At 49.8% G+C, this 115,343-nt stretch carries 103 protein-coding genes and 1 pseudogene; 57 read left to right on the top strand and 47 right to left on the bottom strand.

All coding sequences use genetic code 11. The features are described from left to right. Window positions 1–424: 424 nt before the first annotated feature. The 10 genes from AC0YN3_RS21915 (at window position 425) to AC0YN3_RS21870 (ending at window position 15,865) form a co-directional block, all read left to right on the top strand. Window positions 425–1,123 (top strand): S-layer homology domain-containing protein, encoded by a 699-nt coding sequence (locus AC0YN3_RS21915; RefSeq protein WP_475777083.1) that lies wholly within the window; start codon window positions 425–427, stop codon window positions 1,121–1,123. Between the two features lie 94 nt (window positions 1,124–1,217). Continuing rightward, window positions 1,218–4,157 (top strand): glycosyltransferase, encoded by a 2,940-nt coding sequence (locus AC0YN3_RS21910; RefSeq protein WP_475777082.1) that lies wholly within the window; start codon window positions 1,218–1,220, stop codon window positions 4,155–4,157. 18 nt (window positions 4,158–4,175) lie between these two features. Continuing rightward, window positions 4,176–5,027, top strand: a complete 852-nt coding sequence (locus AC0YN3_RS21905; RefSeq protein ID WP_475777081.1) for a hypothetical protein — start codon at window positions 4,176–4,178, stop codon at window positions 5,025–5,027. Window positions 5,028–5,037: 10 nt separating this feature from the next. Further along, a complete protein-coding gene (locus AC0YN3_RS21900; RefSeq protein WP_475777080.1) occupies window positions 5,038–7,767 on the top strand; it encodes a glycosyltransferase in 2,730 nt (909 codons plus the stop codon). Window positions 7,768–7,785: 18 nt separating this feature from the next. Then, window positions 7,786–10,452, top strand: coding sequence for a sulfatase-like hydrolase/transferase (locus AC0YN3_RS21895; protein ID WP_475777079.1), 2,667 nt, complete (start codon window positions 7,786–7,788; stop codon window positions 10,450–10,452). After that, window positions 10,449–11,396 (top strand): hypothetical protein, encoded by a 948-nt coding sequence (locus AC0YN3_RS21890; RefSeq protein WP_475777078.1) that lies wholly within the window; start codon window positions 10,449–10,451, stop codon window positions 11,394–11,396. Before AC0YN3_RS21895 ends, AC0YN3_RS21890 begins: the two co-directional genes overlap by 4 nt. Continuing rightward, on the top strand, window positions 11,386–13,065 hold the full coding sequence (locus AC0YN3_RS21885; RefSeq protein ID WP_475777077.1) for an interleukin-like EMT inducer domain-containing protein: 1,680 nt from the start codon (window positions 11,386–11,388) through the stop codon (window positions 13,063–13,065). Before AC0YN3_RS21890 ends, AC0YN3_RS21885 begins: the two co-directional genes overlap by 11 nt. Window positions 13,066–13,571: 506 nt before the next feature. Then, on the top strand, window positions 13,572–13,802 hold the full coding sequence (locus AC0YN3_RS21880; RefSeq protein WP_475777212.1) for an aspartyl-phosphate phosphatase Spo0E family protein: 231 nt from the start codon (window positions 13,572–13,574) through the stop codon (window positions 13,800–13,802). Between the two features lie 253 nt (window positions 13,803–14,055). Beyond that, complete coding sequence (locus tag AC0YN3_RS21875) at window positions 14,056–14,586, top strand: VanZ family protein (protein ID WP_475777076.1); 531 nt, start codon at window positions 14,056–14,058, stop codon at window positions 14,584–14,586. 94 nt (window positions 14,587–14,680) lie between these two features. Continuing rightward, on the top strand, window positions 14,681–15,865 hold the full coding sequence (locus AC0YN3_RS21870; protein WP_475777075.1) for an acyltransferase family protein: 1,185 nt from the start codon (window positions 14,681–14,683) through the stop codon (window positions 15,863–15,865). A gap of 231 nt (window positions 15,866–16,096) precedes the next feature. On the opposite strand, the gene AC0YN3_RS21865 is transcribed toward AC0YN3_RS21870, so the two are convergent. Next, on the bottom strand, window positions 16,097–17,002 hold the full coding sequence (locus tag AC0YN3_RS21865) for a helix-turn-helix transcriptional regulator (protein WP_475777074.1): 906 nt from the start codon (window positions 17,000–17,002) through the stop codon (window positions 16,097–16,099). A 160-nt stretch (window positions 17,003–17,162) separates the two neighbouring features. Here AC0YN3_RS21865 and AC0YN3_RS21860 point away from each other — a divergent pair, with 160 nt between their 5' ends. The 5 genes from AC0YN3_RS21860 (at window position 17,163) to AC0YN3_RS21840 (ending at window position 24,517) form a co-directional block, all read left to right on the top strand. Then, on the top strand, window positions 17,163–18,545 hold the full coding sequence (locus AC0YN3_RS21860; protein ID WP_475777073.1) for an MATE family efflux transporter: 1,383 nt from the start codon (window positions 17,163–17,165) through the stop codon (window positions 18,543–18,545). A 100-nt stretch (window positions 18,546–18,645) separates the two neighbouring features. Then, a complete protein-coding gene (gene infC / locus AC0YN3_RS21855; protein WP_475777211.1) occupies window positions 18,646–19,134 on the top strand; it encodes a translation initiation factor IF-3 in 489 nt (162 codons plus the stop codon). Window positions 19,135–19,458: 324 nt separating this feature from the next. After that, window positions 19,459–21,813, top strand: coding sequence for an FdhF/YdeP family oxidoreductase (locus tag AC0YN3_RS21850; protein ID WP_475777072.1), 2,355 nt, complete (start codon window positions 19,459–19,461; stop codon window positions 21,811–21,813). Between the two features lie 117 nt (window positions 21,814–21,930). Beyond that, the gene (gene fdhD / locus AC0YN3_RS21845; RefSeq protein WP_475777071.1) at window positions 21,931–22,740 is read left to right on the top strand and encodes a formate dehydrogenase accessory sulfurtransferase FdhD; all 810 of its coding nucleotides are present in this window, start codon (window positions 21,931–21,933) and stop codon (window positions 22,738–22,740) included. Window positions 22,741–22,798: 58 nt separating this feature from the next. Next, a complete protein-coding gene (locus AC0YN3_RS21840) occupies window positions 22,799–24,517 on the top strand; it encodes an ABC transporter ATP-binding protein (protein WP_475777070.1) in 1,719 nt (572 codons plus the stop codon). A 113-nt stretch (window positions 24,518–24,630) separates the two neighbouring features. Here the strand turns inward: AC0YN3_RS21840 and AC0YN3_RS21835 are convergent, their stop codons facing one another. Beyond that, the gene (locus AC0YN3_RS21835) at window positions 24,631–25,323 is read right to left on the bottom strand and encodes a hypothetical protein (RefSeq protein ID WP_475777069.1); all 693 of its coding nucleotides are present in this window, start codon (window positions 25,321–25,323) and stop codon (window positions 24,631–24,633) included. 122 nt (window positions 25,324–25,445) lie between these two features. Here AC0YN3_RS21835 and AC0YN3_RS21830 point away from each other — a divergent pair, with 122 nt between their 5' ends. Both AC0YN3_RS21830 and AC0YN3_RS21825 read left to right on the top strand, forming a co-directional pair. After that, window positions 25,446–26,225, top strand: a complete 780-nt coding sequence (locus AC0YN3_RS21830) for a gluconate 2-dehydrogenase subunit 3 family protein (protein WP_475777068.1) — start codon at window positions 25,446–25,448, stop codon at window positions 26,223–26,225. A gap of 17 nt (window positions 26,226–26,242) precedes the next feature. Continuing rightward, complete coding sequence (locus AC0YN3_RS21825) at window positions 26,243–27,958, top strand: GMC family oxidoreductase (protein ID WP_475777067.1); 1,716 nt, start codon at window positions 26,243–26,245, stop codon at window positions 27,956–27,958. 236 nt (window positions 27,959–28,194) lie between these two features. On the opposite strand, the gene AC0YN3_RS21820 is transcribed toward AC0YN3_RS21825, so the two are convergent. Further along, entirely contained in the window at window positions 28,195–29,172 is a 978-nt protein-coding gene (locus tag AC0YN3_RS21820; protein WP_475777066.1) for an oxidoreductase, read from the bottom strand. A 146-nt stretch (window positions 29,173–29,318) separates the two neighbouring features. Between AC0YN3_RS21820 and AC0YN3_RS21815 the strand changes: the two genes are divergently transcribed. After that, window positions 29,319–29,747, top strand: a complete 429-nt coding sequence (locus AC0YN3_RS21815; RefSeq protein ID WP_475777065.1) for an Lrp/AsnC family transcriptional regulator — start codon at window positions 29,319–29,321, stop codon at window positions 29,745–29,747. Window positions 29,748–29,854: 107 nt separating this feature from the next. Here AC0YN3_RS21815 and AC0YN3_RS21810 read toward each other — a convergent pair whose 3' ends face one another. Together AC0YN3_RS21810 and tatC are read right to left on the bottom strand one after the other, a co-directional pair. After that, a complete protein-coding gene (locus tag AC0YN3_RS21810) occupies window positions 29,855–30,058 on the bottom strand; it encodes a twin-arginine translocase TatA/TatE family subunit (RefSeq protein WP_475777064.1) in 204 nt (67 codons plus the stop codon). Window positions 30,059–30,078: 20 nt separating this feature from the next. Next, a complete protein-coding gene (gene tatC, locus AC0YN3_RS21805) occupies window positions 30,079–30,810 on the bottom strand; it encodes a twin-arginine translocase subunit TatC (RefSeq protein WP_475777210.1) in 732 nt (243 codons plus the stop codon). Between the two features lie 181 nt (window positions 30,811–30,991). On the opposite strand from tatC, the gene AC0YN3_RS21800 reads away from it, so the two are divergent. From AC0YN3_RS21800 to AC0YN3_RS21780, 5 genes are all read left to right on the top strand, one after another. Beyond that, a complete protein-coding gene (locus AC0YN3_RS21800; RefSeq protein ID WP_475777063.1) occupies window positions 30,992–31,357 on the top strand; it encodes a c-type cytochrome in 366 nt (121 codons plus the stop codon). Window positions 31,358–31,683: 326 nt separating this feature from the next. Beyond that, entirely contained in the window at window positions 31,684–32,220 is a 537-nt protein-coding gene (locus AC0YN3_RS21795; protein WP_475777062.1) for a hypothetical protein, read from the top strand. Window positions 32,221–32,330: 110 nt separating this feature from the next. Beyond that, on the top strand, window positions 32,331–32,675 hold the full coding sequence (locus AC0YN3_RS21790; RefSeq protein ID WP_475777061.1) for a hypothetical protein: 345 nt from the start codon (window positions 32,331–32,333) through the stop codon (window positions 32,673–32,675). A gap of 89 nt (window positions 32,676–32,764) precedes the next feature. Then, on the top strand, window positions 32,765–33,553 hold the full coding sequence (locus tag AC0YN3_RS21785; protein WP_475777060.1) for a hypothetical protein: 789 nt from the start codon (window positions 32,765–32,767) through the stop codon (window positions 33,551–33,553). Further along, window positions 33,550–33,774 carry a DUF4275 family protein gene (locus tag AC0YN3_RS21780; RefSeq protein WP_475777059.1) on the top strand — a complete coding sequence of 75 codons (225 nt, stop codon included), beginning with the start codon at window positions 33,550–33,552 and terminating at the stop codon, window positions 33,772–33,774. The genes AC0YN3_RS21785 and AC0YN3_RS21780 overlap by 4 nt, the downstream gene beginning before the upstream one ends. Before the next feature lie 18 nt (window positions 33,775–33,792). Here the strand turns inward: AC0YN3_RS21780 and AC0YN3_RS21775 are convergent, their stop codons facing one another. Continuing rightward, the gene (locus AC0YN3_RS21775) at window positions 33,793–34,545 is read right to left on the bottom strand and encodes a DUF6843 domain-containing protein (RefSeq protein ID WP_475777058.1); all 753 of its coding nucleotides are present in this window, start codon (window positions 34,543–34,545) and stop codon (window positions 33,793–33,795) included. 118 nt (window positions 34,546–34,663) lie between these two features. On the opposite strand from AC0YN3_RS21775, the gene AC0YN3_RS21770 reads away from it, so the two are divergent. Next, window positions 34,664–34,855 carry a DUF4177 domain-containing protein gene (locus tag AC0YN3_RS21770; RefSeq protein WP_475777057.1) on the top strand — a complete coding sequence of 64 codons (192 nt, stop codon included), beginning with the start codon at window positions 34,664–34,666 and terminating at the stop codon, window positions 34,853–34,855. Window positions 34,856–34,968: 113 nt separating this feature from the next. Then, window positions 34,969–35,526 (top strand): hypothetical protein, encoded by a 558-nt coding sequence (locus AC0YN3_RS21765; protein ID WP_475777056.1) that lies wholly within the window; start codon window positions 34,969–34,971, stop codon window positions 35,524–35,526. 114 nt (window positions 35,527–35,640) lie between these two features. Here the strand turns inward: AC0YN3_RS21765 and AC0YN3_RS21760 are convergent, their stop codons facing one another. From AC0YN3_RS21760 to AC0YN3_RS21685, 16 genes and pseudogenes are all read right to left on the bottom strand, one after another. Next, complete coding sequence (locus AC0YN3_RS21760) at window positions 35,641–36,027, bottom strand: RidA family protein (RefSeq protein ID WP_475777055.1); 387 nt, start codon at window positions 36,025–36,027, stop codon at window positions 35,641–35,643. A 62-nt stretch (window positions 36,028–36,089) separates the two neighbouring features. Continuing rightward, the gene (locus tag AC0YN3_RS21755; RefSeq protein WP_475777054.1) at window positions 36,090–37,466 is read right to left on the bottom strand and encodes an amidase; all 1,377 of its coding nucleotides are present in this window, start codon (window positions 37,464–37,466) and stop codon (window positions 36,090–36,092) included. After that, entirely contained in the window at window positions 37,463–37,645 is a 183-nt protein-coding gene (locus AC0YN3_RS21750) for a hypothetical protein (protein ID WP_475777053.1), read from the bottom strand. The genes AC0YN3_RS21755 and AC0YN3_RS21750 overlap by 4 nt, the downstream gene beginning before the upstream one ends. A 19-nt stretch (window positions 37,646–37,664) precedes the next feature. Continuing rightward, window positions 37,665–38,675: an ABC transporter substrate-binding protein gene (locus AC0YN3_RS21745; protein WP_475777052.1), complete on the bottom strand. Its 1,011-nt coding sequence runs from the start codon at window positions 38,673–38,675 to the stop codon at window positions 37,665–37,667. Between the two features lie 36 nt (window positions 38,676–38,711). Then, on the bottom strand, window positions 38,712–39,590 hold the full coding sequence (locus AC0YN3_RS21740; protein ID WP_475777051.1) for an ABC transporter permease: 879 nt from the start codon (window positions 39,588–39,590) through the stop codon (window positions 38,712–38,714). Next, on the bottom strand, window positions 39,590–40,402 hold the full coding sequence (locus AC0YN3_RS21735; protein WP_475777050.1) for an ABC transporter ATP-binding protein: 813 nt from the start codon (window positions 40,400–40,402) through the stop codon (window positions 39,590–39,592). Before AC0YN3_RS21735 ends, AC0YN3_RS21740 begins: the two co-directional genes overlap by 1 nt. Window positions 40,403–40,566: 164 nt before the next feature. Beyond that, the gene (locus AC0YN3_RS21730) at window positions 40,567–42,246 is read right to left on the bottom strand and encodes a PucR family transcriptional regulator (RefSeq protein WP_475777049.1); all 1,680 of its coding nucleotides are present in this window, start codon (window positions 42,244–42,246) and stop codon (window positions 40,567–40,569) included. Window positions 42,247–42,778: 532 nt separating this feature from the next. Next, window positions 42,779–43,528 (bottom strand): ABC transporter permease, encoded by a 750-nt coding sequence (locus tag AC0YN3_RS21725; protein WP_475777048.1) that lies wholly within the window; start codon window positions 43,526–43,528, stop codon window positions 42,779–42,781. Between the two features lies 1 nt (window position 43,529). Beyond that, window positions 43,530–44,258 carry an ABC transporter permease gene (locus AC0YN3_RS21720; RefSeq protein ID WP_475777047.1) on the bottom strand — a complete coding sequence of 243 codons (729 nt, stop codon included), beginning with the start codon at window positions 44,256–44,258 and terminating at the stop codon, window positions 43,530–43,532. Further along, the gene (locus AC0YN3_RS21715; RefSeq protein ID WP_475777046.1) at window positions 44,255–45,169 is read right to left on the bottom strand and encodes an ABC transporter ATP-binding protein; all 915 of its coding nucleotides are present in this window, start codon (window positions 45,167–45,169) and stop codon (window positions 44,255–44,257) included. Before AC0YN3_RS21715 ends, AC0YN3_RS21720 begins: the two co-directional genes overlap by 4 nt. Window positions 45,170–45,339: 170 nt before the next feature. After that, on the bottom strand, window positions 45,340–46,356 hold the full coding sequence (locus AC0YN3_RS21710; RefSeq protein WP_475777045.1) for a S66 family peptidase: 1,017 nt from the start codon (window positions 46,354–46,356) through the stop codon (window positions 45,340–45,342). A gap of 56 nt (window positions 46,357–46,412) precedes the next feature. Further along, window positions 46,413–47,801 (bottom strand): sensor histidine kinase, encoded by a 1,389-nt coding sequence (locus AC0YN3_RS21705; protein WP_475777044.1) that lies wholly within the window; start codon window positions 47,799–47,801, stop codon window positions 46,413–46,415. Further along, window positions 47,798–48,473: pseudogene (locus AC0YN3_RS21700) on the bottom strand (response regulator transcription factor). Before AC0YN3_RS21700 ends, AC0YN3_RS21705 begins: the two are co-directional and overlap by 4 nt. A 185-nt stretch (window positions 48,474–48,658) precedes the next feature. Next, complete coding sequence (locus tag AC0YN3_RS21695) at window positions 48,659–49,900, bottom strand: cation:proton antiporter (RefSeq protein ID WP_183564681.1); 1,242 nt, start codon at window positions 49,898–49,900, stop codon at window positions 48,659–48,661. A 2-nt stretch (window positions 49,901–49,902) separates the two neighbouring features. After that, on the bottom strand, window positions 49,903–50,394 hold the full coding sequence (locus tag AC0YN3_RS21690) for a cation:proton antiporter regulatory subunit (RefSeq protein WP_183564684.1): 492 nt from the start codon (window positions 50,392–50,394) through the stop codon (window positions 49,903–49,905). 48 nt (window positions 50,395–50,442) lie between these two features. After that, complete coding sequence (locus tag AC0YN3_RS21685) at window positions 50,443–50,808, bottom strand: hypothetical protein (RefSeq protein WP_475777043.1); 366 nt, start codon at window positions 50,806–50,808, stop codon at window positions 50,443–50,445. A gap of 208 nt (window positions 50,809–51,016) precedes the next feature. Here AC0YN3_RS21685 and AC0YN3_RS21680 point away from each other — a divergent pair, with 208 nt between their 5' ends. After that, the gene (locus AC0YN3_RS21680; protein ID WP_475777042.1) at window positions 51,017–51,478 is read left to right on the top strand and encodes a cupin domain-containing protein; all 462 of its coding nucleotides are present in this window, start codon (window positions 51,017–51,019) and stop codon (window positions 51,476–51,478) included. A 376-nt stretch (window positions 51,479–51,854) separates the two neighbouring features. Here the strand turns inward: AC0YN3_RS21680 and AC0YN3_RS21675 are convergent, their stop codons facing one another. Next, on the bottom strand, window positions 51,855–53,393 hold the full coding sequence (locus AC0YN3_RS21675; protein WP_475777041.1) for an HD domain-containing phosphohydrolase: 1,539 nt from the start codon (window positions 53,391–53,393) through the stop codon (window positions 51,855–51,857). A gap of 139 nt (window positions 53,394–53,532) precedes the next feature. Between AC0YN3_RS21675 and AC0YN3_RS21670 the strand changes: the two genes are divergently transcribed. Next, the gene (locus AC0YN3_RS21670) at window positions 53,533–54,723 is read left to right on the top strand and encodes an MFS transporter (protein WP_475777040.1); all 1,191 of its coding nucleotides are present in this window, start codon (window positions 53,533–53,535) and stop codon (window positions 54,721–54,723) included. Between the two features lie 40 nt (window positions 54,724–54,763). Here the strand turns inward: AC0YN3_RS21670 and AC0YN3_RS21665 are convergent, their stop codons facing one another. Continuing rightward, window positions 54,764–56,425 (bottom strand): GGDEF domain-containing protein, encoded by a 1,662-nt coding sequence (locus tag AC0YN3_RS21665; protein ID WP_475777039.1) that lies wholly within the window; start codon window positions 56,423–56,425, stop codon window positions 54,764–54,766. Window positions 56,426–56,627: 202 nt separating this feature from the next. After that, on the bottom strand, window positions 56,628–57,455 hold the full coding sequence (locus tag AC0YN3_RS21660; protein WP_475777038.1) for a purine-nucleoside phosphorylase: 828 nt from the start codon (window positions 57,453–57,455) through the stop codon (window positions 56,628–56,630). A 270-nt stretch (window positions 57,456–57,725) separates the two neighbouring features. Here AC0YN3_RS21660 and deoC point away from each other — a divergent pair, with 270 nt between their 5' ends. Further along, a complete protein-coding gene (deoC, locus tag AC0YN3_RS21655) occupies window positions 57,726–58,415 on the top strand; it encodes a deoxyribose-phosphate aldolase (RefSeq protein WP_475777037.1) in 690 nt (229 codons plus the stop codon). 92 nt (window positions 58,416–58,507) lie between these two features. Here the strand turns inward: deoC and AC0YN3_RS21650 are convergent, their stop codons facing one another. Both AC0YN3_RS21650 and AC0YN3_RS21645 read right to left on the bottom strand, forming a co-directional pair. Next, the gene (locus AC0YN3_RS21650; protein WP_475777036.1) at window positions 58,508–59,380 is read right to left on the bottom strand and encodes an aldose epimerase family protein; all 873 of its coding nucleotides are present in this window, start codon (window positions 59,378–59,380) and stop codon (window positions 58,508–58,510) included. A 474-nt stretch (window positions 59,381–59,854) separates the two neighbouring features. Further along, on the bottom strand, window positions 59,855–61,057 hold the full coding sequence (locus AC0YN3_RS21645) for a foldase protein PrsA (RefSeq protein WP_475777035.1): 1,203 nt from the start codon (window positions 61,055–61,057) through the stop codon (window positions 59,855–59,857). 284 nt (window positions 61,058–61,341) lie between these two features. Between AC0YN3_RS21645 and AC0YN3_RS21640 the strand changes: the two genes are divergently transcribed. From AC0YN3_RS21640 to AC0YN3_RS21615, 6 genes are all read left to right on the top strand, one after another. Then, complete coding sequence (locus AC0YN3_RS21640) at window positions 61,342–62,787, top strand: HD-GYP domain-containing protein (protein WP_475777034.1); 1,446 nt, start codon at window positions 61,342–61,344, stop codon at window positions 62,785–62,787. Between the two features lie 108 nt (window positions 62,788–62,895). Next, window positions 62,896–63,891 (top strand): L-glyceraldehyde 3-phosphate reductase, encoded by a 996-nt coding sequence (gene mgrA / locus AC0YN3_RS21635; RefSeq protein ID WP_475777033.1) that lies wholly within the window; start codon window positions 62,896–62,898, stop codon window positions 63,889–63,891. A gap of 177 nt (window positions 63,892–64,068) precedes the next feature. Continuing rightward, entirely contained in the window at window positions 64,069–67,929 is a 3,861-nt protein-coding gene (locus AC0YN3_RS21630; RefSeq protein ID WP_475777209.1) for a response regulator, read from the top strand. 102 nt (window positions 67,930–68,031) lie between these two features. After that, on the top strand, window positions 68,032–68,763 hold the full coding sequence (locus tag AC0YN3_RS21625; RefSeq protein WP_475777032.1) for a response regulator transcription factor: 732 nt from the start codon (window positions 68,032–68,034) through the stop codon (window positions 68,761–68,763). Window positions 68,764–68,957: 194 nt separating this feature from the next. Further along, window positions 68,958–70,292 (top strand): putative bifunctional diguanylate cyclase/phosphodiesterase, encoded by a 1,335-nt coding sequence (locus tag AC0YN3_RS21620; RefSeq protein ID WP_475777031.1) that lies wholly within the window; start codon window positions 68,958–68,960, stop codon window positions 70,290–70,292. An 18-nt stretch (window positions 70,293–70,310) separates the two neighbouring features. Next, window positions 70,311–72,110: a methyl-accepting chemotaxis protein gene (locus AC0YN3_RS21615; protein ID WP_475777030.1), complete on the top strand. Its 1,800-nt coding sequence runs from the start codon at window positions 70,311–70,313 to the stop codon at window positions 72,108–72,110. 228 nt (window positions 72,111–72,338) lie between these two features. On the opposite strand, the gene AC0YN3_RS21610 is transcribed toward AC0YN3_RS21615, so the two are convergent. Further along, window positions 72,339–72,557 (bottom strand): hypothetical protein, encoded by a 219-nt coding sequence (locus tag AC0YN3_RS21610; RefSeq protein WP_076337062.1) that lies wholly within the window; start codon window positions 72,555–72,557, stop codon window positions 72,339–72,341. A 128-nt stretch (window positions 72,558–72,685) separates the two neighbouring features. After that, entirely contained in the window at window positions 72,686–72,856 is a 171-nt protein-coding gene (locus tag AC0YN3_RS21605; protein ID WP_475777029.1) for a hypothetical protein, read from the bottom strand. A 207-nt stretch (window positions 72,857–73,063) separates the two neighbouring features. Between AC0YN3_RS21605 and AC0YN3_RS21600 the strand changes: the two genes are divergently transcribed. Continuing rightward, entirely contained in the window at window positions 73,064–73,966 is a 903-nt protein-coding gene (locus AC0YN3_RS21600) for a serine/threonine protein kinase (RefSeq protein ID WP_475777028.1), read from the top strand. On the opposite strand, the gene AC0YN3_RS21595 is transcribed toward AC0YN3_RS21600, so the two are convergent. From AC0YN3_RS21595 to AC0YN3_RS21585, 3 genes are all read right to left on the bottom strand, one after another. Beyond that, a complete protein-coding gene (locus tag AC0YN3_RS21595) occupies window positions 73,961–74,623 on the bottom strand; it encodes a TraX family protein (RefSeq protein WP_475777027.1) in 663 nt (220 codons plus the stop codon). The two genes, AC0YN3_RS21600 and AC0YN3_RS21595, sit on opposite strands and share 6 nt — an antisense overlap. Before the next feature lie 160 nt (window positions 74,624–74,783). Continuing rightward, window positions 74,784–75,680, bottom strand: a complete 897-nt coding sequence (locus tag AC0YN3_RS21590; RefSeq protein ID WP_475777026.1) for a manganese catalase family protein — start codon at window positions 75,678–75,680, stop codon at window positions 74,784–74,786. A 123-nt stretch (window positions 75,681–75,803) separates the two neighbouring features. Continuing rightward, a complete protein-coding gene (locus AC0YN3_RS21585) occupies window positions 75,804–76,445 on the bottom strand; it encodes a hypothetical protein (protein ID WP_475777025.1) in 642 nt (213 codons plus the stop codon). A gap of 168 nt (window positions 76,446–76,613) precedes the next feature. Between AC0YN3_RS21585 and AC0YN3_RS21580 the strand changes: the two genes are divergently transcribed. Further along, window positions 76,614–77,036, top strand: a complete 423-nt coding sequence (locus tag AC0YN3_RS21580; protein WP_475777024.1) for a hypothetical protein — start codon at window positions 76,614–76,616, stop codon at window positions 77,034–77,036. A gap of 177 nt (window positions 77,037–77,213) precedes the next feature. Here the strand turns inward: AC0YN3_RS21580 and AC0YN3_RS21575 are convergent, their stop codons facing one another. The 3 genes from AC0YN3_RS21575 to mscL all read right to left on the bottom strand — a co-directional run bounded on the left by AC0YN3_RS21575 (window position 77,214) and on the right by mscL (window position 78,772). Further along, complete coding sequence (locus AC0YN3_RS21575) at window positions 77,214–77,603, bottom strand: hypothetical protein (protein WP_475777023.1); 390 nt, start codon at window positions 77,601–77,603, stop codon at window positions 77,214–77,216. Between the two features lie 79 nt (window positions 77,604–77,682). After that, window positions 77,683–78,318 (bottom strand): NUDIX hydrolase, encoded by a 636-nt coding sequence (locus AC0YN3_RS21570; RefSeq protein WP_475777022.1) that lies wholly within the window; start codon window positions 78,316–78,318, stop codon window positions 77,683–77,685. After that, window positions 78,311–78,772, bottom strand: coding sequence for a large-conductance mechanosensitive channel protein MscL (gene mscL, locus AC0YN3_RS21565; RefSeq protein WP_475777021.1), 462 nt, complete (start codon window positions 78,770–78,772; stop codon window positions 78,311–78,313). The genes AC0YN3_RS21570 and mscL overlap by 8 nt, the downstream gene beginning before the upstream one ends. A 276-nt stretch (window positions 78,773–79,048) precedes the next feature. Here mscL and AC0YN3_RS21560 point away from each other — a divergent pair, with 276 nt between their 5' ends. The 4 genes from AC0YN3_RS21560 (at window position 79,049) to AC0YN3_RS21545 (ending at window position 83,982) form a co-directional block, all read left to right on the top strand. Further along, window positions 79,049–80,827, top strand: a complete 1,779-nt coding sequence (locus tag AC0YN3_RS21560) for an ATP-binding protein (RefSeq protein ID WP_475777020.1) — start codon at window positions 79,049–79,051, stop codon at window positions 80,825–80,827. A 73-nt stretch (window positions 80,828–80,900) separates the two neighbouring features. After that, a complete protein-coding gene (locus tag AC0YN3_RS21555; RefSeq protein ID WP_475777019.1) occupies window positions 80,901–81,668 on the top strand; it encodes a sporulation protein in 768 nt (255 codons plus the stop codon). A gap of 131 nt (window positions 81,669–81,799) precedes the next feature. Beyond that, a complete protein-coding gene (locus tag AC0YN3_RS21550; RefSeq protein ID WP_475777018.1) occupies window positions 81,800–82,927 on the top strand; it encodes a DNA alkylation repair protein in 1,128 nt (375 codons plus the stop codon). Continuing rightward, window positions 82,924–83,982, top strand: a complete 1,059-nt coding sequence (locus AC0YN3_RS21545) for an FUSC family protein (protein WP_475777017.1) — start codon at window positions 82,924–82,926, stop codon at window positions 83,980–83,982. Before AC0YN3_RS21550 ends, AC0YN3_RS21545 begins: the two co-directional genes overlap by 4 nt. A gap of 121 nt (window positions 83,983–84,103) precedes the next feature. Here AC0YN3_RS21545 and AC0YN3_RS21540 read toward each other — a convergent pair whose 3' ends face one another. The 6 genes from AC0YN3_RS21540 to AC0YN3_RS21515 all read right to left on the bottom strand — a co-directional run bounded on the left by AC0YN3_RS21540 (window position 84,104) and on the right by AC0YN3_RS21515 (window position 88,383). Then, window positions 84,104–84,400 (bottom strand): transposase, encoded by a 297-nt coding sequence (locus tag AC0YN3_RS21540; RefSeq protein WP_475777016.1) that lies wholly within the window; start codon window positions 84,398–84,400, stop codon window positions 84,104–84,106. A gap of 25 nt (window positions 84,401–84,425) precedes the next feature. Next, entirely contained in the window at window positions 84,426–84,569 is a 144-nt protein-coding gene (locus AC0YN3_RS21535; protein ID WP_183564760.1) for a hypothetical protein, read from the bottom strand. A gap of 448 nt (window positions 84,570–85,017) precedes the next feature. Beyond that, window positions 85,018–85,377, bottom strand: coding sequence for a zinc ribbon domain-containing protein (locus AC0YN3_RS21530; RefSeq protein WP_475777015.1), 360 nt, complete (start codon window positions 85,375–85,377; stop codon window positions 85,018–85,020). An 11-nt stretch (window positions 85,378–85,388) separates the two neighbouring features. Further along, the gene (locus AC0YN3_RS21525) at window positions 85,389–85,997 is read right to left on the bottom strand and encodes a TVP38/TMEM64 family protein (RefSeq protein ID WP_183564766.1); all 609 of its coding nucleotides are present in this window, start codon (window positions 85,995–85,997) and stop codon (window positions 85,389–85,391) included. A gap of 4 nt (window positions 85,998–86,001) precedes the next feature. Beyond that, a complete protein-coding gene (locus AC0YN3_RS21520; protein ID WP_475777014.1) occupies window positions 86,002–87,201 on the bottom strand; it encodes an MFS transporter in 1,200 nt (399 codons plus the stop codon). Window positions 87,202–87,219: 18 nt separating this feature from the next. Continuing rightward, window positions 87,220–88,383 (bottom strand): MGDG synthase family glycosyltransferase, encoded by a 1,164-nt coding sequence (locus AC0YN3_RS21515; protein WP_475777013.1) that lies wholly within the window; start codon window positions 88,381–88,383, stop codon window positions 87,220–87,222. Window positions 88,384–88,517: 134 nt separating this feature from the next. Here AC0YN3_RS21515 and AC0YN3_RS21510 point away from each other — a divergent pair, with 134 nt between their 5' ends. Beyond that, window positions 88,518–89,495 carry an aldo/keto reductase gene (locus AC0YN3_RS21510; protein WP_475777012.1) on the top strand — a complete coding sequence of 326 codons (978 nt, stop codon included), beginning with the start codon at window positions 88,518–88,520 and terminating at the stop codon, window positions 89,493–89,495. Window positions 89,496–89,709: 214 nt separating this feature from the next. On the opposite strand, the gene ilvA is transcribed toward AC0YN3_RS21510, so the two are convergent. After that, window positions 89,710–90,978 (bottom strand): threonine ammonia-lyase IlvA, encoded by a 1,269-nt coding sequence (ilvA, locus tag AC0YN3_RS21505; protein WP_475777011.1) that lies wholly within the window; start codon window positions 90,976–90,978, stop codon window positions 89,710–89,712. Window positions 90,979–91,099: 121 nt separating this feature from the next. Here ilvA and AC0YN3_RS21500 point away from each other — a divergent pair, with 121 nt between their 5' ends. Then, complete coding sequence (locus AC0YN3_RS21500; protein ID WP_475777010.1) at window positions 91,100–91,684, top strand: hypothetical protein; 585 nt, start codon at window positions 91,100–91,102, stop codon at window positions 91,682–91,684. 277 nt (window positions 91,685–91,961) lie between these two features. Here the strand turns inward: AC0YN3_RS21500 and AC0YN3_RS21495 are convergent, their stop codons facing one another. After that, window positions 91,962–92,669 (bottom strand): exosporium glycoprotein BclB-related protein, encoded by a 708-nt coding sequence (locus tag AC0YN3_RS21495; protein ID WP_475777009.1) that lies wholly within the window; start codon window positions 92,667–92,669, stop codon window positions 91,962–91,964. Window positions 92,670–93,099: 430 nt separating this feature from the next. Between AC0YN3_RS21495 and AC0YN3_RS21490 the strand changes: the two genes are divergently transcribed. The 6 genes from AC0YN3_RS21490 (at window position 93,100) to AC0YN3_RS21465 (ending at window position 97,194) form a co-directional block, all read left to right on the top strand. Beyond that, window positions 93,100–93,261, top strand: a complete 162-nt coding sequence (locus AC0YN3_RS21490) for a hypothetical protein (protein WP_475777008.1) — start codon at window positions 93,100–93,102, stop codon at window positions 93,259–93,261. 27 nt (window positions 93,262–93,288) lie between these two features. Then, on the top strand, window positions 93,289–94,098 hold the full coding sequence (locus tag AC0YN3_RS21485; protein ID WP_475777007.1) for a hypothetical protein: 810 nt from the start codon (window positions 93,289–93,291) through the stop codon (window positions 94,096–94,098). 47 nt (window positions 94,099–94,145) lie between these two features. After that, complete coding sequence (locus AC0YN3_RS21480) at window positions 94,146–94,598, top strand: flavodoxin (protein WP_475777006.1); 453 nt, start codon at window positions 94,146–94,148, stop codon at window positions 94,596–94,598. Window positions 94,599–94,623: 25 nt separating this feature from the next. Then, window positions 94,624–95,337, top strand: a complete 714-nt coding sequence (locus AC0YN3_RS21475) for a hypothetical protein (RefSeq protein ID WP_475777005.1) — start codon at window positions 94,624–94,626, stop codon at window positions 95,335–95,337. Window positions 95,338–95,541: 204 nt separating this feature from the next. Beyond that, window positions 95,542–96,393, top strand: a complete 852-nt coding sequence (locus AC0YN3_RS21470) for an AraC family transcriptional regulator (protein WP_183564793.1) — start codon at window positions 95,542–95,544, stop codon at window positions 96,391–96,393. Window positions 96,394–96,522: 129 nt separating this feature from the next. After that, on the top strand, window positions 96,523–97,194 hold the full coding sequence (locus tag AC0YN3_RS21465) for an SOS response-associated peptidase (protein ID WP_475777004.1): 672 nt from the start codon (window positions 96,523–96,525) through the stop codon (window positions 97,192–97,194). 389 nt (window positions 97,195–97,583) lie between these two features. Here the strand turns inward: AC0YN3_RS21465 and AC0YN3_RS21460 are convergent, their stop codons facing one another. From AC0YN3_RS21460 to AC0YN3_RS21450, 3 genes are all read right to left on the bottom strand, one after another. Further along, window positions 97,584–98,576 carry an electron transfer flavoprotein subunit alpha/FixB family protein gene (locus AC0YN3_RS21460; protein ID WP_475777003.1) on the bottom strand — a complete coding sequence of 331 codons (993 nt, stop codon included), beginning with the start codon at window positions 98,574–98,576 and terminating at the stop codon, window positions 97,584–97,586. Window positions 98,577–98,886: 310 nt separating this feature from the next. Then, entirely contained in the window at window positions 98,887–99,153 is a 267-nt protein-coding gene (locus AC0YN3_RS21455) for a hypothetical protein (RefSeq protein ID WP_475777002.1), read from the bottom strand. 861 nt (window positions 99,154–100,014) lie between these two features. Further along, the gene (locus AC0YN3_RS21450; protein WP_475777208.1) at window positions 100,015–100,863 is read right to left on the bottom strand and encodes an electron transfer flavoprotein subunit beta/FixA family protein; all 849 of its coding nucleotides are present in this window, start codon (window positions 100,861–100,863) and stop codon (window positions 100,015–100,017) included. Window positions 100,864–101,100: 237 nt separating this feature from the next. Between AC0YN3_RS21450 and AC0YN3_RS21445 the strand changes: the two genes are divergently transcribed. From AC0YN3_RS21445 to map, 9 genes are all read left to right on the top strand, one after another. Further along, complete coding sequence (locus AC0YN3_RS21445) at window positions 101,101–103,344, top strand: (Fe-S)-binding protein (protein ID WP_475777001.1); 2,244 nt, start codon at window positions 101,101–101,103, stop codon at window positions 103,342–103,344. Window positions 103,345–103,627: 283 nt separating this feature from the next. Beyond that, window positions 103,628–106,069, top strand: a complete 2,442-nt coding sequence (locus tag AC0YN3_RS21440; RefSeq protein ID WP_475777000.1) for a 3-hydroxyacyl-CoA dehydrogenase/enoyl-CoA hydratase family protein — start codon at window positions 103,628–103,630, stop codon at window positions 106,067–106,069. 30 nt (window positions 106,070–106,099) lie between these two features. Then, window positions 106,100–107,314, top strand: coding sequence for an acetyl-CoA C-acyltransferase (locus AC0YN3_RS21435; RefSeq protein WP_475776999.1), 1,215 nt, complete (start codon window positions 106,100–106,102; stop codon window positions 107,312–107,314). Between the two features lie 336 nt (window positions 107,315–107,650). Then, window positions 107,651–109,426 (top strand): acyl-CoA dehydrogenase family protein, encoded by a 1,776-nt coding sequence (locus AC0YN3_RS21430; protein WP_475776998.1) that lies wholly within the window; start codon window positions 107,651–107,653, stop codon window positions 109,424–109,426. A gap of 15 nt (window positions 109,427–109,441) precedes the next feature. Beyond that, window positions 109,442–111,220 carry a long-chain-fatty-acid--CoA ligase gene (locus AC0YN3_RS21425; protein ID WP_475776997.1) on the top strand — a complete coding sequence of 593 codons (1,779 nt, stop codon included), beginning with the start codon at window positions 109,442–109,444 and terminating at the stop codon, window positions 111,218–111,220. Between the two features lie 5 nt (window positions 111,221–111,225). Further along, window positions 111,226–111,654: a PaaI family thioesterase gene (locus AC0YN3_RS21420; protein ID WP_475776996.1), complete on the top strand. Its 429-nt coding sequence runs from the start codon at window positions 111,226–111,228 to the stop codon at window positions 111,652–111,654. A 141-nt stretch (window positions 111,655–111,795) separates the two neighbouring features. Then, window positions 111,796–112,017 (top strand): hypothetical protein, encoded by a 222-nt coding sequence (locus tag AC0YN3_RS21415; protein WP_475776995.1) that lies wholly within the window; start codon window positions 111,796–111,798, stop codon window positions 112,015–112,017. Between the two features lie 181 nt (window positions 112,018–112,198). Next, complete coding sequence (locus AC0YN3_RS21410; protein WP_054026245.1) at window positions 112,199–112,387, top strand: hypothetical protein; 189 nt, start codon at window positions 112,199–112,201, stop codon at window positions 112,385–112,387. A gap of 1,100 nt (window positions 112,388–113,487) precedes the next feature. Beyond that, window positions 113,488–114,240: a type I methionyl aminopeptidase gene (gene map, locus AC0YN3_RS21405; protein WP_475776994.1), complete on the top strand. Its 753-nt coding sequence runs from the start codon at window positions 113,488–113,490 to the stop codon at window positions 114,238–114,240. 931 nt (window positions 114,241–115,171) lie between these two features. Here map and AC0YN3_RS21400 read toward each other — a convergent pair. Further along, on the bottom strand, window positions 115,172–115,343 hold a 172-nt coding region (locus tag AC0YN3_RS21400), incomplete at its 5' end, for an IS3 family transposase (RefSeq protein ID WP_475777207.1).

Genomic DNA, 115,343 nt, shown 5'->3' with positions numbered 1-115,343 from the left:
ATTACTTGTAAAAATTACTATTAATATGACATAATGTAAAATTATCTGTTAAATGAACGGTTTAAATAAGATTGAAAAATACTTTAAAAATCCAAGAAGTGAATTTGTTTTATTAACATTGATCTTTTACATAGATTTCGATTATTAATTTTGATTTTTTGTAAAGTTTCGAAGCGAGTATGCCGATAGTTTAATTAGCTAACTTTACAACTTTTATCTCTTCATAGTAAGAAAGAAGCGTTAATAAATATTAAATCGGTTTGTTACTAATAAGACAGAAATTCGAGTTCAAGGGGAACGTAATTTAATCGGATTAGCTGACCTTATTTATAATTTTATCAGACTTTAATATTCATAACGGCATATGAAGGTTGTAGAGTAACATAAAAGTTTTTTAAAATATTTTTTTGGAGGATGATTGAAAATGAATGTAGAAAGAACGAAGAAAATTACAAAGTTTGCTGTCACGTCTGCTATGGTGGTAAATACTCTAGCAGCTCCGGTGGCAGTATTTGCGGCCGAAGGGACGCAAACTCCTGATGCCGTACAAGCAGCAATCAAGGAGCTTATGGAAAAGTCGATCATGGTAGGCGGACCAAATGGAGAATTGAATCTAGAAGGGAAATTGACTCGTGTACAAGTAGCTGCAATTATTGCGAGATCACTTAACCTTGAGACGCCAGACATTCCAACTTCTAAATTTACAGATGTAAGCAGTGATAACTGGGGCTTGAAGTATATCTATGCTTTGGAAAAAGTAGGTATTATGATTGGTTCTGATGGGGCTTTCCGTCCAAATGCCATTCTAAAAAAAGAAGAGCTGGCTGCAATTTTGGTGCGTATTACTCAAACGAACATTACAGGTAAAGGAACTAATCTTCCTGTAACGGATGCTAATGAAATCAGCGATTGGGCGAAAGCATATGTACAGGCGGCAATAGAAGCTAAGCTACTTACAGTGACAGATGGTAAATTTTCACCTCAAAATCAGGTAGAACGTAAAGACGTAGCAGTATTGACAGCAGGATTTATTAAAGAAGAGAAGTTTGAGCAATATAAAGAGTCAATAAATACGCTGCTTGAAGAAGGCAAGAAAATTTCAAATAGTGATCCAACGGTCTAATTTATTATAATTTAAAATCTCAAAGGGCCATTATCTCGCTTATAACAAAGCGAGATAACGGCCTTTAATATATAAAGAGAAGGAAATTGTAAATATGAAAATAGCTTGTTGTATTCTAGTGAGAAATAATGAGGATACTCTCTTTAAAGCTATTCAAAGCATAAACTCTTATGTGGATCAAGTCATTGTATTAGATACAGGCTCGGAGGATGGAAGCATTCGTATTGCAAAAGAACTTGGAGCTCAAATTATATATCATAACTGGAACGATAGTTTTGCTGAGGCAAGAAATTTATTGCTAAAGCAGTGCGTTGATTTTGATTGGGTCATGTTTATTGACTCGGATGAAGAATTTAATTGGCATGGTGAAATGGGTTTTAGGACTTGGATTGACAATATTAATGTTAGGGAAACAGTCGTCTCATTTGAGTGCCATCATTACGAGACAGACCGTACTCGCTTGTTGTCAGTAACGCATGTTGAGCGATTATTTTCCCCATCTCTATATGAATATAAAGGAATCATACATGAGAGATTAATCAATGTGAAGCAAGTGGATGCGAAGAAAACTAGTTTGTGCGCGGATGGCTATTTTAAACATTATGGGTATTCATCAGAGTTTAATCCAGTTAAAAGAACAAGGAATTTAGCGTTGCTCTACAAGGAATTAGAATCGAATGAAGCGGATGGGTTAACTCATCGCTATCTATCTGCAGAATTTTATAACGCGGGTAATTATAGTGAAAGTCTAAAGTTTGCAAAAACTGCGTTGGAATTGCTTATATCGACACAGTCGTACAGTAAAGCACAAGCGCATTATTATAAAATAATGAGTTTATTACAGCTTGGGTACCAGCATGCAGCCGAGAGCAGTGCCCGGGAATGTATGAACGAATGGCCGTATTATGTAGACCCGTATATGATTATTGCCGAAATTTGTTTTGCACAGCAAAGATGGGAAGAGGCGTTTCAGTGGTATTGTACGTGGGAGCAACTGGTTCAACGATCTAATCATTTATTTCCTAATCATTGTATCTCATTAGTGGAAGTCTATTCTCGCCGTATATGGGTTTGTTCATATAAGAAGGGTGATTACAAAGTTGAGTATAGGGAAGAGGTTAAAAAGATGAAAATTGCAGTGCTGTTATCACATCCACAACTAGAATCTAATCGTGAAGAACTGCTGTATCATATAAATTCTGTTTTTCATGAGTATCAAATAGAAATTGGAATATGGTCGCCGAAACCAAATGAGATTTCAAATGAGATTAATCACTGGTTAGAAGACAGAGTTGATCGGGTTGTCAGCGGTGAAACAATAGATGAGGCAATTACTAATTTTAAAAACGACAGCAGTGCAAATTTGTTATGGGTATGGAAAGCCAACGAGCGACTTGCGACTGAAATCAACGATGAGCTTATTATGGAAACCGCATTAGGTGGCGGGGCAGTATTGGTCAAAGCGTATTCGGAAAGATTAGGACATGAATATGTTGAAGAACGTATCCATTTACTTAGCTCTCGTAATAATAAAACAGAATTCAAGCTATACGATTCAATAGCGAACTCAAGTAGAAATGATAAAGAAAAATGTTTGGATAAACCAACGATTACGATAGAGAAGCCGCTAATTGTGGTGGATGAAAAACAACAATCCTACCTTGAATTATTGAATGAAGAAAATGCAATTCAACAACTTTTAATTGCATTTGGGTGCCAAAGGTATCAGCAAGTATTATCGCTTCCTGAACCAGATAAAGGGTCAACAGATTGGAGAACATTTCAGTTTTTTCAGATTCTTTCTTTAATTAATATGGATAATTTAGAAGGTGCTACGGATAAAGTATATACGGTTTTGGATGCTGATTTGGATGAGAGAGATCAGTTGGATTTTATATATCTTTACGGTAAAATGACCGTCAACATCCAGATTGAAGAGATGAAAAAAGAAGTAAGCGAATTATTAAACGCAACTCTACAGCACAACCAGATGATTGATACTAAGTTAGTGTTAACGACAGAGTCACATTGGCTAGCACTGGTTGCGGAACTTCAATGGCAGATAGGAGATAAAAAGAAGGCATTTGTTTCTTGGAAACAGTCTTTGGAAAATTCCGCTTTTTTAAACGAAGCGTGCGCATTCAGGTTGGCTGAAGCAATATACGAGAATTATAAATCAGAAGGAATTGATAAAATCTCGCGTAAACTATTAGAGATTTTCAATGTAGACAATCCCGCAGCTCAAGCTTTGCTAAACCCGCTTTTCTGTTATTTGAATATGCAAGAGTGGGCCGTTTTATTTTCTCGCCATCGAATGAAAAATATAGCGCCAATCGAATCTTCGCCATTGGTAAGTGTAGTTATGCCTGTGTATAACGACACGAAATATTTATTTGAAAGTATTAGGAGCATACTCGCTCAAACACATTTGGAGCTAGAACTAATCATTGTAGATGACGGTTCAGTTGAGGATATAGCTGCAATTGTCAATCGATTTAAATTTGATAGCCGAGTAACCTATTATCGGATGGTGACCAATCGGGGTCTTCCTAATGCTTTGAACTATGGTTTCTCGAAAGCAAAAGGCGAATATCGGTGCTGGACTTCGGCGGATAATTTTGTCCATCAACGCTGGTTGGAGCGAATGATTGAATTTCTAGCTGCTCATCCGAATGCTAGCGCCGTATATTCAGACTATTATCATGTGGATGTAGATGGAATCGTAATCGAAACAAAGCGGTTACCTAATTACCGATTAAACGGTATGCAGAACGGGGGTCCATCCTTGATGTGGAGAACTTCCTCGCATCGTAAGACTGGCAATTTTGATGAGTCGCTGTTCGGAATCGAGGATCGTGATTTCACCGTCCGGCTTGCGTTAACGGGGCGTATCGTTCATTTGCAGGAGCCATTATACTATTATCGCATTCATGGAGAGAGTCTTTCTTCTAAAATTGACACAGGTACCTTCGGAGGTTGGGAAGCTCTGCATTTCAAGCTAAAGCGGAAATGGCTTCATTTAAGCTTTGTATAAACAATTAGGAGATGGGACATGTATAAATTGCATACGGATCGAGATGTTCTTTCCCTTCTTGAACAAGGACATCAGGAGGTTCAATTAGATGCCTTGCGAGGCTTGCATAGAAGCAAAGTTTCCAAGTTGGTAGAGTTAAATGAAGTGGTGAAGGAATTGGAAATAGCAGTTAGACAGCGCAGAGAAGAGCTGGAGAAGAGCAAAAGCAAAAATTCTGAATTAAAACGTTTATTGGATAGCGATATGCTGCTTATGGATAGGTATGAGACTATAGTTAAGTACGAGAAAGAATACTCGACGAGACAGTTATACTATATGAAGGCATCGGAAAATGTAGACTCGAGTTTCTTGAAGATTACATCTATTTTACATGACAAAACAGATTGCAAGAATATCATAGTTGTTCCGGATGGGATTATATTTAATAACAATCGGATCGGTTTGTTGTTGCAATCGTTGTCCGAGAGTGGCTTTATATGCATATCATTTAATGGATTACTTGAAGAAGAAATAGTAGAAATTTCGAACGGGTATTATGAATATAAAAATGAAGCCATGCTTCTCAAATGGCTTATCGAAAACAAAATGATTCCAATCGTTCTTTGTACTTGGGTGCTGCAAGCTGCTTGGTACGATTTATTGGATTTCAAAAGAATTTGGTATGATATTTGTGAAGAAGAGGACCTGTTATGGGGAATGGACGCATCTACACGATTAAAACATTATGAGATATTAAAACAATCCGAAATCGTAACCTATTCGGATGTTAAAAAGAAGAAACATACGTTGGTAAGAAAAGATTCTCTGTTACTCACTGCAACTAGTGTGGATAGATTGATCGCTAAGCTTAATCAAAGGATTGAGGTGTAATTTACAAACGATGGAAAACTCGAAAACAGCTATTCAACGTGAGATTGATGCGATAAAAACGGCACTACATCAGATTAACGAGCTGTCAGAAAAGCAATTACTAGCCCTAGACCGTTTAAAAGATGAGAATATCCATCTCGATAATGAAGAAATAGTACAACTGGATATTGAAAAGAAGTATTTAGATGAGATTTTGCTTTTTGAAAAGGAATTAGCAGAAAAAGATTTATTATTCGCTTCTCGGTATAAAAGTCAATTACAGTATTATAAAAATATTGTAGAATCACCTCTATCGACGGAGGCAAGGGACATTATTAAAGTAATTCAAGAGAGTAATTACTTAGGAATAATCGTGTATCCAGTTGCTGTAAATTGGGAGCCTATTCAACGCCCTCAGCATTTATTAATGGAGTTTGCGAGGAAAGGTTATTTGTGCTTTTTTTGCGATCCATCTCCTGAGTTTTGTCTTAGGGAAATTGAAAAAGGACTTTTTGTTGTATCTAAACAAGAACATTTGCTGCAAGCATTACAAACGTCCAATGTACTCATTTTGAACTCTTATTTAATGCAAAATGCTTGGATAGAAAACCTCCCGCATAAGACGATTTGGTATGATGTTCTTGATCGCGTTGATTTTTTTAGTTTATACGATAGAAATATGTTGGCTAAGCATTATGAAGTGCTGCATGAAGCGGCTATTGTCACATACTCAGCTAGACAGCTGCAGGAATTTGTAACCGATAGAAATGATTCTGTTTACTTACCTAATGCATCGCGGCTTGAAGATTATGCAGTTGAAAAGGATGCAGATTATTATGTACCGGAAGACATGGTTTCGATTATAAAGAGGAGAAACAAAATAATTGGCTATTTTGGAGCAATCGAAGCTTGGTTTGATACAAAGCTGGTAAATGAGTTAGCTGCATCTCCGGGGGTTGATATTGTTTTAATAGGCTATTGTGGCATTTCGGAAAATATTTTTCCAGATAATGTCCATGTTCTAGGTCCGAAGCCATATAAAGAGTTAAAAGACTATACGGCTCACTTCGATGCTGTAATGATTCCGTTTATTGTGAATAAGCTAACGAATTCAGTTTCACCGGTCAAATTTTTTGAGTACTGTGCAATAGGTAAACCAATTATTACTACGTCAATAGCTGAGGTAGTTCCATATGCTGGACCAGGTATTACATTCGCAAACGAAAAAAGTCCAATTAAACTCAACGATTCCTTTTGGGTTATGACATCTGATGCTAAGGATCATCTGAGCATGATTGCGCACCAAAATCAGTGGGTAACGAGAGCTAATGACATTGAAAAGCTTTTACAGTCAGAAGTGTCTTGTTTAAATGTATATGCAAATCGTGCGCCTGAGCAAAATGTGGCTGTATTTACGGCAACCTTCATGGATTACAATGGAGAGAATTACTATACAGGCGGGGCTGAAAGATACCTTGTCGATCTATATGAGGTATGTAAGGATTTGGGCATAAAATTAGATATTTATCAATATGGAAATTTTCCTTGGCATAGAAAATATAAAAACATTGACATATATAGCTTAGGACATGAGCTTTTGAACATGGACGAGTTTACAATAGAGACTTTAAATGCATTTAATCGTCGTTACTTATATGCGGTTGAAGGTATGGCAATACTCAATATTTATTCAGCATTCTTCCAAGCCTATCCGCATGCAGCACATCCTAGTATAGGAATTAGCCACGGTGTTTCATGGGATAATTATGGAAGCGAATATAAAGATGGAGCGCAGTTCTGGGCTCATAATGAAAGATTCATAAAAAGTGCCGAGCAGGTACAAAAAATGGTTTCTGTAGATACCAATACGTCGAATTGGTTCCAAACGGTTTCGTATCAGACCGGAAGGCAAATGATCAGCGTACCTAACTATGTTGATCCGGATGAGTTTTTCCCAGACATGAAAAGAGAAGACGGGCGAACCCGAATTGTCTACCCGAGAAGGCTGTATGAGGCTCGTGGTTTATACATTACACTTGCAGTAGTGGATGAGATTTTGGAGCGTTATCCAGAAACGGAATTTCATTTTGTTGGAAAGGGCTTCGAGGAAGATGTAAATGCAATCGAAAAAGCAATAAAACGATGGCCAAATCGTATCTTTTGTTATCACTGTGATCCAGACGAGATGCATCAGGTATATAAAGAAGCAGATATCGTATTAATACCAACTTTATATAGTGAAGGTACAAGTCTATCTTGTCTAGAAGCATGCGCAACCGGGAATACAATTATCGCTACTAGAATTGGAGGATTAACCGATATTATTATAGATGGTTTCAATGGACTTCTTATCAATCCGGATAGCAAATCATTGAAAAAGGCTATTATTGAATGTTTAGAGAATAAAGAATTATGCGAAAAACTCTCTCGAAATGCTTATGAGGTATCCAAAGCATTCAATAAGAAAAACTGGAAAGAAAAGTGGAGGTCAATTATTCTATCTTTACTACCCGCAAAAGATGGGTACGAAAATTCTAATCGCGTTAAGAGTATCTCTCGATCAGAAATTGAGCTATGCGTAACAGCTGATATCAAAAATGAAGATTGGATCCTAGTGGTTGCTCAGTATTTAAAACAAGGGCAAACCGTGTTTATTCGCGGGGATCACAGCCAGAGTTCTGAATCAAGTTTTGGGCGATTACAGTGGATTTCAAACGAGACAGAATTATATTTTCAGCCTAAAAAGAAGAGCTTTGACTAAGAGAGAGGGTTGAAACAGTTGTCGGCGCTATTGATATGCCTTGCTATATTCATCTGGCATTTAACATGGAATATGGCTTTAAATAAAATTCGCGGCTTGAAATGGGTATCACTAGAGCAAATTGTAATATCAGGATTAACATCTGTTATTATAAAAATTATGGCAGAGTGGAGTGTTTACTTTGCTTTTATTTTGGTCCTACTTGTTACAATTTGCTACTTTGTGAACTTGGTTCACTTTAGATACTTTGGGAATTTTGTTGCAGCTTTTCAGGTTAAGCAGTTTTTGTTTGTAAAGGGAACTGCAGCTACAAATGGAACGATGCTGTTACAAGCGGCAGGCAGACTTGTAAAATGGAGCGATATTTATTTTGTTATCACTTTTTCTGAAGTTATAATAGCGCTTATTGTTACAAATGGTGAAGTTAGTTCTTTTACGACAATATGGTGGTCTTTAAATTTACTACTGATCATGCTCATTATAATAACGATACGCCAAAAAAAACGCTTATCTAACGGACAAATGCCAATCCATACTTTCGGTATGTTCTTGTCGTATTATTTTATTTGGATATTGGAAAAAAGAAGTAGACTAGAGCAGGAACAAATGCATGAGAACTTCCATATGGAATATGCAAAGAGTCAGAATTCAACAGAAGATGATTCGGTTAAAGATCCGTGGTTTGGGAAATACAAAGGTATGAATGTGATTCTAATTCAATTGGAGTCTTTTCAACAGTTTTTACTTCATCATAAAGTTGAAGGTCAAGAAGTAACCCCATTCATGAACCGCCTAGCTAGGGAAAATCTAGCATTCACAGATATTTTTAGCCAATTCTCAAGAGGACATACCTCTGACGCGGAATTAGCTTCGCTGCATTCCTTGTATGCCATGCAGAACGATGTAGTAAATTATAAACATTATGACAAGAAGTACTTTGGTTTACCTAAAATCATGAGAAAACATGGCTATGAGGCGGTAGCCTACCATGGGTACAAAGGTGATTTTTATAATCGACGTACAATGATGAACACACATGGATTTGAGAGGTTCTTCTCGGAGGAAGATTATTTACTTCAAGATAAAGCGTCTTCGTGGTTATCCGATTTTTCTTTTTTTGAACAATCTGTCGAAAAGATCAAAAAAATGAAGAAGCCTTTTTTTTCATTTATGATTAGTTTAACCTCGCATTTTCCTTTTAAATTGGAAGAGAAATTATGGGGACTGAAATTGAGCAATAATTTGCCTGAGTTTCTTTCCTTATACTATCAAAGTGTAAACTATACCGATCGAGCACTACAGTCATTTTATGAGTCTTTGCAACGTGAAGGATTAATGGAAAACACCGTATTTTCATTTTATGGCGATCACGAAGGGGTTTCGCCAGAGCATCTACCGTCATTATATGACGAATTGGGCATTCAGCAATCCAACATGCTTAAGTTAACGAATCGGATGCGAATGGCACAAGTACCATTCGTTATTGCAACGGCAAATGCTGCGAAAGCTGACCTGCCTGATTTCAAAAGGATAGGGAGCACTTTGGATGTAGGCCCGACGCTTCTCCATTTGTTAGGGCTGCCCAAAATCAGTTATGGAATGGGTACGAGTCTTTTTACGGCGGACGAGAATAGAGTCATACCGTTGGTACAGTTCCCCAATGGCTCTTTTGCAACGGCTCGTACTCTATTGTATGCTTCTGATTCAGGTGAATATGTAAACAGCACAATATTTGATAGAGAGAATAAAACGATAGTATTACCTGTGTCTGGAGAGAATAAAAAAGCATACGAATTCAGCAAGCAGCAAATCAGTAGATCGGCCTATTTAATTGCGAACGATAAATTGGTATCAGATGAAGAGGTTAATAATTTAGAGCTGGATAACGTGGTGTCAGCCCAATTTTCATCTAATATCGAACAGATTTTAAGTCTGGTTAATGACGATTCGATTATACTGCCTATTCCACTTGCTTTAGATCAAGGGCATATGAATGTTGCCATAAATGATGTGAGCGGTATGAGCAAGCTTGAGGAATACTATCGTGCTCAACGGAAGAAAAACATTCGATTTTTCTCTATATTGAATGTAGATGAAAATGATAAGCCAATTTATTTCGGAGATAAGTTTTATATTGATGTTTTACGGAAAAAAGGTCATAAGATTGAGTTAGTTAACCCGATTACATTGCCGGCCCATTTGCAAAGCCTTCCTGATCATGTTCTTATCGCTGTAGTCGCTAAAGATGATGCAGCCAATCAGTTTACTTCAGCCTTTGCAGACATGATGAGAAATTATGGCATCTATAAGTTGGATAAAAGCAAATACCGACATAGCTATACTAATGTAATTTATAAGAACAAAGGCTTTGTGTCCTTATATGAAGAAGTTGCGGACCAATCTATTGAGCAAGAATGGGAGAAACGATCAATTTTAAATGGAATTTCCCTCCCGGTTAATTTGAGACTACGAAGCCAAGGCGCCTTGTCTGGAAACAAATCTGAATTACTTATTAATCAGATATCTTGTTGTTCAAATGAAAGAGGCCTCAACTTCGCGGTGATAGATATGAGGACTGGCAATGTATTAGACCAGTTTGTTGCGGATACCTTTTCGACGACTTATGTCGATAATGGGATGTATCGGGCCATCAAAGAAATTCCAACTCCGGGAGTGATTTTGTGAGCATTTTATTGTTGCAAACCGCTGCGGTTATTTTATTGGGCTGCTGGTTTTTCTTGATGATGAGCATGAAAAACATTAAACCAGTAATAAAAATAGCGGAACAACCGGATAAGACGGGTAAACCTTCCGAGGCAACTGAAATTGTAGGAGAAGGTTCGGAGAGAGTTTCAGTTGAGGGGAGATACTCTTTTTCGAGATGGAAAGAGGTCTTGGCTTCCGACAAAGAGGATTGCAAGACGATAATAAGAAATCCGGTTTGGGCAGATGATATACTGGAAACCTCAAACATTGAAAAACTTTGCAAGCAAAAGAACGTGTCCATAATAGATATCACAGGTATAGATGCGCAAACGAATTCTCAGCTGCCTGTGTATTTTGATGATTCGAGTATGATGCCTTTCTTATGGGAACGGAAATATAATATACAACTTGTAATCAGTAAGAGTCTTATAGATTTATTCAAAGAGGCAAATCCATTTTCGCTTATCATTCTGTCCGTTAAAGATGATGGATCTCAGGCGTTAAATCATAAATGGCAGGAGAAGCTCTGTGATTTCGGTATTCGTGAATTAACGAGAGAGCACCTGCGGAATAGTTATATCAACATTATTTGGAAAAAATATGATAATGTTTATATTAGTCTTTTTGAGGAATGGTCAGATAAGCCTCTGTCAAAGCATTATAAAAAAGAAGCATCTATCGATGGTTTTAAATTTCCAATGGATGTCGAGGTTGCAAGTAAAGGATATGACAGTGGCAATCATTCTAGCATAATTATCGATGGCAAAGAATATTCGCCAAATCTTCGTGGGATGAATATGGTTGTGTACGATGTCATTGAATCAAGAGTTGAAGCTGTAAATAGAGTAGATACGTTTGTTACTATGTATGATTACCAAACCATTTATCGTGCAATACCAACCGAGGTGGAAAATGATATATAAGATGGCTGACTTATCTTTATTGAAAAAGGGGAGCATTTATATCCCTCAATCCAATTTGAAAACGATACACGATAGAATCAGGGATGAAAAAGTTTATGCGGCTTATGTGGCTAGCATGTACCGGCAATATGGAATTTGGATGAAGACGTTCAAGGACTTAGCATTGGAGTACAACAACCAATCGATTTATTTTCATGATAGCAGCTATTTTCCTTATTTTTCGAATGATGGTTATACGATAAAAACCGTAGAAGGAAAGACCGTTATTGATTTCTTGAATGATGTTGTTAAGGGCTCGTATGTCATTATTTCTGTAAAAGATGATGCTAGCCAGCAAATTAATGAAGAAGTTGAAATGAAATTAAAGCGATTTGGTATTACTCAATTGAACAAGTCGAAATTAAGGCATAGTTATCTATGGATAGCAAAAAAAAACCACATGGATGAGTATGATGTTTTATTTGAAGAGTGCTCTATCGATGATATTTACTGGGAGGGGGTTTGTGGTGAGACCACTGTGAGTGCTAAAAGCGGCGGAGCCCTCGCAACAAATCATAGCAGTATAAAGCAAGATAATCAGGAGCAGAGTTTAAATCATAGAGGAATGAATATCGTAGTATTGCAATCGGAATCAAACGTGGTCTCTACCTCTTTCGATACATTTGTTACTTTATTTGGGGGAGATAGCTTATTTCAAGCTAGCCCTCCTAAGAAGCATAAATATAATCGTGTGATAAGTCGCGGTGGAGGAAGAATTCAAGGCGTTAATTTAACTAACTGCAAGGAAGCTTTTGAACAGAGCTATATTCATAGAGGCCATAGACTGTTTGAAGCTGATTTAGCGCTAACCTCAGATGAACAATTAGTCGCACGCGAGAGCTGGGAGCCGTCTATTTTCAGTTTGCTGAAGCAAGAGCCTCCAAGTGGATTCATGCAGGGCCATTCACTCACGAGGGAACAATTTCAAAATTCGAAAATTTTAAATACTTTATCGCCTTTAACCGTTGAAGGTTTATTTGAATTTCTTGTCGCCCATCCTGATGCGTATCTGATTACAGATACGAAGTATACGGATCAAGAGATCGTGAGAAAACAATTTGAAGCTTTGGTTGCAGGTGCCAGGGCATATGGCTTTCAAATTTTGCTCCGTGTGATACCCCAACTATATTCACAAACGATGTATGACATAATTGAGGAGATCTTTCCGTTTCCGCAATACCTCTATACGTTATATCAAACAAATGCGACGGATAATGAAGTCATATCGTTCGTGAAAGAAAAGGACATAAAGTTTCTAGTGATGTCCCAAGAAAGATATAGTCCAGCACTTGTATTTGCAATGAAAAAACAAGGAACGCTTATTTACACGCATACGATTAATGATATGAATTCCGTACTCGATTATATTGAGGGGCATTTTGATGGATTTTATACAGATGTATTGTCTGAAATTGATGTAGATAGAGAATATATGCATTATGAATTGGAATTGGCAACAAGAAAGAAAATGTTGAATGAGTTTCTTAATGAGAAATTTAATTATATAGATCTTGAAGCAAAGCTTAAAATAAGTGAACTTACACTTAGTGAATTCACATCATTAGGCAGAAAGTTGTATCGATGTAACACGGTTGATGAAATAAATCATTTACTGGATGTTGTATTGTAGTTAATTCCTTAAGCGACAGTGAAAACGTTGGAATAGAATGATATCGTGCTTAAAAAAGATTAGCTACCGCTTCCGAGTAAGTGGCGGGCTGGTCTTTTTGCCTTATAGTCGAATGGTTATGTGGATCAGTAATGAAATGTAAAAAATTAATACATTTAACCAATAAACCCCTACCTCAGAACTAAAATATACATTACACTATCTATATGGACTATTCTGCTTCAAACAGATATTCAATCTGGGGGGACTATTGACGTGTTTTAGACGAGGATTTGAGATTTTGTCAAATCATTTCGGATCCAATGAGTCTAATTTCTTATATAAAGTAGGTCCATCAATTAGGTCTACGAATTAGGTCCGAATACTTAATAAAAGTACTTATCTAGCATATCAATGACCTGCATGAGACAGAGGTATAAAGGGAACAAATAGATGAGGTATGCAAACCGTGGCATAGCCGTGAAAAGACTTCATTACTGAGTTTCCTCAGAGAGGAGTAGGAAAGCATTAATAGAGATGATGTTCAGCAAAGAATCAAGCTGGAGCAGACAATTGAGATGTTGCGGCAAGAGATGGTGGATAAGCTGTTAATGAGCAAATCCTACCAATCTGATGATGTATTGGGGGCAAGTCAAGCGCTAGATCGAATTCTAAATTGCTATGATTGTGTACGGTATGGAAGAGAATGCGAAGGTGAAGTGAATTGCGCATATATCGATTATGTTGAGAGCTCTTAACTATAGGCAAACAGACAAGTTAAGGTAGGAGCCCTCATAGCAGTAACTTTTTGGACATGAAACGGAATATGGGCTTGTGACATTAATTCATCCCAATATGACTAAGAACGGATTAACATGCGGTTACCACGTTAGAGCGGGTAGCCGCTATTTTATTTGTACTCCTGCTTTGTAACGAGGTTTGTATTTTGTTTCCATATGCTTTTTCAAGTATGATAGATACAGTAAAGTGCCAAGCGGAGGTGCGGACGATTTGGTTAAAAAGAGGCGATGGAAGACGGTCGCGTTCTGGGGGATCGTATTGGTAGGCTGGTTGAGCATGCTGTTTATTTTCTCCTCGCAATCGTATACGGAGCAAAATATCCAGCCGTTTTTAAGAAGTCATTTTAATTATCACCAGCTTATGAGATGGCTGCCGGACGTGACGATCATTTACCGAACAAGCGTCATAAATTCACATGTAGATCCCTATCGGTTTATTGAATTTCTCTTTCGCAAGGGTGCGCATTTATTCGTGTATGCCACATTCTCGGCTTTGCTGTTCATGTTTCTACGCGCGTTATCACGAGGACGCGTCTGGGTATCCTTACTGATTACGTTATTGGCAGCCATAGCCATTCCGGCGCTGGACGAGTGGAATCAACTGGGCTCTGATGAAAGAACGGGCAATGCGACAGACGTCGTGCTTGATTTTATGGGCGGTTGCGCGGGTTTGACGGTCTGTTTATGCCTATTGGGAGCCGTAAAGCTCTGGAGAAGACCAAGGCGGTCTGGAAGCTTGTAAGCCTTATGAAAATAGTTGCGGACAAAACGTGCTCCTATCCCTTATAATCGTCTTTGTTAAGATGAAGATTCGGTAAATGTGGAGGAATCGCAGCGTGCAGCGCTATGAACAATTGGATTCACTTAGAGGGCTCGCGGCACTTGCCGTGATGATCGGACATTTCTTAATGGTGTTCACGCCTATTGTGCAGAACACATCAGGGCTGGGGCTGCTTGACTACCCGCTGAACCTGTTGAAATACACCCCCTTGCATGCGATTTGGGGCGGCCACGAAGCCGTGATTATGTTTTTTCTGTTAAGCGGTTTCGTGCTTTCGCTGCCATTCTTCAGCAACCGCCAGCAGACTTACACGAAGTACGTGATCAAAAGGATTTGTCGCATCTATATCCCCTTTGTTATTGCGCTGCTTATCGCGATTGCGATGAGGGAAGCCGTGTATGTGTCGAAGCTGACCGATTTGACAAGCTACTACAACAACCTTTGGGTCATCCCACCGAACTGGTCCTCATTTATTCATCACTTGCTCTTCGTAGGCAACTATAATACGACGCGGTACGATCCGATTCTATGGACACTCGTTCACGAAATGCGAATCTCGTTAATGTTTCCGTTCATTATGTTTGCTATCGTCAAAGGCGGCTGGAAGCTTGGACTTCCGCTGGCGCTGCTCTTGTCCTACGGGGCCGAAATTATGCTCGCCAACTTCGAGACGCGTTATATGACAAACTTCGTTGTCTCTTTGCACTATGCTTCCTTTTTTATTGCAGGAGCTCTGCTCGCAAAGTACCAGGGGGAGCTGAAGAAGCTGTTCTCGCGGCTGAATGGATGGTGGATGTCGCTGCTGCTGGCGGTAGGGCTTTGCTGCTATTCCTTCAAATGGATTGGCTACGGCGAGAACTTCCACGATATGTTCATGCCGCATCGCGGCGATTGGATGACTGCGATTGGGGCATCTATCTTCATCGTAGCCGCGATTTCTTTTGTTCGTTTGTCGCGGCAGCTGCAGCGCAGGCCACTGCTGTTTTTGGGCAAAATTTCGTACAGCCTTTATCTGTACCATATGATCGTACTGCTCTCGCTCGTACATCTGCTGGACGGCAAGATAGATACGCCACTCATTGTCGTCATGGCTTTTGTGGTTTCGTTCGGAGCTGGGGCGATGAGCTATTATTTTGTCGAGCTTCCTTCGATTCGGTTAGGAAAGAGGCTAACCAATTGGGGCAAGAAGCCGGCAGCCGGAACGGTGAGCCATGGTGAAGGTACTGCAACAACGGTGTAAGACAGCCTATGCTCGCCCAACTATTGAAAGCGGGCAGTATTGGTCGGAGGCTGCATTAGCTCAGTTTGTAAATCAATTCTTGTGCGAATAAGGGATGCGCCTGCATGTGAAATGCGGGTGCTTCCCTTTTTGTTAATCTATAAGAATTGATATGTTTTACATATAAATGTGCTTATCTATCTCCGTGAAACGACTGCCTTTGCCACAGAGGATGGCGACAGCCGTTTACGCTTATCCATGCGAGAAGCGCTGCCGGTATTTGCGCGGGGAAATGCCCTCGTACTTGGCGAAGCAAGAGGCAAAGTAGGCTGCATGGTTGAAGCCGACCTCTTCGCCGATCCGGGCGATGGGCAGGTCGGTTTGGAGCAGCAGCAGCTTCGCTCGTTCAATGCGGAAGCGCATCAAATAATCGAAGGGGGCGCAGCCAAATTCCTTCTGCATGCATCTCGCGATATAGACGGGATGGAAGTTGATGCTCTCACCCAGCTCCTGGGCGGTTATGTTATCCCGGTAATGCTCCCGCAAATAGGAGGCCGCTTGCTCCGCGCATAAAGCGGAGGGAGTCGGGCCCTGCGTTTCCATGGATGCGGACAAATGCTCGATGACCTCCTGGAACGCAAGCTGCTGCTTCCACTTGACGCTCGGGATATGGTCATTAATGTTAAGCAGCACGAGCTGGTTGAGGAGGCTCTCCATCTTGGAGGGCTGAAGCAGCTTAGTGAATTGCGGCAGTTGCTTTGTGAAGGTTTGCGTCGTGTAAAAACTGGAGGAAACCATGCGCTCCTTCGCTCTTTCGACCAGCTCATTCGTCCCAACGACCGGTTCCTCCGCTATGGCTTGCTCCGACATCCCCCATTGACCGGTCGTCTGGAAATGAATCCAGTAATAAGAGGTTTGCTCTTGGCAGGCACGCGTAGCGTAGTGGTAAGCATCGGGCCGGAGGATCAGAGCGTGGCCGCCGCTTACTTCGTAGTGCTGCTCTTCTTCTCCGATATAGAGGCAGCCCCGTGTGACAACCAGCAGGTCGAACACTTCAATATTGCGTCTGCTGGGATGCTTGCGTCCTGCGGGTGCAAGGGTGTACCCGCCGATGATGTAATGCGGAAGCGGCGGAATAGTCATATGAATAATAGGCACTGGTTAACTGGCTCCCCTATTTCGAAGTTGGAATCGTTATAGTTTCGGTTGTAAAAGTGATACATCAGGCTCAGTATAGCATCTATAATTTGAAATGACGAATGATCAATTGACAACGGATTCGGCTCCCGGCAGGGAGCTCGCGCAGGGGGAAAACATAATGGCTTTGACGGAAAGAAAATTCTCGCTTTGGATGCTGGCATGGCCGATATTTATCGAGCTATTTTTGCAATTTTTATTAGGGGCTGCGGATACGCTTATGGTAAGCCGTATCAGCGACGATGCGGTTGCTGTAGTCGGCTTCTCCAACCAGCTGTTCCAAGCGCTTACGACTTTGTTTATTACCGTAGCAAGCGGTGCAGGCATCCTTATCGCTCAGAAGATAGGCTCCCGCAACGGCGAGGATGCGCGTACGATCGCGATCATGGCCGTAACGGTAAGCGCGATTATCGGCATCGGGCTCAGCATTCTGCTTTATTTGATACCAGGGGAAATCGCCGCGATACTCCAGCTTCCGGAGCATTTGATCCCCCTTGCCGAGACGTATATTTCCATTGTTGGCGGCGGTATGGTTCTTATTGCCGTCATGTCGGCGCTCAGCACGTCGATTCGGAATACGGGCAATACGAAAGGGCCGATGTACACGGCAATCGGGATGAATGTGGTTCATGTATTTTTCAACTATGCATTCATCTTCGGCGCTTTCGGTTTCCCGAAATGGGGATTGATGGGCGTAGCCGTCTCCACCGTGCTCTGCCGATTGCTGGCTACAATCGTACTGTTCATCATGTTCCTCAGCTCCTTCGAGAGGACGATTAGCTTACGCGACTTTTCGCTGTTCAACCGCAAGCTGTTCGGTGACATTATCCGCATTGGCTGGCCTCTTGGCGTCAATATGTCGTGCTGGGTGTTCACGCAGCTGCTGATCTTCACGTTTCTGGCGATGCTGGGCTCGAATGAGTTGGCAGCGCGAACGTATATGAATACACTCGAATCGTTTTGTTTTATGCTTGGCTATTCGATTGCGCTTGCGGTACAAATCCAGATTGCCCATTTATACGGTGCGGGAAGGGTGAAGGAGGCTTACGGCCTTGCTTTCCGGGCGATGTGGATCGGTCTCGGTGTCGTGACGGTCAATGCCTTCCTTATCTTCTTGTTCGGCAAGCAGCTGCTCGGCTTGTTCACGGACAATAAGGAGATCGTGGCGCTCGGCGTCTCGCTGCTCGGTATGAACCTGCTGCTGCAGCCGGGCAAAATGATTAATATGGCGCTCGGCAATGCGTTGAACGCGGTCGGGGATACGCGCTACACGATGTGGACATCCGTTTTCTCGATGTGGCTGGTGGCGACGGCACTTGCTTATTATGTAGGCATCGAGCTTGGCTGGGGCTTGATCGGCATTTATGCATGCATGATACTGGATGAATACATCCGCGGCACCTTGTCGCTGCTTCGCTGGAGAGGCAAGAAATTTCTTCGCAAAGCGGAGTCGCAGGAAATTGCTGCCACGGCGCTGCGGAAACAAACCGCGCTGGAAGCATAGGAAAAGCGTATAATAGAAGAAAAGAAAACGGCGGCTTCGAAAGTGAAGGCTGCTGTTTTTCATATTTAGGGTAAGGGAGAGATAAGCGGGTATGGCATCCATGGTCATTATGAATGAAAAAATACGCGCCTCCGAGGTCCATCTAACGGGCTTGCGCGGCGAGGATCTCGGTATTGTAACACGCGATGAGGCGCTCGCGAAGGCGCGGGAGCTTAAGGTGGATCTCGTGTGCACCTCGCTCATGAGCAGCCCTCCTCCGTGCAAGCTGGTCGCGAAGGGACAAGCCAAGCAGCAGGCAGGGCAGGAGAAACGCGGAGCGAAGGCGAAGGAGCAGCCTGCCAAGGTGAAAGAGCTGCGTCTGACCCCGCATATCGAAGAGCATGATTATGATACGAAGCTTCGTCAGGCGGCGAAGCTGCTCGGCTCCGGCAATGGCGTTCAGCTAGTGGTGCGCATACAGGGCAAGGAAGGTCCGAAGGCGAAAGAGCTGCTGGAGCGCATGGTGAAGGATTTGGCAGAGAACGGCAAGAAGCAGTCTGGCATCCAAGTGAGCGGCAAGCAGGCTGCCGTGCAAGTATTGCCATTGTAGCCGAGGAGCTGGTCTAGGGGGAATAGAGCTATGCAGTAGCTCTATTCCCTCATTCCGCGCAGTTCATGTACGCAATCGAAAGGTATTGCAGCCCCATTTGGCGAAGAGTTCAAGGAAACGGCGATGATCAGCAAGAATATACTTCATATTGGATAACGCATATCCTCGCACATTATTTAGAAAAACTTATCTCCTATGTCGTTCGGGAGTTAGATGTGTTCATTGCGAATGATATTTTGTATGCGCTTACTTTGCAGGGATGGCATAACCGAATGAATCGTATCTATACATGTATTTGATGATGCTGATCGGGGAGGTTGTCGATTGAAGAAGACGATACATACGGGACCAATCAAGCTGCCAAGGCTGCCGGATCCGAAGCTATGGGTAAGCAAGGCGCCGTTCGGGCTTGGCCGAATAAAGCCGCATCATATTAAGGATACGTTGAAGGTGGCCTGGGATAACCGGGACAGCTTGCCGTATGCCTACCGCATCCTGACGCAGGGCGTCTGCGACGGCTGCGCGCTTGGCGTATCCGGCTTGTACGACCAGACGCTGGAAGGGCCGCATGTGTGCACGACAAGGCTAAACGTGCTGCGACTGAATACGATGCCAGCGATCAAGCCGGCCGTTCTGCACGCGGATATTGACGAGCTGCGCAAGCTGGATAGCACACAGCTTCGGAAGCTTGGACGGCTGCCGTACCCGCTCATTCGCAGCAAGGGAGAACGAAGCTTCCGCAGAATTTCGTGGGACGAGGCATTGGGGCGCATCGCGGCGAAAGCCCGGGCAATCGATCCGAAGCAGCTGGCTTTCTATTTAACCGCCAGAGGCATTACGAATGAATCATATTACGTGGCGGCGAAGGCGGCTAGGCTCATCGGTACGAACAATATCGATAATGCCTCCCGAATCTGTCATTCGCCTTCGAAGACGGCAATGAAGCGTTCCCTTGGCGTAGGGGCCTCTACCTGCAATTACAAGGATTGGATCGGCACCGATGTTCTGGTGTTCTGGGGCAGCGTGGCCGCGAATAATCAGCCGGTATCGACGAAATACATGTATGCGGCAAAGCGCAAGGGCACGAAAATTATCGTCATCAACCCTTACCGCGAGCCGGCGATGGAGGGCTACTGGATTCCGTCGATAGCGGAATCGGCGCTGTTCGGTACGAGGCTGGCTGACGATTTCTATCAGGTGAACATTGGCGGAGACATCGCGTTCATGCATGGCGTGATGAAGTGCTGGTTCGACATGGAGGAGGATCGACCGGGATCGGCAATCGATCACGCATTCGTAAGCGCGCATACGAATGGGTATGCAGAGCTTCTGGCGCATGTTCGGAATCAGGATTGGGAGCTGCTGGAGCAATCCTCCGGGCTGACACGCTCAAGGATGAGGGAGTTCGCTGAGCTGCTGGCAGAAGCGGGATCGGGGGTCTTCGTCTGGAGCATGGGGCTGACGCAGCATCGCTTCGGGACGGACAATATTTCGCAGGTGGCCAATCTGGCCCTGCTGAGAGGCTTCTTGGGCCGAGAGCATTGCGGGCTGATGCCGATTCGCGGCCATAGCGGCGTGCAGGGCTCGGGAGAGATGGGAGCGGATCCGTTCAGTCTGCCTGGCGGCGAATTCAAAGGCGAGGATATGAAGCGGGTGGAGAAGATCTGGGGCTTTAAGCTGCCTGAATGGCAAGGAGATATCGTTGGCGTATCGCTGGAGAACGCGATGCTGCCGGAGCACCATGAACGAAAGCTGAAGCTGTTCTATACGTCAGGCGGTAATTTTGTGGAGACGATGCCGGCTCCGGAATTCGTACGACGCTGCTTGGAAGCAGTCGATCTGCGCGTACATCAGGATATCGTGCTTAATAGCTCCACGCTGCTGGACGCAGAGGAGGAGGTTATTGTTCTCCCCGCGATGACTAGGTATGAGCAGCCGGGAGGCGGTACTTCGACATCAACGGAACGCATGGTTTATTATTCGCCGGAAATCGCGGGCCCCCGTATTGAGGAAGCGCGCGCGGAATGGCAGATATACGCGGAGCTGGCCGCGCGGATTCGCCCGGAGCTCGCGGATGCAGCGGTGTTTCGCGATGCGCATGCCGTTAGGCGGGAGATTGCGCAGGCAGCGCCAGCCTACGATGGCGTGCAGCTGCTAGGCAAGCAAGGAGACGTGTTTCAATGGGGAGGCGCATGGCTGTGCGAAGGCGGATATTGCCCAACCTCAGACGGACGAGGCCAGCTTCTGCCGATTGCGCTCCCGGAGCTTCGCATACCCGAGGGTCATTTCTATGCGACGACGAGGCGAGGAAAACAGTTCAACTCCATGATCTACGGGGAGAAGGACGCATTCAATGCGGCGGGCCGATATGACGTATTAATGAGCGGAGAAGACCTAACGAAGCTTGCGATATCGGAAGGCGAAGCGATTGTCGTCTATAACCGAAGCGGCAGCTTTCATGGGCGAGCGAAGCGTGCGGATATAGCCGCAGGCAACATTGAGCTTTATTGGCCGGAGGGCAACAGCTTATTTGCCAAAGGGGTGTATGAGCCGCTTGCCGGCATCCCGGAATATAACGCGTCCGTTATTGTGGAGCGGGCGGACACTTACCATGCTTTTAAGGATACGAAATATATGGAGAAGCGGATCGTAGAGCTGGAGACGGAGCCGCCAAGCTAGGGCGATGAGGGCGCGCAGCAAGGGAGCAAGGGAGCAAGGAATAAAGGGAGCAAGGAATCTCTTGCCGTTCGGCTTTTGGCAAAGATGTGCAGGGTGCAGGGAAGGGAGGGGATGCATATGGAGCTTTCAAATACGACGAAATGGCGCATACTGAGGTACGATGGCAGTGTGCCTTTGGAGCGGGACGACGACATTGCGGCGGAATTCCCGCTCACCTTGAAGCTTGGCGGCGAAGAGTTTGCGACGCTGGTATGCTCGCCCACCAATCTGGAGGAGCTGGTCGTCGGTTTTCTAGCCTCCGAAGGCGTTATTCGAGAAGCGGGTCAAATACAGGGGCTCACTATTCATGAGGACACAGGGTTTGCTTACGTAGAGCTTGCGCATGAGCTAAAGCTCAGCCGTGATCATTATGCCAAGCGGTTTATTGGTTCCTGCTGCGGGAAGAGCAGGCAATTTTATTTCCATAATGACATGCTTACGGCCAAAACGATCATGACCCGCACCCGCATCACGGCTGAGCAGTGCATCGGTTTCATGCAGGAGCTGCAGGCGAGCTCCGCGGAATTCCGCAGCACGGGCGGAGTCCATAACGCGGCGATCGGCACCCCTTCGGGGCTGCTTGTTATCAGGACGGACATCGGTAGGCATAACGCGCTTGATAAGCTGTTCGGTTACTGCTTGATGCACCGCCTGCGCACCTCTGATAAGGTGATTGCCTTCAGCGGAAGATTATCCTCGGAAGCGGTGCTTAAGGCGGCTAAGATTGGCTGCGGCATCATGCTCAGCAAGTCGGCACCGACGGATCTCGCCCTGCGCCTTGCGGAGGATCTCGGCATCACCTGCGTAGGTTTTATTAGAGGCGGGGAGATGAACGTGTATACGCATGCGGAGCGAATTGATTTCGGTGATGGATTGACACTGTGGTAGCGTTTGTATATCATTTTATTGAAAATGATTATCATCATGAGAGAAGAAGGAGTATACGATGCTTTTACGATTTTTTGCCTATTATAAGCCCTACAAAAAGCTATTCCTGCTGGATTTCTGCTGCGCGGTTCTGCTGGCTATCCTTGAGCTATGCTTTCCGCTTGCGGTTAGCTATGTCATAGATACGCTGCTGCCGGATGAGAATTGGGGGCTGATTGTAACGGCCTGCGCGATTCTGCTTATTGTCTATATCATTAATACGCTGCTTTCTTACGTTGTTACCTACTGGGGGCATATGCTCGGCATTAACATTGAGACGGATATGCGCAAAAAGCTGTTCGACCATGTGCAGAAGCTGTCCTTCCGTTTCTTCGACAACACCAAGACCGGTCATCTGATCTCGCGTCTTACGAACGACCTCTTCGAGATCGGGGAAGTAGCCCATCACGGACCGGAGGATATGTTCATTGCGGCGATGACGCTCGTAGGCGCTTTCGGAATCATGGCGTATATTAACCTGGAACTCGCTATTCTCACCTTCGTGATCGTGCCGATTATTATTTGGCTCGTGCTTATGTTCAACGGAAAAATGACGAAAGCCGCGAACAGGCTGTTCTCGGATATGGCCGATTTCAACGCGCGCGTGGAGGATACGGTTGGCGGTATCCGCGTCGTACAGGCGTTCTCTAATGAAGGCCATGAGAAGAAGCTGTTCAAGGTTAACAACCTTCGCTTCCGCGAAGCCAAGCTTATTTCTTACAAAATCATTGGATTGAACTCATCGATCACGTATATGCTGATGAGGCTCGTATCCGTGTTCGTGCTTATTGCGGGCACTTGGTTCGTTATTAAAGGGGAATTGAAATACGGGGAGTTCATCAGCTTCGTGCTCCTGACGAATATTTTCTTTAAGCCGATCGAGAAGATCAATGCCGTCATCGAGAGTTATCCGAAAGGGATCGCAGGATTCAAACGTTACGTTCAACTCCTGGAAACGGCTCCAGACGTAGCGGATAAGCCGAATGCGACCGAGGTTGACCGCCTATCCGGCAATATTGAGTACCGCCAGGTAACGTTCGGTTATGAAGGCGAAGCGAAGGTGCTCCAAAATATTGACCTGACGATTCGGGCAGGAGAGACGATCGCTTTCGTCGGCCCGTCAGGGGCAGGCAAGACTACGCTTTGCAGCCTGCTGCCGCGCTTTTACGAGATTGAGGGCGGAAGCATCTCTGTCGACGGTTATGATATTCGCGATTTGAAGCTGGACTCGCTGCGGAAGCAGATCGGAATCGTTCAGCAAGACGTGTTCCTGTTCGCAGGCACGATTCGCGAGAACATTGCCTATGGCAAGCTTGGGGCATCAGACGAGGATATCTGGCAGGCGGCACGCAGGGCGAAGCTGGAGGAATTCATCCATGCCCAGCCGCATGGCCTCGATACGGTTGTTGGGGAGCGGGGCGTTAAGCTGTCCGGTGGGCAGAAGCAGCGCCTTGCCATTGCGAGGATGTTCCTCAAAAACCCGCCAATCCTCATTCTGGATGAAGCGACTTCGGCGCTCGACACGGAGACGGAGGCTGCGATTCAGCAGTCGCTCGCAGAATTGTCCGTCGGACGCACGACGCTAGTTATCGCGCATCGGCTTGCCACGATTAAGAACGCCGACAGAATCGTCGTCGTGACGGAGCAAGGCATTAGCGAACAAGGCCGGCATGAGGAGCTTGTCTCGGCGGGCGGTATCTACAGCCGCTTGCACCATGCACAGTTCGGAGCGAGATAAGGAACGCTGGCTTTCACAAAGTACGGATTTCTGTACCATTCATTATGATGTTGCAAATATACCAAACGGCTCCCGAAATCATTTCGGGAGCCGTTTTTATTCGGAATGGGCGCTTATTTCTTCGCGTTGCTCCGATCTGCCTTCACCAGCCTGAGCAGCTCTCGCATATCGCTTGCGAGTTTATCCGGCGACAAGTTCTCGGCAAGGGCATCTGCCCGAATCTTCTCGATCGCTTTCACCGCTTTCGCTCCGGTTACGGTCAATACCTTGACATCTCCGCCCATGAAGTTTTTGATCTGGCTCGCAGCCATCGATAGATTATCGTGGCTTTCCTTGCCGGTCCCGCTCATGCCGCCAAGCCCGTCATCCGGCGAATAGCCTTTACCCGACAGGCCTTCGGTCTGATCGAGCACTTTTCGCTGAACGTCATCGTACTTCGAGCCGGAGGCTGTCAGCTTCTCCGTTGCCAGCACGACGGTATCGTCGAAGACGAATACGCGCACGTCTGGAATGCCGATTCCGCTGAGCCTCGATTCAAGATGGGCGGAAAAGCCGCTCGCATGCAGGCTGGAGCTGCCAATCATGCTGTATACGGATGTGCCCATGCCATTTGTGGTTTGGCCATGCTTGTTTGTCGTATGCAGCTTAGGACCGTTTTCGCTTGGAATAAAGGAAGGATCATGCAGCATCCTGGCTTCTTGCTGCGATAAAGCTTTGGAATGCGAGGTTTCTGGTGCGTCATTGGCGCAGCCGGATAGGGCTGCGGCAGCTAGGGACAAGGCAAGCAGCTTGCTGAGAGCGGTCATTAAACGATCATCCTCCATAGGTAGCAATTTGCTGTTAGGATGACCCTTACCATCTTATGAATATTCATAGCTTCTTGGAAAATAATAAAAGAGAAAATTGAAATTTCCAGGAGGTGCAGCGATTGAACCGAAGCGATAAAGGGAAAGAGCCAAGCAAAAGTGCGGTAGACGGCAATTCGCGGCGAAAGTTTCTAATCAATAGCGGCTATGCGTTGGGCGGCATCGTCGTGGGAGGTGCGCTTGGCTCCCTGATCAAGCGAAAGCCAGCCGCCGAGAACGCGCCTGTTAAGACGGATGAAGGCAAGGCGGCTGAGCCGAAAAACTACAATCGAGCGCTCATGTTTTTGACTCAGGATCAGTTTCGGATCGTGGAGAGCGCGACGGAACGCATATTTCCAGAGGATGATGCCGGTCCGGGAGCCAAGTCGCTGGGCGTAGCTTTCTTCATCGATCATCAGCTGGCGGGGGAATGGGGATTCAACGGTCGGGATTATATGATGCCGCCCTTCTATATGGGAGAGAGCGTGCAGGGCTATCAAGGCCGGCTCAAGCGTAAGGAAATGTTCGAGATCGGGCTGCGCGAACTTGAAAATTACAGCGTGACGAAATTTGATAAGAGCTTCGTGGAATTAACGGGCGAGCAGCAGGATGAGCTGCTTAAAGCCTTCGAGTCGGACGAGGTGAAGTTGACGACGATCTCGGCGAGCGGTTTTTTCAAAATATTGCGGAGCAGCACGCTGGAAGGCGCCTACAGCGATCCTTTGTACGGAGGCAACATGGATATGAACGGATGGAGGATGCGCAACTATCCAGGGAATCAAATGAGCTACCTCGCTATTATTGAGAAGGAGTTCACAAAAATCGAGCCGAACAGCCTACAAGATCATTTGGTTGCTCATTAGCGAATCGGGAGGATATTATGGCCAAAACATTACCGAAAACCGATGTTGTCATTGTAGGGGTAGGCTGGGCGGGTGGCATTATTGCGGCCGAGCTAACCAAAAGCGGATTAAACGTCGTTGGGCTTGAACGAGGCAAGGAGCGTAAAACGGAGGATTATTTCATGGTGCATGACGAGCTTCGCTACGGCTTGCGTTACGAAATGATGCAGGATTTATCCAAAGAAACGATTACGTTCCGCAGTACGGAGAAAACCCGTGCATTGCCGATGCGGCAATACGGCTCGTTTCTCATCGGCGACGGATTAGGCGGAGCAGGGGTGCACTGGAATGGGCAGACCTATCGCTTCCTGCCTTATGATTTCGAGATACGCAGCAAAACCATCGAGAAGTATGGGAAAAACAAAATTCCGGCAGGCATGACGATTCAGGATTGGGGTATTACTTACGATGAGATCGAGCCGTATTACGATAAGTTCGAGAAGCTTACAGGGATTTCCGGAGAAGCGAACCCACTAGGAGGGAAACGGAGCAGTCCTTTCCCGACACCGCCGATGAAGAAGACGCCTGCGATGCAGTTGTTCGTAGAAGCGGCAGGCCGCCTCAAGCTGAATCCGTACATGATGCCATCTGCCAATCTTTCCGAGAATTATACGAATCCGGATGGCATTACCCGGGCTGCATGCCAGTATTGCGGATATTGCGAGCGGTTTGGCTGCGAATACGGGGCTAAGGCGGATCCTGTTGTAACCGTCATTCCCGTGGCGAATAAAACCGGTAAATTCGAGATCCGTACCCATTCCAATGTACGGCGCATTCTACATAAAGGCGGCAAAGCAACAGGCGTCATGTACACCGACGTAACGACAGGCGAAGAGATTATCCAGCCTGCCGACATCGTCGTCGTGACAAGCTATGTATTTAACAACGTTCGGCTGCTGTTGATGTCGGAGCTGGGCAAGCCCTATGATTCCTCTACGGGAACGGGGGTAATCGGACGTAATTATGCGTATCAGGTCGCCAAAGGCAGCGCGATCGGTTTTTTCGAGAACCAGCAGTTCAATAACTTTGCGGGCGCGGGCGCGCTGGGCGTGTCGATCGATGATTATAACGGCGACAACTTTGACCACTCCGACCTGAATTTCATCCATGGGGGCGTGATTGCGATCGGCCAGCCAGGATCGAGGCCGATTCAGAACAATCCCGTTCCTTCAGGAACGGCGTCTTGGGGCTCTGAATTCAAAGCGAAGTCCGTTCATTATTCAAACCGAACGATTGGAGTCGGAGCGCAGGGGTCGTCGATGTCGTTCAAGCATCATTTTCTCGATTTGGATTCGGCTTACAAGGATGTTTACGGGGATCCGCTCCTCCGCATTACGTTCGACTTCGAGGATCAGGACCGGGAGCTGGCGAAGTTTCTTGCAGAGCGCTGCTCTAAGATTGTTACAGAGATGGGCGCGGATAAGGTTGACTATTTAAAGGAGCTTGGTCCCTATGACATTATGACCTACCAGTCGACCCATAACACGGGCGGCGTCATTATGGGAAGCAATCCGGGAAACTCAGCGGTAAATACGTATAGTCAAATGTGGGATGCGGACAATGTGTTCGTAGTTGGGGCAAGCTCATTCCCCCAGAATGCCGGATACAACCCGACCAACACGGTAGGCGCGCTTGCGTACCGCGCGGCTGAAGGAATCGTAAAGTATCGTGAAAAAGGCGGCTTGCTCGTATGAAGCGACAGGGCTTGTCGATATAGCGAATGCTTGGAAAATGGTGATCCCGCTCGATGCACGGATGATAAGCCTAAACGGATTAAAAGGGAGGACGAACAAAAACGAAGGTTCCGATTAATCGATACCTTCGTTTTTTGTTCGTAACTTTAAGAACGGGAAACGTTTTATAACTTGTAGATTCAAATAGCTTAAAGATTCATTTGGATTACGCTATTGTTCTCAAATATTAGCCTGCTTTAAGGCATCAGCAAAGTCTCCGCAAAATCCGGGTTTTCCAAGAGAGGCCGGCCAATGGCGATACAGTCCGCTAACCGGTCCTCTAGTATGCGGTTTGCGAGACTGCGGTTATCTATCTTTCCGACAGCTATGACCGGAATATTGAAATGCTGTTTAATCGCCGCCGCATGAGGCAGCTGATAAGCAGGGTATATGTCACTAGGTTGGATGGGGAGATTTCCGCCGGTAGAGACATGAATGGCATCGAGTTCTGGCTCGAGCGGCTGTAACATTCGCGCCACCGATTCAGGGGTTAACCCCCCTTCGATATAATCGGTTGCTGAAACCCGGATGATTATTGGATACTCTTTGCCGACTTCTTCTCTAACCGCGAAGAGAACCTCTTTAAGGAACCTTGTTCTTTTTTCAGCCGTACCGCCATAAGCATCTACGCGAGTATTGGACAGAGGCGATAAAAATTGGTGAATCAAAAAGCCATGGGCAGCATGTATCTCAATTCCGTCAAAGCCTGCTTCTATGCTCCGTTTGGCCGCAAACCGATATTCCTCGATGATGCGATTAATGCCCGCAACGGATAACGATTCGGGTGTGCCGTAATGATCGTCGAACGCGATTGCGCTCGGTGCGAGTAATGAATTCGTAACTTCGGGCGAAGATTTTCTGCCGCCGTGCGACAACTGGACGAAAACGGGGGTTTGGTGCGCATGGATGGCGTTTGTAATATTTTTCAAGGGTGCCACATGCCGATCCGAAAATATTCCGATATCATTTTTCCACAGCCTGCCATTTGATGAGATCGCGGTGGATTCCAAAATAACTAGCCCTACATGCTTGGCCCTTCGTGCGTAATGTTCAATGTGATGATCGATGGCATACGCCTCGGGTGTACCCATGTACTGCTGCATCGGCGCCATGATTAGTCGGTTTTTTAAGCTTTGCCCTCCCAAAGCTATAGGATCATTCAAGGTCAATGTCATATCGGTTTCTCCTCTGCAAGTGATTAATGACATTTTATTATGGATAACAGCAGAACTACATAGTATTCTTAAGTAATAACCCACTGGATAACTAAAATATTTCGTTCTTTGATGTCAAATACCTTTAATAATGAGGTGAACGTTCAATGGATCAAATCGATTCCAAAATTTTATCTTTAATGCACGAAAATGCCCGGCTCCCTATTTCCGAGATGAGCAGATTAATCGCGATGTCGCAGCCAGCGGTATCGGAAAGGATTCGCAAGCTGGAGGAGCAAGGCGTGATTACTGCATATCGTGCGCAGCTTTCTCCTCATAAACTAGGTAAGCATACAACCGCATTTGTACTGTTTAAAACGAATAATTGCAAGGATTTCGTTGCATTCAGCGAAACGTCTCCGGAGATCGTCGATCTTTACAGAATCAGCGGTGAATATAACTTTTTGATGAAGGTGTTAAGCGAGACGACGGAATCATTGGCTAGTTTCCTTGATGCGTGCAATATTTACGGGTTCTCAACGACCTTAATCGTTCTCTCGACGGCATTCGAGGATAAAAGTCTAATAGATCCGTAAATAAAAAAGCACCCCCTATAATTTCATCAGTCGACCCAGTGGGTTCTCTGATGTCTATTATAGGGGGTGCATTTCATTGCTTCGGGAACGGCTTTCTTTGTGTGCGGCTACAGAAGCTTCTGCACGTCTTCTATTTTATCCGTGGAAGCAGCAGGCTGCTCATCGTCTACGATTCCGCGCGTCGAGCTGCGGAATTCGCGAAGCGTATCGCCGAATGCCCGTCCGAGCAGTGGGAGCTTAGCAGGCCCGAAAACGATGAGCGCGATCAGCAGAATAATGACTAATCCTGAGACTCCGATATTGTTTAACATGTAGATTTCTCCTTTTTGACTCAAGTGGGGGTTGGAACCGCAGCGACCCGTCTCGCATACCTCCGCGTTACGAGTACGCTGATTTCGAAGAGCAGGAGCAGCGGCACGGTCACGGATAGATGAGAGACAAAGTCGGGCGGAGAGATACAAGCTCCGACGACGGCTAAGCTGACATAAGCGTATTTGCGGGATCCGTTCAGCCGCTCGGGAGTGAGCACTCCGATTTTGGTTAGAAATAGGATGACGAGCGGCATCTCGAAGGCAACGCCTAGCGGGAACACGACGCTAAACAGAAAGGAAAAGTATCGATCGATCCCATAGGTCTCGACTGCACCGACGTTGTGGTTCATCTCAATCATGAATCCGAGCATCATCGGGAACACGAGAAAGTAGCTAAAGGATACGCCAATTAGAAACAGCAGGAACGACACGGGCACGTAGGCAAGCGTTCCTTTGGCCTCTGTTTCCGTCAGTCCTGGCTTCACGAATGCCCACGTTTGGTACAGCAGTACGGGCAGCGTGAACAAAATGGCAAACAGGAAGGCGCATCGCAAGTAGATGAACAGGCCGTCCGTGAACGAAAAAACATTCCACTCGACGGATTTGGCGGTCAAGCCTGATTTAATGTACCTCAATATCATGGGGGCAACGTATAGTCCACCGCTCATGGAGACGAAGAAACAAGCGATAACGATGATCAGCCTCTTTCTCAGCTCGGTCAGATGGTTGACCAAATCCCCTTGCAAATCCACAAAATCACCCCGCAGCACAAGCTTATTTCGTTTAAACGGCCATGACATTTCTTTAGGATATCCATTAAACATGCCGTTATGCGCAGCCTTGCCTTTTCTGAAAATGATTGGGAAGCTGCGCATATGCCAGGGGATTTAGGGGAAGTTAACAATAAATCTCCCAAAACTAGGAGGCAAAACAATGAATAATCACAACAAATGGTGGTTGATGCTTACCGTATTCCTGCTGTTTATTTCCCTTGCTGCTTGCGGGGGCAATAAAACGAATAATGGAGCCAAAGACGAAACGCCAGCCGATAATAACGGCAATGCGACGGTCAATACGGCTGAAGCGGAGTCTTTGTACGGCAAAAACTGCGTAAGCTGTCATGCGGTAGATCTTGGCGGCGGGGTTGGACCTAACTTGCAGCATGTAGGTGCGGAGATGTCTGTTGATCAAATCACGACTCAAATAAGCAATGGCGGGAACGGGATGCCTGCGTATAAAGGTCAACTGAAGGACGAGGAAATTGCTGCGCTTGCCAGTTGGCTGGCTGGGCATAAATGAGGTTGGAAGTGAAAAGAGCAGCCGCGGCTGCTCTTTTTTTTTGACGTATAGGAAGGATATGGGTTTGCTCATCCTCTCTCTATGCGTTCGTCGAAACGATGGCGTCTATTGAAAGGGCGCCGTTAGGCGTTTCTTCTTACAATATAGGAAAGTATATAATTTCGCTATTTTTTCTCTATTTTTCTCGGAATGAAGCGCGCCGCCAAAGGACGGCGACAGCCGTTTCACCTTGTTAGGCAACTTTTTCGTATCGCCAGCGTCTATATAATAAATATTGGAAATTGAGGAAATGCAGCAGGAGGTGCCACGTTCTGAGGAAAATCGTTTTGATAGCAACCGTTGTAGTGGCAATCGTTGTTTTGGCGATGCTCTCTGTAGGCTATAGCTATCTGAAAGCTAATCCTCCTTTAGCAGCAGCAGTAAGCGCATCGACTAGCGATCGCAAGGTAGTTCTCGTATCGGTCGGCAATAAAAGCAAGTTCGGTGACATAAAAATATTGCAAGTGCATGTGAATGAAGATACGACGCCAGCTTTCGCGAAAATACAAGTAAGCGATCATCAGAAGGGCTTCATCATCTCGGCGCATAATGAAGTGGAGCAGCCGGATAAGTTTGCTTTTGCGGAATTGTCTACGGTTAGCTTGGGTCCGGGAACAGAACCGGGAGAACAGCTTGAGAAGCTGAACAAGGGAACGGCAAGTGCCGAGGAGAAGATTTATGCGCTTACGGTAGCGGATGAAGCGACCATTGAGCGTATTACGATTAAGTACCGTTACTACAGCTTGACTTACGAAAAGACACTTTCGACGGAGATGCTTAAGCAGCCTGAAGCGGCGCCGACTCATCCACCGCAGCATTCGTAAAAGCTATTATTAGAGTTCAGCTATCGGCTCAAATGGGCAGCGGAGAATAATAGGATGACATTCTCCTGATATATGCATAGATTGCGAGCAGCAGCGGAGGAGGCAATGGCATGAAAGCAGAAGGGGTAGGCATGGCGGCTTCCGCAGCAAGCATCATTCTGAGCGGCATGTTCTTATTCGCGAATCCATATTCCGAAACGCCGCCTGAACCGGATACGATTATCATTGTTACGTTGATGCTGATTATGCCTGCATGCCTTGCGCTTGCGTCAGCTATTGCAAGGCGGATGGTCTTTATGACAATCGCCTTTGTATGGTCGCTGCCCTATGGGCTTTATTTGACATTCGCAGCTCTGCCAAGCATGTGGAGCTTATACGGAGCGGTGCTCCTTCTTTATATCGTCTCCCTTATACGAATAGCGCAGTCGAAGCCGCAGCGAGGCCCCAAGTATTAGGTTCTACGAAAGTTAGAACTGCCGTTCTTTTGCAGCCGTGGCTATGATGGATGTATAGCTGATAGAAGCTAAGGATGGGGCGGGTTCATATGGGTAGCGACATGACGGATTTAATGATTAGAAAGCTGATGACAACCTTAGTAATAACGACTATGGCATCTATTATTTTGCCTTTGCTTAGTTGGTGGGGGAACGACGGTTCGATAGGCGCGGATCAGGTTAGAACAGACATCTTCTATACCACGCTTTTTTACAACATGTATATAGGAACCGTTATTTTTATTTATGGTAATGCGGTTTCTTTAATAATCGAATGGGTTCGCTGCAAATGGTTTGCACGCTGGATATGGCTTGGCGCATTGCTGCACGGCATTTTTGGAATGGGACTAGGTTTGGTTATAAAAAGCTGGCTTTTTTTTCTGATCGGCATGCTTATAGCATTGGCGTATGGAGTGTTCGATTGGTGGATAGGAGCAAGAATGCTGAATCAGAAGAGAATCGGATTTGTGCTGCTTCTTCCCGTTGTGCTGTACGCGGTATGTTGGGTTGTGCTTGATGATAAGGCTCCGCCTAAGCCGGCGTTTTCAGCCGAGGAAGCGGTAGCGTTTGCAACCCAAGGAAAGGGAACGGCCATACAAGCTTTTCCTGATCAAGTCGGAACATGGCGGGGAACCATTGAAGGTTATCGGGTAGAGAGGGAAACCGGTGCGGAAGAAGTGGAAGAGAACCGTTGGATCGTTACATTTACTGAAACGTGGCGGAGAGGGAGGGTTGCGAATTCACGTTTTTTTGCTTATCAAGTCGACCGTGATTCAATGACTTTTTATAAGAGTGAAGGGGCTACTCCTCCTTATGCAGCTTTTAACTTAAAAGAGTGAGGCGGGATCGTTTGTTTCCGAAGAAGAGACATATCCAGATAGATGAAGAAAGCAGGCTTGAAGACCATGACTTGGCCCTTTTCATTGCTGACGCTGGACGGTTAACGGCATGTTTGTTCGAAAGTGAGCAGGACATATACATCGTAGATCGAAATTTCGATTGGACATTCGTAAAGACACATGAATCTTACTGCGGTCCTTATTTCTGTTCCAAAAGCTAGAGGCGGGAAGCTCAGGGACTACGGCACCTCATAGCTGCTGATGGAAATCGCCGGCTTGTCGCCTAGTTTATACATTTCGCCTGGTATGGATATGGGCTGTATTTCCGCGCCATGCTCGTCAACAAGCACGTGCTTTATGCCTCTGGACGGCCTGGTGCTTGACGTGTGGTAAATGCCGCTGTTTGGAATCCGAATGACCTCATACCCTTTTATCCTAGGAATAGGCGGGCTGCCCTCCTCCCCGTAATAAATGCTGACCGTACCGTGGAAATCTTTCGGAATCTGGTGAATGACAGGTCTGTTTTGCTCAACTGCCGCAGCTATGATGTGATTAGGAACATAGATAATAACGATTGACGCAAAAATAAAGGGCAAATAACCTTTCTTTTTATTGGATATCAACGAGCCGGTTAGGAATACGGCAGACGAGCTTGCGAACAGCAGCATGAATAAAACTGCTTCGGGTATGAATAGATCTCTAAGCCGCCAGATGCCGAAGCCTATCATGAAGAAAACGGAGGCGGCTGCTATTATGCTTAAGCCAATAAACAGGGCGATCCGCAGCCAAATAGCCGGTCTTCGCCACCTGAACATAAGGGTGTAGCACGGTAGGATTAGAAAGAGGTAAGAGGGAAGCGTCCAGTGAATGAACTTGCTGGCATCGCTGCCGATGCCTTGGTCATAGACGATGGTCAGACAGCTTAGATAGGCGAGCACGCCTGCAAAATAGCTGGTGACAGCTACCAGAACGTAAAACAGCTTTTGCTTCACAACGTTCAGTCCCCTCTATTCATGTCGTGAGTTCTTGCTCATTCATCATAACGCACGCATATGGAGGGCAGTAGTTCTAACTTTTGTAGTACTTTTATCGAAGGAGAGTGCGAATAGGATGGCTTATGAATACAAATATGTAGAAACGACGCTGGGCGGATTTTTCTCGTCTGCAACGCATCGCGAGACGATCGACGAGCATGCTAGGGAGGGCTGGCGGCTGGTACAAGAGCTGCCAACCCATTATAATGGTCATGGCAAGCCTACCGATTATGAAATAATTTTCGAGCGTGAAATTGTGAAAAGCTAGTGAGAAGCGGGGAATGTAAGGAAGACGTTATTAGCCATCGCTGCGCTATGTTCAACCATTACGTTTTTATCGGACGAAAAGGAATAAGGCAAAGATACAATAGGGGGATAAGAATGGACGGAGTGACAGAAGAAAATATGACGTATTACTCCCTCGTCAGAGGGCTGATACGTGTGTATGGCATCTTTTATGTTTTCTTGGGGATATTTGATTTTTTCGCACTATTAATGTCGCTAGGCAGTATGAGAGAAGGAATTTTAGGTCAGTTTTTAGGAGAGCAAAGCTCGATTCTATGGTTGCTCTCCAGGAATGATGTCGAAGGTAGCTTTGACGTATTCATCGGTCTTGCGCTATTTGCAACTGCAGGACGGTTAGTCAAATGGTTGATACCGAATTCAGATAGGCCTATCTCTTTCAAAGCTTCTGAACTGCATTCAATTGTGCTGACTGTGGCGCGATTCTATTTATTAACTGTTCTCGTTACGTTCATCGGGCATTTGCTGTCCTCTATCTTCCTCGCTATATTAAGGATCGGAAGCGACGACCTGGAAATCGTTGAAGCACTCGTTCTTTTAATGCCGCTGCTATGGATTACCGGCTTGCTTATTCTCAATCGGTTTTTGGGTACTATCGTGCGCTTAGCCATACGGACTAGACTTATTAAGGACTAAACCGAATTTGGATCTGTACGAAGCATAACCATTCCATAGGACAGGGGCAGTACAGGGCTTATTTTCGCGCCCTGAACACACCATCCCGTAGATCGTTAAAATACAATTAATCAGCTATTCGCCCCGTTTGGATGGCGCGTAAGCCATGACTTCGATTTCGATAAGATAAGGCCCGAGTCCGCTGAATACGGTGATGCGCGCCGGATAGGGAGTCGCAATCAGCTCTGCGTACACTTCGTTATATGCGGTTTGGTCTTCTAGGCGGCTAAGATGCGTCGTCACTTTGACGATATGATCCAGCGTCAGGCCAGCTTCCTCTAGAATAACCTCGATGTTGCGGATGCATTGCGCTGTCTGCTCGCGTATTCCGCCAATCGGCTCCAATGTATTCGGATCTACGCCGACTTGCCCGGCCACGTATAGGAAATCACCGGCTCTTACGGCATGCGAGAAGGGCAGAGGAAACTTTGGCGCAAACTCAGAAGTAATAATAGTTGTCAATGCAATCTACCTGCTTTCTAGTCTAATAAGCTGAACGCTCAGGAGGCTTTTCGTCTAATGGATTAAATTACTGTCTTTAATGGAGCAGATAGACGATGCCAGCCGGTGGCTTGCTGGAACCGGTGTCCAATCGCCAGCAGCCGATCCTCGCCCATTAACGGTCCGGCTAACTGCATGCCTATGGGAAGCTGGCTCGCTGCTTCTACGCCAATCGGAATCGTCATCGCAGGCAGGCCTGTATTGGTGAAGGGACCGTTAAACATCGGGCTGCCCGTTTTGTACCCGGGAAGAGCGAGCGTTGGCGTTGCTGGGGTCAGCATAACGTCCACTTCATCGAATATCCGCATCATTTCGTTGCGGAATACGGTACGAACCCGTTGTGCCTGCAAATAATCGACGGCGCTTAGCTCATAGCCAAGCTCTAGCTGCTCACGCATGGCCGGTCCGTAATAATCGGCCCGCGTCTGATACATATCCATATGATAGGCAGCGCCTTCGGCCCGCATGGTCATGCGGTGGGCAGCTACGGATTCCTCGATGCAAGCGGGCAGCCGCACCTTTTTGAACCGAACGCCTAGACTACGAAGAACCTCGGTTGCTGCCTCCACCGCTGCCGTAATGGCAGGGTCCTCAGCTTTGAAAAAGGAGTCAGGAATGCCGATTACCATGCCTCGAATATCCTGTTCAAGAGCTTGAGTGAAAAGTGGAGATTCGCCTGATAACGACGAAGGGTCTCTGCTGTCTTGTCCGGCAAGCGCTTCAAGCGCAAGCGCGGTATCCTCCACCGTTCGCGTGAAAGCGCCAATGTGGTCAAGCGACCAGCTTGCATAGAACACGCCATAGCGGCTAATGCGGCCGAAGGTAGGTTTCATGCAAGTCAACCCGTTATAGGCTGCCGGTCTAATTAATGAACCAAAGGTTTGCGTGCCGAGCGTGAAGGAGGCCATTCCCGCCGCTACCGCAGCGGCCGAGCCTGAGCTGGACCCGCCTGGCGTGTGGGACAGGTTCCAAGGATTGCGAGTCGGAGCTTCGCCCCCCTGATACGCATATTCGGTTGTCGTCGTTTTTCCTAGCAGTATGGCTCCGGCTTGCTCCAGCCGTTCGATGACCGCTGCGTTCTCCTCGGGTACATAGTCTGCATTTACCTGCGAGCCTGCCGAGGTTCTTATGCCAGCGGTGCTGATAATATCTTTGGCTCCGTAAGGAATGCCATGCAGTGGGCCTTTGTAATGCCCTTTAGCAATTGCCCGTTCGGCCTCCGTCGCTGCTTTCATGGCATTATCGGCATTCACGGTTGCCCAAGCGAGCACGCGGTTATCCGTTGCTTCAATTCTTTCGATATAGGCTTTTGTCAGCTCCGCCGGAGACAAGCTTCTGGACCGGATGAGGCGGCCGGCCTCGGCCAGCGTCAGTTCATGCAGCTGTGTCGTTATCATCATGCAAGCACTCCTCTGGCGGCCGAGATCGGTCCGATATGATGAGGGAGACGGAAAGAACGCAGCAACAGCAGCTCCCGCTCGAAGCTTGCCCTCTCCTCTTCCATGACAGGCCCGCTTTCGTATTTCTGTTTTTCCCCTGCGATAAAAGCTAGGTATTTCTCTTGCTGCTCTGCACCCATAGCCATTAGCTCCTTTCGTTTATGGCATAAAGCTGGTATCTACCATGTCCTCGTATTTCACGTCGCTTTTTAAGTTCCCGATAAATTTCTGCATATCGATGGCTGTTTGGAAAGCTGATTCCGTCAGGGTGCCGTCTACTGGATACACCTTGCTGTCGATCATGCGCTGTACGGCATTTTCAACGATAGCAGCATCGAGGTTTGGAAACTCTTTTTTAGCCACTTCCTTCGTGCCTGCCGGATCGGAGTGGATATAGTCGAGAGCAAGCTCGATGGAATGTACCATTCGCTTCACGAGATCGGGATTTTCCTTGATTACTTTGGAAGATGTATTCAGCGTTGCAAAAGCGAAATCTGGGTAATCCTTCGTAAAGTCATACACGATTTCAAGTCCTTGCAGCAGGCCTTGGTCAAGCTGCGGTTCGTACACGACAGCGATGTCTGCTTTGCCCGCAAGGAGCGTTCCAAGCTCTGATCCGTTCTGTACCTCGGTTATCGTGACATCCTTCTCCAGATCGATGTTATGATCCGCGAACAGCTTGCGCAGCAGGCTGTTGGAGCTGGTTGGCGCAAGTCCCGTCACAATCGTTTTGCCTTTGAAATCCTCGGGCGAAGCGATTGAAGCGCCAGACTTGGCGACTGCCCATACAGGTGCGCTGCCTGATAAAATACTGAGCGAGCGCGCGTCGCCGCCCTTTGCCCTAGCAAAGGCAACGTGCTCAGGTCCGTGGAAGGAAAAGGTCGATTCACCCGAAATGACAGAAGCTAGAGCGGTTGGGCCGCTTCCGGCAGCCGTAATGGACGAAAGCTCAATTTGATTTTGCTCAAGAAAGCCTTTTTCTTTGGCCACATAGAGCGGCAGGTAAAGCAAATTATGATAAACCTCGGATACCATGATGACATCCTTTTTGGTGCTATTCTCTGGCGTGGCGGCCGTTACGGGCGATTCGTTTTGGTTACCGCATGCGCTAAGGAATAAAGTGCTCGTTAGTAAAAGGCCGATTAGCTTCGCTGCTGTTTTCTTCATCATGGTAGTCCCCTTTTTTGAATGTAGTCGAGCTATTGACTAGACGCCGGCTGATTTGTTGGATTGCTTAGTGCCTTCATTCCAAGGCAGCATCCGTTTCTCGATGAAGCTTACGCAGGTATACAGGCAGGTAGCGACAAGCATCAGCGTGAATACCCCAACCCATACAGCTGGAAGATTGAATAAATTGCCTTCCACGAAAATCATGTGCCCAAGTCCTTTATTCGATGAGATGAACTCGCCGCCTACGACCGACACGAGCGCAAGTCCGATATTGATGCGGAATGCGGAGATAATCCACGGCAGCGATGACGGCACGATGATTTTCGTGAAAATCTGCGAGCGTTTGGCGCCGAACGATTTCATCAGATGAATCTGCGATTGATCAATTTGATGCGTAGCCTGATAAGCAGACAGCAAGGCGACGATAAACGTGGCAACGGAAGCCAGTGCGATTTTGGAGAAAATGCCTGAGCCGAACCAGATAATGATCATCGGCGCGAGCGCGATTTTGGGTACGCCATTCAAGGCGACGACAAACGGATCGATGATTCGAGACAGCTTGCTGGAGAACCAAAGCAGCAGCCCGATGAAAGAGCCGAGCAGGCTGCCTGCCGCAAAGCCGATAACCGTTGCGTTAACCGTAGCAAACGCGTCACTGACAAGCTGGCCGGATTGCAGCATGGAGATGGCCGACTGAAGGATAGCGGAAGGCGAGCCGAGCAGGAAAGCATTCACAAGCTTCATGCGCACGATGGTTTCCCATGCCGCAATAATGACGGCGATGATGACGATGCGCCATGCCATAGCGACGGCCCACTCTTTCATGGAAGCGGCTTTGTGAGGCTTCATGAAGCGGCGTTTGCCTGCTGCTGTCTTTGTCTCTTGAAGCTTCATGCTGCGTGATGCGTTTTCCATTAGCTTGACCTCCCCATTTGAATATCCAGCTCCGACCAGATAGTCTCAAAATATTGCTTGAACCTCGCGTCGGTACGGGCCTTCATCGCTGAACCGTGCTCGGCTGCTAGTCCGACCTCATACGTTTTCTTTACGTATGTAGGGCGCTTGCTCATAACGAAGATACGGTCCGACACGGAGATGGCTTCTTCGATGTCATGCGTGATGAGGACGCCTGTTTTGCCTTCTTTTTTGAGAATGGATAAGATTTCGTCTTCCAGCACAAGCCTTGTCTGGTAATCGAGAGCGGAGAATGGCTCATCGAGCAAAATAATGTCAGGCTGGGTAACCAGCGTTCTGATGAGGGCAACCCGCTGGCGCATTCCGCCGGATAGGGTAGCGGGGTATGACTTTGCAAAGGATTCGAGACCATATCGCGTAAGATAAGTCATCGCCAGCTCATGGCGGTCCTTCTTGGACAAGCCCTTTACCTCAAGGCCGAGCGTGACATTGTCGAGAATGGTGCGCCAAGGCAGAAGCAGATCGCGCTGCATCATGTAGCCGACATGCCCGGTCTTACGTCCGATCTGATCTCCGCCGACGAGCACGTGGCCGGTAGTAGGCTCAAGCAAACCGGCGACAATGTTGAATATCGTACTCTTTCCGCAGCCGCTTGGGCCAACGATACTTACGAACTCCTTTTGCGGGATGTCCATGGTAATGCCTGCTAATACGTGAATGTCATCTCCTTCTGCATTTACGAACGTTTTGGTAACGTCCTGTACTTGAATGGCTGGCTTCTCGGTTGCAACCTTATACGTAACGCTGCTCATCCGTACCAACTCCCTTCTCTCCTATGTGAATGTATTTTATGTTAGGTTATCTGACACGTTTGATATGTCTCTATCATAATGATTTCTTTGTCTGCTGTCATTGGTTGAATCCGCTATAAACGAAAGATGCTTTTAGCGCTTTTGACTAAAAATCGACCGATCGGTTACAGGTTTTCCCTTCTTTCGGATACGGTGTTTGATTTCAGCATCGGCTCAATCGCGAACGCTACCCGGAAACGGAAGCTTTCCAGCGGGTCCTTCAGCCTGCGGCCCGTAAGCTTCTCGCATTTCTCCAACCGGTAGATAACGGTGTTGCGGTGAACGAACAGCTCTTTGGCCGTATCGATAATTTGACAGTGGTTGTCATAAAAGGCGCGAAGGGTCCGCAGCAGCTCATTCTGGTCGTTCTCTTCTTTAGTGAACAAATCCTTGAACGCTTCATCATAGAAAAGCCTTAGCTCCTCATGGGGAAGCATGCGCAGAAGCCGGCTGACATCAAGGGTTAGGTAGGATTGTACAAAGCGCTGTTTTTTGAGCTGGTACCCGGATTGGAGCGCTTTATGGGCTTCTTTGTACGACAAGCCCATATCAAGCACATTCGTAAAAGGATTGCCGATTCCGAAGGAGAAGCTGATCGTATCGCTCTCGTAAAGCCGCTCAGCCGCCCGTTCCAGCTGCTTAATGAATGCGGACTCGTTCCAGCCATCAGTGGGCTGCCTGACGAGCAGGCCGAACATGTCATTTTTGGCGAAAATGACAAAAGGAACGTCCAGCTTGACGAACTCAGCTTTCAGCAGCTCGTATAACGCGTCGCGTTCCGCGTTCAAGCGCTCCTCGGCAGAGGGCTCGCTGATACGCTGTCCTTCCAAAGGAGAGTCCGGCTTAGCGATGATGAGCAGCGACGTCATGCCTGCATGGAGGCCATACTTGCTTCCGCGATGGAGCACCTCCTGTTCGGTACTGATATAGCCCTCAATGAGATCGGAAAAAAATTCATTTTTGTAACGTCTGGAGCGCTCTTTGACGGCTTGCTTCTTCGTCATCTCGAGGCCGATGACATGAGCGGCTTGCTCCAGGGCGAGCGAGGATAAGCTGGTCAGCGGGTAGGCCGGAGAGAGCACGAGCAAGCACCCGTCGTGTCGGTACGTATGAATGGGATATAGCTCGACATGGCGATGCAAAGGAGAAGCAATTAGAGGTAGGCACAAAGAGACAGCAGCCGTTCGAGCGGGCAATAGCGCAATTGCTTCGCCTGCAAGAGAAGGGAGAAGGGCAAGATCGTTGCTAGTGAAATGGTGAGACAACGCGGTAGCCTGATGTTTCACATTGAATAGAAGCACCGGCGCGCCTATAATGTCCGCCAGCTTGTCTACGATCCGTGCAAGACCGTTGCCTTGCATGATCATATCCGAGAACTGCTTGTGAATGGTCAACGCATAGTGGAGCTCATGCGTCTTGTTCTCCAGCATGAGGCTGATGGACTGCTGGAACAGCTCGCCCAGTGTCGTCTCGATATGGGATAGCTCGATAATCGGGAAGTGGAGGCGATCTGCTGCATCAAGGACCTCCTTCGGAATCGTCATAGAGAATCGCTTGGTCTTGATGGCAAGCCCTGCGCAGCCTTTGCTGTGCATGCCGACAATGAAATCGATCATGTTTTCCTTGCGGTCCTTTAATATATAACCGTTCGTCAGCAGCAGATCGCCCTGTTTGAGAAAGGTAACAATATCAGGTGCATCCATGATATTAATGGATGATACTTCATGGGTAGACAGGCCGGAATGGCCTGCAATTACTTCGGAATTGGCGAAAATAGGTGATTTAAGCAATTCATTGAGCTGCATAGTTATCTACACCTTTCTTTTTATGTTAGTAAAGTTAACATGAAAAGGTAATCGTGTAAAGAATACTTTGTGCGAATTAGCTAAAGGAGATGCTCGTTTTTGAGCGTTTTGTACGAGGAATGGGGAGTTGATGGCAGTTTTGGATATCTTTCTAACGTTAACTAGCCACTTTGCAGGTGATAATGGTGAGCTATTTGTTACTTAAATGAATTGTCTGGTTGACATAGAGATAAGGCGTATTTCCTGCGGAACGGACAGCTCCGATGAAATACGCCTAACGCCTAGATAATAGCCTGGAAATGAGCTGGTAAATGCTCTCTAAATGAGCAGGATGCACCGCGAAGCATTGCCAAGCCTATTAAAAAGCTGCAAGCCCATGTAGGCCCATCAAATAGCTGAAAATTATTGTAAAGATCCTGTGAATATCCGGCGAGCCGATGAAAGCCCATCAAATGCCTGTAATTCTTTGCAAAGCTTTGCAAATTCCATCCAAAGCTACACAAACCCGCAACATAGCTCTGCTGCCCTGCACCTACACCTCTTTGCGGTTAAAGTAGAGCAGCCCAGCAGCGAGAAACAGAACAAAGCTGCCCAGCACGGTAATAAGTATGTTCTCCAGCGGCAGCGCGAAAGCGCCGAAGTCTTCGCCGCTGAAGCTTAGCATGGCCAGCATAGGCTGCGCCCACGGATAAAACGGCGCGAAATGATCGGAGTTAACGACGAGTATGTTCGGGATAGTGAGCATCACGTTAATGACGAGCGGTGCGGCGAAGCTGCTCCAGCTTACGGAAACGAGCAGCTGCAGCGCGGCAAGCGGGAGGCAGGCGAGCCATCCGCTGCCAATTCCGGTAAGCAGCGTTTCCCAAGGCAAGCTGCCTGCATAACCATGATATGCCGCGGCTGCACAGATAGCGGCGAGGAATAGCAGTTGAGTGAGCGCAAGCACCGAAGCAACGATGCTAAACTTGGCAAAGTAGAGACCGCTTCTTGAGACGGGAAGCGTCAGCAGCTGCTTCCACCCTCCGCCGACATGCTCGTATCGGCATACGAACGCAGAGAGAATGCCGGTCAGAATCGGCAGAAAGAGCATGGCATGAAAGGATGCCATCGAGGATACGAGCAGTGCGTATTTATCTTGGTCGCTGGTCATGCCCAATGAATCCGGCGAGACGAGTATTCCGATCGCGAGCGAGAGAAGCGGACTAATCAGGGCGAGTACCCAAATGTACGACTTAGACAGCTTTAATCGCTCCGATGCGATTAAACGGAAGAAGCTAGCCATCTCAGCTCACGTCCCTTCGCATGAAATGAAAGGTACCGAGCAGGCAGATGGCTACGCCGAGCAGGAAGCCTGCACCGACGAACAGCTCCTGCTGCGGGCCGGCAAAGCTGAACATCGGCCAGTTGATCGGCAGCCACTTCGACCAGGTGCTGGAAATAAGCCCGGTGAAGACGGAGCTGATTGCAATGAGCACGCCAAGCGTAATGGGAATGGCTTGGTTTTTCATGCTGATGCAAAGCCATAGGAACAAGGCAAGTGCCGGGAGCGAGGCGAAGAAAGGCAGGAAGCAAAGCTTCAGAATCTCTCCCGCCGGCATATCGGCAAGCTTGAACCGCAATGAAAAGCCAAGGATCACAGTGCCTGCCGCGAGCACCATGCAGGATATCGTCAGCAAAATAACGCTTAACACGAATTTGGAGCGGAATACGGCGCCTCTGGAAATCGGCAGCGCCAGCAGCTGCTTCCACGCATTCGTGCTGTGCTCGATATGTGATAGGAGCGAAGGGATTAGAGCCACCCCGAGAAAGAGCGAAATCGGCACGAACATTTGGATATCGGCGAGCAACGCTTCCCAGAGCCTTCCCGCATATTTTTGCGTTAAATAATCGTAACGAAGTCCGTAGTTGAGCGCCTGCATGGCGATCAAGCCAATGGGGCCGATAAAGATTAGAAACCAGAGCCCTTTGCCTCGTATTTTCAAAAAGTCGGAAGAAAGCGCCTTGAGCATCATGACGGCCTGGCCTCCCCGACGATCTGGAGGAACAGCTCCTCAAGCGACTTCCTCATTTCCTCGACCCGGTAGACGGCATGGTCATGCTCGACCAAGCTTTTCACGATCCGGGCTACCGCATGATCTCCGGTGTGGGCAAGCAGAAGGGCACTGCCGCTTTGCTTAGCCTCCACGCCTTGCTGCAGCAGCGTTGCGAGCGCCTGCTCCGGTTCGGAGACGACCAGCGACATGCTGCCCTGCGCTTGCTGGTGCAGATGGGCAATCGTGTCTTGGAATACGAGTTCTCCTTGTCGGATGATTCCGACCGTGCCTGCCGTCAGCTCCACCTCGCTCAGCAAATGGCTGGATATGAGAACCGTGATGCCATGCTGCTTCGGCATTTGCTTGATCAGCTCGCGAATCTCGAGAATGCCGGACGGATCGAGTCCGTTGGTCGGCTCGTCGAGCAGCAGCAGCTCGGGATTTCCAACCAGCGCGCTTGCAATGCCAAGCCGCTGCTTCATGCCAAGAGAGAAGCCCTTAACCGGTCGCCGTGCTTCTTTGCTCAGACCAACGATATCGAGCACCTCGGCGATTCTCGCGGCGGGAGCGCCGAGTATGCGCCGAATGGCCTCGAGATTGTCGGTGGCGCTTAAGTGTCCGTAGTAGGACGGATACTCTACCAGCGAGCCAACCCGCCTTAGGATCGAGAGCTTTTCCTTGTTCAATGGCTGGCCAAAAATATGAACGGACCCGTTCGATGGCTTAATCAGACCGAGCAGCATCCGGATCGTTGTCGTTTTACCGGCGCCGTTCGGTCCTAGAAAGCCATAGATGTCTCCTTTTTCGATTTTCAAATTCAAGTTGGAAACGGCATAACGTCCTTTATAGCGCTTGCTGAGTCCTTTTGTTTCAATTACCCATTCCTTCACGTGGATCACCTCAGAACCAACAATAACGGTTGAAGGTTAAACGAAGAGCGCTCCAAGTTTAAAATGGGTTTAAATTTTAAGCGCATGCGGGGTGATCGGGCGGTATCGGATTAAGAAGCGGTTAGGCATAAGCGTGAACGAAAAGAGTATTTTGTTCGACGTGTACGCGGTTATGGCTGAAAATATTGCGTAATCGTTCCTTTTCCCCCGCACGAGTGAACTTCAGCATGCGACCCGTTAATCAGAGTAATTTGAGGCGGAACATGGCCGCAATCCATATCGTAGATAAGCGGTATTTGAAGCTCGTCTGAAAGCTCTTGATACATATCCTCGACCGTATACCCATCAATAGCCTGATTGGCTGGACTTCTCCCGAACATAAGCCCGGCACAATGCTCGAACCAGCCGGCAAGCTTCATTTGGACAAGCGATCTGCGCAAGTCAGTCGTGTTTAGCTCGCAGTTTTCCAAATACCAGAGGATCGGTTCGTTGCGAATCATCTTTTTCTGGAAGTACTGCACATTGCCGTAAGGCGTGCCGATCAGATGCCTAATTACGTCTATGCAACCGCCTAGTAAACGACCCTGCATGTTTACCTCCGCTTGGGATACGGTTTTCCAATACGTAGACTCCTCTAAATGGAATACGCAAGGCGAGGGAGCATCATGCTTCCATTCCCTCTGGAAGTGAAGCGAGGATTGCTGCTGCACGGATTCGCCAGGTCTAGCGGCTAGAACAGTCCGCCACATCGCCGTCGTTGCATCGGAATATTCGCCCCGCAAATCAATGAAGTTGGCTCCGTGAGCGGTTGCAATGCCGGTCTTTAAAGTAATCGCGAGGAGCAGCACGCTAAGGTCGGAATAGCCGAGTACCCACTTATTCGGCATGTCATCAAATGATAGATGCTCCAGTATTTCGATGAGCAGCTCTCCGCCCCATGGAGGAATCATCGCATCGATATGCTCATCGCGTATCATCGCATTCCATTCCTCTGCCCGTATTTTGGCAGAAGCTGATTTTGCTTTATTTTGCGTCCAGACGGTGTCCCCGCACGTGACTTGGAAGCCGTTTCCGCGCATTCGCGATATGGCACTGTGCATAAGCTCATGAAGCTCAGGCCGCAGACCGGAGGATGGTGCAGTAACACCGATGGTTGCACCGTCTTCTAAGTGCGGATAAATGATCATGAAGAACCCCTCCGCTAATAGAATGTAAGGATGAATGCTATCAAATCCAATGTCCTTTATTGCTCGAAAATATAGATAGCCATTCCCTCGCCGCTGCTAGCCATATGCCAGCCAAGTTTCATTTCATGCAGCAAATATTCGACAATTGCGAGCCCTAGGCCTGCTCCCTTGCTTGCAGAATGAGCGGCGAGACCGTTCCCGCGATCGCGAATGACTAGGGCAGGCCTTCCGTCATGGGTTTCCATGCGTATTCCGATATAGCCGCCGCTCTTCGCGTGCCTAGTGACGTTTTGGAATAAGTTATCGAGCACGCGGCGGAACCCGGCCTTATCGAGCGTAAGCGGCATGGCTTCCTCAGGCAAGTCGATATCGGCCGCGATGCCTGCTTGCTCCCATAATGGGTACCAAGCGGCGACGCTCTCCCTTACGACTCGAAGCAAATCCATTCGCTCGAGCTTTATCGGATAACGTCCGCTGGTCATGAGCGTATAGGAGAGCAGGTTTTCAATCAGGCTATCCAGGCCGCTGATCTTTTGCTCGACCTGCTTGACCGCGGCTTGCGCTTTCTCGCTTAACGGCTCATTCTGAAGCGTATAAAGCTGGCTGCTCATGACAGTCAAGGGGGTCCTCAAGTCATGCGATAAGCTGGCAATCAACTGTTTGCGCAGCTCGGCTTCCCCACGTTCGCGCTCCGCGCTTTCCTTGAGCTGCTCGACCATTCGGTTGAAGGAAGTCTCCAATTGCCCAATTTCATCATACCTGCTTATCACAATGGGCTGCGGCAGACCATTCTCGCCCTGCAGCGCCATCGCTGCTTGCAATCCAATCAGGCGTTTGCGAATGTGACGGAAGAAGAGCAAGGAAATCAGAAAGAATAAGGCAATCATGCCAATTAGAATCGCAATGTAAAAAGGTGTTCCTGCCCCAACAGGCCGATCAAGCTGGATGATGGAACGAGGCATCTGCATGACCATGAAGGCAGCCCCTTTATGCTCTGCACCGAGAAAGGAAACGATCGTAAACGGATCGCTGTCGATGCTGTTCTTCATGAATTGCACCGCATCAGCCGGTGACCATCGTTCCGGAAGGAGACCTTGAGGCGGAAGCTGCAGCTTCGTTGCGCCGGAGGAATCGACCCAGAACAAAGAGGCCTCCACATATTTTCGCTTAAGCTCCTGCAGCTTGAGATCTACCTCCGCAGCCTCCTTTTCTTGCAGCTGCGTGGCCTCCGCATGCCACATGGCTGTTAATTCGCGGCTGCTGCCGTATTTCAGAGCGTTATCATCAGCCTGCTTGCTATTTTCTTGAATAATGACATACCCGATGGAAGCGAGCGGGAACACGATGGGAATAAACAAAAAAGCGAAAATGACGATTAACAGATAACGGGACAGCAGCGTTTGACGAAACCGCATGGTTCTTGTTCGCAGATTGGGCTTTTTCATGCCCGTACCCGATAGCCTATGCCGCGCACCGTCTCGATAATCTCAGGCGAAGCGGGGTCGCGCTCGATCTTCTCGCGCAGGTATCGGATATGGACCATGAGCGTCTTGTCGCCTTCAATATAGGCTTCACCCCATACGGCCTCATAAATTTGCTCTTTTCTTTAAGATCTGTCCCAGATGGCGGAGCAAATAGCCGAAAATATGAAATTGCTTGCCCGTTAGCGTGATCTCTTCCCCGGTATCCCGGTTTTCAATCCGATTCTGCTGTTCATGCACGAGTAGATGCTTGATGGCTAGCGGTTCTGCCGTACGCGTTCCGGATCGCCGCAGCAGCACCTCAATGCGGGCGGTTAGTTCATCGGGATGAAAAGGCTTGGTTAAATAGTCGTCGGCAAACTGTAAACCCTGCAATTTGTCATCAATGGATGTACGCGCCGATAACATCAGAATAGGGATATCCGGCCATGCTTTTTTCAACCGCTGCCCGATTGTGAAGCCATCAAGACCTGGCAGCATGACATCCAGAATAATGAGCCTGCAGTTAGCGGCAGATTCGAGCGCATGCTCGCCGCTTCGCTGCCAATTGACGGAGTAGCCGTGCTCCTGCAGATGCCCGTTAACGAAACGCCCGATTTCGAGATCATCCTCGATATATAGAATCGATGCAGTCATATGTAAGGGAGTCCTCTCCGGTTTGAATTGGGAATCTGTCCTATTATTATACATAAGCAGCGGAATTGGAATATCCATATTTCGGTCGAAGGGAGACGGAACCTGGATTTCACGGCCAGCGAATAGCAAAGAAGGCTTAACGAGCAGCTCACTCGTTAAGCCTTCTTGTTACCTTATTCCGTCCATCAGCTGCCGCCCGAAGGTTCCTTGGCAGGTGCCGGTTCTTTCGGTTTCTTGGCTTTCTCCCATCGGAAGATACCGTTCAAGCCTTTGAACACAAGCTTTGATTCCTTCGTTAGCAGTGGCCCTAATATCGCTAGAATGAGCACGTATAGTGCCGCGAAAGGCTGCAGCAGTTCCAGCAAGCCGCCGGCTTTACCCAAGTTCGCCATAATAATGGAGAATTCACCGCGTGACACGATCGTAAGGCCGATATTTGCGGATGCCTTCGGCGATAATCCTGCGCTTTTGCCCGCAAGCATGCCAGCTAAGAAATTGCCGAACAACGTAACGCCAACCGCTCCTAGCGACAGCCATACCGCGCCGCCGAGGGCAAACGGGTCAATCGTCAAGCCGAAGCTGAAGAAAAATAACGCTCCGAAGAAATCCCGGAAGGGTAGAATCAGATGCTCGATCCGCTTCATATGGACCGTCTCTGCAAGAACCAAGCCGACCAGCAACGCGCCGATGGCTTCAGCAACATGAATCGTTTCCGAGAAGCCTGCCACGAGGAACAGGATACCGAATACGAGCAGCAGGAACAGCTCATTCGATCGGATGTTAAGCAGCTTATTGAGCAGCGGGGCCGCCTTCCGGCCTATGATCAAGAAGAGAAGCATAAATCCGAGCGCGTAGGAAGCGGATAGTAGCACGCCTCCGAGCGATGAAGAATCGCTGAGCACTAGTCCCGACAGCACAGAGATATAAACAGCTAGGAAGATGTCCTCGAACATGATGATTCCGAGGATCATCTCTGTTTCCGGATTCGCAGTCCGTTTCAAATCAACAAGAACCTTGGCTACGATCGCGCTTGAGGATATCGTTGTAATACCTGCAATAACCATCGTTTCCTCGATGGGGAAGTCATTGACCCAGCCGAACAGCAAGCCGAGCGAGAAGTTGATTAGAATATAAATAGTTCCGCCTATCGCAATAGAGCGACCCGATTTCATTAATCGACCCACAGAAAACTCCAGACCTAAATAGAACAGGAGGAACAGCACGCCTAGCCGCCCCATGAATTCAATTAGTTCTGCACTATGAATAAACCTAAAGTCCAATATGCCTACGTGTGGCGCATGTGGACCTACGGCCATGCCGATCAAAATGTAAAACGGGATGACGGAAAACCGAATTTTTGCAGCTAATAGCCCGACTAAGGCAATAAGAATAACGGCAAGACCGATCTCCAGCACCATGTGATCCATAATTAACGGCTCCCGTTTTGCAGCATGAGCTTAAGAAGCTTTAGATGCTGGCGTTCACCTGCGACAATAAGTGTGGTATCCGCTTTGAAGACATAGTCGGGGCCTGGATTAATATGCTTGGATTCCTTCTCGACGGCAGCGATGATGGTCGCTCCAGTCGTTTGGCGAATATCGGCGTCACCGATGGTTCTGCCAATGCAAGCGGCGTTTGGTTCGATTTTGTACCATTCAATCGTTAAATCGTCTAGCGCGACTTCAATCGTTTCGAGTGCTTTGGGTTTATAGGTCATGCCGCCAACGATAGCAGCTACCTGCCGAGCTTCCTCGTCTTCAAGGGTAACCATGGAAATGCTATCATCCGGATCATCGTATTCGAAGTGGTATAACTCGCGGCGCCCGTCATCGTGAATGATAATGACAAACTTGTCGCCGCTTCTCGTCATAATCTGGTATTTGCGCCCAATGCCGGGCAGGTCGGATTCTCTAATATTCATGGTGTATGCCTCCTCATTTGTTGTTAGTATACGAACAAAATGAGAGGATTAACCAACGAAGTGAGAAGTGAATTTGATGGGGGTCATAAGCAAATCCCGCAAACGCTGCGGAATAGTCGTACGGAGCTCAAACCTGGAAACAGAGCGCCTGAATAGGCGCCTAAGCGCGCTCAGGTAGGAGACGAGCAATACATTTTCCGGCAAAAAAACCTTGGTCGTGCTGTTTTTTCTGCCTACGTTGGCGGAGCCTGCAAATCTCGCAGAAGCGACCATGCGGCTTGCGCCGGCAGTCTGCTCGAACGTATTGCCGGCTTGGTAGGCGAACAGCGCTGCCAGCAGCAGCGGAACAATAATAAGCAAGTTCATGACACGCTTGCGGCTGATGCGTCCAAATTCGAGTACACCTTTGTTCATCTGTTCACCTCCCAACGTTTTATTAATATAAGTATAACTTATAAATCAGAAAATACAAAGCGGATTCCATTTATTGACGAAGTTATTTTCATTCCCCTTCTAATCCTACTGGTTTAATGAATTGACGATCTGGCTTATGCATTATAGAATGAGGGAACGAAATAGCCCGCTAACGCGCATGCAAAAGAGAGAAAGAAGGTTGAATGGGATGGGAGTATCCGTAAAACAGCTGTCGCCGCTCGTGGAGCAGCTTGGCTTGAAGCCACACGTTGAGGGCGGATGGTACAAGGAAATTTGGAAGGCTAGCTTTGAAATACCGCAGGAGGTGCTTGGCGCTCCTTATTCTGGACCACGCTTTGCGGCATCATCGATCTATTTTCTATTGCATCCGGAAGAATTCTCCGATTGGCATAAGGTATATTCGGACGAGCTGTGGCTCTGGCATTCAGGTAGTCCGATCGTGCTTAGCCTTGGCGGTACGGAAGCGGATCCGAAGACGAGAAAAGAAATCATTGTCGGCCCCGATGTGCTCGCCGGCCATCAGCCGCAGGCGCTTGTGCCGGCCAATGAATGGCAGATGACACATGTGCTCGGTGACGAACCGGTACTCGTATCTTGCGTGGTTGCTCCTGGCTTCCATTATGACGATTTCAAGCTCATTAAACGATAATTGCACTCATTGTTTGGATACGGATAACATATAGAGCCGTTAGGGTGAAGGAAACTCCTTGCCCTGGCGGCTCTTATTCAATATATAAAAATCTATATGTTGTCACATATAAATGTGCTTATCTATCTCCGCGAAACGTAAGCTTAGCCGCCAGAGAACGGCTTCAGCCGTTTACGCTTGAAATATAGGAAAGTGTATTATTTCGCCAACTTTCTCTATATTTCTACGCGAAACGCAAGCTTAGCCGCCAGAGGACGGCTTCAGCCGTTTACGCTTGAAATATAGGAAAGTGTATTATTTCGCCAACTTTCTCTATATTTCTACGCGAAACGTAAGCTTAGCCGCCAGAGGACGGCTTCAGCCGTTTACGCTTGCGTTAAGAGGCATCGGTACGGGATTTACCGGTTAACGATGCTATAAACAACTGGGTAAGCTTAGGGTCCCATTGTGTCCCTTTGCCTTCCTCTAGGATGGAAATGGCGCGTTCGTAGGTCATTCCTTTCCGGTAGGGCCGGTCCGAGGTCATCGCATCGAAAGCATCGGCGATGGCAATCGCCCGCCCGAATAGCGGAATATCGGTGCCCCGCAATCCGTCCGGATAACCTTTGCCGTCGTAGCGCTCATGATGCGAGCGCACGCCGGGAAGCAGGTCGGCCATCGCATCGGCAGGCTCAATTTGCTTCAGTATATTTTCGCCAAGGACAGGATGCCGCTTAATTTGATCGAATTCCTCATCCGTGAGTTTGCCTTCCTTGAGGAGGACGGCGTCACGCACGCCGATTTTTCCAATATCATGAAGGAGCGCTGTTTTGTGCAAAATGTCGATTTGGCTCTCCGACCATCCGTCCAAGCGGCCGATCTGAACCGAGAAGCGCGCTACCCGGGTTGAATGGCCGGCGGTGTATGTATCCCGAGCATCCAGTGCGGCCGCCAGCGTCATGAAATAGCTTTGCAGGAGCAGGTTATTGCGCTGCTCGCGTTCCTTTAGGCCGTTCACCATATGATTGAAGCCGGCTACAAGCTTGGAGAATTCATCCGAATAGACATCGGCTGCACTTACGTCAAAGTCACCGGCTTCCACGCGGCTCATGCCGCTTTGAATCGTATGTATGGGATCCTCGATGCTGCGCGAGAGCAGCGATGCGCCCAAGAGGGAATAGATGATGCCAATGATAAGGATAACGCCTGCCCATTGCCAATAGGCAGAACTGTTCTCAGCCTGCATATTGTCGAGCCTGATTTGCGAGGCCAAGCCAAACAGCAGCAGCGGCAGCGTGCCGATGAGAAAAGCGCTGAGCCGAAATTTGGTTCGAATCGACACGAGCACATGCCCGCTTAGCGTGATATCCTGTTTGAATAAGTCCACATGCCTGGCGCGAATATAGGTGATGACGGGGCGGATGGCTTTGGTCGTGAGGAAAAATTCAATCATCGCATGCATGCTTGCGATCATGAAAGCGACAGCAGACGCGATTGCGATATAGAAATAGGGAACCCGCAGCATGCCAAGCTTTATGAACAAGAATGCCATGCCAACCGCAGGCAGAAGCAGCCCGAGGAAATGGGGGCCAAAGGTGCGTCTGACCGACAGCACGGGGAATTTATGCGTCTGCATGTAGGCGGATTTCAACTGCTCTGACGTAGGCAGCGGCGCCTTAAAGCTAGCTTGAATCGGTTTCAAATGCCGATAAAATACGAATAGCTCGCAGATAAGCATGACGATGAGGGAGATGCCCATAATGGCTCCCATCACGATACGCTCGCTTGCTGGAATGGAGAGGGTAGAGAATACGACTACGCCGCCGACGCCGACCACAGCAACCGTAGAACCGAATAAATAATTGCGAAGGAGCTGAGAAAGGAAAGAGGTGTAGATTTGGTCTCCAGCTTGTTCATGCTTGTTAGGTAATGGCATAAGATGAGACCTCATTTCCACGGTAGCAATTTCGAAAACTTCAAAGTATCTATAGTATAAATCGGCATTTTAAAAATGTATATTAGCTATAATGGATAAAACCACATAAACATAGGCCCCGTGAAAGGAATTAAAAGCTGTGAAGGAAACGCTTTGGACGAAACCGTTTATTCTGTTGATCTTATCGAATTTATTTTTGTTTCTCTCTTTGGAGATGCTGCTGCCTACGCTGCCGATGTTCGCGGCCGAAAAGGGCGGAACCGATGCTCAGATTGGCCTTATCATCGGCTTATTTACATTCTCGGCGGTGCTGCTGCGGCCTTTTGTCGGCATGGCTTCCGATAAATTCGGCAAAAAGCTGCTCCTGCTGGTCGGCGTAGCCATCTGTCTGATCGGAACGGCCAGCTATTATGCCGCGGTTACGATTACGATGATGCTTATGCTGCGCATTGTCCATGGCGTGGGATTCGGCATTTCGACCACGCTGTACGGCACGGTAGCCTCCGACATTATTCCGGCTTCGCGCAGAGGCGAAGGGATGGGCTTCTTCGGAACGGGCAATGCAGTTGCCATATCGTTAGGTCCCTTTCTGGGGATTTGGCTTATGGAGGAGTACGGCTTCTCCGCCTTGTTTATCGTAGGCGCCTGCATACTTTTGCTTGCAATCGTGTTTACGGCATTTGTGAAAGGCGATACGAAGGCAGAACGGGTCAAGGTACAGGCTGCTGCGGAGCGCACGCCATTCATGCTGAGGTTCGTGGAGCCGAAGGCGCTGATGCCATCTCTGCTAGGGCTGCTTGTAGGCTTGTCGCTTGGCGGGGTCATTAGCTTCATTACATTGTTTGGCAAAGAGACAGGCGTTCAAAATATCGGCTTTTTCTTCTTGGTGCTGGCGCTAAGCGAATTTCTAATTCGGTTCGTTAGCGGGAGAATCTTCGATACGAAAGGGAGGTTCTGGGTACTCTTTCCCGCAGCTGTCTCTTGCATCATAGGCTGTATCATTCTTTACATGACGAAATCGACGGGCACGCTGCTGCTTGCAGCCGTATTCTATGGCGCGGGCTTTGGCGCGATATTCCCGGGCTTGCAGGCGTGGGTAATCGACCGGGTCGAGCCTGGACGCAGGGGCGTAGCGACGGCTACCTTCTACAACGCGTTCGATATCGGAATCGGCAGCGGTGCGATGCTTCTCGGGCTCGTAGCGACATGGAGCAACTACGCGACGATGTATTTGGTTTCGAGCGTATTTTTCATCATATATTTGGCTGTCTATTTCATGTATGAAAGAAAGCTGAAGCAAGGCCGGCAAAGCAAGCCGCAGACGCAATAAAGCCGCAGCACGGTTCAGCTGCGGCCATTAGGGAAGTTCATTATTTGGAAATGTAACGGTCCTTGCCTTCGCGTTTCGCTTGATAGAGGGCTTTGTCGGCCAGCGTGAACAGCTCATCCTGCGTGGCGCCGGAATCCGGGTTCCAGGTCGCGGAGCCCAGGCTAATCGTGACTGTCTCGCAGCCTGAGGCTTCAGCATGCGGAATGCCAAGCTTCCGGATCGCTTCCAGAAGGGCTTCTGCAATCGTTGCTGCTCGAAGCTCGCTCGTCTGGGGCAATATGATGCCAAACTCCTCGCCGCCATACCGGGCGACAATATCAAGCGGGCGCTTCAATGCGCTGCGCATGGCGGCGGCGATTTGTCTCAGACAGTCGTCGCCTTTCTGATGTCCGAAATTATCGTTATAGGCTTTGAAATTATCGATGTCACCGAGCATAAGCGTGATCGGCATATGGTGACGCTGCGCTTCCTCCCACTCATTGTTCCATGACTCGTCGAAGGAACGCCGATTGGCGATATTGGTCAGCTCATCCACATGAGAAAGCGTATGCAGCAATTGGTATTGCTCCAGCAGCTTAAGCTCGATCTCCTTGCGCGGCGTGATGTCCCGGGAGACGGCGACCAACGTTTGCAGCCGGCTGCCTTCGTGAAAGACGACGCTTGTCGTCGTTTCGAACCAGCGGTAATCCCCGTCCTTGCGCTTGATGCGATACGTAATGGCATAATCGCCGATCTGCTGAAAGACGAGCTCCTGGTGGTCCTTGATGCGCTGAACATCATCAGGATGGTGGAAATCAAAGGGAGACCGGCCAACCAGCTCGTCATCCCGATAGCCGAGCAGCGAATAGCAGGCGGGGGACACATAGGTGAACACGCCTTCGTGGTCGTGCTTAGATATCATGTCGCTGGAGTTCTCGGCGAGCAGCCTGAAGCTCTTCTCGCTTTCGAGCAGCTTGTCCGCGATTCGTTTCTTTTCGGTTATTTGACGGAAATGAACCGATAAGCCGAAGTCGGATGGATAGACGTTTGCTTCGTACCAGTTGTTGAGCTTAGGAATAAATTGCTCGTAGCAGCGGGATTCATGCAGCTCAAGGGCGAGCTTGTACTCATTGTAGCTGACGGTGCCGGTGAGCCAAGGGAAAATATCCCAGATGAACTGGTTGATGAGCTCATCCTCGCTGCGGCCGAACATCTGCTGGGCTGCCGTATTCGTATAGATAAAGCGGAATTGATGGTCCAGCGAGAAGAAAACATCGGAAATGCTCTCCAATATCGTTGAAATGCGCTTAGTCAGCTGCTTCACTTCAGAGACGGCTTTCGTTTTCTCTGTGATGTCCATCATTTGCGAGATGAAATGGCGCGGCTTGCCCTCTTCGTCGTACACCATCGACACGGATAACAGTGCGGTCGCGATGCCGCCCGATTTGGTTAAGTATCGTTTTTGCATTTGGAACGTATCAATGATCCCGTCCAGCAATTGCTTCACATAACGGTCGTCTTCTTCCAGATCATCGGGATGGGTAATTTCCCCATAGGTCAAACCTGAAAGCTCACTATCCTCGTAACCCAGCATCGCATGCGCGGAGGGGTTGGCTACCATAATTCGACCGTCTAAATCAACTAAAGCCATGCCAATGGAAGCGTAATGGAAAGCGCTGGTGAATAAATCGGCTTCGCGATTCGGTTTTGAAATCAAGGTCAAGCTTCGCACCTCTCCTGCTGTCCGTACTGGATAAGATTGTTAGTATATAGTAAAGAATAGAGCACAACCTACGGTTTGTCCACATGCCATATTTATTAGCGTTTGAACAGGGTAATGGGCACTGATTCAATTGGAGCATACCGGAACGAAAAAGGCTGCCCGCAGGTCATTGACCTGTGAGCAGCCCTTGTTATTTCGGTGCTTAAACGGTGAATGCGCCGACCGATGCTTTTACCAATGCAATGAATTTAGGCCTTGCTTGCTCGGCCACCCGGACAACCTGCTCATGCGTAAGCGGCTCCAGCTCATCGCCAATCGCCATATCGGTAATACAGGTAATCCCAACTACGCGAATGCCAGTGTAATTCGCGGCGATTACCTCCGGGGCAGTCGACATGCCGACTGCGTCTGCACCCCAGCCAGCCATCATCGAAAGCTCGGCAGGCGTGCAATAAGCGGGACCGGATATGCTGACATAGACGCCCTTCTGCAGGTTGATGTTCAATTCCTCCGCTTTGCCAGCCACGATCGCTCTAAGTTCGCGGTTATAAGCCTGTGACATGTCGGGGAAGCGCGGTCCGAGCTCCGGAATATTAGCGCCCATTAACGGGTTGCTGCCAGTGTTGTTGATGTGATCCGTTATCAGCATCAAATCTCCTGCCGCGAAGTCGCGGTTCATGCCGCCGGCTGCATTGGTTACAAGTAACGTCCGAATGCCAAGCTGTTTCATGACATAAACGGGGAATACAACCTCCTGCATCGAATAGCCTTCGTAATAATGGAAGCGGCCTTTCATGACGAGCACCGATTTGCCTTCCAGTTGCCCGATTACGAGTTCGCCGGAATGGCCCTCTACCGTAGAGACGGGAAAGTGGGGAATCTGTCCATAAGGAATGACGATTGGATCGATGACCTCGTCAGCCATTACCCCAAGGCCGGAGCCAAGTATTAGTCCGATTTGCGGCTGAACGCTCAGCTGCTGCTGGATGTAAGCCGCAGCTTCATTTATTTTAACGAGCATGTTTTCCATGAGAGAATAACCTCCTAAAGTGTGATCTCAATTAGCTTAAGGCTTCAGGATGCGCGCAAGCCCGTTTGTTGAGCATAACAATCATAGCGTATCGCAAGCGTTCATGTAAACCGACGGCGGCTCGCATGGGCTTGTTGTTGTTTTGGGCAAAGCTTCGTATAATAATACGTATCCTGCGTCCTTCATTGCCGCTAGGGAATGGAACGGCGCACATAGGCAGCATAGCTGTCTGTTTACAGCAAAGCAATGAACTGAATCGGAGGAATAATAATGAGCAACGGTACAAATTACACGCCGGCAGAGCTTGGGGCGATGATCGATCATACGATACTGAAAGCAGATGCAACGAAGGAGGAGGTTCTCCAAATATGCCGGGAAGCGAAGCAATACCAGTTCGCTACCGTATGTGTGAATCCAGGCTGGGTAAAGGTTGCAGCAGATGAGCTGAAAGGCTCGGGGGTCGGCATTACGACCGTGGTTGGTTTCCCGCTTGGCGCGACGACTACGGCATCGAAGGCGGCAGAAGCAAAGTTCGCCCTTGAAGACGGAGCAACGGAGGTCGATATGGTTCTGAATATCGGCTTATTGAAATCAGGTGACCTGGAAGGCGTAAAACGTGATGTAGAAGGCGTCGCGGCAGCCGTGAAAGGACAAGCGATCCTTAAAGTTATCCTTGAGACAGGGCTTTTGACTGACGAGGAGAAAGCGTCTGCCAGTGCAATATGCAAAGAAGCGGGAGCCGATTTCGTGAAGACGTCAACGGGCTTCGGCAAAGGAGGAGCAACGGTCGAGGATATCGCTTTGATGCGCCGCACGGTAGGGCCTGATATTGGCGTGAAAGCTTCTGGAGGCGTGCGCGACCGTGAAACGGCGCTCCAAATGATCGCCGCAGGCGCAACGCGCATCGGCGCAAGCTCAGGCATTGCGATCGTTACGGGCGGTCAAGGCGAAGGGTACTAAGCCGAATATCAAAAAGAGGGACTGCTTCGTTCGCTGTGATTTCCCGCAGCGAGCGAACAGTCCCTCTTTGCATGAGCATGAGCCCAAAAACCTTAACGCTCGCAGCTGATCGTCAGATTGGCATGCAGCTCTTCGCCTGCTTGAAGCATCACAAGCTCCTCTTGGCGGTTTAGCTCGCCCGTCATCGCCATCCATGGCTCTACGCACACGAACGGGCGATCCTTGACGGACCAAAGCACCATGTACTTGAAGCAGTCGTCATAAGTCAGGCTTACCTTGGCCCCTTGTAGAACCGGGAACGATATTTTGCTTGTCTTGACATCAAGCAGGGTTACGGACTCGACAAGGCCTTCCAAGTCGATCACACCGTTGAAAGGCTTCTCTTCGTTATCATTGTAGTCTAGGTAGCGCGTCGCATCGATAGCATAGGCAATTTTCTTGTCCGAGTCGATCGCGAAGTAAGGGTGGAAGCCCGCATAAAAAGGCATAGCGTCTGCTCCGCTGAGATTCTTGTAGGTCTGCCGCGTATGCAGCTCGCCGTTCTGAAGCGCGTATGTAAACAGCAGCTCGAATTCAAACGGATACGAGCGAAGCGTATCTTCATTGCTGCGCAGCCGTATCGTAATCGAAGCTTCGCCGTCAATGCCGGTTCCGACTACTTCCCATACGGCTGTACGGGCTACGCCGTGATTGGCCATGGCGTAGGTTTGGCCGTTCCACTCATAAGCTTGCTGCTCAAGCTGTCCGCATATCGGGAACAGGATCGGATTGCCGCCGCGAATGTTGGCTGTAGGATGCTCGAATGTGGACTTATCCAAGTAGAACAGCTCCAAGCCGTTCAACTGGCACCCGATTACGATGCCACCTCGCTCTGGACACACGAGAATGCGCGATTGGGTGCTTTCCTCCGTTAATTCATACAACGTATAGGTATCTGTATAGCTGCGAACTTCATAATTGCTCACGTGAGTCCCTCCAATAATAGGTGAATGCCGTCTTGTCCCATCATATCATAATCGGCTTTCCGATTTCTGCCTAAGGCGTCATATCGCCCTCCCGGCTAAAAGTCCGTCCATCGCCGAACCGCAGCTTGCAGGTTTCAAAATGGTCGAATCTAGTAAAGCAATCATCTACTCCAATCGAAGAGATTCGAATAGTATATATTAGCTTAAGAGAAACGCAAGCGAGTCGACCAGCAGCCGCAGCAGCGAACCAGACAACGAAGCCGAACTCGATGCCGGAATCATCCTGTTAACATGCCACATCATACAGCCAGCCTCGCTAACCGATACCGCCGGCTTGCGCGATCTTAAGCCAAGCTCCCCTAAGCCTCTCCCTCCAGGTGACTGGGGGGCTTTTTTTTTCTTATCGGCGTACAAAAAAAGACAGCGTTCATAGGCGCATGACCACCTGTGGAACGCTGTCCTCTTGCAATTGAATTATTGTGCTGCTGGTGCTTCTGTAGCTGCGGGATCAGCCGAAGCAGCAGGATCAGCCGAAGCTTCCGGCGACAGTGTATTCGTGATTTTCGCTTTTGCGCGAATCTCAGTCATCCAAGCCTCGGACAGCTCATTCGCTTCAGTAGCTACCAGCTGTTTCTTGATTTCTTCTTTTTTCTCTTCAAACGTTGGAATTACAGCCGCTTTCTCAGCGGTTTTCTTAATGATGTGGAAACCGTGCTCCGATTGAACGACGGCACTGATTTCATTGACCTTCAAGGCGAAAGCAGCCGTTTCGAACTCGGGAACCATTGCACCTTTGCCGAAGAAGCCCAGGTCTCCGCCTTTTTCCTTCGAGCCTGGATCGATGGATTTCTCCTTCGCAATCGCCGCGAAATCGCCGCCTTGCTTCAGCTCAGCGAGAATAGCATCGGCTTCTTCTTTGGTTGCAACCAAGATGTGCGAAGCTTGAATCTCTTCAGGCGTGCCAAGCGTTTCTTTGTTGGCATCGTAGAACTGCTGAATTTCATCATCGGTAACATCAGTTTTAGGCTCTAAAATTTTGCGGATCGTCAGGTTGATCTTCGTATCCTTCTTCAAGCTGTCCAACGTCATTTGGTACTGTGCAAGCGTCGCTTCGAATTCCTCGTCGCTGCCGAAGCTTTTTTTAATCAGAGCGATCTCGGAATCGATGTCCGCGTCGCTAACTTCAATGTTGTTGGCTTTGGCTTCTTGGCTGATGAGCTCCTGCGTAATGACATTCTCCAGCGTGGCTTTCCCGCCTGCTGTTACGAGTTCATCATACAGCCTGTCCTGCGTTATGTTGACGCCATTGACCGTTGCGACCGTTTCGTCGCCAGATCCACCGAATGGCGGCTTAATCAATACGATGATGAGCGCAATCGCCAGCACGGCCGATATAATCGCCCATATTTTGCCGCTTCCGCCTCGTGGTGCATGATCATTGCCTTCTGCACTTAGCGAAGTTGCGCGCAATTCTTCGTTGGCAGCTTCTGCGTGCTCTTCATTCGATTCTTGCTGTAGCTCTCCTTCAATCTGTTGCTGCAGCTCTTTTTCAATCGCTGCATCCTGCTCGGAAAGCTTGTCCTGCTGTCCTTCGTTTTCATCAAACGTGTAACGCTCTTCTTTCGCAGTCAATTCTTTTTCTGCGTCTTTTTTTGACTGCGATTCTTTGTTATCCATTCCATAAACTCCCTTCGGTTTGCCTATCTTCATTTACTATAACAAAACAAGCCTAAAAAAACCTTAATCTAAAATAAAATATAATATGTTGAATCGCAAATATACAATCGCGTATTAACTTCTCTATTTATACAAAGCTGCAAGGGTGTTATGATAAGAGGAGAAATAATCCAACATTATCCTACAAATTTCGAGTTATCTATCGTTCTCCAACGTCTTTATACACCCCCATTGGCGGTAGGGTTACTAAACATACTAATGAACGTCATGTAGGAGGAAGCAATTTGCGTAAAAATACGGGGGTATTCACACAATTTGCAGCAGCTATGCTTTTACCACTTGCGGCTTATTTGGCGGTGAGAGGTACGGCGCTGGACAAAAGCTTCAACGCGCCTCATGAGCATTTCTACATTGTCAGTCTAGTCGCGCTGATCTCGCTGGGACTTGCCATAGCGGTCGGCATCGTTGCGATACAGCTCCGCAATATTAAGATTAGTTTTCTTTCGTTATCTTATGTATCCCTAACCGGTATGTTTGTTCTGCATGGCCTGTCTACGCCGGGCTTTATTATGCATCATTCCGGAATTGCCGGAAGCGCGGCTCAGCTAAGCGTCCTGCTTGCGGTCGTATGGCTGTGGCTGTCTTCGCTTTCTGTGGATTTGCCTCTAATAAAGTGGTTCTCGGAGTGGCAGCGGCAACTTCTCCCTATATGGATTGTCCTGCTATGCGGTTTTTGCGCCTTGCTGTGGTATTTCCCTGATTTGATTATGAAATTCCGCCTGAAGGAAATACCGGTGATGTGGGTGGCTACCCTATTCATCATCCTCATGAACGGATGGACGATCTACCGTTATTTGACGACCTACATATCCTCACGGTTTCCGCTGCAGCTGTCTATCGTCTATAGCGCGGGCTGGATGATCGTCGCTCAAATTATAATCGTAACCGGAAAATCGTGGTATTTGAGCTGGTGGCTGTATCACTTTCTGCTGTTAGCGTCTGTTCTCATTATGGTTGCCGGCATCGTCAGTCAATATGTCAGCTCCAAATCCATTACTTCGTCCATTAAGCTTATGTTTCGCTCGAATCCGAGCGATTGGATCAATACATACATGTCTACGAGCGTTCGCGAATTAGTCATGACAACGGAGGCCCGCGATTCCTACACGGCCGGCCATAACTATCGCGTTGCGCTATATGCGCTAAAGCTGGGAGAGGAGCTTTCGCTATCCTCCGAGGAGCTTAGGGCAATTGCGCAAGGAGGACTCGTTCATGATGTCGGCAAGCTGCGCATTCCGGACACGATTCTGAACAAGCCTGGCAAGCTCACACCGGAGGAGCGCAATATTATTGAGGTGCATCCCGTTTCTGGCTACGACTTGTGCAAAAGGCTCGGATTTATGCCGGAAGAGCTGTCTGTCATTCGTTCGCATCATGAGAAATGGGATGGCAGCGGCTATCCGGATCAGCTCGCGGGAGAGCAAATACCGTTTCTTGCGCGCATCACGGCCGTTGCGGATGTCTATGACGCACTGACCTCCTCGCGTTCTTATCGCAAGGCTATGACGCATGAAGCGGCCATGGCGATTATTTTGCAGGAAAGCGGAAAGCATTTCGACCCGTATTGTGTGGAGGCTTGGGAGCGGCTCGTCCTGGAGCAATCGACTTTTTTCGAGGAAACGATAAGGAACAGCCCGCATTTGAAGCTGGATAAGCGGCATGTGAGATAGCGGAATTTCCAATTCGTACGCGGTAGCAGTACAATAGATAATGATTGCGCTTGACCGCCAACACATAGGCAAAGGGCGCAACTAATAATAGCTTGGGGGATATCGAACATGACTTATTTAGCGGCTAATAATCGGTATGAGAGCATGAAGTATAATCGCGTTGGGCGAAGCGGCTTGAAGCTGCCCGCCATATCCTTAGGCCTGTGGCATAATTTCGGCGGCGTAGACCGCATCGAGAATGGACGGGCCATGGTGCGCCGTGCGTTCGACCTCGGCATTACTCATTTCGACCTTGCAAATAACTATGGACCGCCGCCAGGCTCAGCGGAGGAAATGTTCGGACAGATTCTGAAGCAGGACTTGGCAGCGTACCGTGATGAGCTAATTATTTCAACCAAAGCGGGCTATTATATGTGGGAAGGTCCATATGGCGAATGGGGCTCCCGCAAGTATCTGGTCTCCAGCTTGGACCAGAGCCTGAAGCGAATGAACCTGGATTACGTGGATATTTTCTATCATCACCGTCCAGACCCGGATACGCCGCTTGAAGAAACGATGGGGGCGCTTGATCATCTCGTTCGCAGCGGAAAGGCGCTTTATGTCGGCGTTTCGAATTACAGCGCAGAGCAGACGGCTCAAGCTGCCGCTATTTTGAAGCAGCTGGGGACGCCGTTTCTTATTCACCAGCCATCCTACTCCATGTTCAACCGGTGGATCGAGAATGGGCTGCAGGACGTACTGGATCAAGAAGGCGTAGGTTCTATCGTATTTTCCCCACTTGCTGGAGGCTTGCTGACCAACCGATATTTGAACGGTGTTCCAGCTGATTCACGTGCGGGCGGACCAAGCGTGTTTCTTAAAGCGGATCATATTACGGATGGGAAGCTGGACAAAATCAAACTGCTTAACGAGCTAGCCGCGGAGCGGGGGCAATCCCTTGCCCAGATGTCCTTAGCTTGGGTGCTGCGGGGCGGGCGAGTAACCTCGGCGTTGATCGGCGCAAGCCGGGTCGAGCAAATCGACGACAACGTAGCAGCGCTTAGCCGACTTGATTTCAGCGACGAGGAGCTTAGCCGCATCGAAACGATTCTTGCGGCTGAATAGCGGAAGCGGTATTTTGAAGCCATATTAACAATCAGCTGGAGCAGCATTCCGCAAAGACGCGGTATGATTGCTCCAGCTTTTTTTTACTCCCATGATCAGTTAAAAGAGGTATAATAGTGTCAAAGTTCGACAACTGCGGGAATACGCAAAGCGGAAGGGGAAACCGGCTTGAAAAAGATGTCGTTGCGGACCAAAGGCTTACTATTTATCGTGCTTATTTCTTTGTTCCCGCTATTGCTTGCCGGCGTCGGCAACTATTCCGTAGTGAAGAAGGCGATGCTGCAATCGGAGATAGAGAAGACCACTAGCAGGCAGGATAACCGCGCCAATGATTTGGCGGCATGGATGGCAATCCGCAAGGCTGAGGTTGTCGTCATGAGCCGAACGGAGGTGGTTAGGTTCGGCTCGGATGAGGAGCGCCTTCATTATTTCGGGAGGGAGCTCGTGCGGGGCGGATTTATTTACCATGCGCTCGGCTATATCGACGAGGATGGCTTGGCTTTGCGAACGGACGGAACTCGCAGAGATATGAGCGGGGAGAGCTTTTTCCAACAGGCAGCGGTAGGGCAAGTGGTCATTACGGATCCTTTCACGCCGACGTTCTCGAATACGAAGCAGTCTCTCATCCTGGTTCCCGTCTATGGAGCTACGAATGAGCTTAAGGGCGTCGTATATGCTTCGATCGTCTTCTCGACCCTGCGTCCGTTCATAGAGTTCGCGGACGACAATTCGGTTATCCGTTTGTTTAATGACGCCGGAGGGCTTATCTATAGCTCCGAATCGGATCTGCTCACTCCTACCAACTTGTTCGATAAGGATTCGACATTGCTGCCTATCGCAGATGATATGCTTTCCTCCTATCAAGGCGTATCGGATATAAACATAGAAGGCGTGCCGTATGCCGTCTTTTATACGAAGGTTAACGAGACGCCATGGCGTTTCGCGCTCCAGGAGCCGGAGTCCAAGCTTCAGGAGAACATACGGCCGATATTCTGGCGTATTTTCAGTATGATTGCGGTTGCGGAGGCTATAATTGCGGTCTTTTTCTTTCTCTATTTCGAACGTATCGTTAAACGGCTTGAGCGGATCCTTGGGGTGACGGAGCAGGCTGCCGCGGGCATATTCGAGGCGGAGCATCTGGAGGTCGAGCCTCATGACGAGATAGGCCAGCTTGGCCATTCCGTCAATGGCATGATGGAGCATTTGCAGGAGATGTTTGACAGGCTTGAAGCGATCATCAACCAGAATCAGTATGCATTCATCGTGCTCGATGACAACTACAAGGTAACCTATCTCAACAAAACGGCGGAAGAGATGCTAGGCTACAAGACGGAGGAGCTGGCAGGCGTCGCAACGCCGCTGATGTTCATGGATCTGGACGAAATCCGCTTGGAGGCTGAGAAGCTGACGATCAGTCTCGGGCGAGAGGTGCAGCCGGGACTCGAGGTATTCAAGGAACTGCGCAGCGAGAGCTTCTCGTACGAGCGGGAATGGACATTTATTCACAAAGACGGGACGCGCATTCCCACCTTACATAGCTCGAACGGTCTCCGTGACCGCAATGGCCGCTTCTCTGGCGTCGTCGGCATGGTGCTCGATATTTCGGATCGCAAGCATGTAGAGAAGGCGCGCAACCGGCTGCTTAATATCGTAGAATCGGCGAAGGATTTGATTGCATCGGTAAGCTCAGAAGGCAAACTCGTTTATATGAACCGCGCCGGCCGGGAGATGCTGGGATTGGTGAGTACGGGGAATAACGTACACTCCGTCAAGCAGCATTCAGAGCCGGAAATGTACGCGGAGCTTGTGAAAGGCGCATCATTAGCTCGCCAATACGGTTATTGGGAGAGCGGTGCCCAGCTTCTGAAAAGCAATGGCGAGCCCGTTCACGTATCAATGGTCGTTGTGGCGCATAATGACGAAGATACGGGAGAGATTTTCTTCTCCTGCATCGCAAGGGATATCTCGGAGCAGAAAATGGTGCAGGAGGAGCTCATCCGCGCGACGCTTGAAGCGGAGGAAGCGAATCAGGCGAAGAGCCGATTCCTCGCCTTGATGAGCCACGAGATCCGTACGCCGCTTAACGGCATTACCGGCCTGACGCAGCTTATGCGAAAAACGGGACTTTCCGCTTCGCAGAAAGACTATATGGATAAGATGCACACCTCCTCCGAGACGCTGCTGCGGCTTATTAACGATATTTTGGATTTCTCCAAAATCGAGGCAGGCAAGGTCGATATCGAGAGGCTGCCTTTCCAGCCCGATGAGATGATGAACCGCATCACCGATCAGCTTAGCGTGTTTATGGGGGGCAAGGAGCAATTCGAGTTCATCATTGATACGCCGGAGGAGTTGCCGCAGACCATTATTGGCGATGCTATGCGTCTGGAGCAGGTGCTCCTTAATGTTTGCATGAACGCGATTAAGTTCACGAATCGGGGCAGGGTGAGGCTGCAGCTGGAGCTGGTTCATGAAACGGATAGCTCGATCAGCCTGCGCTTTACGATTTCGGATACGGGAATCGGCATGAGCCAGCTTCAAGTGGAGAAGCTGTTCAAGCCGTTCACTCAAGCTGATGGTTCAACCACCAGAAAGTTCGGCGGCACCGGGCTTGGGCTAGTCATATCCAAATCGTTGGTAGAGCTCATGGGTGGCAAGCTGGAGGTGTCGAGTGAAGCATATGTGGGAAGCCAGTTTTATTTCACGCTGCCGTTTACCGTTGCGCATAAGTATGCGGAGCAGCGCTGGCGGGCTCGCGAAGACATGTTGGAGCAGCCGATATGGATTGTCGAGGACGACGATGAGATGCGCGGGCATTGGAGCGAAATGATCGAGACCTATGGCTTGACCCCGATTCCGTTCCATTCTTGGAAAATGGCAAGGGACCGCTTGCGCCGAATTGGCGCTGGTGCGCTGCCGAAGCTGATCGTGCTCGATATGGAAATGCCGGATATGTATGGGGCAGAAACCTGGCTCGAATTCCATCGCGATGCTGAGCTTGCGGGCGTCAAGACGATTGCGATGACGACCTCTTACGGCCGTGACGAGATGATGCAGCTCTCTGCGGAGCAGCGGCCTGTCACCCTGCTGATTAAGCCGATTATGAGATCGGCGATGCTGCGGGCAATCGAGAGCGTGCTGGAGCAGAAGGTCACTCCCGCAGGCGGTGAGGAGCGTGAAGCCCCGGCAGCTCCAGCGCAGCTGAAGACCGTAAATACCCGGATCTTGCTTGCTGAGGATAATAAGATTAACCAGCTTGTCGCTATCGAAATCTTGAAGGAGCAGGGCTATGAGGTAGGGCTGGCAGAGAATGGCGAAGAGGTGCTCCAAAAGCTCGTTCAAGAGCATTGGGATCTCATTCTGATGGATATCCATATGCCAGTCATGGATGGATCGGAAGCGGTCCGTTTAATTAGAGCCCAAGCGAAATATGATGATATTCCAATCATTGCGGTAACGGCGAACGTACTGCGCAATGATCACGAGCGTTACATGAAGCTGGGGATGAACGACGTTGTAACGAAGCCGATCTCCTCGGAGCGCTTGCATACGGTCATCTCTTACTGGCTTAAGGAGGGCTGCAAGCTGATTGGGACGCCTGCTGCAGGGCATGAAGCGCAAGGAGAATCCAAGCGTAACCGGGCGCTTGAAGAAGCGAGCGAAAGCTCCCTGCCAGCAATAGCAGGCATGGATATCGAGAGCGCGCTTGCTAGAGTGAACGGCAAGCTGCCAATCCTTCTCCATATGATGGATCAATTCGTTCTCGATTACGATTTCTTTGCCGATCAGCTTCGGATGATGGTCAAGCAGTCGGAGCTGACAATTGTCAAAAGAATGGCTCATACGCTTAAAGGGGCAGCCGGTTATCTATCTGCTTATGAATTGTTAGATGCCGCATGCGAGGTAGAACGGATTGTGAAGCTTCCGGAATTGGAGACGGAGAGCCTTCAAGCGGCTATTTATCAGCTTGAAGTAGCGCTAAATCAGCTTTTAGACGGTCTTCGACAAGCCAAAAAAGTTTTCGACACTAAATCCTAACAAATTTCTAACAAGTTGTTGTCCCTTTATTGTCGGTATTGTATAGTAGAGATACAATAAATATTCGACAGAAATCTTCTATCCTCAAAAAGGGTGACGACAATGTATAAAGTTCTAGTTATTGAAGATGACGTCATGATGAGTGATATGCTGTCTATGTATTTATCAGAAGAAGGATATTCCGTCATGCAAGCCTACAGAGCAGACGATGGACTGAGAATCGCGTCTGAGTTTGATCCTGATTTGGTCTTGCTCGATTTAATCCTTCCCGATTTAGACGGTATGGAGGTTTGCTCACTCATAAGGAAACGCTCTAACGTACCGATTATGATTTTGTCGATGAAGAGTGAAGTGTCGGAGCGGGTTCAGGCCTTGAAGGCTGGTGCCGATGATTACATGTGTAAGCCATTCAGCATGCATGAGATGACGGCAAGGGTAGAAGCCCTTATTCGCCGTTCCAACTCCATGCAGACAGAAACGACGCAGCAGCAGGTTGCTGCCGCGGTGGAAGTAATCGATGACGGTGATCCGATTCAGCTCGATTTCGAAAGAAGGCTGCTGCTTGTGCGAGGACAGCTGGTTGAAACTACTTTTTCGGAATATGAGCTAATGAAGCTGTTTCTTGCCTATCCAGGAAAAGTATTCAGCAGGGAAGAACTTATAAATACGATTCGCGGCTTTGATTCCTTTGTGACAGACCGTGCCATCGACGTACATATCGTTAATCTTCGGAAGAAGATCGAGCAGAACCCGAAGGAGCCGCGTCTTATTCGAACGGTTTGGGGATTTGGCTACAAGTATACGGCTCAGCATACAAGTATGAGCAAAGGCTAACATTTCACTTTAAAGAACGACCTCGCGGCGGCGAAGTCGTTCTTTTTTTGCGTTCACGGAGACAAATGAGGCGGAGGAGGCGGTCTATCAGGCATTCACCTTCCCTAAATGTAAGGAATATTGGAAATCATATTAAAATATCTAACAATCTTCTAAATCTCTCTCTTTAATTTTTCTAATGGTTATATGGGAGAATGAACGTAACTAAAGGATTGGGACGGTGGTCGACAATAATGGATGCGTTAACCGGTTTGCCTTGCCGCAAGGAAGCTTTTGCACAGCTCGAAGTGGCGGTAAATGTCGTACGTGCGGCAGGTAAGCGAATGGTAGTGGCGATGGTGGATGTGGATCGCTTCTATCGGGTGAATGAAACCAAAGGGACGGAATTCGGAAATTTATTGCTTTGCAAGATCAGCGAGCGTTTGGCGGCAGCAAGAAGGGTTGCGACGAGCGTAAGCCGCGTAGGGGGCAACCGTTTTCTGGTCGCTATGCCGCTCGAGAGCGATGACTGTCACAGCATTCAGGCTGTGGAGGCGCTCAAGAATGCGGTTGAGCGGCCGATTGAAGTCGAGGGAACGGAGCTATACTTAACCTCCAGCATCGGGGCGACCTTGTTTCCGCAGGATGGACGGACTAGCGAACAACTGATTTGCCGGGCGGAATCAGCGCTCTATCAATCCAAAGAGCGAGGCGGCAACCAAGCGAGGTTCTATAATACGGAGGATACGATTCAGTTGAATCGTCGCATCGTTATTGAGGCAGGCCTGCGGCCTGCCTTGAGCTTGCGACAATTCCGGCTAAGCTATCAGCCCGTATATCGGATGTCGGACGGCAAGCTGAGAGGCTTCGAAGCGTTGATTCGCTGGGAGCATCCGGAGCTCGGAGAGGTTTCTCCTACGGAATTTATCCCAATTGCGGAGCATAACGGGCTCATCGTGCCGATTGGCGAGTGGGTGCTTCGCGAATCATGCAGAATGCTGGCAAGCATGAGCAAGTACGGCTTATGCAATTTGATTATGTCCATTAACGTATCGGCACAGCAGCTGCAGAGCAGCACATTCTCGCAAACGGTACTGCATGTGCTGCAGGAGAATGAGATCGCTCCTTCTTCTTTCGAGCTTGAAATTAAGGAAGACAACATGATCTATAACTCAAACATGGCTGCAGCATCGCTCAGCTGGTTGCGGGCGGCTGGCGTTCGCGTCGTCTTGGATGATTTCGGCACAGGCTTTTCTTCACTCGTCAATTTAAAGCATTTGCCGGTTCAATGCTTGAAGATTGATAAGTCATTCATTAAGAAAATCGATCTTCCGAGCGCAGAGGGGATTATCGTTGAAGGTATTATTAAGCTTGCTCACAAACTAGGGCTAGAGATAATAGCGGAGGGCGTGGAGTACAAGGAGCAGTATGAGCTGCTAAGCGAGTGGGGATGCAATTATGTGCAAGGTTTTCTGCTTGGTAAACCCAAAGAGCCGGATGTGCTCGATTTATCTATGATTCGCCGCTCGGAATACACAACTTCGGAATAGCCAAAGGGGAATGCAACCATGCTTCTATTGAACAAGCTGAAAAATCTAAGATCAATCAAGCCGACTATTCGGTTGAAGCTCATGCTTTTATGTTTATCGCTCTTGCTTATTCCAAGTATTCTCGTTAGCGTGTTCAGCTATCAAGCCGCAGTAGGCGCGCTGAATACCGGCGGGCAGAAGCAGCTCAAAAATAGCGTGAGGAGCACGATCAGCTTAATTGCGCTGTTGGATACGCAAGTGAAGACCGGAGCGGTTGACCGGGCGGCGGCGGAGGAGTTCGTAAAGATTTCGATGCTTGGCGTGAAGGATGAAGCAGGAAAGCGTCCTGTTAACAAAAACATTGATTTAGGCCAATACGGTTATCCGTTTGCCTTCGACGGCGAGATGCTCGTGATTGCCCATCCTTCGTCCGAAGGCGGCAGCATGGCCGGTATGGCGAACAGCGAGGGAGAGCTTGTGCTTGATAACGAGAAGGGAATTCCGGTTACGGACGCCTTTCTTGCAAAAGCGGAGGCAGGCGGCGGTTTCGTTTATTACGATTGGACGCTTCCCGGCACGGAGGACGAAATCGCGTCCAAAATCGTATATATCGAGAAGGACCCGTATTGGGGCTGGAATTTAGCTGCGGGTACGTACATGAACGATTTCAACCAAGGCGCTCAGCAAATCATTAAGGTTACGATCATTACGCTGCTCATTATGATCGTGATCGGAATTGCAGCAACGGTCCTATTCACGGTTCGCATGACGAAACCGATTAAACAGGTGTCTGTGCTCGCTAGGGAGGTTGCGCAAGGAAATCTTCGCATCGAGCCAATCGTATGCCATTACCGCGATGAGACTGGCATATTGGCTAATAGCTTTAATGAGATGGTCGTTCAGCTCAGAACGCTCGTCCATGAGGTTGGGCACAGCGTTGATCAGGTAGCTTCATCGTCCGAGGAGCTAATGGCAAGCGGAGAACAGACCAGCCAAGCGAGTGAGCATATTGCCTATACGATTCAGAAGGTCGCCGATGGGGCCGAGAAGCAGTCAACGAGCGCGGAACAGAGCTACCAGGTTATTCATGACATGTCGGCCAGCGTACAGCAAATCGCGGTGAGTACGGAGCAAGCCTCCCATTCTGCAAGGAGAACATCCCTTCAAGCAACGGAAGGCAGCGACGCGCTTCAGCAGGCGGTCGTACAGATGGAATCGATCCAGCAGTCGTTTGACGGTTTGGCAGCGGCAGTGCGCGGCCTTGGCGTACGTTCTACGGAAATCGTGAAGATGGTTCAGGTCATCTCCGATATTTCCTCGCAGACGAACTTACTCGCTTTGAATGCTTCAATTGAAGCAGCTAGGGCAGGCGAGCATGGCAAAGGCTTTGCGGTCGTAGCAGGCGAGGTACGCAAGCTTGCGGAGCAGACGAAGGAATCCAGCGAGCATATTACGAGAATCGTAAAAGACGTTGGAGCGGAGACGGAGCGCGTAGTCGTCGCGATGAATGAGGCGGGAAGCGTCGTGTCGAGCGGCATTCAAGCCGTAGAGGGCGCTGGCAGCATGTTCGGAACGATCCGCGACGAGGTTATTCAAGTGGCTCAGCAGATCGACGAGGTTTCCCAGGCGGCAAGCGGCATTGCTGCAGGCACGGAACGGGTCATGCTTACGATCAAAGAGGTTGTGGACGTTGCGATGGAAGGTGCATCAGGCACGCAGACGGTAGCCGCGGCGGCGCAGCAGCAGACAGCTTCCATGGAGGAAATCGCAGCCTCCTCCGCGATGCTGGCTAACATGGCTGAACGTTTGCAGAATGAAATTTCGAGGTTTAAAGTGTAGGATAGATGAAGGACAATTGCCTTGCAGCTTTGTGCTGCAGGGCTTTTTTTTACATAAGACTTTATAGGTATCAGGCGATAAAGGATTCTTCTATTTCTACGAGAAACGGGTACCCTCCTCTCGCAGAGGACGGCGTAGCCGTTGCTTCTTGTGGATAGGATGCCGGAATACATAAAAGACCTGAAGGAGCACATGTTGTGTGCCGTCAGGTCTTTTTTCTCGGGGGATTTAACATACTTCCAGATAAAGCTTTGTGCCGTCGTTATATTGAAAAATAGCCACATCGCGCACCATTTCCACGGACTTAATTCTTCTCCATTTTTTGCGGAAATCAAAATCCAATTCCAATTCGTACAATTTATGATTAAGCAGTTCTAAGGATGCTGATTGTTCGTTAGGATAGTAGACAGGGACGGAACGACTTTTGAAGGTAACGATTTTCATCATTTCCTATTACACCTCCGATCGATTTCCCCCATTCTAACGTAAACCTTTTAGCCTCTTATGAAACGGTGGTCAGAATTTTGTTTATTTTACTTACACTTTTCTAACACTTTCGACAAATGTCGCGTTTTTTAGCTGGAATAGCTGCTGCGCTTCTTTTTGTAATAGCCATGTCCCCTATGCGGACGGTTGTGCGGGCGATAATGCCCGTTGTTATAGTCGCTGCTGCTGTAATGGCGACGACGCTGCTGCTTGCGACCCATGAGTGAATACAGCAACCGTTTGAGCAAATGCCTGATCATAAAACAGACCTCCTCATTGTAATTGTCGAATGATGTAGAAAGACGCGTTTGTCCGATTCCGTGAAACAAATACGCGGCCAAAGCGTACGATTCCTTATTCATATCCGTACGGATTTATTTCGTCAAGGTTTCTTATTCACTGAATATGCGAGAGGCAGCAACTGCCAGCTGCCTTGAATGACCATCAAGTGTTAGGGGAGAAGAATCATGCTTTCTTTTATCGCGAGCCAATGCAAGGAAGTCATTAAAAACTGGCGCGACTTTCCGCTTCGCACAGGCGTGTTATGGCTGAAAAGGTACCGGATCGAGCGTTTTATCGGCATGGGCAGCTATGGCCAAACCTATGCTTGCACGGATATTCTGCTCGGCGAGCGCGTTTTGCTGAAACGCAATCTCCCAAGCAAAAGCCTGGTGAGCAAGCAGCTGCTGGAGAGGGAAAGCCAGATTCTTCAGCAATTGAAGCATCCGCAAATCCCGCAATGGATTCGCTATGAGAAGCATGGCATGGACGAAGCGCTCATCATGGAGCTGATTGAAGGCGCGAATTTGGAGCAGACGATGGAGCAAGGCCGGACCTATTCGGTTCAAGAGGCGCTGCGTATTCTGCAGGAGCTGCTCCGACCGCTGCAGTATTTGCATCAATTGGGCTATGTGCACTGCGATGTCCGAATCCCGAATGCCGTTGACAATGGCCAGCGTCTGTATTTGATTGATTATGGCCTCTCGTGCCGCATTGGCGAACAGCTCCCGGAATCGTTTCGCATGAGCTTAAAGGAGCCGGAGCTTCAAAACCGTGCAAGGGAAGCCGCTATTAAATCGGGAAGCTGGCTCTACGCGAAGCAACGGATGCGCCGGCCGGAGACAGCCAGCGATCTTTATGGCCTTGGTCATTTTTTTCTATTCATGATGTATGCCGATTATGAATATGATGAAGGACAGGCGGAACGAAGCTGGCAAGAGGAGCTGGAGCTTCCGCTTGCGGTGCAGCAGTTCGTAAGCCGACTCCTTCAATGCAGCGGAACGAGCTTCGATACGGCCAAGCAATGCGAACAGGAGCTTAGGAAGCTGCTGGACGTCCTTGAGCAGGAGAGTGGATCAGACGCTTCATAGCACGCGCAGGATATCGATAAAAACCTGGTTGCTCGTTAAATGATAGATGATGGCAAGAACGGCAAGGTGAAGCGGGTAGAAGCTGCGCCAAACGAGACGCGGAACCTTTATTTTGTCCGCGCTGCGTATGAACCCGGGCCAATACACGATGAGAAAGGTAGCAAATAGGCTGAAGGCTTGAAGGAACCATCCTTTTATAAAAAAGCTTACCACGTTCAGTGAGAAGTGAAACAAGGTAAACCATTGGATTTGAGCATAACGGTAAATAAGCACGAGCAATACGATATATGCCCCATAGCTGAACGGGAAAAATTCCAATATGGCTGCAAAGCCAGCCGCGGCGATAACCTGCAGCGCTTGCTTGCCTTTCCACTGATCCAGGAGCCGCAGAAGCAGGAGACACACGAACAGGGAGCCAACCGTATTGACCTCCAGCCGCTCAAAAGCAAACTGGTAAGGCAGCTGCGACAAAACGGCAATCCATGCGACTCTTCGTAAATAACGATTGACATCCCGGGTTCGGAAATAGCCGAGCACCATAGTGAAAGCATAAAACGGCAGCGCAAGTCTGCCGACTATTCGCCAAGCAGAGCTTTCAGGAAACCATAATAGGCCGATATGATCAATAAGCATCGTCAGCATAGCCAGAAATTGCAACTAGGACACCTTCTATCTCTCGTATTTTTTCTAGTATAGCACACGAAATACGAGAGAATGGGAGCAGGAAGACCTCCGAGCCGCGACAGCGCGGATAGGGAGGTCTTCGTGGACGGGCTGCATGGTTTAGATCAGAAAGTGCCAGCTGCACATACGGATGCTAAAGGCCGGCATTCTTTTGCAAGCGGCGAGCAATCTGGATAAAATCTTCCTGCGAGATACCGGGAGCAAATTCCTCCGGCAGCTCGCTCAAATCAGGCATCGGAGCTCCTTGCGGTGCTCCCTGAATAACTTCTAGCTGCGCGCCGGTAAGAGGATTCTGGCCATTCCAAATAAGTACGATGTCCTTATAGTCGTTTTGGCTGAACGTATACAGCTTGTTGCCGAGGCCCATTGCTTCATATTTGCGGGCAGCCTCGAACCTGTTATTGCTAAGGTCGGGGATAGGAATAAGATTCTTCACGTCAACGCCAGTCGCAATTTCGAGCGCTTTGGCATAAGCCAGCACATGAACGCCGCCGCGGACAAGCAAATAACCGATCATTGCACGGGCAGTCGGATGGTCTGTCATTTCATATACGCGCATTTTATGCGTTCTCGCTCCGCATTCCAGGAAGAAATTATGCAGCAGGTCCAGCACGAGGTTGCCGCTGCTGAACACATTATCACCGGTCCAAGCACGGCCCATTGAATCGCCTGGCAAGGAGGTTTGCGCCGTTTGAATGAAAAAGTAGCTGTTGCGCTTATTGATGCCTTCTTTAAGCGGTGCTGAGTTGGGATCGCCTGGGCTGGTTGTGCCTGTAAGCACCATATTAATAGCGGTGGACACCAGCTCCACATGCCCGAATTCCTCGGCAGTTATGCTTGATACAAGATCGTAGAACGGCTTAAGCTTTTTTTTCTCGCGAAAATTAAACGATTGGTACATGTAATTGTTCAACGTGGACATTTCGCCAAACTTTCCTCCGAGCAGCTCTTGTACCGCGGCAGCAGCGTTTGCATCCGCGTAAGGAGACGGAGGAAGCTCTACCTGAAGCTTGTTTATTCGTTCAATCACGGGTTGCTCACCTCATTTCAGTTACGATTCGATCTAAACCAATGTATGACCGATTGTGCAGCCATATGCCGTATATGTCGCAAGGGACAATCTATTGTCGAATAAACCGTGCTGCTGCTTCGCCTAGGTGTTCAGCAATGTAATAACGAGCAGCTCATACAATACGAGCGGCAGCACCGCATTGTACGGGTTCATGAAGGCGCGCGGATTGTGCATGGTACATTGCAAATACAAGATGCAGTGATCCATATGCATGAGCATGCCTTCGTATATATGCCCATCGACCGTCTGTACGCGAACATGCTTATGCATATGGCCGCCGCACATGCCCATGACGCGATCCCTCACCTGCATGACCATTTCCGTATGCTGAGGCTCTGCTTGATAAAGAACGGGGGCGTTGTTCTCCATGCTGCCCATATGTCCCATATGGGGCATATTTCCCATATACCCCATGCTGCCCGCTCCGCCGACATTCGGCATGCCGCTCATGCCCGGCATGCTGCCTGCCCCGCCGACATTCGGCATGCCGCTCATGCCCGGCATGCTGCCTGCCCCGCCGACATTCGGCATGCCACTCATGCCCGGCATGCTGCCTGCCCCGCCGACATTCGGCATGCCGTTCATGCCCGGCATGCTGCCCGCCCCGCCGACATTCGGCATGCCGTTCATGCCCGGCATGCTGCCCGCCCCGCCGACATTCGGCATGTTCCCTACATGGCCCATATTCCCGATATTGCCCATATTCATCATGTTTTCCGCCAAGCCAATGACCTCCATTCGAATGGTATCTCATATAGGTATGCGGAAGAAGCACGGGTCATACAACAATTGCGTTTTACGGAATCAAGCGTTTGGCAGGTAGCACTCGTCCATACCAATCTCTCAAATTTGCATAGAATAGAGTAAGTTCGAGAGGGAGGGGGGATAGAAATGTCCGCCAAATTAAAAGTAAAAGTAACCAGCGTCAAATCCAAACGCAAATCCACAAGCCGTGCCCGTATATCAACCAGCTGCAATTGCAAAGATGAGCATAAAAGCTGCGGCTGCAGCCGACGTACCGAACCAGCAGTTGAAGCTATGCAGGTTGCAGGATCAGAGCTAAGCGATCTTTTCAAACAATTAAAAGACGAGCAAACAGCAGAAAAATTCGTGAAAGCGATCCGCTGCCGCGACGCTAGAGCCATTCAATGCTTGCTAGACTGCCATTGCCGCGTCGTTTGCTTCTTCTGTACGCATGAAAAAGATTGCGTAAGAATCTGCTGCTCATTCGGCAGAAACCATGACGTTTCCGTGTCGTTCGACATTTGCGTCAAACGCGTTCAAGATCCGTGCCGTCGCAACGTATGGTTCTAATGTAATGGCTTTGCAAGGGCTGCCTTCTTTTAGGAGGCAGTCTTTATTGCGGTTTAGAGGCGTTTGAATCACAGATGTTGAGATAGAAGCATACGGTAGAGGAGTGAATGTTAAGAGGTTCGAACGAGCAAGGAGGAAAGCATGATGCCGTTAATTCCTAATTTTCCGCAAGCGCTGTTAGACGAGCACCGAAAATGGCATCACACCTACCATTTGGTGCCTGGAACAGTACCGCCGCCGGGTTACGGTGAGCGATTCCTGCGGTTTCATCGCGATTATATTAATCGGGTGTACAGCTGGTATGATGCGATGGGCTACGACAGAAGATGGATTGCACCTTGGAGCCAGGTGCCGGAGGGCATACGTCGTTCCGCGTGCTATGATGCCGGAGCCGAGCAGAGAGTACAATCGAACCCGCGCTCCTTCGGGTCGCTGGATCAGCTTGGCAGCTTTATTGAGACCAACCTTCATGGATGCTTCCATGAAATGGGGGCGCGTCTCTACAATCAGCCCGAACTGAATGATTTCGACCTCGCCCCGCGTCACACAGAGTTTTATAATATTCATGGCTTGATTGATCAATGGTATACCAACTGGGAGCGGGCATGGGGAGTGCGCGATCAGACCCATACGAGCGAGACACAGGTTAAGTACAGCCGTGCAGTGCCTGGAGCACGCTCACGTAATAAGCAAAGTCGCGGGGCACGAACTGGCTGGCCTGAACGCAGCGCTGCACGGCCTTCAGCGGAGCGCCCGGCTTGCCAAGCTCGACGCCGGAAGCAGGCACCTCGGATAAAGAGCCTTCAAACAGTGCGATCAACGCGTCAAGGTCAGCCTCGTAAACGCCGGCCACTTCTTCTGGCTGGAGCTTCAGCTCATGCAAAGGCACCTCGCATACGAGGCCAAAAACGTCGCTGACCTCCCTGTCTATGAATGGCATGCCGTTCACTTCGCCGCTCGCGTCCTCGCGAATTTGCCCTAGAGGGATGAGTTGCTCGAACGAGGCGTTTACGCCAAGCTCTTCCTCAAGCTCACGCATCGCTTCGCGGATGGTTTCGCCTGCTGCAAGGTGACCGGCAGCGGTAATATCATAGCAGCCTGGATTCGTATCTTTAATGTCCTGCCGCAGCTGGAACCGCACGAATCTGCGGTCGCCTTCGCGGCGGGTCAGCCAGCAGTGGAACGTGCGATGCCAATAGCCGCGAGCATGCGTCTCCGCACGCGTCGCCGTGCCAAGCGGCCGAAGCTGCTCGTCATAAATATCGAACAGCTCCTCAGCCATGCGCGGCAGCCTCGAGCTGAGAGGTGCAGTGCTTGCAGCGGGTAGCTTTTACGGGGATTTTGGACAAGCAATAAGGGCAATCCTTCTCGGTTACTTCCGCGGGAGCCGTTTCCTTTTTTTCATTGCGGCGCAGCACGTTTATTACTTTAACGAGCATGAAAATACAGAATGCTACGATAATAAAGTCGATCATGACGTTGATGAACTGGCCGTAAGCGATGGCTGGGGCGGCGGCAATATCTTCAGATGTTTTCATTTTGCTTGTATCTACAAGATAAAGTTTCAAATCCTTGAAATCGACTTTCCCCAAAATCCTGCCAATCGGTGGCATAATGATATCGTTGACGAGCGAGGTGACGATTTTCCCGAAAGCCCCTCCGATAATGACCCCGACTGCGAGATCGATGACATTCCCCTTCATCGCAAACTCTTTAAATTCCTTGACGATCTTCATTCTTGTTCCTCCTAGCAAATATGATGACACGGTAATGGCACTTCAGGCGCAGCTTAATAGGGATGCCGAACGCAAGCTGGCGATCTTCTATTCTGCTAGTATAGCCTGTTTCGAATAGAGCCATCCTATCATAATAGCGGAAGTTTGGAAGAAGAGAAATAGTGATAGCTTTTACGCCAAAATCCCGCAAATTTTTATGAATAAAACAGAGGATTTTTTGGATAATTGTCGAATTTTACTATTTGCAGGTAAATATATGGATATCTAAGGAGCCCTATGGCTGACTCTATCATTTCTGGAAACCCCTATTATCTCGTTTTATCGATCATCATTATGTGTTTTGCTTCTTATACGATGCTAAATATGATAGAGCAGCTGCAGCCTAAGCGACGCATGTATGGATTCAACTGGATTATTGGCGGAGCCTCCGTTTACGGGCTTGGCTTATGGACGATGCATGTCGTATCCTTGCTGGCTTCCGATTACCGGATGGTCATGGATTGGAGCATGCTGCTCGTTTTGGTCGTTTGCGCGATTATCGTCTACTCCTCCTTGCTTGTCTTGAAAAAGCAGGAGCGCGTAAGGGGACGGTATCTTTTTAGCGCTCTGTTAATGGCGCTGGGATCCATTATGCTTCAGTATATATCGATGTTGTCCGAATCCGTAGTCATTCTCCAAATGAATTGGCCGCTCTTCTGGCTCTCTTTTGGTGTCGGCTTTGCCGGCGCTTATTTGGCTTTCTATTGGCTGGATTCCAAGTCTCCGTATTATAAGTTGAAAAGCTGCGTGTCATTAGGCTTATCCAATATGGTCATTCACCAGATCGGCATGCATGCGCTCAAAATCGAATACGATAACATCTTATCGACCGATCTGCTGAACGAATATTTGCTGCTGCTTGCCTTTCTCTTGGGACTCTCCACTTTAATTATTCTAAGCTTTAGCCTAACGACATGGCTGGCTACCAACAAATACAGTCAGATCGATGAGCGCTACAAGCTGCTGGTAGAGAACTCGATGGACACCATTGCATTGATTTGCGATGACAAATGGGAGTTTATGAACCGCGCAGGCTTACGCATGTTCGAGGCGCGGTCCGAGACGGAATTGATCGGCCAAAGCGTGTACGTCCTGCTGGCCCCGCAGCACCATAACGAGATGCGGGCATGGCTTGCGGCAGGGCAAGACAACGAGGCTGCACCAGCCAAGCCGCTTGAGCTGCAATGGTTGTCGATGCAGGGAACATTGCTGCATACGGAAATGGTAAGCGCAAGCTCGACCTTCTCCGGAAAGCAAATAAAACAGGTCATTATTCGAGATATTTCAGAGCGGAAGAAGAACGAGGAGCTCCTGATCAATTCGGAGAAGCTGTACGTAGCAGGCCAGCTGGCTGCAGGGATTGCGCATGAAATCCGTAATCCGCTGACTTCCTTGAAGGGCTTCTTGCAGCTTATCGCTTCGGGCCGCGGCAATACCAGCAATTTCTACGACATTATGAAATCAGAGCTGATTCGCATCGAATCCATCGTGAGTGAGCTGCTCATGCTCTCTAAGCCGCAGGTATATGAATTTGTGCATAAAGACTCCCGCCAAATTATGGCGGATACCGTGAATTTGCTAGAAACGCAAGCGATTCTGCATAATGTGATAATTGAGTTCCATTCCGACTATCGCCCATTATGGGTGCTTGGCGTAGAGAATCAGCTTAAGCAGGTGTTCATCAATGTTCTCAAGAATGCCATTGAAGCGATGCATAACGGCGGCGTTGTCACGATTACGATGTCCCTTGAAGAGGAATCCGCAGTGTTGATCCGCATCAAGGATGAGGGCTCAGGCATACCGGATGAGCAGCTCGCTAAGATTGGACAGCCATTCTATACGACTAAGGATAAAGGCACCGGGCTTGGCCTAATGGTCACTTACAAGATTATCGACAACCATCAAGGACGAATTTCAGCAGAGAGCAAACTAGGCGTTGGAACGACTTTTATGATCCAATTGCCTTATAAAGAAATGGCCGTTGCGAAGGCTGAGGAATCGGATTCTGCATTGTGAAACCTAAAATGAAAGACCTCGTAATATGCTTTAGAAGTTCAGCATTACCATTATGAGGGTGGAGGTCGTTAAGATGTTTAATCGTTTTTTGGCGAGTATCGGCATAGGGTCCGCGAAGATTGATACACTGCTGGAGAAGCCTCGTTATGCGCCTGGCGAAGAGGTTCGGGGCATCGTGAAAATTCAAGGCGGCAATGTGGAGCAGCGAATCGAAACGATCCAGCTATCGGTCATGACGGAATATATACGCGAGAGCAACGACAGCAAGATTACGCAGCACGGAGAGGTTGGCCGCTATCATGTGAGCGCCCCCTTCACGTTGAACGCAAACGAGAAGCGCGAAGTGCCATTCACGTTCCAGCTGCCCCACCAAACGCCGCTTACGATCGGGCGCGCGCCAGTATGGGTGAAGACGGAGCTGGACGTACGAGGCGGCGTTGATCCAGGAGATAACGACCGTATAGAGGTTGTTCCAACAGCAGCCATGAATACGGTGCTCGAAGCTTTGAATGTACTGGGGTTCCGCCTGCGGAAGGCGGAATGTGAATATTCAGCTAAGCTTGGCGGCAAAATGCCCTTTATCCAAGAACTTGAATTCGTACCGACAACGCAATTCCGCGGACAGCTCGATGAGCTGGAAGTGATGTTCTATCCGTCGGACCGCGAGCTGGAGCTGGTGCTCCAAATCGATCGGCGAGCACGCGGCTTATCCAGCTTTTTCGCGGAGGCCATGAATATGGATGAATCCTTCGTGCGTACCCGTTTTACGAATGACCAGCTAGCGGCAGGACCGCATGCAATCGCAAGCCAGCTGTCCGGCATTATTGCACGCTACGCATAAAACGCCGAATCGTTGGAAAAAGCTCGGAAGCACGCCTGCGGGGTGTTTCGGAGCTTTTTTTTGCGATTACAATAGAGAAAGCATGAATGGCTTTCGTTTTTCGGTATAATAGCTGGAGGAGGGGATTTATTGTGGCAGAACCGCTTAAGGCCATGTATGACGGCTTTTTTCTAGAGAGATTTGCAGCATTGGTGAAGACAGCATGGAACCCGTTTAACGAATCGCAATTTGTGGAGCATGTGAGGGACGGCGATTGGGAGCAGTTGGAGCTGAAGGCACGCGCCCGGAAAATTACGGAAGCATTAGGTACCGCACTGCCGCAGTCATATGACGAGGCGCTTGCTGTCCTATATTTAATAGATGAGAAATGCACGGGGCTGCCCTATATTTTCTTCTCGGATTTCGTAGAGGTGTATGGCATGGAGCCGCGTAACTGGGAGCTTTCGCTAGCGGCGCTGGCGCGTTTCACGGAGCGTTCTACGGCTGAGTTTGCGATTCGGGCATTTATCCTGAATGATCCGGAGCGCATGGCATCGCAGATGCTTGCCTGGGCGGAGCATCCGAATGAGCACGTACGACGGCTCGCGAGCGAAGGAATCAGGCCGCGCCTTCCATGGGCGCAGGCTCTTCCGTTATTCAAGCGGGATCCGTCGCCTATTGTGCCGATACTAGAGAAGCTGAAACGGGATCCATCCCTCTATGTTCGCAAGAGCGTGGCTAATAATTTGAATGATATCGCGAAGGATCATCCGGAGCTTGTCATTTCGCTGGCGGAGGCATGGATCGGCGAGGATCCGCACACGGACTGGATCGTGCGTCATGGCTGCCGTACGTTAATCAAGAAGTCGGTTCCGGAGATTATGGCTTTGTTCGGATATGCGAAGCATGAGGCAGCGGAAGCGTTGGAGCAACCGCTTATCGCTTATGCTGAATTGGAGGTCACCCCAGGCGAGGTAGCCATCGGAGGCGAGATTTCCTTGCGCTACCACGTACGATTGCGCGAGGGAGAATCCGCCAAGCTTCGCATTGAATACGGCATTGCATTCGTAAAGTCCGGAGGCAAAACATCGATGAAACGTTTCCTGCTCTCCGACCGCGAGTATGCAGGAGGCGCTGCTGCTTCCAACGTGCGCGTACACCGTTTTGCGGATTTAACGACGCGAAAGCACTATAGCGGGCTTCATGCCGTGACGCTATGGGTGAACGGGAGAGAGGTGGCCTCCGCGGAGCTGACGGTAACGGAGGCGAAACCGTTATGACGATCGGTGCCAGAGTATTAAAAACGGGGATGGCTGTCGCGCTTGCCATTTATTTGAGCGGCCTGTTTGGCTTTGCTTCCCCGCTGATTGCTGCGGTGGCGGCCATATTTACGATTCAGCCATCTATCTATCGCTCGTGGCAGCGAGTAGCGGATCAGGTACAGACGAACCTGCTCGGCGCGGTTATTGCTATTGCCGCAGTTCGTTTGTTCGGCCATACGCCGATTGCGGCGGGACTCGTGTGCATATTGGTCATTCTAATCAGTATCAGGCTCAAAATGGAAAGCACGATAAGCCTGACGCTAGTAACCGTAGTTGCGATTATGGAGGCAAACGGACAGGGCTGGGACGTTGCGATTTCTAGACTGCTAATGGTGCTGACAGGCATCGGCTCTTCCTTTTTGGTGAACGTGCTCGTGTTCCCACCAAGGCCGAGAAAACAATTCACGGAGCAGGTCCATCAGGCGTATACGCAGCTCTCCCTGCTGCTGAGAACAGCGGTGTCCAATGAAATGAAGGAGCAGGTGTTCCGCGTGGAGAAGGACAAGCTTCACGGCACGCTTCGCAAGCTGGAGGAGCGCCATACCGTATTCGAAGAAGAGCGCAAGGTACTCGCCCGGACGAAGACGAGTCATGCCAGGCAGCTGCTTGTGTCCAAGCAAATGATTAAGACGCTGCAAAAAGGGGCAGACCTGCTTGACGTCGTCGAGGAGCATTACTTCGCCTCTCCTAGTGCGGGGGAGTGGGCGCTGCGCTTCGATCGGCAAATCGAGGACTTATCGAAATATCATGAGCAAATTTTGCTTAAGGCCGAGGATAAGATGAAGCCGAACGCCTTGATCGAGCCGGAGGAGGAACGTGAGGCGAGGTTCGTCAAGGATTTAACCGCCTATGTGATGGAGGACCCGGATGAGCATAAGCGACTTATATTTGTAGCATCTGGATTATTCGAATACGCCTATCATCTCAGACGCTTGGAGAAGCTGCTTGATCAGGTGCAGCAGCGCGAGGAAAACGCGAGGCGTGATGCCGATGAGGCACAGGAATCGGCTTAGCGACTTTAAGTATGTGTAAAAAACCAAACAGCAGGCCGGAGATACGCCTTTAGCGCGCTCCTGCCTGCTGTTTGGTTTGGAGTCAGCTGATTCGGCCTGTTAACGCCGCTCAAACAGCTGCCTATTGATCATCGTCGGTTTTGTTGCTTCCTTCATGGCGGCGCGGATGCTGCATATGCGCTTCTGGATTGTTGGCGTCGTCATGCGGAACCAAACGGGGATCGGTATGTCCTTCATGGTGATTGTTGAAGAACAGCTCGACAAGCTGCCATTCCGTGGAACCGAGCATCGGATCCGCCGGGAAAACATCGCCGCGCTCCAGCTGCTCCTCGCGTCCCCATTCATTGCGATATGTGCCTTTGACTTCAACCGGTTCCCCAGATAGAGGGTTCATCTCATGGTGGTTAGATTCGCTCATATGTTGTTAACCAACCTTCCTGTAGTCATAATCCATGCTTGGGCACCGCTGCGCGGTCGGCATCTGATTGCAGCTCGCTTGCGGACTGTTTGTTCGCTTGATTGCGGTCAGCCCGCGACTGCGCTTTGCTCGCCGCTTTCTGTTGATCGGATGGCTGTTGGTCTGACATGTCATCACCCTCCTGAGAAATTGATTGGTATTGCTGCAGTGAACCAGGATAGCGGCCAAAAAGACCTTAGACCATATCCCTTCTCTTCATAAGAAGTTCCTCAACAGTGTGCCACAAAAGGAAGAAATGTATGAGCTCGGATTACGGGGAAGATTATGACGAACCTAGGATCGCATAAGATCAAGCTAAAGATGAAGATGAAGCTTAAGCCAAAAATAAAGGCAAAGGTGAAGCCGAACAAGAAGCCAAACTGAAGGCAAAGCGGAAACCGAAGCTGTAGCAAAAGGTGAAGCTATACAAGTAACTTTTGTTGAAACCAAAGATTAAAGAATAGCTAAAGAATAGCTAATGAAAAAGCTAAAGAAAAAGCTAAAGAAAAAGCTAATGAAAAAGTTAATGAAAAAGCTATAGCTTAAGACGAACCTAAAGACAAAGGCAAAGCTGAAGCTTATAAAAGCTGGAGACCGCAGGAGGGGCAGGTCTCGTCCTGCTCGGTGACGGTTTCGTTGCAAGCGGGACAAGGCTCCGAGAAGGGCAGGGCAGCCCCTGCGCCAACTTTATTAGGGTCGTGGCGGTTCTTGCTGGCTTCGTCTGCCGAAGGCCTGAGATGAGCAGGCGTGCCGAATATCGTCTCGACCATTTCTTTAATGTCCTTGTATTTGTCGGAATCGTCCGATGCAATACGTACAAACATAAACATGCCGGCGAGAAATCCGCCGGCAATCAAAAGTACGACAGTGCCCATGCCAACATCAAGCCAAGTAAGCAGAACAGGCGGCGATGGTAGCAAGCTATGCCAAAGGTGCATGCGACATCACCTCATCCATTCACCTGGTAACGCGATTCGAGCCGTTTGCCCCCGAACCACATGACCAGCACGGCTGTAATCGATACAAAAATACGCCAAGGCTCATCGACCAAATTGCCGATATCGAAGCTGATCAGCGAGATACAGAAAATCATTACGGCTTTGCCGAGAAGCGTAGCCAGCAGAAACGTATGGAAGGGTACCTTGCTTAGGCCGGAAACGACCGTAATAATGACAGACGGCGTGAAGGGAAAGCAAGCGAGCAGAAACAGCGGCGTGAAGCCGCGGCGCTCCACCCAGTTGAAAAACCGCTCTGACTTTGGAAAACGCCGCTCCAGACGTCCCTTTACGTTGCGACCGAGCTTGCGGCTAATCCAAAAAACGGTTACCGCTCCGGCGGTAACGCCGATCCATGAGAAAAGAAACCCGAATCCGAGACCGTAAATGTTGGCATTAGCCGCGATAATAAGAATCAGCGGGAGAAAGGGGAGGAAGGATTCGATCATGGGCAGAAGAATTCCCGGAAAAGGCCCCCACTGGGAATAGCTCTCGAGTGTCCACTGAATGGAATCCAAATCCAAATGCTTGATATATTCCAGCCAATTATGCCAATCATCCATAGCTTTAACTCCGTTCTACTTGTTTATCGCTTTTATTGGTTGTTGCAAATGCTCGTTCGGGAAGCCATAAATAAAATAAGCCAATCAGTCCAAACAGAGCCGCGCTCGTCCAGAAGACAGAGCTCTCTCCGCTTTGTGCGGCAAGGAGCCCTCCGGCAGCAGGCCCGATCATGACGCCGAAACCTTCGAAGGTGGAAAGCATTCCCCAGCCTACCCCTTCTTGCTTGGGCGGCACGTAGGTCGCTAGCAGCGCGTTCCAAGCGGGCAGGATAGCCGAATAGGAAAGGCCAAGCATGGCCGATATAAGTAAACAATACCAGAATGCAAGGCCCGAAGCCAGCATCCATAAACCAATGCCAAACACCCCGAATCCGGCGACGAGAAACCACTTTTTGCTGGTCAACCGATCGGATAATTTCCCCATGGGAATGAGGCTCGCAACCGCTGTCAGTCCTCCTGTCGTCAAGAGGATAGAGTACTGGGCTCCCGTTAATCCAAGCTCTTGCTCCGCGTAACCGGGAAGTATGGGAACGAGCATGCCCGCCCCGGCCGTTTGCAGGATCATGCCCGGCAGCAGCAGCCGCATGGACCGAACCTGTCCTTTAAGGATGGTTAGCTGCTTGCTAAGCGATATGCGCTCAGTCGCCTGAGCCTTTGTGCGATTCATGAAGAGAGTCAGCAGGCATGCTGCGGCAGACAAGCTGACAAGCAGGTTGTACGTAAACGATACGCTGACATCGAGCAAAATAGTACAAACGATCGGTCCGCTCCCGAGACCAACCATCCAGACGGTATACAGCAGACCCATTTGTGCCGCTCGCTGCTGCGGGCTTACTTTGGTCAAGCAAGCGATCCAGATCGGGGACATTCCGACGCCATATAAAGCAGCTGCCCCAATAAAGATCCACGGAAGCTCTGCGAACCGCAGCAGAAAAACACCGCCAAGCGAAATGATAAGCCCAGCTTGCACGACAATGCGAATCGAAAAGCGGTCTAATAAATAGCCGATCGCGATTTTGAGCATCGTATCCACTAAGTAATGCGCGGAGATGGCGGCTCCTATGACATCAGGTGCAAGACCTAGCGTTTTTGCGCCATAAATAGGCAGCAAGCTAACCAGCACGGCTCCTCTTACGAACTCCACGACGAACAATATGACGGAGATAAGGCGCATCTCCGCTCCGAAAGCGTGATTATCGCGCACGGCGGGGCTCCTTATCTCCTATAGGGTAGATGCTTTCTCTATTATACGTATGTTGGATAAAATATCCAAAACAATGCTGTCCGCAGCCGTTTGGGAGGACGGAAGCTGCTTGATGGACAGCCTGCTATTAGTAAGACGTAAAGGGTCATGGACGAGTTTCAAAATTTGGCTCGCTAGCTCGGCTGCCTCATACGAAATGCTTGCTGCGCCTTTAGCTGCAAGATATTGCGCATTCTGCTTCTCCTGACCGGGTACCGGGCGGTAGATGAATAGAGGCAGGCCGGCAGTGATGCCTTCCGAGAGCGTGACGCCTCCAGGCTTCGTAACGAGACAGTCCGAAATGGCCATCAGCTCATGTATCGCATCGACGTAGCCGAGAACGCATAAACGGGACTTGCCGCTATGATGCTGGAACAGCTGTTGAATGGCGTTTTTTAGCAGGAGGTTCCGGCCGCATACCAGCACGACTTGAACATTGGCGTCAGCGAGCAGCGTGCCGCAGATTAGGGCTGCATCGGGCATGACCCCTTGCGCGCCTGCCATGACGAGGATGACGGGTTTGTTTGGATTAAGGTTGTAGCGATGATAGAGCTCGGTTGAGGGTGCAGCCGCGCGAAATCCGCGTTTAAGGGGAATGCCGGTTACCTGCACGGCTTGATTCGGAATGCCGAGCTGCGTGAGCTCCTGCTTCAAATCCTCCGTTGCGACATAATAACGGTCAATGCTGGGATGAACCCAGCGGCAGTGCAAGTCGAAGTCCGTGATGACGGCATAGGAAGGCGGATGGAAGCCATTGCTTCTTTTTAATTCCGGCAGGGCGAAGCTCGGAAAGGTATGAACGACGATATCCGGCTGCTCCGCGAGAAGTATGCGCTTGATTTTATCTTTGCCAAAAGAGTGCAGCAGCCCGCCGAACCAAGAGTCATGCTTCATAGGCTTGGTGAAATCGTACATCCAACCATAGAGCGAAGGCATGTTGGTATAGCTTTTGAGATAAAAGCGCCTTGTCACCTCATTCAGCCAAGGATGCGATTCCGCCATCAGGTCGACCATAACCGTGCGGAAATTGCCGAGCTCCTCCATGGCGCTTTTGAGAGCGCGGGCAACCTGCAGGTGGCCATCGCCGTAAGAGGCATACAAAATTAACATTTTAGGCTGAGGATTGCTTTCGAAATGAATCATGAATACACCTCCTGAGGGTAGTGTAGCGGAGGATTGTTATGCAGGCATGAACGGGATTTGGTTAGTTTGTGTAATTTTTGTATAATGGTAAAGCAATCCATCCTATTTCAAAAATTGAAGGAGCGATGTTTAGAGTGCAGTATGCGAAATTGGGAAGATCAGGTCTTCAGGTAAGCCGTTTATGTCTGGGAACGATGAATTTCGGGGTAGATACGGACGAGAAGGAATCATTTCGTATTCTAGATGCAGCGCTGGATGCAGGCATTAACTTTATTGATACCGCCAATATTTACGGCTGGGGCGAGAACGCCGGACGCACGGAGGAAATCATCGGGAAATGGTTCGCGCAAGGCGATGGACGGCGCGAACGAACCGTGCTAGCTACTAAAGTATATGGCGATATGCATGACAAGCATGACGGTCCGAACCGGGAAGCCGGTTTGTCCGCTTACAAAATCCGCAGGCATTTGGAAGCATCGCTCAAACGTTTGCAAACGGATCACATAGAGCTTTATCAAATGCATCACGTTGACCGCAGCGTTCACTGGAGCGAGCTGTGGGGAGCCTTCGACACGGCCGTTGCGCAAGGGAAAGTGGGCTACATAGGCTCCAGCAACTTTGCGGGCTGGGATATTGCCGTGGCGCAAGGAGAAGCCAAAGCAAGAGGCTCTATCGGCTTAGTATCCGAGCAGCATAAGTACAATCTGCTATGCCGCTTGCCTGAGCTGGAAGTGCTTCCTGCCTCCAAAGAGCTTGGACTAGGCGTAATCCCGTGGAGCCCGCTTGACGGAGGCTTGCTGGCGGGCAACCACCGCCGGAAGGACGGAGGTCGCCGCAGCGGTGACTCGAAGCGCTTGGAGCAGCATCGCGAGCAGTTGGATGCTTATGCGGCGTTCTGTGACGAGCTAGGCGAGCCCGAGGATCTTGTTTCGCTGGCGTGGCTGCTTGCGAATCCAGCGGTAACGGCGCCGATCATCGGCGTTCGCACGTTGGATCAATTCGAGCGCTCGCTTCGCGCCGTGGAGCTGTCGCTTGATGAATCGGCGCTGAAGCGCATTGACGAAATATTCCCTGGGCCTGGCGGGGACGCGCCGCGCGCATACGCTTGGTAATACGAACAAGGCTGTCCTAAAAGGGCAAAACAGAGTGGATTAATCCGATATCACGCACAAAAGAACCTTCAACATCACGACAAGTGGGCTGAAGGTTCTTTTTAATCCGTAATTGTGAACAAATTGGAAGCTGAGAGTCCCGAAATAACTATAGGGACAGCTCAGTGTTAAATAGCATGTGGGCTAGCCTTCGCAAAGCTACCTTGCAAGCCGATCAAATCAAAAGATTGAACAATACGGGGTCTTTGTTCAGCTCTAGAAACTGAAAGCCCTTCTTGGTCATGCGGTCGACGAGCGGATTATAGTCCTCCCTGTGCTTGAGCTCGATGCCAACGAGCGCGGGGCCGTTGTCCTTATTCGACTTTTTGGTATACTCGAAGCGGGTAATGTCATCGTTTGGTCCAAGCACGTTGTCCAGAAACTCTCTAAGCGCTCCTGCGCGCTGCGGGAAGCTGACCATGAAATAATGCTTGTAGCCTTCATAGATGAGCGAACGCTCTTTAATTTCTTGCATCCGGTCTACGTCATTGTTGCCGCCGCTTACGACACAGACTACGGTCTTGCCTTCGATTTGCTCACGGTAGGCTTCCAGTGCGGCAATCGGCAGCGCGCCAGCCGGCTCGGCTACAATCGCATTCTCGTTGTACAGGTCCAGCATCGTGGTGCATACCTTGCCTTCAGGAACGGCAATGACATCATCAAGCAGGTCTCGGCAAAGCTCAAACGTCAAATCGCCGATCCGTTTGACTGCTGCCCCGTCGACAAACTTGTCGATCTGGTCCAGCGGCGTTACTTTTCCCGCATCGAGCGACGCTCTGAGGGACTGGGCGCCTTCAGGCTCTACGCCGATCACTTGGGTAGCCGGCGATACGATTTTGACATAGGAGGATACGCCTGCTGCAAGCCCGCCGCCGCCAACGGTGACGAAGACGAAGTCAGGTGCGGATTCGGCTGCTTCCATCAGCTCTTGGCCGACGGTCCCGTTCCCGGCGATGATCTTGGCATCATCGAACGGGTGGATGAAGGCCATGCCGCTGCGGTTGCTCTCCGCAAGTGCTTCGGCATAGGCGTCGTCAAAGGTATCGCCGGTTAGGATGACCTCGACTTTATTGCCGCCGAAAAAGCTGACCTGCGAAACCTTCTGCCGCGGCGTCGTGCTCGGCATGTAGATCTTGCCCGGGATGCCGAGCGTCTGGCAGGAATAGGCTACGCCCTGCGCATGGTTGCCCGCGCTGGCGCAAACGACGCCTTTGGCGAGTGTTTCCTCGCTAAGCGAGCGCATCAGATGGTAGGCGCCGCGTATTTTGAATGAACGAACGATCTGCAGATCTTCGCGCTTCAAGAGCACATGGCAATTGAAACGTTCAGAGAGCACGCGATTATATTGAAGCGGCGTACGCGTAATGACATCCTTCAAATGCATTTGCGCTTGAACGATTTCTTCAAGCCCAATCCGGTGCGTCGGGGTATTATTTGTATTCATAGATGATCATCCTCTCGTCTTTCGCCGATCGACAGCGTAAATGAATGGATTCATTATAGCACTATCAGCACGGCTGTATGTATGGTGAGTTGCTATTTTTTATAGAGTGGAGGGAAGTTGAATGGGCAAAATAGTAAAAAGGCTGCTGCTGCTTCTCGTCGTTATGCTCTTGCTGCTTGGCGGGGCGATCTGGTGGCTCGTATCTTATATTGCGCCGGACGAGCAGCTTGACCTCAGCTATGCTCCCATTGATGTTAAAGGAAAAGCGCTGGATATGGTCAAAAAATTAAAGCCGGAGCTCGTCCTCACGGAAGCGGACATTGACCATCTGATCAAGCAAAACCTGAAGGCCGAGTACGGAAACGGAGAAGCGGGTCCATCGGCCATCATGCTAAAAAAAGACGTACGTTTGGACGGAGCGCGCTTCGAGCTTGAGGCAAACAAGCTTGTGGCATATATGAACGTGACTTATAAAGAAAGATTGCCAGCTGCGCTAGAAGCGGTGTATGCGCTGGAATGGCAATCCCCGAATATTGTGCTTAGGCCGCAGGCCTTGTCTTTGAAAAAAAGCAGCTTGCCGTTAACGATGTTAGATACGATCATCATTCCGCTAGATTTGCCTGCTCATGATGTTGTGACCGTAAGGGATGTCCAGTTCGAGCAGGATCGAATACGAATCGGATTTAAGCTGCAGTTGTCACTATAGCATTCAGTAGAAGGGGCTGTCTCAGCAAGTCAGGAATGACTTATTGGGATAGCCCCTTCTTTTTATGAATATGAAAAAAGGTCAGCCTGTCATCTGAAATGGAATTTTACTTTTGGCAATCTTATCTCTAGTGGTGCTGGGGGGATGGGATGGTCTGTTTAATGGGGGAAGAAGTATCATGGATATGCGCGAATGGACGGAAGTTTCGAGCAACCCCAGCCAGAGTGAAAAAATAGCGGTACAGGAGTAGCACCCTGTACCGCCGGATTCAAAATGATTATTCACTGAGCTCGATATACACGCCTGCGCTTGCAAAGCCAGTTACGGTTGTTACGACTGTTAGACCTGTCGTGGTCACGGAATAAACCAAGATGATACGGTCTTGTGCGAGTAGAGGAATGGCTAAGCCAGTCGTAATTCCGCTTAATACATCGCCTATAGCAACGGTGGTGATACCTGGGAGTGTTACGAGAGCACCTGGGAGAGGAGCGAAAACGTTGCTTCCTGCTGGGGCTCTATATAGCTGTGCAGTTACGGTTGCAGTGCCAAGCAACTCCAATGCGATCAAAATGCTGAAGTCTGCTGAAATGGCAGTAAGGGTACCTGCTTGCGGAATAGTAAATGCAAAGCCTGGGGCAAGCAGTGGATCTGTAATATTTAATCCAGCGAGGCTTACACCGGCAATGCTGCTGCCAAAGCCGACAAGACTTGTAGTATCAACTAATCCGAGGATAGTGGATACAAGTACAACGGGAGCTACTGTTCCAGACGCATAAGGAATGATTGTTCCGCCATGGTAAGGACCTGTTGGGCCTGTAGGGCCAGTGGCGCCGGTTGCTCCGGCAGAACCTGTGGCTCCAACGGCGCCGGGAGTACCCGCAGCTCCTGTTGCGCCGGTGATACCCGTACCAGGTCCAGTGGGTCCGACGGGACCGGTAGGGCCTGCAGTTCCTGCGGGGCCTGCTGGACCGGCTGGTCCTTGCAATCCTCTACGGCCAGTCGGGGCATTGACGACAAGCTTTTTCTTTACAATGATTACTTTATCTCCGTGACTCTTTCTTTTTGGTCTGCAACCTGATGCTGGTTTTCTGACGCAGCGACTCTTGTGATTTGAGTAACTCAGTTGAAAGCACCTCCTTGTTTGATGCGTTATTCTACGTTCAAATTCTATCTATTGATTGGGTAAGTATCAGGTAGAGACATAGACCTTCAACTATATTTGCGGATTTGTGCGAATGGCTGCTAGAGATTGGCCTACCTGTAGGATTAGGGAATTGAGCTGGCAGCCGATGAAGATCAAATGAATAAATGCATTGACATCAGAAGTGAGAATGGTTATCATGTATACGAAAGTGATAATCATTATCACTAAAGGAGTGAGTAAGCGTCTCAACCTTTAGCAGGAGGAATAGCTTGTGGGATTGCTTTACGAAATGGTATTGAAAAAACGCAAGTCGGCGTCTTTAATGCATCAGCTTGGCAAAGGGAATTCGCTTGCAAACCAGAACATAAGCCGTAAAATGCTCGAGCACGCGAGCACACATATAAAGCAGCAAATTCAGCAAACGACATATTAATTTCATTGATTTGAAGGAGCGAAATACATGCAAACAGAAACAAGCAGACCTTGGAATTGGCTGCTCTTTCCTTTCTCATCGGTCAAAGCAGGCTCTGATTGCTTGTTTGCCGCTTCCGTCGGGCATGGCATTTATCAAATAGACGCGGAAGGAAGCTGGGAGAAGCTGGAGCATGGGATGGACAGCAGTGCCCATGTGAATCGGCTTCAGCTGCAGCATGAATTGCTGCATGCCTGCACGAGCAGCGGCTTGTACGAATGGAACGGAGAGGCTTGGGAGAACGACGGCTTAACGATTCCATGTTATCAATACCGCAAAATCGGCGGGAGCAGCTACGCGGCCACGGAGTATGGATTATGGTCCAAGGCGAGCAGCCGCTGGGAACAGATCGCATGCGAGAACAAAAAAGTATTCGACTTCATAAACTTGCCGCAATATTTGATCATCGCGCATGAAAGCGGAGTCTCTCTCTATGACCGTTTCATGGATGAATGGGCGCATTTCGAGCTGGGAACGAGCGTGACCAGCTTAGCCGTATTCAGAGGCCATTTGATAGGATCCAGCGATAAAGGCGAGCTGCTCATTGGTGACAAAAAGGGTAGATTCGACCGGATCCGGTTCGGCAAGCCGTTTATATTCTCGGTGCTGTCGAAGGGCAATGAGGTGTATGCCTGCACGGACCGGGGGTTATTCCAGCTCGCTTACATTTGCAATCAAGTAACGCTGCTGTCGATCAAGCTCGGCTGCCCGGTAACGGACATTGACATGCAGGATGGCAATTTATATATGGCTACTCTTTTTCAAGGCATTCAGACATTGAATACAGACGTTGAATAATCACTTTAAATCAGCAAATCACATAGAAGCTAGAGGAGGAATGACGGATGTCGAAAGTACTTGTCGTTTATGCGAGCATGACAGGAAATACGGAAGAAATGGCAGAGGCCATTGCAGAGGGGGTTAAGCAAGCGGGTGCGGAGGTTGTGCTGAAAGAGGCTTTCGATGCCAGCGCTGCGGAGCTTACGGAATACGATGCCATTATTATGGGAGCTTATACGTGGGGGGACGGCGAGCTTCCCGATGAGTTCATTGATTTCTACGAAGAGATGTCGTCGCTTGATTTGAGCGGGAAGATCGCAGCGGCATTCGGTTCGGGCGATACATCCTATCCGATTTATTGCGCGGCTGTTGATATAATCGAAGCGAAGCTTAAAGAGCTAGGTGCGACCATATCCGCAGAATGCATGAAGTTCGAGTACAACGCGTCAGAGGATGAGAAGGAGCAAGGCAGAAGCATGGGACGCCAAATTGCGAGCCTTGTAGCAGTCGCAGGATAATGAGACGAGAGGGGCGGCAGCGCTAATGCAGCAAATACCGGTTGTACTGAGAGTAGAGGATTATAAGCTGGAAGAGCTGCTGCGTGATCCCGAGCGTTTCGCCAATAACCAAGCAGGCCGTAAACGCAAAAATGATGTGAACTGGAGGCAGATGGTCCAGTATGCGGCCAGCCACAGCGTAAATGATTTCTACGGGCTGCCGGAAGCGGTTCGCTCACGCGATTCAATAGAAGCATCCGTTGAGCAGTGGTGGACAAATCGGAATTATAAGTTTCATTCGGATGAGCATTTTTTGCAAATGAAGCAGACGCTTAAGGAACAGCTGGCAAGTTTTTTGCTAGGCGGATCATGCCCGCAGATGCCAATTATCTTTTATGAGCAGCTTACCGCATACGTAGAGGAGCTTGATCTCGAAATATCGCAAATCTTTCATTTGGTTGCCGTTGATCCAGATGGAGGAGCAGACGACTACATTGTGCAGAAGCTGGCCGTAGATGTCGACGAAGAGTCGCTGAGCCTGCTGTTCCATATGACGTCGGTATTTTGCATGAGTGCTTTCGGGAAGCTTCCGACACGCATTGAAGTGCTCTCCTTGCTTAACGGCAAAAAAGTAGTATATATTCCCGATGAGGAAACGCTCGAGACCTCCTATGATTATATGTATTTGATCAAAAGCATGCTCCCGGAGGCAGATGTGTTTAAGGTGAACCCGGGATCCTCGTTTCAATTCGTTATGTAAGTCATGGCCGTATCCATAGAATCGTTATGCCAGCCTCATGCAAATTCCTGAAAGGGAGAGCTTGAGGTTTGTTTTATTGTAGACAAATGAAACGGTTTTCAAGTAACATGGGCAGTAGTCATTTTTTGCATATTTACACATGGGAGATTTGATTTGCTTTCGAAGTCGTTTTGCTGTGCAGAACGTAGATAAGGAGAGATCAGGTTGTCAGAGGAGCTATTACTAACATTTCGTTCACCGCCGTTGCCCTTTTTCATAGAATCCAACCGTTTAACCTATCATGCCGGGGAAGAGCATCCGAACCGGACGAACCTAGGCGTATTTGATCTGCTGTTCGTGAACCAAGGCTCGCTGCATGTGGCAGAGGATAACCGCAGATGGACGCTTGGTCCGGGCGACGTCCTTATCCTGCGGCCTGATCGCTGGCATTATTCCACAAGGCCTTGCGAAGAGGAAACGGTGTTCGATTGGATTCATTTCCAGACGGTCGGCGCATGGGAGGAGACAGTGGGCAATCAAAGCGGCTCGCTGCGAGGCGATTATTATACGTATGCGATTCGTTTGCCCAAAAAAATGAAGCTTACTTATCCGGACGAGGCCAAGCTCATCTTCTCGCAGTTGCATGAGGCGGCTAAGAGCTCGTCCCACGGTGCTTTCTGGGACCGGCAGCAGCGTTTCCTGCATTTGCTTCAAATGCTTGATGAGGGCTGGCGCTCGGATGCAGCCAAAGCAGCAGTGTCTGTTGCAGAGCGGGCGGCTGCTTACCTGAAGCTTAATTATCGGAGCCCGATCAGCAACACGATGTTGAGCGACGTGCTCCAGCTTCATACCAATTACATTACGCGCTGCATGACCGAGGTGTTCGATTGCACGCCGCAGCAATATTTGCTGTATTATAGGCTCGACCAAGCCAAGCTGCTTCTTATCAAAACAGATTGGACGATCGCTCGGGTAGCGGAGGAAACGGGCTTCCGCCAGACGCCTCATTTCTCAAGGCTGTTCGCATCACACACGGGGATGCCGCCGCTTAAATTTCGAAAACGGTTCACGATGTAAGCTTTCTGGGGAAAAGGCGGGGAACGGGCGGATGCTCGGTCCCCGCCTTTTTTTTCATCGCGCAGCCTGCATAATTTTACGGCCTTTAACAGAAACTGGATTCAAACAACGTAAAAAAGGGTGGTTGCGATGATTGAACGGTTTTCCTTAACGGCAGATTTAAGCGATATCGTGGATCGATTTCAGGTAGGCAAGGTGATTAAAGGGCATACGAACCGATTTAATGTAGCGCCTACGCAGACGGTATCCATTGTGATGAACGACCGTTTTGACCAAAGAACGATGCAGGAGTCCAGATGGGGACTGTTTCCGTTCTGGGCTAAGGATGCAGTGAATGCCGACCATAAAACGCTGTCCGAGAAGCCTTTTCTGGCACGCATGCTAAGAAGGCAAAGATGCGTGCTGCCTTGCAGCGGCTTTTTCGGTCAAAAGCAGGTGGGCAAGGAGCGCGATCCGAGAGCGATGCATATCGTCGTTCCGAGCCAGCAGCTGCTGGGCATTGCAGGCATTTATGACTGCTGGAGAAACGTGAGCGGCAAGGAGGTTCGCGCTTTCACGATGATTACCGCGGCTTCTACCGGCGCGATGTCCGTATGGCAGCCGAGAGTGCCGGTTATTCTCGATGAGGAAGGAATTGAGGATTGGCTGAATCCGCGAATTACGGAATTCAGCGGCCTGCGCAAGCATCTGGAGGCGATGGACACCTATCTGATGCGCGCTTATCCCGTCACGAATGCGGTTCACGACGACTTGTTCGAATCGCCGGATTGCATCCGGGAGATACGGCCTGATTTCGCATAGCTAAAGCGTCGATAATGAGGATGGTACAAAGTCGGATTTTGGAAATCTAAAACGTTAATAATGAGGATGATATAAATTCGGATTTTGGAAATTTTGAATCCGGGTTTTTAGGGAACGGATGGCAAAGAACCTTGAACACCACTTTAAAGTGGTGTTCAAGGTTCTTTGTGCGTGTTAGGGGGTACCTTTTTGGGCAGCCCGTGGAGAAGAATGAAGCGGGATGATGCTGGGTATGGGTTTGTTCTGGTGGGGAGATAGGGATAAGTTTGGGAGTGTGCCGGTTGAAGTAGGAGCAATAGGGATGGGATTAGGCGCGAGCTGGTTGTGGTGATTGAAGTAGGGATGGGTATAGGTGCGAGCTGGTTGTAGTGATAGCAGTAGGGATGATATTAAGTGCGGGCTCGCTGTAGCTCGGTCGTCAGCAAAGGCACAAGCTCGAATAAATCGCCAACGATGCCATAATCGGCTATGCCGAATATAGGGGCGTCGGGGTCTTTGTTAATCGCGACAATGACACGGGATTGGCTCATCCCAGCAAGGTGCTGTATGGCGCCGCTTATGCCGCAGGCGATATAAAGCTGGGGGGTGACAACCTTGCCGGTCTGCCCGATTTGCAGCGCATAGTCGCAGTAGCCTGCGTCGCAGGCTCCGCGCGAGGCGCCGACGGCGCCACCGAGAGCCGCGGCCATCGCGTGCAGCGGCTCGAAGCCCGCCGCGCTTCGCACTCCTCGACCGCCGGACACGACGACATCGGCCTCGGCTAGGTCAAGCTGGCCGCCGGCGCGGCGCACAAGGCTGCGCACGGCGGTGTAGAGCGGTGGCACCGTGAACGGAAGCTCCGCAACGGTGCCGGTAATGTCGGCGGCGTCGAGCACCTCCGCCGCGTTTAAGTTGTTCGGGCGCACCGTGATGACCCACGGCTGGCCCGGCGCGAAGCTGCGCCGCTCGAACGCCTTGCCGGCGTAGAGCGGGCGAATGAATAAGGCGTCATCGCCATCGTCAGATGCTTCGATTGCGATGACGTCAGCGATGTGGCCGGCGCCGATTGCTGCGGCCACACGGGGCGCGAGCTCGCGCCCCATAGCGGTGTGGCCGAGCAATAGCGCGTCCGGCTGCACCGCAGCGATAGCTGCGCCGAGGGCGGCTAGGTACGCCTCGGGCGCGAAGGCGCGGAGGGAAGGATCGTCGGCGATATGCACGACGTCCGCCCCCCGCGCAATTAGCGCGGCGGCTTCATCCGCCGCGCCGCCGGAGCAGGCAAGGACGGCATGAACGGCGCCGTCCTTGCCTGCAAGCAGCTGCGCTGCGCCGAGCGCCTCGAGCGCGACTCGCCGCAGCGCGCCGCCTCGGCTCTCAGCAAAAACCAGAATTTTTTTGGGCATGGCATGCTTGCTCCTCTCTCGTGCCGCATACGATAAACGAAGATTTTGACGACAACTAACATCTAAAAGTGGGCGTACACTGCACTTTTTACAATAGAATCTCATATAAAAGACAATTCGCCAGGCTACATTGCAGAAAGTGCAACAGAATTATTCCAATGAGAAGGAAATGTGCTGTGAAAGCACCTTTCTGTTGCAGAAACTGCAACGTAGCAAGAGCGTGGTTACTTAAATGCCGAATAGAGTGTACAAAGTACAACGTAGCTAGGTTGAACGGTTGGAGAGAGTACGAGGTTGCTAACTTCAGCGATTACCGGCAAACCAACCAACCAACAAACCAACCAACCAACCAACAAACCACCCACCCACGCAACCAACCACCCACGCAACCACCCAACCAACCACCCACGCAACCAACCACCCAACCAACCACCCACGCAACCAACCAACCAACCAACCAACCAACCAACCAACCAACCAACCAACCAACCAACCAACCAACCAACCAACCAACCAACCAACCAGAAAACCAATCAGAAAACCAGTCAAAAAACCAACCATCCAACAAACGATCCAACAAACCATCCATCGCGGACTACGTTACATTTTGTGCAATAGAATCTCAAATAAAAGACAATACGCCAGGCTACGTTGCAGAAAGTGCAACAGAATTACTCCAAAGAAAAGGAAATGTGCTGTGAAAGCACCTTTCTGTTGCAGAAACTGCAACGTAGCAAAAGCATGGTTACTTAAATGCCGAATAGAGTGTACAAAGTACAACATAGCAAGGGTGATCGGTTGGAGGGAGTTTGAGGTTGCTAACTTCAGCAATTACCGGCCAAATATCCACCCACCCAACAAACCACCCAACAAACCAACGCAGTCTACGTTGCATTTTGTGCAATAGAATCTCATATAAAAAACAATACGTCAGGCTACGTTGCAGAAAGTGCAACAGAATTATTCCAATTAGAAGGAAATGTGCTGTGAGAGCACCTTTCTGTTGCAGAAACTGCAACGTAGCAAGAGCGTGGTTACTTAAATGCCGAATAGAGTGTACAAAGTATAACGTAGCTAGGTTGAACGGTTGGAGAGAATATGAGGTTACTAACTTCAGCAATTACCGGCAAACCATCGAATCATCCAACGAACCATCCAACCAATCATAAAACCAACCATCCACTAAACCAACGCAGTCTACGTTGCATTTTGTGCAATAGAATCTCAAATAAAAGACAATACGCCAGGCTACGTTGCAGAAAGAGATTGTAAAAACTGCAACGTAGCTAGGGTTGTTACTTGAACTCCCGATAGACTGCAGCAACTTTAACGTAGCAAAAGCATGGTTGCTTAGACGCAGAATGAGCAGCACAGCTAGTGCGCCAAAGCTCTCTCCGCATTCATGCGTGCCTAGCTAGAAGCCCAGCTAGAGGGCTACTTAAAGAGGAAGCTTCGCTTCCTCCCGCAGGAGCGATACCAGCGCGGCAGCCTGCGTGATCGGCTCGCCGGAGAGGCGCTTGCCGGCCGCTCGCGGCGGTGGCGGGAGTAGCTCTGTGCGGGCGGTACGCGGCTCTATGTCCGCGGGCTCGAGCGCACCGCTGCTTAGCAGCTCGGCCGCTGTAACAGTACGAAGCGGCTTGCGCTTCGCTTTCATAATGCCCGGAAGAGACGGATAGCGGGGCTCATTCAAGCCTTGCTGCGCCGTAATGAGCGCGGGCAGCGGGATCACGACGGTTTCGGTATCGCCCTCGATGTCGCGCTCGACGAGCGCAAAGCGTTGAGCGCTAGAGGACCCTGCGGCTTGCAGATTGCTGTCTGCCGGCAACGCATTCATTTCGTCCGCGCTTAGAATAGCAAGCTTAACGGCAGACGATGCATGGGGCAGCCCCAGCCGCTCGGCGATCTGCAGGGCGACGCTGCCGGCACCACTGTCCACCGCGAATAAACCGGCCAGCAGCAGATCAGGTGAGAGCGGAGCGATAACGGCAGCTAGTGCTGCCGCAACTGCGGTGCTATCATCCGGCAGAGACGAGCTGTCGAGTCTTATTGCTTCATCGGCACCGATCGCAAGCGCAGTGCGCAGCGCGTCCTGAGATCGCTCCGGGCCGCATGTTACGGCAATGACTTCGCCTCCAAGACGCTCCCGCTGGCGAAGCGCTTCCTCCAGTGCATATTCATCGTAAGGGTTGATGACGAATTTGGCGTCTGACTCATCCACGCGGCCAGCGTTTACGATGATTTTTTCCTCGGTATCAAACGTTTGCTTGAGAAGCACTACTATTTTCAGCATAGAAGCTCCCTCACTTCAACCGACATGTTGGTTACACTGTCCATCAGTGCTACGATATGTGGTTTAGGGCATGAATAGACCGTTTTCAATCGTTCCCTGCGCGGCATGTTCATAGCCAAAAAGACATATACATGAAGCATTGCGGCTATTTTTGAAAGCGCTTTAATGCTTGTCCGACTACTTTGCGTTTTGATGCTCTGTTGCAGGAGCGGGCAATTAAGGGAGGCGTGGCATATGTCATCGTGGTTGGCAGCCGGAACGGTCGATTCTTGGATTACAGGGAGCAAATGGTTCTTGTTTGCTGCGGTTGTAATTCTTGCCGTTACCATGTTCGGGATGGTCGTGCACAGGCGCATCATCTATATGAGACTGGGAGCACCGTACACATTCACCCGGTATCGCCGCGAGCGGGGAAGCCAAGCAGGTTTTGGCGCGCAGGTGCTTGGTCATCGCAAGCTGCTGAACGACGTGAGAAGCGGAATCATGCATTTGGTTTATTTTTACGGCTTTATCGTGCTTCAGTTCGGCGCGGCAGATCTGATCTGGAAGGGGCTGAGCAACGGTTCTCCACTGCCGCTGCCCTATTATAGCGCGTTCTCGCTTACGCAGGAGCTGACCGTTACACTCGTTTTTGGCGCGGTGCTCTACGGTGCTTTTCGGCGTTACGGCGAGCGGCTGCCGCGTCTTAAGCGAGGATGGAAGCCGTCGCTTGTCATGTGGTTCATTGGCTCGCTGATGCTGACGGTATTGTTTACTCTGGCGTTCGAGCGACTGGCTATCGAAGAGCTATCGGCTGTCATCGAGCCCGTCCATGAGTCTTATGCCCCAATCAGTGGCAGTCTGGCACATTTGCTTGAGAACATCGGCATTCAATCGGGAAGCGCTGCGGCACATGCCGGCTTTGAACTATTTTGGTGGCTGCATCTGCTCGTGCTGCTCGGTTTTCTCGTTTACGTGCCGCAGTCAAAGCATTTTCACCTGATAACCGGTCCGATTAATCTTTGGTTCCGGCGCAGCACACCGCCTGGGCGACTTACACCGCTCAATCTAGAAGACGAGGAGGCAGAGTCGTTCGGTGCTGGGAAGGTGGAGCATTTCTCTCAAAAGCAGATGCTTGATCTTTATGCCTGCGTGGAATGCGGCCGCTGCACGAATGTCTGTCCTGCCGCAAGCACCGGCAAGCTTTTGTCACCGATGCATTTAATCGTAAAGCTAAGGGATCATCTGACGGAGAAAGGCGCCGCGATAACGTCCAAATCGCCGTGGATGCCAGCCAGCCTTTGGCAATCCAAAACGAGCGGGCCGCGTGCACATGTTATGGGCGGCGTTATTCCCGCATGGGATTCGCCTGCGGACTGGGGGACGGATATCGAGCCGACGATGGCTGCGCAAGCAGGAGCTTGGAGCGTACGGGATGGCGTTGATCCTAAAGAGGTGGAGCTGATTGGCGAGGTGCTGACGGAGGAGGAACTTTGGGCGTGCACGACCTGCCGCAATTGCGAGGAGCAGTGCCCGGTTGGCAATGAGCATGTGGATAAAATCATCGATATGCGCCGTCATCTTGTGCTCATGGAAGGCAGGCTGCCGTCTGACGGGCAGCGCGCGCTCCAAAATATTGAACGGCAAAGCAACCCGTGGGGGCTGCCCCGCGCCGAGCGTGCCGCATGGATTGCCGAGTGCGAGAGCCGCACAGGCATCCGTGTCCCTACGCTGCAAGAGCTGAAGCAGCAGGGGCGAAAGGCTGACGTACTTCTTTGGGCAGGCTCGATGGGCGCCTATGATATGCGCAGCCGACGCGTGCTGTACGATGTTGTGCGGCTGCTGAAGCATGCGGGCGTAAGCTTCGCGACGCTTGGACACGAGGAGCGGAGCTCCGGCGATACCGCAAGGCGAATCGGGAATGAGCTGCTTTTTCAAGAGCTGTGCCGCGAGAACATCGAGACCATCGGCAAATATGAGATCAGCCATATCGTGACCGCTTGCCCGCATACCTATAATACGCTCAAGAACGAGTATCCGGATTTTGGACTGCCGCAGCATATCTTAGTTGAGCATCATACGGAGCTGCTTGCAAAGCTGCTTGCCGACGGGTCGCTAAAAGCGGTACATGCGATCGACGAGCGCGTAACCGTTCACGATTCCTGCTATCTTGGCCGCTATAACCAGACCTATGAAGCGCCAAGGGATATGCTGCGTGCTATACCAGGCGTGACGACGCTGGAGATGGAGCGCTCGCGCTCAAACGGTATGTGCTGCGGAGCGGGCGGAGGACTGATGTGGATGGAGGAGCATGCTGGAACAAGGGTCAACCATGCTCGGACCGCGCAGGCGCTGGAGGTGAAGCCATCGGTTATCAGCTCTGCCTGCCCATACTGCTTGACGATGATGGAGGATGGCTTGAAGGCGCTAGGTTCCGATGAGCGGGTTATTGCCCGCGATGTGGCAGAGCTGCTGGCAGAGAGCGTCTTCGGAGAGTAAGCAGCTAAGCGGCTGGAGCTATAGGTACGAGGCGTGAAGCAAGGAGCATGGAGCATATGACTGAGTTTTGAGGTGTGAGGTGTGAGGTAGAGCAAGGTTTACACGTCATGAGGTTAGAGGTATAAGGTGCAAGGAAAAGGCAAGGCGCACACCGCATGCTGTAAAAGCTATTTCTTATCGCATGACGTAAAAATTATTTGCTATTTAACATAAGCCAGAAGGAAAGCTCATGTCCAAAAGAGCGCCTAGCGAAAGGGAAAAGCAAAGTACAAGGAGGCTGTCAATGACGATACAAGCGCTGCAAAAAAGCGCCAGCTCCATACGCAGAGCCGCTGTGATCGGCTCAGGCGTAATGGGCGCTGGCATCGCGGCCCATTTGGCGAACGCAGGCATGCGCGTCACCCTGCTGGACGTGGTTCCGCAGTCGCTCACTGCGGAGGAGGAGCGGCAAGGATTGACGCTTGCCGATGCCAAGGTTCGGAACCGGCTCGCAGCGACAGCTGTTGCCAAAATGGGTAAGTCCCAGCCGGCGCAGCTTTATGATCCGAGCTGGTCCGTACGCATAACGCCAGGCAACCTGACGGATCATTTGGATGCGCTTGGCGATGCGGATTGGATCGTAGAGGCCGTCGTCGAGCGGCTAGATATTAAGCAGCAGGTGCTTGCTGTTATCGAAGCGGCACGCTCTCCAGGCTCAATCGTGTCCACGAACACGTCGGGCTTGTCGGCGGCTTCGATGGCTGAAGGAAGAAGCGAGGAGTTTCGGAGGCATTTTGGCGTAACGCATTTCTTTAATCCCCCTCGTTATATGAAGCTGGTTGAGATTGTAGCTACCGCGGATACTGCGCCTGAGGTTGTACGGCTGCTCACGGAGGTTTGCGAGAAGCGGCTGGGCAAAGGTGTCGTACTGGCTAAGGATACCCCCAACTTTATTGCCAATCGGATTGGTACCTATGGGATGTTGGTCACCTTGGCGGATACGCTGGCATTCGGCCTGACGGTTGAAGAAGCAGACGCGCTTACGGGGCCTGCAATGGGCAGGCCGAAGACGGCAACGCTGCGCATGCTGGACATTGTAGGCCTCGATACGCTGCTGCATGTCGTAGACAATGTACGGGAGAGGAGCAGCGATTCCGCTGAGCAAGCGGTGTTTGCCCGACCTGCACTGCTAGAGCAGCTTGTAGCCGCGGGGCGTCTAGGCGAGAAAACGGGAGCCGGATTCTATCGCAAAATAAAGGGGAAGAACGGCAGCGAAATCGAGTCCCTGCGATTGGATACGCTGGAGTACGGGCCGAAGCGTCCGGTAAGCTCGCCGATCATCGATGCCTCCAAGGCTGCCAAAGGGGCGGCAAGGAAGGTGAAAGCGCTGCTTGGCACCGATCCGCGTGACAAGTATGCAAAGTTCGCTTGGTCCACGATCAAAAAAACGCTGCTGTATGCGGCGGGTCAGGTCGGCATCATAGCGGATTCGCTTTCGGACATCGACCGTGCGATGCGCTGGGGTTTCAATTGGGAGCTGGGGCCGTTCGAGCTGTGGGATGCGATTGGGCTGCGGAATTCGGTGCAGCGGATGCAGAAGGAGGGCGATCGCGTACCGGAGTGGGTATTGTCCTGGCTTGCGGCAGGCAATGAAAGCTTTTATCGCGTGCAGGGAAATGAACGCGTCTATGCAGCGAGCGGGGCTTATCAAACGGAGCCTGATGAACCGGATGCCATATCAATCGCTGCGCTGAAGGCAGCAGGGAAAACGGTCTTTTCGACCAGCGGCGCTAGTCTGATCGATCTCGGAGACGAAGTGGCGCTGCTTGAATTTCATTCGCCGAACAATGCGATTGGCGGTGATATTTTGACCGCGATTACGCAGAGCACGAAGGAGGTATCGCAGAACTGGCGCGGGCTGGTGCTTGCCAATGAAGGTCGTCATTTCTGCGTAGGCGCAAATTTGATGCTGCTGCTGATGGAGGCGCAGAGCGGAGACTGGGATGAGGTGGAAGAGATTATTCGCTTCTTCCAAAGCAGCATGCTGCAGCTGAAGCGGCTCGATCGTCCTGTTGTAGCGGCTCCGCACCGGATGACGCTTGGCGGCGGGGTTGAAGCGTGCTTGCCTGCGGACCAAATCATATACTCCCCGGAAACCTATTTTGGGCTCGTAGAGACGGGAGTAGGCCTCATCCCGGCGGGCGGGGGCTGCAAGGAAGCGGCAGCGATGGCTGCGCAGCGCGCATTGGCCGCGAGCAGCGGCAAGACGGGAGGCGACCTGCAGCCGCATCTGAATACGCTGTTCGAGACGATTGCGCTTGCGAAGGCGTCATCCAGCGGCTTTGAGGTGAGCCGCATCGGGCTGATGCGGCCGCAGGACCGCGTCATTATGCGCCAGGAAGCTCGCATTGCCGAGGCGAAGCGGGCGGTGCTGGCGCTTGACCGCGCAGGCTATTCGCCGCCAGCGGAGGAACGCATCCGCGTTGCCGGGCGCGAGGGCGGCGCGGTGCTGAAGGTCGCGGTGCAGGCGATGCGGCTAAGCGGCCACATTAGCAAGCATGACGCGCTTATCGCCGGCAAGCTTGGGTCAGTGCTTGCCGGCGGAGATATTCAGCCGGGCGCGGAGGTAAGCGAGCAATATTTGCTCGATTTGGAATGCGAGGCATTCCTTAGCTTATGCGGAGAGCGGAAGACGCAGGAGCGCATGAGCCACATGCTGGCGACGGGCAAGCAGCTGCGCAATTAAATGCTTTTAAAGCAGAAGGAGGAGGGCGAAATGTCAGCTTCATCACCGTTTGAGAATCATGGGCGAGACGCTGTTATCGTAGCTGCGGTGAGGACGGCAGTCGGCAAAGCATCCAAGGGCAGCTTGGCGGAGACGAGGGCGGAGGATTTGGGCAGAGCGGTGATGGAAGGGGCGCTTAAGCGAGTGCCAAGTCTGTCGCCGGACATTGTAGAGGATGTCATCATCGGCTGTGCGATGCCTGAAGGCGAGCAGGGACTTAACATGGCGCGAACCATTTCGCTATACGCAGGGCTGCCGGTAACGACGCCGGCCGTTACGATAAACCGATTTTGCGCATCAGGCCTGCAGGCGATTGCGTATGCGGCGGAGCGTATCCGTCTTGGCGATGCGGATGTTATAGCGGCAGGCGGCGTGGAGAGCATGAGCCATGTGCCGATGACCGGCTTCAAGCTGTCGCCGCATCCAGCCATTGTTGATGCGCGGCCGGAGGTTTACATGGGCATGGGGCATACAGCGGAGGAGGTTGCCCGCCGTTACGGCGTATCGCGGGGCGAGCAGGATGCGTACGCAGCGTCCAGCCATCGCAAGGCGGCAGCGGCAATCGAAGCAGGCCGCTTCCAAGCAGAGATCGTTCCGGTCACGGCGAGCCGCTCCGGGGTGAATGATGCGGGAAGGCCTTGGTCGAAGGTATTTCAATTCGATACCGATGAGGGCGTGCGGCCGGAGACGAGCGTACAAACGTTGGCGCCGCTCAAGCCTTCTTTTGCGAGGGAAGGTACGGTTACGGCAGGCAATACCTCGCAAATGAGCGATGGCGCAGCGGCTGTCATTGTAATGAGCAGAGCGCGAGCCGAGGATTTGGGACTGAGGCCGCTTGCCGTATTCCGAAGCTTCAGCGTGGCGGGTGTTGCTCCCGAAGTGATGGGCATAGGCCCTATAGAGGCGGTACCCAAAGCGCTTCGGAGAGCGGGGATTACGCTTGAGCAGGTTGATTTGTTCGAGCTGAACGAGGCTTTTGCCGCCCAGTGCATTCCTATTATTAGAGAGCTGGGCATTCAGCCTGACCGAGTGAATGTTAACGGAGGAGCCATTGCGCTTGGGCACCCGCTTGGCTGTACGGGAACGAAGCTGACGGTGTCGCTTATTCACGAGCTTGGCAGGCGCGGAGGCGGCATAGGCATTGTCACGATGTGCGTAGGCGGCGGGATGGGAGCAGCTGGCGTGATTGAGGTATACAGCTCATGAGGGCATGCGCGGTGCGATAGGTATGATTGAGGTATACGGTTCATGAGGGCAGGTGCGGTGCGATCCGCATAATTGAGCTATATGGTGCGATGAGGAAAGGTGCGGTGCAATCTGTGTGATCGAGGCATACGGCTCATGAGGGTGGGTGCGGTGCGATCCGCATAATTGAGTTATATGCTGCCATGTGGAAAGGCGAGGCGTGATCCATGTAATCCATGTAATCGAAGTAGCAAGCGCTAGTTTAAAAGGAGAGACACGATACGAACGGTGTCAAAGATTTAGGGCGATTACAATTAACAGCGCTAATAATCGAATGACTGAAGGGAGACCTGCAGCATGACGGAAGCGATACGCTTTGGCGGCCGGTTTGTCATGGAGGACAGCACGCCGGATTCGGTGGTGACACCCGAGGACTTCACGGAAGAGCAGCGGATGATGGGCGATGCGGCGCGGCAGTTTTTGGATACGGAGATTACGCCTCGCGATGCGGAGCTGGAGGCGCTGAATTACGATTTGACGGTAGAGCTGATGCGGAAGGCAGGCGAGCTTGGCTTGCTTGGAGCCGATGTGCCGGAAGCATACGGCGGTCTTGGCCTGGATAAGGTTAGCACGACATTGCTTGCGGAGACGCTAGCCCGCGCTTCGTCGTTCGCGCTTTCGGTCGGAGCGCATACCGGAATCGGTACGCTGCCCATCGTATTCTTCGGAACGCCGGCGCAAAAACAAGCCTATCTGCCTGCGCTTGCAACCGGCGAGCGGATTGCCGCTTATTGCTTGACGGAGCCGGCATCAGGCTCGGATGCGCTTGGCGCGAGAACGACGGCTAGGCTGGCGCCGGATGGGAAGCATTACGTGTTGAACGGCTCCAAGCTGTATATCACGAATGCCGGTTTTGCGGACCTATTCATCGTGTATGCGAAAGTCGATGGTGAATATTTTACGGCGTTTATCGTTGAGAGGGGCATGGCGGGGTTCAGTATTGGCCCGGAGGAGCATAAGATGGGCATCAAGGGCTCTTCAACGCGCCCTTTATTTTTCGAGGATGTGTCCGTACCGGTCGAGAATGTACTGGGGGAGGTCGGAAAAGGGCATCAGATCGCCTTTAATATTTTGAACATTGGCAGGTTCAAGCTAGGGGCAGCCTGTCTCGGGTCATCGAAGGAAACGATTGAGCTGGCATCCTCGTATGCGAATACGCGAAAGCAGTTCGGCCGGGCAATTTCCTCCTACCCGCTCATTGGCGCGAAGCTGGCCGATATGAACATTCGTACTTATGTGCTCGAAAGCATGGTGTACCGGACGGCTGGATGGATTGACGCGATGCTGCGAACAACGGAGTCTGCGGATGGCGTATCTGTTGCGAAAGCGATCGGAGAGTATGCCATCGAGTGCTCGATCATTAAAGTGTTTGCATCAGAGGCGCTTGATTTCGTAGCTGACGAAGGGGTGCAGATTCATGGCGGATACGGCTATATCCATGAATACAAAGTGGAGCGGATATACCGGGATTCGCGGATTAACCGGATTTTTGAAGGGACGAATGAAATCAACCGAATGCTCATACCCGGAACGCTGATGAAAAAAGCCTTAAAGGGCGAGCTTCCGCTGCTGCGCAAGGTGCGGTCGCTTCAAGCTGAGCTCGTGCAGCCGATGCCGATACCTCCGCTTGAGAAGCCGCTTAGCAAAGAGGCGTTCCGCCTCGGGCAGGCCAAGAAGGCTTTCCTTGCCATTGGGGGGCTGGCCGTCCAGAAGCTGGGTCTCCGGCTTGAACAGGAGCAGGAGGTGCTGTGCTCGCTCGCCGATCTGATGATCCAAATATTTGCCATGGAAAGCGCGCTGCTGAGGTCTCAAAAGATTGTCAAGGCAAGCGGCGGAGCGGGCTCGGAGAAAGTAGAAAACGTCATCGCGATGACGGCTGTATTCGTACAGGAAGCGATGGAGCGGGTAGAGTCGCTGGCTAAGCTTGCGCTTGCCGCGCTTGAGCAAGGAGACGGCCTGCAGATGCAGCTGTCCATTCTGAAGAAGCTAATGCGTGCGCCGCTGTCAGATACGGTTGCTTTGAAACGAACGATTGCTGCCCGCGTCATTCGCGGTGAGCATTATGTCGTGTGAAGGGGGAGAGCATGAATGGAGCCGCTCGGACCGGAAGACCCGTCTTTGCAAGACCAGCCGTCCATTGAAGCACAGCAGCATGCGTATCCATGGCTTCGTCACTATCCGGAGGAGGTTTCTCCTTCGCAGAGCTATCCCGACCAGAGCATCGTTCAATTCTTAGTTAATGCGGTTAATAAGCATCCGGATCATACAGCCATTCATTTCCTTGGCAAAATCGTGACGTATCGCGAGCTGCATGATTCGGCCACTAGGCTTGCTCTGGGGCTTGTCTCCCTCGGCGTGGCTAAGGGTGACCGGGTGGCGGTCATGCTGCCCAATTGCCCGCAAGCTGTCATTGCCTATTACGGGGTGCTGCTTGCAGGAGGCGTAGTCGTGCAGACGAATCCGCTGTACGTGGAGCGGGAGCTGGAGCATCAGCTGGCGGATAGCGGGGCGGTCGCCATCATTACGGTAGATTTGCTTTATCCACGGCTTTCTCGGGTGCGGGGGGAGCAGCCGGAGAAGGGCCCTCTGCCGCAGCTGAGGCATGCGATAGTTACCTCCATTAAGGATGGGTTGCCGTTTCCCAAAAGCTTGTTATATCCGCTCAAGCAGCGGAAAGAAGGCTTTCGCGCAGAAATTCCATACGGGAGCTTTGGCGTAGTCAACTACAAGAAGCTGCTGGCAGGGAAGCACGCTTCCGCCAAGCTGCCGGAGCCGGCTAAGGGAGCGGAGCTTGCGGCACTTCAATATACGGGCGGCACAACCGGAACGCCAAAGGGAGTCATGCTGACCCACCTCAATCTGGTAGCGAATACGATGCAAACCTCGGCGTGGTGCTACAAGGCGGAGGATGCGAAGGAGCGTTTCCTAGCGGCGCTGCCGCTGTTTCACGTATTTGGATTAACGGTATTAATGAATATGTCGGTGCTGCGCGCAGGCACGCTTATTCTGCTGCCCCGTTTCGAGGTCGAGACCGTGCTGCAGACGATCGGCCAGCAAAAGCCGACTATTTTTCCGGGTGCCCCGACGATGTATGTAGCGCTCATTCACCACAAGGCGGCTGCCAAAACTGATCTTTCGTCTATAAATGTGTGCATAAGCGGTTCTGCGGCTTTGCCGCTCGAGGTTCAGGAGAAGTTCGAAGCGCTGACGGGAGGAAGGCTCATCGAGGGATACGGGCTATCCGAGGCTTCGCCGGTCACGCATGCCAATCCGATATGGGGGCGGCGCAAAATCGGTACGATCGGCGTCCCGTTTCCGGATACGGAAGCGGCTGTCATTCATCAGGAAACAGGCGAGCGGCTGCCTGTCGGGGTGCTTGGAGAGCTTATCGTTCGCGGCCCGCAGGTTATGAAGGGCTACTGGAATAAACCGGCGGAGACGGCTGAAGTACTGCGCGACGGCTGGCTATATACTGGAGATTTGGCGACAATGGACGAGGACGGTTATTTTACGATCATGGATCGCATTAAGGACGTGATTATTGCCGGCGGATTTAATATTTATCCACGAGAGGTAGAGGAGGTGCTGTTCGAGCACCCTGCCGTCAGGGAAGCGGCCGTTATCGGCGTGAAGGATGAGTACCGCGGCGAAACGGTAAAAGCGTTTATCGTGTTTAAAGAGGGCTGGCACGTATCGAGCAGCCAGCTTGATCGCTGGTGCAGGGAGCGACTGGCAGCATACAAGGTACCTCATCATTACGCGATTAGGGAAACGCTTCCAAAGACGATGGTTGGCAAGGTGCTACGCCGCAAGCTCCACGAAGAGGAGACGGGGCAGAAGGCCGCTGCCGATGACAAGGGAGAGTGATCGGCTTGGATGAGGATTGGTTTGTACAGGAGGCTGATCAGGCCGGTCACCTGACTAGGCTCGCGGAGCGCGCTCAAGCGACATTTTGGGGAGTGCTCGGCTGTGAGGTCGTGCAGGCAAACGCCAGCAAAGCGACGATCTGTCTAGATGCGTCAGAGCGGCATCTCAACTTGCTCGGCATCGTTCACGGCGGCGTTTTGATGTCGCTTCTAGACAATGCGATGGGACTTTGCGTGATGCTGGCGGCACCTGAGCAGCGTACGGTAACAGCCAATTTGAACACGCAATTTCTAGCGAGCAGCAAAGGCGGGGTACTTTTGTGCGAGGCGGTGCTGGTTCATCGTACGGCACGGACGTTGACGCTCGAAGCACACGTGAAGGATGAGAGCGGGAAGCTGCTCGGTCTCGGGATCGGTGCTTATCGCATTATATAGTCGGCCGGATGTTGGTCATTTGCTTGCCTGCTTCTGATTCGTTATAATAAAACCTAATATATGGAAAGTCTAATAGCCCGCAAAAGGATTAACGATTGAAGGAATTATACCGATAAATGTAATAGGGAAGGAGGCGAGGACATGGTTCAAGGCTGGGTAACGACACTCGTATTAGGATTTGGAATTGCGGTTGCCGTCGTCGGCGTAATCGCATATTTAAGAATGTTTCGTAAAGACAGGCTATCTAGGGCGTCTCACCAAGCAGACGATGTCTCGCCTCCAAACGTGTTTATATCAGCAAAATCAACGGATGGCGGGCACAAGAAGGAAGCCAAACCCGAACAAGCCACGCCGCAAGATTAAGAAATGTTCACTTTCATAATCGAAATCAAAATGTTATAATAGTAAGAAAAATGTGAACATTGTGACTCATTGGCCATGGAGTTGCCTGCACCGAGTGGGGGTTCTTGCGGAGTACTCGCCGCATGCGGTCTCGTATAATGCTGTTTAGGACGACCATCCAACGTAAAGGGGAGGAGATTTCATGGCGAAACATAGCCAGAATGAAGTCAAGGAAAGCCTGAAGGAACTCACGAGAATTTTTCAACCCAAGGACCCGCGTAAGTTTGTTAAAGAATATATTCGCAAGTACCGGATTACCGGAGGCTACGAGGATGAATTAACGACATTGGTGGAAAATGAGTTAGGTAGGATTAACTCCTCAGTCAGTTAGCACAATACGTATAATACGGCTTTGTACACTGTCACGCGGCAGGATGCAAAGTCTTTTTTGTTTTTGTAGGTAGTGCTTCGTCCCCGCTTACAACTGACTTCTTCATCTACAACAACAACCAACCACGCCACAACCACAACCACAACCACAACCACGCCACAACCACAACCACAACCACAACCACAACCACAACCACAACCACAAGCACAACAACCACAACCACAACCGCAACCACAACAACCAACCAACCACTGTAGTGTGCATTGCACTTTCTGCAATAGAAACACACGTAAGAGGAGATTTGCGAGGCTACGTTGCAGAAAGTGCAGCAGAATTACCCTGTTAAGTGGTTAACGGGATGAAACAGTATCATCCTGTTGCAGAAACTGCAACGTAGCAAGAGCGTGGTTAGTTAAACGACGAATAGAGTGTACAAAGTGCAACGTAGCTAGGGTGGTCGGCAGGAGGAGTCAGGAGTAGGTAACTAAATAAATCATTGACCAACTACCTACCAAGCCACTAGCCACTGCGGCGTACATTGCACTTTCTGCAATAGAAACTCACATAAAAGGAAATTTGCGATGCTACGTTGCAGAAAGTGCAGCAGAATCACACTAATAAGTGGTTAACAGGATGAAATAGTACTATTCTGTTGCAGAAACTGCAACGTAGCAAGAGCGTGGTTAGTTAAACGACGAATAGAGTGTACAAAGTGCAACGTAGCTAGGGCGGTTTCTGAAGGGATTCTGAAGAAGGTAACTTGAGTGACGAGTAGGCTGGAGAAAGTCTGGAGGATCTCAGCAGCGGTCACAAACTTATTCATCAATTGATGGAGTTATCATGTATGGTATACAGTACTCAGGAAGTTGATAGGCTGGTTTTTTACAAAGTGAAGGCAACGGGAATATATGTCTATTGTCTATAAATTCGCCATATCGGATGGGCATTTGTCTCCTTTTCCGCGAATAAGTTATACATAGACAAATCTACTCGTTATGCCTTAATGATTGCTCGGCGATGTGGATTTTGTTGCCGCAAAGCTTTGGTTTATGAATTGCCACTAACTTGCTTCGTAAAACCTTAAGGAGGTTTGAACACACATGGCAGTGGATTTGAAGACGAAGGAACATATTCGGGGTATTCGCAAGGCTGGTCGTATAGTCGCTGCCTGTCACAAGGCTCTCTCAAAACGGATTGCGCCAGGTGTTACGACGCAGGAGATTGACCGATTTGTGGAGCGATTCATGCTGGATCGAGGTGCGACTCCTGCCCAAAAGGGGTACAAAGGTTATCCGTTCGCAATATGTGCCTCCGTCAATGAGGTTGTTTGCCATGGTTTTCCTGACTCGGAGCCACTGGAGACGGGCGATATTGTTACGATTGACATGGTAGCCGATGTAGATGGTTGGAAAGCGGACTCCGCTTGGACCTACGCGATAGGTCGAATAAACACGGCTACAGAAAAGCTGCTTTTGGCTGCAGAGCAATCGTTGCAGGATGGAATCAAGCAAGCGGTGCTCGGCAACCGGCTTGGAGACATTGGTTATGCGATACAAGCTCGGGCAGAGAGAGCCGGCTTTGACGTGGTTACTGCATTCGTAGGCCACGGCATAGGCAGAAATATGCATGAATATCCTGAAGTCATGCATCGCGGCGTACCTGGCCAAGGAATTGTGCTTGAAGAAGGCATGGTCATTACAATAGAGCCCATCATTACTGCCGGAAGGGCGGATGTATACATTGCTCAGGACGGGTGGATGGCACGAACACGGGATGGGGCATGGGCAGCACAATTCGAGCATACCGTGGCTATTACGAAGGAAGGTCCTATCGTATTAACACGTTGGGATTAAAGAACGCCGCTTATAAAATGGACATAGAGGCCGGATGATACAGCAAATGCTGTATTCATTCGGTTTTTTTATAGAAAAGGGATATGTATCAGAGTCGAATAGTGAAAGCTGAGACGGTCAGCCAAACTAAAAGAAACAAATGAGTTGAAGAAGGTCAGAGGCAAACAACCATAAACAGCAAAAACGCGGCAAGAGATTAATGACTCAAACGACGAGTAGAGTGTACAAAGTGCAACGTATCATAGGTGTCGGCAGAAGAAACTCAGATAAAACATACCATGCGCTTTGGTTACATTGCACTTTGTACAATAGAAGCCCTACATAAGGGAATCGCGAGAGGCTACATTGTAGAAAGTGCAGTAGAATCAGCCTTGCGAGTGAATTATGGCTGAAACAGCGCCATTCTGTTGCAGAAACTACAACGTAGCAAGGCTCTGATTAGTTAAACGACGAATAGAGTGTACAAAGTGCAACACAGCTTGGGAAGTCGAAGGAGAAATTTGGGGAGGTCAACTAAGCAGGAAAATTCAGTTGGAGAAGGTCAGAGGCAAACAACCATAAACAGCAAAAACGCTGCAAGAGATTAATGACTTAGACGACGAGTAGAGTGTACAAAGTGCAACGTAGCATAGGTGTCGGCTGAAGAAACTCAGATAAAACCAACCGTAAGCTTCGTTACATTGCATTTTGTACAATAGAAACCACATACAGAGGGGGCCGCGAAAGGCTATGCTGCAGAAAATACAGTAGAATTAGCCTTGTGGGCGAATTATGGCTGAAACAGAGCCATTCTGTTGCAGAAACTACAACGTAGCAAGACTCTGATTACTTAAACGGCGAATAGAGTGTACAAAGCGGTTAGACCCCTTAATTCCGGAGTGCTGCCAACCAAATAATCAAATTACGTAGCCAAGCTTGTTATTTGGCCTATTTACATGGCTTTATGGAACTTACTTTGATCCTCCAGCGTCTTGACCCAATCAGAGAACTTCGCTGGAGGCATCAATTTCAAACTACCGTGCATTCTACGGTTATTGTAGAAATCCATATATTTATCAAGTTCCTCGTAAGCTTCTTGAAAGCTGCTAAACTCCATTTTACTG

It is taken from the genome of Paenibacillus sp. J22R232 (assembly GCF_056269165.1).
The sequence above is the reverse complement of the archived record's forward strand: the minus strand, read 5'-3'. Positions and strand labels throughout refer to the sequence as shown.

Coding starts and splice junctions, on each gene's coding strand:
- AC0YN3_RS21485 (WP_475777007.1), top strand. CDS start 93,289: ATGCAAACAGAAACAAGCAGACCTTGGAATTGGCTGCTCTTTCCTTTC.
- AC0YN3_RS21750 (WP_475777053.1), bottom strand. CDS start 37,645: ATGGGTGCAGAGCAGCAAGAGAAATACCTAGCTTTTATCGCAGGGGAA.
- AC0YN3_RS21480 (WP_475777006.1), top strand. CDS start 94,146: ATGTCGAAAGTACTTGTCGTTTATGCGAGCATGACAGGAAATACGGAA.
- AC0YN3_RS21620 (WP_475777031.1), top strand. CDS start 68,958: ATGAACGTAACTAAAGGATTGGGACGGTGGTCGACAATAATGGATGCG.
- AC0YN3_RS21815 (WP_475777065.1), top strand. CDS start 29,319: ATGGATCAAATCGATTCCAAAATTTTATCTTTAATGCACGAAAATGCC.
- AC0YN3_RS21685 (WP_475777043.1), bottom strand. CDS start 50,808: ATGAACAAAGGTGTACTCGAATTTGGACGCATCAGCCGCAAGCGTGTC.
- AC0YN3_RS21555 (WP_475777019.1), top strand. CDS start 80,901: ATGTTTAATCGTTTTTTGGCGAGTATCGGCATAGGGTCCGCGAAGATT.
- AC0YN3_RS21570 (WP_475777022.1), bottom strand. CDS start 78,318: ATGGCTGAGGAGCTGTTCGATATTTATGACGAGCAGCTTCGGCCGCTT.
- AC0YN3_RS21710 (WP_475777045.1), bottom strand. CDS start 46,356: ATGATCATTTATCCGCACTTAGAAGACGGTGCAACCATCGGTGTTACT.
- AC0YN3_RS21580 (WP_475777024.1), top strand. CDS start 76,614: ATGTCCGCCAAATTAAAAGTAAAAGTAACCAGCGTCAAATCCAAACGC.
- AC0YN3_RS21730 (WP_475777049.1), bottom strand. CDS start 42,246: ATGCAGCTCAATGAATTGCTTAAATCACCTATTTTCGCCAATTCCGAA.
- AC0YN3_RS21825 (WP_475777067.1), top strand. CDS start 26,243: ATGGCCAAAACATTACCGAAAACCGATGTTGTCATTGTAGGGGTAGGC.
- AC0YN3_RS21445 (WP_475777001.1), top strand. CDS start 101,101: ATGTCATCGTGGTTGGCAGCCGGAACGGTCGATTCTTGGATTACAGGG.
- AC0YN3_RS21625 (WP_475777032.1), top strand. CDS start 68,032: ATGTATAAAGTTCTAGTTATTGAAGATGACGTCATGATGAGTGATATG.
- AC0YN3_RS21885 (WP_475777077.1), top strand. CDS start 11,386: ATGATATATAAGATGGCTGACTTATCTTTATTGAAAAAGGGGAGCATT.
- mgrA (WP_475777033.1), top strand. CDS start 62,896: ATGACTTATTTAGCGGCTAATAATCGGTATGAGAGCATGAAGTATAAT.
- AC0YN3_RS21820 (WP_475777066.1), bottom strand. CDS start 29,172: ATGACATTGACCTTGAATGATCCTATAGCTTTGGGAGGGCAAAGCTTA.
- AC0YN3_RS21500 (WP_475777010.1), top strand. CDS start 91,100: ATGGGCAAAATAGTAAAAAGGCTGCTGCTGCTTCTCGTCGTTATGCTC.
- AC0YN3_RS21690 (WP_183564684.1), bottom strand. CDS start 50,394: ATGAATATTAGAGAATCCGACCTGCCCGGCATTGGGCGCAAATACCAG.
- AC0YN3_RS21790 (WP_475777061.1), top strand. CDS start 32,331: ATGAAAGCAGAAGGGGTAGGCATGGCGGCTTCCGCAGCAAGCATCATT.
- AC0YN3_RS21440 (WP_475777000.1), top strand. CDS start 103,628: ATGACGATACAAGCGCTGCAAAAAAGCGCCAGCTCCATACGCAGAGCC.
- AC0YN3_RS21810 (WP_475777064.1), bottom strand. CDS start 30,058: ATGTTAAACAATATCGGAGTCTCAGGATTAGTCATTATTCTGCTGATC.
- AC0YN3_RS21910 (WP_475777082.1), top strand. CDS start 1,218: ATGAAAATAGCTTGTTGTATTCTAGTGAGAAATAATGAGGATACTCTC.
- AC0YN3_RS21475 (WP_475777005.1), top strand. CDS start 94,624: ATGCAGCAAATACCGGTTGTACTGAGAGTAGAGGATTATAAGCTGGAA.
- AC0YN3_RS21610 (WP_076337062.1), bottom strand. CDS start 72,557: ATGATGAAAATCGTTACCTTCAAAAGTCGTTCCGTCCCTGTCTACTAT.
- AC0YN3_RS21575 (WP_475777023.1), bottom strand. CDS start 77,603: ATGAATATTATAAAACTCTGTGTGACGCGGGGCGAGGTCGAAATCATT.
- AC0YN3_RS21525 (WP_183564766.1), bottom strand. CDS start 85,997: ATGGATGATTGGCATAATTGGCTGGAATATATCAAGCATTTGGATTTG.
- AC0YN3_RS21515 (WP_475777013.1), bottom strand. CDS start 88,383: ATGATTCATTTCGAAAGCAATCCTCAGCCTAAAATGTTAATTTTGTAT.
- AC0YN3_RS21630 (WP_475777209.1), top strand. CDS start 64,069: ATGTCGTTGCGGACCAAAGGCTTACTATTTATCGTGCTTATTTCTTTG.
- AC0YN3_RS21410 (WP_054026245.1), top strand. CDS start 112,199: ATGGCGAAACATAGCCAGAATGAAGTCAAGGAAAGCCTGAAGGAACTC.
- AC0YN3_RS21435 (WP_475776999.1), top strand. CDS start 106,100: ATGTCAGCTTCATCACCGTTTGAGAATCATGGGCGAGACGCTGTTATC.
- AC0YN3_RS21745 (WP_475777052.1), bottom strand. CDS start 38,675: ATGATGAAGAAAACAGCAGCGAAGCTAATCGGCCTTTTACTAACGAGC.
- AC0YN3_RS21415 (WP_475776995.1), top strand. CDS start 111,796: ATGGTTCAAGGCTGGGTAACGACACTCGTATTAGGATTTGGAATTGCG.
- AC0YN3_RS21460 (WP_475777003.1), bottom strand. CDS start 98,576: ATGCCCAAAAAAATTCTGGTTTTTGCTGAGAGCCGAGGCGGCGCGCTG.
- AC0YN3_RS21545 (WP_475777017.1), top strand. CDS start 82,924: ATGACGATCGGTGCCAGAGTATTAAAAACGGGGATGGCTGTCGCGCTT.
- fdhD (WP_475777071.1), top strand. CDS start 21,931: ATGGAGCTTTCAAATACGACGAAATGGCGCATACTGAGGTACGATGGC.
- map (WP_475776994.1), top strand. CDS start 113,488: ATGGCAGTGGATTTGAAGACGAAGGAACATATTCGGGGTATTCGCAAG.
- AC0YN3_RS21835 (WP_475777069.1), bottom strand. CDS start 25,323: ATGACCGCTCTCAGCAAGCTGCTTGCCTTGTCCCTAGCTGCCGCAGCC.
- AC0YN3_RS21695 (WP_183564681.1), bottom strand. CDS start 49,900: ATGGATCACATGGTGCTGGAGATCGGTCTTGCCGTTATTCTTATTGCC.
- AC0YN3_RS21765 (WP_475777056.1), top strand. CDS start 34,969: ATGGACGGAGTGACAGAAGAAAATATGACGTATTACTCCCTCGTCAGA.
- AC0YN3_RS21735 (WP_475777050.1), bottom strand. CDS start 40,402: ATGAGCAGCGTTACGTATAAGGTTGCAACCGAGAAGCCAGCCATTCAA.
- AC0YN3_RS21560 (WP_475777020.1), top strand. CDS start 79,049: ATGGCTGACTCTATCATTTCTGGAAACCCCTATTATCTCGTTTTATCG.
- infC (WP_475777211.1), top strand. CDS start 18,646: ATGGTCATTATGAATGAAAAAATACGCGCCTCCGAGGTCCATCTAACG.
- AC0YN3_RS21915 (WP_475777083.1), top strand. CDS start 425: ATGAATGTAGAAAGAACGAAGAAAATTACAAAGTTTGCTGTCACGTCT.
- AC0YN3_RS21860 (WP_475777073.1), top strand. CDS start 17,163: ATGGCTTTGACGGAAAGAAAATTCTCGCTTTGGATGCTGGCATGGCCG.
- AC0YN3_RS21905 (WP_475777081.1), top strand. CDS start 4,176: ATGTATAAATTGCATACGGATCGAGATGTTCTTTCCCTTCTTGAACAA.
- ilvA (WP_475777011.1), bottom strand. CDS start 90,978: ATGAATACAAATAATACCCCGACGCACCGGATTGGGCTTGAAGAAATC.
- AC0YN3_RS21535 (WP_183564760.1), bottom strand. CDS start 84,569: ATGTCAGACCAACAGCCATCCGATCAACAGAAAGCGGCGAGCAAAGCG.
- AC0YN3_RS21840 (WP_475777070.1), top strand. CDS start 22,799: ATGCTTTTACGATTTTTTGCCTATTATAAGCCCTACAAAAAGCTATTC.
- AC0YN3_RS21740 (WP_475777051.1), bottom strand. CDS start 39,590: ATGGAAAACGCATCACGCAGCATGAAGCTTCAAGAGACAAAGACAGCA.
- mscL (WP_475777021.1), bottom strand. CDS start 78,772: ATGAAGATCGTCAAGGAATTTAAAGAGTTTGCGATGAAGGGGAATGTC.
- AC0YN3_RS21680 (WP_475777042.1), top strand. CDS start 51,017: ATGGGAGTATCCGTAAAACAGCTGTCGCCGCTCGTGGAGCAGCTTGGC.
- AC0YN3_RS21600 (WP_475777028.1), top strand. CDS start 73,064: ATGCTTTCTTTTATCGCGAGCCAATGCAAGGAAGTCATTAAAAACTGG.
- AC0YN3_RS21430 (WP_475776998.1), top strand. CDS start 107,651: ATGACGGAAGCGATACGCTTTGGCGGCCGGTTTGTCATGGAGGACAGC.
- AC0YN3_RS21725 (WP_475777048.1), bottom strand. CDS start 43,528: ATGGCTAGCTTCTTCCGTTTAATCGCATCGGAGCGATTAAAGCTGTCT.
- AC0YN3_RS21465 (WP_475777004.1), top strand. CDS start 96,523: ATGATTGAACGGTTTTCCTTAACGGCAGATTTAAGCGATATCGTGGAT.
- AC0YN3_RS21615 (WP_475777030.1), top strand. CDS start 70,311: ATGCTTCTATTGAACAAGCTGAAAAATCTAAGATCAATCAAGCCGACT.
- AC0YN3_RS21660 (WP_475777038.1), bottom strand. CDS start 57,455: ATGGAAAACATGCTCGTTAAAATAAATGAAGCTGCGGCTTACATCCAG.
- AC0YN3_RS21770 (WP_475777057.1), top strand. CDS start 34,664: ATGGCTTATGAATACAAATATGTAGAAACGACGCTGGGCGGATTTTTC.
- AC0YN3_RS21785 (WP_475777060.1), top strand. CDS start 32,765: ATGGGTAGCGACATGACGGATTTAATGATTAGAAAGCTGATGACAACC.
- AC0YN3_RS21675 (WP_475777041.1), bottom strand. CDS start 53,393: ATGCCATTACCTAACAAGCATGAACAAGCTGGAGACCAAATCTACACC.
- AC0YN3_RS21605 (WP_475777029.1), bottom strand. CDS start 72,856: ATGATCAGGCATTTGCTCAAACGGTTGCTGTATTCACTCATGGGTCGC.
- AC0YN3_RS21755 (WP_475777054.1), bottom strand. CDS start 37,466: ATGATGATAACGACACAGCTGCATGAACTGACGCTGGCCGAGGCCGGC.
- AC0YN3_RS21540 (WP_475777016.1), bottom strand. CDS start 84,400: ATGAGCGAATCTAACCACCATGAGATGAACCCTCTATCTGGGGAACCG.
- AC0YN3_RS21720 (WP_475777047.1), bottom strand. CDS start 44,258: ATGATGCTCAAGGCGCTTTCTTCCGACTTTTTGAAAATACGAGGCAAA.
- AC0YN3_RS21425 (WP_475776997.1), top strand. CDS start 109,442: ATGGAGCCGCTCGGACCGGAAGACCCGTCTTTGCAAGACCAGCCGTCC.
- AC0YN3_RS21800 (WP_475777063.1), top strand. CDS start 30,992: ATGAATAATCACAACAAATGGTGGTTGATGCTTACCGTATTCCTGCTG.
- AC0YN3_RS21900 (WP_475777080.1), top strand. CDS start 5,038: ATGGAAAACTCGAAAACAGCTATTCAACGTGAGATTGATGCGATAAAA.
- AC0YN3_RS21530 (WP_475777015.1), bottom strand. CDS start 85,377: ATGCACCTTTGGCATAGCTTGCTACCATCGCCGCCTGTTCTGCTTACT.
- deoC (WP_475777037.1), top strand. CDS start 57,726: ATGAGCAACGGTACAAATTACACGCCGGCAGAGCTTGGGGCGATGATC.
- AC0YN3_RS21645 (WP_475777035.1), bottom strand. CDS start 61,057: ATGGATAACAAAGAATCGCAGTCAAAAAAAGACGCAGAAAAAGAATTG.
- AC0YN3_RS21705 (WP_475777044.1), bottom strand. CDS start 47,801: ATGAAAAAGCCCAATCTGCGAACAAGAACCATGCGGTTTCGTCAAACG.